The 115343-nt window shown below is 62.0% G+C and carries 103 protein-coding genes and 7 pseudogenes (2 of these 110 running past the window's edge); 49 read left to right on the top strand and 61 right to left on the bottom strand.

Going from position 1 to position 115343, the window contains the following annotated elements; genetic code table 11:
• The 5 genes from LOKO_RS07225 to LOKO_RS07205 form a co-directional block, all read right to left on the bottom strand.
• On the bottom strand, window positions 1–9 hold the start of the coding sequence (locus tag LOKO_RS07225) for an AzlC family ABC transporter permease (protein ID WP_066447000.1). 723 nt of this gene lie to the left of the window's left edge; only the first 9 of its 732 coding nucleotides appear in the window; its start codon is at window positions 7–9; its stop codon lies beyond the left edge, outside the window.
• Entirely contained in the window at window positions 6–533 is a 528-nt protein-coding gene (locus LOKO_RS07220) for a helix-turn-helix domain-containing protein (protein ID WP_066446999.1), read from the bottom strand. Before LOKO_RS07220 ends, LOKO_RS07225 begins: the two co-directional genes overlap by 4 nt.
• 109 nt (window positions 534–642) lie before the next feature.
• Window positions 643–888: a hypothetical protein gene (locus LOKO_RS07215; protein ID WP_066446996.1), complete on the bottom strand. Its 246-nt coding sequence runs from the start codon at window positions 886–888 to the stop codon at window positions 643–645.
• 350 nt (window positions 889–1238) lie between these two features.
• Complete coding sequence (locus LOKO_RS07210) at window positions 1239–1427, bottom strand: hypothetical protein (RefSeq protein WP_066446993.1); 189 nt, start codon at window positions 1425–1427, stop codon at window positions 1239–1241.
• A 421-nt stretch (window positions 1428–1848) separates the two neighbouring features.
• Window positions 1849–2340 (bottom strand): YciE/YciF ferroxidase family protein, encoded by a 492-nt coding sequence (locus LOKO_RS07205; RefSeq protein ID WP_066446987.1) that lies wholly within the window; start codon window positions 2338–2340, stop codon window positions 1849–1851.
• Between the two features lie 256 nt (window positions 2341–2596).
• Here LOKO_RS07205 and LOKO_RS07200 point away from each other — a divergent pair, with 256 nt between their 5' ends.
• The 6 genes from LOKO_RS07200 to LOKO_RS07175 all read left to right on the top strand — a co-directional run bounded on the left by LOKO_RS07200 (window position 2597) and on the right by LOKO_RS07175 (window position 9733).
• Window positions 2597–4087, top strand: a complete 1491-nt coding sequence (locus LOKO_RS07200) for an FAD-dependent oxidoreductase (protein WP_066446984.1) — start codon at window positions 2597–2599, stop codon at window positions 4085–4087.
• 169 nt (window positions 4088–4256) lie between these two features.
• Window positions 4257–4823 carry an NnrU family protein gene (locus LOKO_RS07195; protein WP_066446982.1) on the top strand — a complete coding sequence of 189 codons (567 nt, stop codon included), beginning with the start codon at window positions 4257–4259 and terminating at the stop codon, window positions 4821–4823.
• A gap of 191 nt (window positions 4824–5014) precedes the next feature.
• A complete protein-coding gene (locus tag LOKO_RS07190; RefSeq protein ID WP_066446980.1) occupies window positions 5015–6094 on the top strand; it encodes an NAD(P)-dependent alcohol dehydrogenase in 1080 nt (359 codons plus the stop codon).
• Between the two features lie 213 nt (window positions 6095–6307).
• Complete coding sequence (locus LOKO_RS07185) at window positions 6308–7423, top strand: extracellular solute-binding protein (RefSeq protein ID WP_066446978.1); 1116 nt, start codon at window positions 6308–6310, stop codon at window positions 7421–7423.
• Between the two features lie 263 nt (window positions 7424–7686).
• Window positions 7687–8862, top strand: coding sequence for an ABC transporter ATP-binding protein (locus LOKO_RS07180; protein ID WP_066446975.1), 1176 nt, complete (start codon window positions 7687–7689; stop codon window positions 8860–8862).
• A complete protein-coding gene (locus LOKO_RS07175; protein ID WP_066446972.1) occupies window positions 8846–9733 on the top strand; it encodes an ABC transporter permease in 888 nt (295 codons plus the stop codon). The genes LOKO_RS07180 and LOKO_RS07175 overlap by 17 nt, the downstream gene beginning before the upstream one ends.
• On the opposite strand, the gene LOKO_RS07170 is transcribed toward LOKO_RS07175, so the two are convergent.
• The 3 genes from LOKO_RS07170 to glnH are packed head-to-tail and all read right to left on the bottom strand — an operon-like array spanning window position 9643 to window position 11719.
• Window positions 9643–10275: an ATP-binding cassette domain-containing protein gene (locus LOKO_RS07170; protein ID WP_066446970.1), complete on the bottom strand. Its 633-nt coding sequence runs from the start codon at window positions 10273–10275 to the stop codon at window positions 9643–9645. The genes LOKO_RS07175 and LOKO_RS07170 overlap by 91 nt on opposite strands.
• Window positions 10272–10928: a glutamine ABC transporter permease GlnP gene (glnP, locus tag LOKO_RS07165; RefSeq protein WP_066446968.1), complete on the bottom strand. Its 657-nt coding sequence runs from the start codon at window positions 10926–10928 to the stop codon at window positions 10272–10274. Before glnP ends, LOKO_RS07170 begins: the two co-directional genes overlap by 4 nt.
• Window positions 10929–10981: 53 nt before the next feature.
• A complete protein-coding gene (gene glnH / locus LOKO_RS07160) occupies window positions 10982–11719 on the bottom strand; it encodes a glutamine ABC transporter substrate-binding protein GlnH (RefSeq protein WP_066446965.1) in 738 nt (245 codons plus the stop codon).
• Between the two features lie 336 nt (window positions 11720–12055).
• Here glnH and LOKO_RS07155 point away from each other — a divergent pair, with 336 nt between their 5' ends.
• From LOKO_RS07155 to LOKO_RS07120, 8 genes and pseudogenes are all read left to right on the top strand, one after another.
• The gene (locus LOKO_RS07155; protein ID WP_158509932.1) at window positions 12056–12751 is read left to right on the top strand and encodes a LysM peptidoglycan-binding domain-containing protein; all 696 of its coding nucleotides are present in this window, start codon (window positions 12056–12058) and stop codon (window positions 12749–12751) included.
• A gap of 64 nt (window positions 12752–12815) precedes the next feature.
• Window positions 12816–13187 carry a hypothetical protein gene (locus LOKO_RS07150; RefSeq protein ID WP_201025367.1) on the top strand — a complete coding sequence of 124 codons (372 nt, stop codon included), beginning with the start codon at window positions 12816–12818 and terminating at the stop codon, window positions 13185–13187.
• A 22-nt stretch (window positions 13188–13209) separates the two neighbouring features.
• Window positions 13210–14331, top strand: coding sequence for an acyltransferase family protein (locus LOKO_RS07145; RefSeq protein WP_066446956.1), 1122 nt, complete (start codon window positions 13210–13212; stop codon window positions 14329–14331).
• Window positions 14332–14366: 35 nt separating this feature from the next.
• On the top strand, window positions 14367–15497 hold the full coding sequence (locus LOKO_RS07140; RefSeq protein ID WP_083517480.1) for a serine hydrolase: 1131 nt from the start codon (window positions 14367–14369) through the stop codon (window positions 15495–15497).
• A gap of 233 nt (window positions 15498–15730) precedes the next feature.
• Window positions 15731–16807, top strand: coding sequence for a TRAP transporter substrate-binding protein (locus LOKO_RS07135; protein ID WP_066446951.1), 1077 nt, complete (start codon window positions 15731–15733; stop codon window positions 16805–16807).
• Between the two features lie 68 nt (window positions 16808–16875).
• Window positions 16876–17445 (top strand): TRAP transporter small permease, encoded by a 570-nt coding sequence (locus LOKO_RS07130; protein ID WP_066446950.1) that lies wholly within the window; start codon window positions 16876–16878, stop codon window positions 17443–17445.
• Window positions 17446–17448: 3 nt separating this feature from the next.
• Complete coding sequence (locus tag LOKO_RS07125; protein WP_066446942.1) at window positions 17449–18732, top strand: TRAP transporter large permease; 1284 nt, start codon at window positions 17449–17451, stop codon at window positions 18730–18732.
• A 73-nt stretch (window positions 18733–18805) separates the two neighbouring features.
• A pseudogene (locus LOKO_RS07120) lies at window positions 18806–19420 on the top strand (aldehyde dehydrogenase family protein); the annotation flags it as partial.
• Window positions 19421–19502: 82 nt separating this feature from the next.
• On the opposite strand, the gene metG reads toward LOKO_RS07120, so the two are convergent.
• The gene (metG, locus tag LOKO_RS07115; RefSeq protein WP_158509931.1) at window positions 19503–20834 is read right to left on the bottom strand and encodes a methionine--tRNA ligase; all 1332 of its coding nucleotides are present in this window, start codon (window positions 20832–20834) and stop codon (window positions 19503–19505) included.
• A 150-nt stretch (window positions 20835–20984) separates the two neighbouring features.
• On the opposite strand from metG, the gene LOKO_RS07110 reads away from it, so the two are divergent.
• The 5 genes and pseudogenes from LOKO_RS07110 to LOKO_RS07095 all read left to right on the top strand — a co-directional run bounded on the left by LOKO_RS07110 (window position 20985) and on the right by LOKO_RS07095 (window position 30050).
• Window positions 20985–21524 carry a DUF421 domain-containing protein gene (locus tag LOKO_RS07110; RefSeq protein ID WP_066446931.1) on the top strand — a complete coding sequence of 180 codons (540 nt, stop codon included), beginning with the start codon at window positions 20985–20987 and terminating at the stop codon, window positions 21522–21524.
• A gap of 93 nt (window positions 21525–21617) precedes the next feature.
• Window positions 21618–21856: pseudogene (locus tag LOKO_RS19295) on the top strand (transposase); the annotation flags it as partial.
• 262 nt (window positions 21857–22118) lie between these two features.
• Window positions 22119–25997 (top strand): EAL domain-containing protein, encoded by a 3879-nt coding sequence (locus LOKO_RS07105; RefSeq protein WP_083517479.1) that lies wholly within the window; start codon window positions 22119–22121, stop codon window positions 25995–25997.
• Window positions 25998–26144: 147 nt separating this feature from the next.
• Window positions 26145–27110, top strand: a complete 966-nt coding sequence (locus tag LOKO_RS07100) for a calcium/sodium antiporter (protein ID WP_066452266.1) — start codon at window positions 26145–26147, stop codon at window positions 27108–27110.
• A gap of 546 nt (window positions 27111–27656) precedes the next feature.
• Window positions 27657–30050, top strand: coding sequence for a DNA polymerase II (locus tag LOKO_RS07095; protein WP_066446925.1), 2394 nt, complete (start codon window positions 27657–27659; stop codon window positions 30048–30050).
• Window positions 30051–30118: 68 nt separating this feature from the next.
• On the opposite strand, the gene LOKO_RS07090 is transcribed toward LOKO_RS07095, so the two are convergent.
• Both LOKO_RS07090 and LOKO_RS07085 read right to left on the bottom strand, forming a co-directional pair.
• A complete protein-coding gene (locus tag LOKO_RS07090) occupies window positions 30119–31255 on the bottom strand; it encodes an LBF_2804 family protein (RefSeq protein ID WP_144439631.1) in 1137 nt (378 codons plus the stop codon).
• Window positions 31256–31410: 155 nt separating this feature from the next.
• Window positions 31411–32739 carry a glycerophosphodiester phosphodiesterase family protein gene (locus LOKO_RS07085; protein ID WP_083517477.1) on the bottom strand — a complete coding sequence of 443 codons (1329 nt, stop codon included), beginning with the start codon at window positions 32737–32739 and terminating at the stop codon, window positions 31411–31413.
• A gap of 231 nt (window positions 32740–32970) precedes the next feature.
• Between LOKO_RS07085 and LOKO_RS07080 the strand changes: the two genes are divergently transcribed.
• The 3 genes from LOKO_RS07080 to LOKO_RS07070 all read left to right on the top strand — a co-directional run bounded on the left by LOKO_RS07080 (window position 32971) and on the right by LOKO_RS07070 (window position 35672).
• Window positions 32971–33309, top strand: coding sequence for a hypothetical protein (locus tag LOKO_RS07080; RefSeq protein WP_235588961.1), 339 nt, complete (start codon window positions 32971–32973; stop codon window positions 33307–33309).
• Window positions 33310–33562: 253 nt separating this feature from the next.
• Complete coding sequence (locus LOKO_RS07075) at window positions 33563–34615, top strand: efflux RND transporter periplasmic adaptor subunit (RefSeq protein WP_066446919.1); 1053 nt, start codon at window positions 33563–33565, stop codon at window positions 34613–34615.
• A 13-nt stretch (window positions 34616–34628) separates the two neighbouring features.
• Window positions 34629–35672, top strand: a complete 1044-nt coding sequence (locus tag LOKO_RS07070) for an efflux RND transporter permease subunit (protein WP_066446916.1) — start codon at window positions 34629–34631, stop codon at window positions 35670–35672.
• Here the strand turns inward: LOKO_RS07070 and LOKO_RS19810 are convergent.
• A pseudogene (locus tag LOKO_RS19810) lies at window positions 35582–36058 on the bottom strand (acyl-CoA dehydrogenase N-terminal domain-containing protein); the annotation flags it as partial. The gene LOKO_RS07070 and the pseudogene LOKO_RS19810 sit on opposite strands and share 91 nt — an antisense overlap.
• A 248-nt stretch (window positions 36059–36306) precedes the next feature.
• On the opposite strand from LOKO_RS19810, the gene ppsR reads away from it, so the two are divergent.
• Both ppsR and LOKO_RS07055 read left to right on the top strand, forming a co-directional pair.
• On the top strand, window positions 36307–37140 hold the full coding sequence (gene ppsR / locus LOKO_RS07060; protein WP_066452264.1) for a posphoenolpyruvate synthetase regulatory kinase/phosphorylase PpsR: 834 nt from the start codon (window positions 36307–36309) through the stop codon (window positions 37138–37140).
• Between the two features lie 3 nt (window positions 37141–37143).
• Window positions 37144–37920, top strand: a complete 777-nt coding sequence (locus LOKO_RS07055) for a DUF3750 domain-containing protein (protein WP_066446892.1) — start codon at window positions 37144–37146, stop codon at window positions 37918–37920.
• Between the two features lie 488 nt (window positions 37921–38408).
• Here LOKO_RS07055 and LOKO_RS07050 read toward each other — a convergent pair.
• The 9 genes and pseudogenes from LOKO_RS07050 to LOKO_RS07010 all read right to left on the bottom strand — a co-directional run.
• Window positions 38409–38837: pseudogene (locus LOKO_RS07050) on the bottom strand (CoA transferase); the annotation flags it as partial.
• An 80-nt stretch (window positions 38838–38917) separates the two neighbouring features.
• Window positions 38918–40099 carry an acyl-CoA dehydrogenase gene (locus tag LOKO_RS07045; protein WP_066446888.1) on the bottom strand — a complete coding sequence of 394 codons (1182 nt, stop codon included), beginning with the start codon at window positions 40097–40099 and terminating at the stop codon, window positions 38918–38920.
• Window positions 40100–40213: 114 nt separating this feature from the next.
• The gene (locus tag LOKO_RS07040; RefSeq protein ID WP_066446885.1) at window positions 40214–41608 is read right to left on the bottom strand and encodes an MATE family efflux transporter; all 1395 of its coding nucleotides are present in this window, start codon (window positions 41606–41608) and stop codon (window positions 40214–40216) included.
• Window positions 41609–42176: 568 nt separating this feature from the next.
• Entirely contained in the window at window positions 42177–43079 is a 903-nt protein-coding gene (mmsB, locus tag LOKO_RS07035; RefSeq protein ID WP_066446883.1) for a 3-hydroxyisobutyrate dehydrogenase, read from the bottom strand.
• A gap of 56 nt (window positions 43080–43135) precedes the next feature.
• A complete protein-coding gene (locus LOKO_RS07030) occupies window positions 43136–44290 on the bottom strand; it encodes an enoyl-CoA hydratase/isomerase family protein (protein ID WP_066446882.1) in 1155 nt (384 codons plus the stop codon).
• Window positions 44291–44339: 49 nt separating this feature from the next.
• Window positions 44340–44576: pseudogene (locus LOKO_RS07025) on the bottom strand (acyl-CoA dehydrogenase family protein); the annotation flags it as partial.
• 471 nt (window positions 44577–45047) lie between these two features.
• A complete protein-coding gene (locus tag LOKO_RS07020; RefSeq protein WP_066446877.1) occupies window positions 45048–45983 on the bottom strand; it encodes a 5-oxoprolinase subunit C family protein in 936 nt (311 codons plus the stop codon).
• Window positions 45980–46657, bottom strand: a complete 678-nt coding sequence (pxpB, locus tag LOKO_RS07015) for a 5-oxoprolinase subunit PxpB (RefSeq protein WP_417935395.1) — start codon at window positions 46655–46657, stop codon at window positions 45980–45982. The genes LOKO_RS07020 and pxpB overlap by 4 nt, the downstream gene beginning before the upstream one ends.
• Window positions 46658–46680: 23 nt before the next feature.
• Complete coding sequence (locus LOKO_RS07010; protein WP_066446868.1) at window positions 46681–47433, bottom strand: 5-oxoprolinase subunit PxpA; 753 nt, start codon at window positions 47431–47433, stop codon at window positions 46681–46683.
• A gap of 216 nt (window positions 47434–47649) precedes the next feature.
• Here LOKO_RS07010 and LOKO_RS07005 point away from each other — a divergent pair, with 216 nt between their 5' ends.
• The 5 genes from LOKO_RS07005 (at window position 47650) to LOKO_RS06985 (ending at window position 52063) form a co-directional block, all read left to right on the top strand.
• The gene (locus LOKO_RS07005) at window positions 47650–48087 is read left to right on the top strand and encodes a VOC family protein (protein WP_066446867.1); all 438 of its coding nucleotides are present in this window, start codon (window positions 47650–47652) and stop codon (window positions 48085–48087) included.
• 13 nt (window positions 48088–48100) lie between these two features.
• On the top strand, window positions 48101–49093 hold the full coding sequence (locus tag LOKO_RS07000; protein WP_066446864.1) for a LysR family transcriptional regulator: 993 nt from the start codon (window positions 48101–48103) through the stop codon (window positions 49091–49093).
• Window positions 49094–49109: 16 nt separating this feature from the next.
• Window positions 49110–50093, top strand: a complete 984-nt coding sequence (locus LOKO_RS06995) for a TRAP transporter substrate-binding protein (RefSeq protein WP_066446862.1) — start codon at window positions 49110–49112, stop codon at window positions 50091–50093.
• 68 nt (window positions 50094–50161) lie between these two features.
• Window positions 50162–50725, top strand: a complete 564-nt coding sequence (locus LOKO_RS06990) for a TRAP transporter small permease (protein WP_066446861.1) — start codon at window positions 50162–50164, stop codon at window positions 50723–50725.
• A gap of 33 nt (window positions 50726–50758) precedes the next feature.
• Window positions 50759–52063, top strand: coding sequence for a TRAP transporter large permease (locus LOKO_RS06985; protein ID WP_066446855.1), 1305 nt, complete (start codon window positions 50759–50761; stop codon window positions 52061–52063).
• A 38-nt stretch (window positions 52064–52101) separates the two neighbouring features.
• Here the strand turns inward: LOKO_RS06985 and LOKO_RS06980 are convergent, their stop codons facing one another.
• The 8 genes from LOKO_RS06980 to osmF form a co-directional block, all read right to left on the bottom strand.
• Window positions 52102–53961, bottom strand: a complete 1860-nt coding sequence (locus tag LOKO_RS06980) for a protein kinase domain-containing protein (RefSeq protein WP_066446853.1) — start codon at window positions 53959–53961, stop codon at window positions 52102–52104.
• Between the two features lie 70 nt (window positions 53962–54031).
• A complete protein-coding gene (locus LOKO_RS06975; protein ID WP_066446851.1) occupies window positions 54032–55657 on the bottom strand; it encodes a dihydrolipoyllysine-residue acetyltransferase in 1626 nt (541 codons plus the stop codon).
• A 28-nt stretch (window positions 55658–55685) separates the two neighbouring features.
• The gene (locus LOKO_RS06970; protein WP_043516957.1) at window positions 55686–56663 is read right to left on the bottom strand and encodes an alpha-ketoacid dehydrogenase subunit beta; all 978 of its coding nucleotides are present in this window, start codon (window positions 56661–56663) and stop codon (window positions 55686–55688) included.
• Between the two features lies 1 nt (window position 56664).
• Window positions 56665–57891 carry a thiamine pyrophosphate-dependent dehydrogenase E1 component subunit alpha gene (locus LOKO_RS06965; protein ID WP_066446850.1) on the bottom strand — a complete coding sequence of 409 codons (1227 nt, stop codon included), beginning with the start codon at window positions 57889–57891 and terminating at the stop codon, window positions 56665–56667.
• 217 nt (window positions 57892–58108) lie between these two features.
• A complete protein-coding gene (locus tag LOKO_RS06960) occupies window positions 58109–58891 on the bottom strand; it encodes an ABC transporter permease (RefSeq protein ID WP_201025366.1) in 783 nt (260 codons plus the stop codon).
• Entirely contained in the window at window positions 58888–59829 is a 942-nt protein-coding gene (locus LOKO_RS06955) for an ABC transporter ATP-binding protein (protein ID WP_066446848.1), read from the bottom strand. The genes LOKO_RS06960 and LOKO_RS06955 overlap by 4 nt, the downstream gene beginning before the upstream one ends.
• A complete protein-coding gene (locus tag LOKO_RS06950; RefSeq protein ID WP_083517475.1) occupies window positions 59826–60947 on the bottom strand; it encodes an ABC transporter permease in 1122 nt (373 codons plus the stop codon). Before LOKO_RS06950 ends, LOKO_RS06955 begins: the two co-directional genes overlap by 4 nt.
• A 48-nt stretch (window positions 60948–60995) precedes the next feature.
• Complete coding sequence (gene osmF / locus LOKO_RS06945; protein ID WP_066446843.1) at window positions 60996–61907, bottom strand: glycine betaine ABC transporter substrate-binding protein OsmF; 912 nt, start codon at window positions 61905–61907, stop codon at window positions 60996–60998.
• 92 nt (window positions 61908–61999) lie between these two features.
• Between osmF and LOKO_RS06940 the strand changes: the two genes are divergently transcribed.
• Window positions 62000–62995: a DUF1853 family protein gene (locus LOKO_RS06940; RefSeq protein WP_066446840.1), complete on the top strand. Its 996-nt coding sequence runs from the start codon at window positions 62000–62002 to the stop codon at window positions 62993–62995.
• 50 nt (window positions 62996–63045) lie between these two features.
• Here the strand turns inward: LOKO_RS06940 and cysS are convergent, their stop codons facing one another.
• Window positions 63046–64446 carry a cysteine--tRNA ligase gene (gene cysS, locus LOKO_RS06935; RefSeq protein WP_066446837.1) on the bottom strand — a complete coding sequence of 467 codons (1401 nt, stop codon included), beginning with the start codon at window positions 64444–64446 and terminating at the stop codon, window positions 63046–63048.
• 1 nt (window position 64447) lies between these two features.
• Window positions 64448–66142: a glutamine--tRNA ligase/YqeY domain fusion protein gene (locus tag LOKO_RS06930; RefSeq protein WP_066446835.1), complete on the bottom strand. Its 1695-nt coding sequence runs from the start codon at window positions 66140–66142 to the stop codon at window positions 64448–64450.
• A gap of 190 nt (window positions 66143–66332) precedes the next feature.
• On the opposite strand from LOKO_RS06930, the gene LOKO_RS06925 reads away from it, so the two are divergent.
• Together LOKO_RS06925 and LOKO_RS06920 are read left to right on the top strand one after the other, a co-directional pair.
• A complete protein-coding gene (locus tag LOKO_RS06925) occupies window positions 66333–66842 on the top strand; it encodes a peptidylprolyl isomerase (protein ID WP_066446834.1) in 510 nt (169 codons plus the stop codon).
• Window positions 66843–66921: 79 nt separating this feature from the next.
• Entirely contained in the window at window positions 66922–67680 is a 759-nt protein-coding gene (locus tag LOKO_RS06920; protein ID WP_066446833.1) for a UDP-2,3-diacylglucosamine diphosphatase, read from the top strand.
• A gap of 23 nt (window positions 67681–67703) precedes the next feature.
• Here the strand turns inward: LOKO_RS06920 and LOKO_RS06915 are convergent, their stop codons facing one another.
• The 16 genes and pseudogenes from LOKO_RS06915 to LOKO_RS06845 all read right to left on the bottom strand — a co-directional run bounded on the left by LOKO_RS06915 (window position 67704) and on the right by LOKO_RS06845 (window position 83773).
• The gene (locus LOKO_RS06915; protein ID WP_162492492.1) at window positions 67704–67982 is read right to left on the bottom strand and encodes a hypothetical protein; all 279 of its coding nucleotides are present in this window, start codon (window positions 67980–67982) and stop codon (window positions 67704–67706) included.
• A 17-nt stretch (window positions 67983–67999) separates the two neighbouring features.
• A pseudogene (locus tag LOKO_RS20125) lies at window positions 68000–68098 on the bottom strand (ribosome biogenesis GTP-binding protein YihA/YsxC); the annotation flags it as partial.
• Window positions 68062–69750 (bottom strand): SurA N-terminal domain-containing protein, encoded by a 1689-nt coding sequence (locus tag LOKO_RS06910; protein ID WP_083517473.1) that lies wholly within the window; start codon window positions 69748–69750, stop codon window positions 68062–68064. The gene LOKO_RS06910 and the pseudogene LOKO_RS20125, both read right to left, overlap by 37 nt.
• A 193-nt stretch (window positions 69751–69943) precedes the next feature.
• Window positions 69944–70216, bottom strand: coding sequence for an HU family DNA-binding protein (locus LOKO_RS06905; protein WP_066446829.1), 273 nt, complete (start codon window positions 70214–70216; stop codon window positions 69944–69946).
• Between the two features lie 175 nt (window positions 70217–70391).
• Entirely contained in the window at window positions 70392–72797 is a 2406-nt protein-coding gene (gene lon / locus LOKO_RS06900; RefSeq protein WP_066446827.1) for an endopeptidase La, read from the bottom strand.
• Window positions 72798–72955: 158 nt separating this feature from the next.
• Window positions 72956–74233: an ATP-dependent Clp protease ATP-binding subunit ClpX gene (gene clpX, locus LOKO_RS06895; RefSeq protein WP_066446826.1), complete on the bottom strand. Its 1278-nt coding sequence runs from the start codon at window positions 74231–74233 to the stop codon at window positions 72956–72958.
• Between the two features lie 75 nt (window positions 74234–74308).
• A complete protein-coding gene (clpP, locus tag LOKO_RS06890; protein WP_066446812.1) occupies window positions 74309–74929 on the bottom strand; it encodes an ATP-dependent Clp endopeptidase proteolytic subunit ClpP in 621 nt (206 codons plus the stop codon).
• Window positions 74930–75104: 175 nt separating this feature from the next.
• Window positions 75105–75689, bottom strand: a pseudogene (wecB, locus tag LOKO_RS06885) (non-hydrolyzing UDP-N-acetylglucosamine 2-epimerase); the annotation flags it as partial.
• 106 nt (window positions 75690–75795) lie between these two features.
• Window positions 75796–77118: a UDP-glucose dehydrogenase family protein gene (locus tag LOKO_RS06880; RefSeq protein WP_066446810.1), complete on the bottom strand. Its 1323-nt coding sequence runs from the start codon at window positions 77116–77118 to the stop codon at window positions 75796–75798.
• Window positions 77119–77400: 282 nt separating this feature from the next.
• Window positions 77401–77718, bottom strand: coding sequence for a nucleotidyltransferase domain-containing protein (locus LOKO_RS06875; protein WP_066446804.1), 318 nt, complete (start codon window positions 77716–77718; stop codon window positions 77401–77403).
• 12 nt (window positions 77719–77730) lie between these two features.
• Window positions 77731–78684 carry an Rpn family recombination-promoting nuclease/putative transposase gene (locus tag LOKO_RS06870; RefSeq protein ID WP_066446801.1) on the bottom strand — a complete coding sequence of 318 codons (954 nt, stop codon included), beginning with the start codon at window positions 78682–78684 and terminating at the stop codon, window positions 77731–77733.
• Between the two features lie 66 nt (window positions 78685–78750).
• The gene (locus tag LOKO_RS06865) at window positions 78751–80208 is read right to left on the bottom strand and encodes an MBL fold metallo-hydrolase RNA specificity domain-containing protein (RefSeq protein ID WP_066446792.1); all 1458 of its coding nucleotides are present in this window, start codon (window positions 80206–80208) and stop codon (window positions 78751–78753) included.
• Between the two features lie 183 nt (window positions 80209–80391).
• Window positions 80392–80706, bottom strand: coding sequence for a hypothetical protein (locus LOKO_RS06860; protein ID WP_066446790.1), 315 nt, complete (start codon window positions 80704–80706; stop codon window positions 80392–80394).
• A 456-nt stretch (window positions 80707–81162) separates the two neighbouring features.
• Window positions 81163–82173 (bottom strand): NAD-dependent epimerase, encoded by a 1011-nt coding sequence (locus LOKO_RS06855; RefSeq protein WP_066446785.1) that lies wholly within the window; start codon window positions 82171–82173, stop codon window positions 81163–81165.
• A gap of 774 nt (window positions 82174–82947) precedes the next feature.
• Window positions 82948–83397 carry a hypothetical protein gene (locus LOKO_RS06850; RefSeq protein WP_066446776.1) on the bottom strand — a complete coding sequence of 150 codons (450 nt, stop codon included), beginning with the start codon at window positions 83395–83397 and terminating at the stop codon, window positions 82948–82950.
• Between the two features lie 79 nt (window positions 83398–83476).
• Window positions 83477–83773, bottom strand: a complete 297-nt coding sequence (locus LOKO_RS06845; protein ID WP_066446775.1) for a hypothetical protein — start codon at window positions 83771–83773, stop codon at window positions 83477–83479.
• A 355-nt stretch (window positions 83774–84128) separates the two neighbouring features.
• On the opposite strand from LOKO_RS06845, the gene LOKO_RS06840 reads away from it, so the two are divergent.
• Window positions 84129–84956 (top strand): helix-turn-helix domain-containing protein, encoded by an 828-nt coding sequence (locus LOKO_RS06840; RefSeq protein ID WP_066446772.1) that lies wholly within the window; start codon window positions 84129–84131, stop codon window positions 84954–84956.
• A gap of 90 nt (window positions 84957–85046) precedes the next feature.
• Here LOKO_RS06840 and LOKO_RS06835 read toward each other — a convergent pair whose 3' ends face one another.
• The 6 genes from LOKO_RS06835 to LOKO_RS06805 form a co-directional block, all read right to left on the bottom strand.
• Window positions 85047–85424: a histone-like nucleoid-structuring protein, MvaT/MvaU family gene (locus tag LOKO_RS06835; RefSeq protein ID WP_066446763.1), complete on the bottom strand. Its 378-nt coding sequence runs from the start codon at window positions 85422–85424 to the stop codon at window positions 85047–85049.
• 249 nt (window positions 85425–85673) lie between these two features.
• Window positions 85674–86348, bottom strand: a complete 675-nt coding sequence (locus LOKO_RS19285; RefSeq protein WP_066446760.1) for an anti-virulence regulator CigR family protein — start codon at window positions 86346–86348, stop codon at window positions 85674–85676.
• A 77-nt stretch (window positions 86349–86425) separates the two neighbouring features.
• Window positions 86426–87013: a hypothetical protein gene (locus tag LOKO_RS06825; RefSeq protein WP_066446757.1), complete on the bottom strand. Its 588-nt coding sequence runs from the start codon at window positions 87011–87013 to the stop codon at window positions 86426–86428.
• Between the two features lie 18 nt (window positions 87014–87031).
• Window positions 87032–88206, bottom strand: a protein-coding gene (locus LOKO_RS06820) for an IS3 family transposase (RefSeq protein WP_235588960.1) whose coding sequence is annotated in 2 segments (ribosomal slippage) — window positions 87032–87951 and window positions 87951–88206 — 1176 coding nt in all. Because the reading frame shifts where the segments join, the coding sequence is not laid out codon by codon here.
• 97 nt (window positions 88207–88303) lie between these two features.
• Window positions 88304–89167, bottom strand: coding sequence for a sensor domain-containing diguanylate cyclase (locus tag LOKO_RS06810; protein ID WP_066446752.1), 864 nt, complete (start codon window positions 89165–89167; stop codon window positions 88304–88306).
• Window positions 89168–89445: 278 nt separating this feature from the next.
• Window positions 89446–90336, bottom strand: a complete 891-nt coding sequence (locus tag LOKO_RS06805; protein WP_066446749.1) for a DMT family transporter — start codon at window positions 90334–90336, stop codon at window positions 89446–89448.
• A gap of 380 nt (window positions 90337–90716) precedes the next feature.
• Between LOKO_RS06805 and LOKO_RS06800 the strand changes: the two genes are divergently transcribed.
• From LOKO_RS06800 to LOKO_RS06775, 6 genes are all read left to right on the top strand, one after another.
• On the top strand, window positions 90717–91598 hold the full coding sequence (locus tag LOKO_RS06800; RefSeq protein ID WP_066446747.1) for an NAD(P)-dependent oxidoreductase: 882 nt from the start codon (window positions 90717–90719) through the stop codon (window positions 91596–91598).
• A gap of 96 nt (window positions 91599–91694) precedes the next feature.
• Window positions 91695–92549 (top strand): AAA family ATPase, encoded by an 855-nt coding sequence (locus LOKO_RS06795; protein WP_066446745.1) that lies wholly within the window; start codon window positions 91695–91697, stop codon window positions 92547–92549.
• A gap of 2 nt (window positions 92550–92551) precedes the next feature.
• Window positions 92552–93730, top strand: coding sequence for a vWA domain-containing protein (locus LOKO_RS06790; RefSeq protein ID WP_066446737.1), 1179 nt, complete (start codon window positions 92552–92554; stop codon window positions 93728–93730).
• A gap of 113 nt (window positions 93731–93843) precedes the next feature.
• Window positions 93844–94491 carry a hypothetical protein gene (locus LOKO_RS06785; protein WP_066446734.1) on the top strand — a complete coding sequence of 216 codons (648 nt, stop codon included), beginning with the start codon at window positions 93844–93846 and terminating at the stop codon, window positions 94489–94491.
• Window positions 94488–95246 carry a DUF3307 domain-containing protein gene (locus LOKO_RS06780; RefSeq protein WP_066446728.1) on the top strand — a complete coding sequence of 253 codons (759 nt, stop codon included), beginning with the start codon at window positions 94488–94490 and terminating at the stop codon, window positions 95244–95246. Before LOKO_RS06785 ends, LOKO_RS06780 begins: the two co-directional genes overlap by 4 nt.
• A gap of 3 nt (window positions 95247–95249) precedes the next feature.
• Window positions 95250–96167: an N-acetylmuramoyl-L-alanine amidase gene (locus LOKO_RS06775; protein ID WP_066446725.1), complete on the top strand. Its 918-nt coding sequence runs from the start codon at window positions 95250–95252 to the stop codon at window positions 96165–96167.
• A gap of 60 nt (window positions 96168–96227) precedes the next feature.
• Here LOKO_RS06775 and LOKO_RS06770 read toward each other — a convergent pair whose 3' ends face one another.
• Window positions 96228–96674 (bottom strand): hypothetical protein, encoded by a 447-nt coding sequence (locus LOKO_RS06770; RefSeq protein WP_066446723.1) that lies wholly within the window; start codon window positions 96672–96674, stop codon window positions 96228–96230.
• A gap of 130 nt (window positions 96675–96804) precedes the next feature.
• Here LOKO_RS06770 and LOKO_RS06765 point away from each other — a divergent pair, with 130 nt between their 5' ends.
• The 7 genes from LOKO_RS06765 (at window position 96805) to LOKO_RS06735 (ending at window position 104513) form a co-directional block, all read left to right on the top strand.
• The gene (locus LOKO_RS06765; RefSeq protein WP_066446721.1) at window positions 96805–97398 is read left to right on the top strand and encodes a GNAT family N-acetyltransferase; all 594 of its coding nucleotides are present in this window, start codon (window positions 96805–96807) and stop codon (window positions 97396–97398) included.
• Between the two features lie 241 nt (window positions 97399–97639).
• Entirely contained in the window at window positions 97640–99361 is a 1722-nt protein-coding gene (locus LOKO_RS06760) for a proline--tRNA ligase (RefSeq protein WP_066446718.1), read from the top strand.
• A gap of 3 nt (window positions 99362–99364) precedes the next feature.
• Window positions 99365–100039 carry a lytic transglycosylase domain-containing protein gene (locus LOKO_RS19280; protein WP_417935383.1) on the top strand — a complete coding sequence of 225 codons (675 nt, stop codon included), beginning with the start codon at window positions 99365–99367 and terminating at the stop codon, window positions 100037–100039.
• A gap of 88 nt (window positions 100040–100127) precedes the next feature.
• The gene (locus LOKO_RS06750) at window positions 100128–100805 is read left to right on the top strand and encodes a Cupredoxin (RefSeq protein ID WP_066446716.1); all 678 of its coding nucleotides are present in this window, start codon (window positions 100128–100130) and stop codon (window positions 100803–100805) included.
• 9 nt (window positions 100806–100814) lie between these two features.
• On the top strand, window positions 100815–103157 hold the full coding sequence (locus LOKO_RS06745; RefSeq protein ID WP_066446712.1) for a bifunctional diguanylate cyclase/phosphodiesterase: 2343 nt from the start codon (window positions 100815–100817) through the stop codon (window positions 103155–103157).
• Entirely contained in the window at window positions 103154–104014 is an 861-nt protein-coding gene (locus LOKO_RS06740) for a DUF3034 family protein (RefSeq protein WP_066446709.1), read from the top strand. Before LOKO_RS06745 ends, LOKO_RS06740 begins: the two co-directional genes overlap by 4 nt.
• A 52-nt stretch (window positions 104015–104066) precedes the next feature.
• Complete coding sequence (locus LOKO_RS06735; RefSeq protein ID WP_066446706.1) at window positions 104067–104513, top strand: group 1 truncated hemoglobin; 447 nt, start codon at window positions 104067–104069, stop codon at window positions 104511–104513.
• Between the two features lie 76 nt (window positions 104514–104589).
• On the opposite strand, the gene LOKO_RS06730 is transcribed toward LOKO_RS06735, so the two are convergent.
• The 5 genes from LOKO_RS06730 to rfaH form a co-directional block, all read right to left on the bottom strand.
• A complete protein-coding gene (locus LOKO_RS06730) occupies window positions 104590–105684 on the bottom strand; it encodes a GGDEF domain-containing protein (RefSeq protein WP_066446704.1) in 1095 nt (364 codons plus the stop codon).
• A 50-nt stretch (window positions 105685–105734) separates the two neighbouring features.
• Window positions 105735–106217 carry a hypothetical protein gene (locus LOKO_RS20120; RefSeq protein ID WP_235588959.1) on the bottom strand — a complete coding sequence of 161 codons (483 nt, stop codon included), beginning with the start codon at window positions 106215–106217 and terminating at the stop codon, window positions 105735–105737.
• A gap of 183 nt (window positions 106218–106400) precedes the next feature.
• Complete coding sequence (ccoM, locus tag LOKO_RS20490; RefSeq protein ID WP_305038517.1) at window positions 106401–106517, bottom strand: cytochrome c oxidase subunit CcoM; 117 nt, start codon at window positions 106515–106517, stop codon at window positions 106401–106403.
• 146 nt (window positions 106518–106663) lie between these two features.
• Entirely contained in the window at window positions 106664–107170 is a 507-nt protein-coding gene (locus LOKO_RS06720) for an FKBP-type peptidyl-prolyl cis-trans isomerase (protein WP_066446703.1), read from the bottom strand.
• Window positions 107171–107205: 35 nt separating this feature from the next.
• On the bottom strand, window positions 107206–107745 hold the full coding sequence (rfaH, locus tag LOKO_RS06715; RefSeq protein ID WP_066446700.1) for a transcription/translation regulatory transformer protein RfaH: 540 nt from the start codon (window positions 107743–107745) through the stop codon (window positions 107206–107208).
• Window positions 107746–107911: 166 nt separating this feature from the next.
• On the opposite strand from rfaH, the gene LOKO_RS06710 reads away from it, so the two are divergent.
• Window positions 107912–109279: an AmpG family muropeptide MFS transporter gene (locus LOKO_RS06710; RefSeq protein ID WP_066446698.1), complete on the top strand. Its 1368-nt coding sequence runs from the start codon at window positions 107912–107914 to the stop codon at window positions 109277–109279.
• Window positions 109280–109408: 129 nt separating this feature from the next.
• Here the strand turns inward: LOKO_RS06710 and LOKO_RS06705 are convergent, their stop codons facing one another.
• Both LOKO_RS06705 and LOKO_RS06700 read right to left on the bottom strand, forming a co-directional pair.
• Window positions 109409–111226, bottom strand: coding sequence for an SEC-C domain-containing protein (locus LOKO_RS06705; RefSeq protein ID WP_066446695.1), 1818 nt, complete (start codon window positions 111224–111226; stop codon window positions 109409–109411).
• Window positions 111227–111330: 104 nt separating this feature from the next.
• Window positions 111331–112575, bottom strand: coding sequence for an ABC1 kinase family protein (locus LOKO_RS06700; RefSeq protein ID WP_066446692.1), 1245 nt, complete (start codon window positions 112573–112575; stop codon window positions 111331–111333).
• A 166-nt stretch (window positions 112576–112741) separates the two neighbouring features.
• Here LOKO_RS06700 and LOKO_RS06695 point away from each other — a divergent pair, with 166 nt between their 5' ends.
• Together LOKO_RS06695 and LOKO_RS06690 are read left to right on the top strand one after the other, a co-directional pair.
• Entirely contained in the window at window positions 112742–114670 is a 1929-nt protein-coding gene (locus tag LOKO_RS06695) for a DNA topoisomerase III (RefSeq protein ID WP_066452259.1), read from the top strand.
• Between the two features lie 79 nt (window positions 114671–114749).
• Window positions 114750–115343: the 5' portion of a ketopantoate reductase family protein gene (locus LOKO_RS06690; protein WP_066446690.1), read on the top strand. It continues 309 nt past the right edge of the window; 594 of the gene's 903 nt are visible here — the first part of the coding sequence; it begins with the start codon at window positions 114750–114752; the stop codon falls past the right edge of the window.

Here is a 115343-nt window from a genome sequence, read left to right as displayed (position 1 = left end):
CAGGCTCATGAGGTGGTCTCCTCGTGATAGACGACGCTGAGCAGCAGCGTGGCCCAGGTGTCCCGGGTGCGATAGAGGTGCGGGCGATCGGCGGCGAAGGTGAGGGTGTCGCCGGCCGAGAGGCGTTTGGTGGCGCCTTCCGGCCCGGCCTCCAGCGTGCCGCTGATAAGCGTGAGGGATTCCCGGGCACCCGGGGTATGGGACTCGGCGTGGCGCGTGGTGTGGGGCGCGCAGCGCATCCAGTAGGCATCCACCTGGGGGTGATCCTTGCCCTGGTCGAGCAGGCGCACCTCCACGCCATCCTCGCCAAGCGGCACGGCGATGGGGGCAACAAGAGTGCCGAAGGGGACCTTCAACTGCACTGCCAGGCGCCAGATGGTATCCAGGGTGGGGTTGCCGTTGCCCTGCTCCAGGCGCGACAGGTTCGACTTGGCGATGCCGGCGGCGGCGGCCAGCTGCGAGAGCGACCAGCCTTGCGCCAGGCGCAGGGTCTGCAGGTGCTGGCCCAGCGTACCGAGTGAGAGCTTGTCCATGATGGTGGGTTCCGAACCGTTCCTTTTAACGAACGTTCTATAAAAGGAACGGTTCTGTCAAGCCCTAACCGCTCAGCCCCCACACCATACGTCATGCTTGGCGGGGCCCTTAAACGAAGGCCGAGTCATCAGTCCGGACCGTCACGCCACCTTCCTCTCCCGACACCATGACCATGAACTCACCGTTGCCGAGGTAGGTCACGTCGTGGCCATCGTGAGTGCGGAAGGTGGGAGCACCGTGCGTGGCGCCCGTATGCTGCATTTCGCTGAGCTCACGTGTGCTGACGAACACGTCGATCATGTACTCACGGCCCTGGTCGTCGAAGGCCATCACGGTCTTTTCATGGTGGGTCAATGTGTTGCCCTCCCGATGATGTCTTCCCTCTGATGTATAGCAACATACATAGCAATGCTGCGGCGGCCTGGCGAGTCGCCGCCCGCCATGCCTCTTGGGTGGGTCCCTTCCGCCGGGGTGTCGCCCCGGCTGCCCTCGAGTCATCGCTTGTCGGAGCGGTCCCCCGGGCGTCGATTCGTACTCCTTCCGGATTGCCGTTTATCAGTTTTCTTTCCGCGCATGCCGCTCCAGGCGTTTTTCGCCTTGGCTCGGTTCGCAGGCTTTCTCAACCAATTGATGACGGCGAGCAAGATCCATTTTCTCATACAGACCTCCCTGCCTGAGTGAGATTGAGATTGTTGGCTAGAGCGTTAAAGATCTTGATCACGCTCAGGGTTGGGTCGCTGTGAGGTTTGATATGGCCTGATGTCTTGCTTGCGCTTGTCAGGTCCATGCATGACACGATTCCAGGCCTCTTTCAGCTTGTCTTCGGCGAGTTTGCGATTTTCAGGCTTGCGCAGCCAATATGCGCCGGCAGCCAACGCGAGCAAACGTAGCATACGAACTCCTTTTCGTTTGGGCATTCCGCTTAGGTATGGATGCCCATCACCCATCAGTCAAGCGGGCCGGCCGGCGTTGGCTCGTCATACCTTGTCCAAGCCCAATAGCAGCTCCGCGCTTGCAACACCTACACTCTCAACATCTATGAAGGAATCGCCCTCCATAGCCCTGGTTCCAGGCGGAGTTAGCGGCTGACCTTACCGAGATCCACTGTACCATCCCGCTCGGTATTGGGAGTTTCCCGGCGCAAGGCTGACGCGGGCGAGTTGCACGTTCAGTTGTATAATAGTGCCGCTTGAAGCTTGCACTTCCGGCGTCACGGGAGATCAATATAAATCGACTGCTCGCAAATCTGTGAGAAAAGGGCAGCCGGGGTATTGGCTTGCATCCAGAACAGCCAGGGATAATGATTTTGTCGGCTCAGCCAGCCTTGCGATTGACGTCGGCCTTGGCCAGCTTTGATAGCTTGTCATCGGCCGCTTTTTCCTCTTTGAGCGTTTCGGCCAGGATTTCCTTGGCTTTGGTATAGCCAAGTTGTTCGGCCAGCTCGCACAGGGTGCCGTAGGCGGCGATTTCGAAGTGTTCCACTTTCTGTGCGGCACCGATCATGCCGGCATCACGCACGGGGCCTTTCTCGGTGGATTCGATCAGTTCCTGGCCTTCCTCGATCAGACTCTCCATCGCATAGCACTTGATACGCTTGACCCGTATCTCCGGAATGGAGTCCGCCGCCTTCTCGATTCGCTCCAGTTGACCCTGGGTCTCCTCGAGATGCTCCTTGAAGGCATCGACCAGCTTGGGGTCGTGGGCCGCTCGCGCCATCTTGGGCAACGCGCGAGTCATCTGCTTTTCCCCACTGTTGGCTTCGGATAGCAGGCGGACGAAAAGCTCGTTGGCACTCTTGATATTCATGTTCTGCTCCCTTTTGCGATTGCATTCCATGCTCAGATGAGCTGTTTCAACATAGCAGGCGTAGGGCGAGGGAGAGGCTGCTTATGGCAAGAAAGTTGTTAAGGACGGTCGTGAAAAATGTTGGCTTGTGTAAGAGCCCGTTCACCTGTTTGTCAGCTTGAAAACACATCCAGGTGCATCCGGATTCGCACCGCTCCCCACTACCTTCTATACCTAGTAGCAGCATGCATGCATTGCCCTGACGAAAGGAGTCGTTATGGAAGCGATATGGAGGCTGGGGAGCCTTGGATTGCCGGTCTGTGCCCCTCTGGAGGAGCAGGCTGAAGCCGATGTGGTAGTGATCGGCGCTGGTATTACCGGTCTGACGACGGCCCTGCCGCTGGTCGAGGCCGGACAGCGAGTCGTCGTACTCGAGGCTAAGGGCGTAGGCGGTGGTGTGACGGGTGGCTCCACGGGCAATCTCTACAGCACTCTGGCCTCAGGCCAGGCGGCATTGCGCAGGAAATGGGGCGATGAGGTGGCAGCCGACGTCGTGTGTGCGAGAAGCGAAGCAATCGATGATATCGAGGCGCTGATAAAGCGTTTCTCCATCGAGTGCCAGTTTCGCCGTCAATCGGCCTATCGTCTGCTGACCGGCGACAGGCAGCACAGCGACCACAGCCTGAACGACGAGCGTGACGCACTGCTCAGGGCGGGGCTCGACGTTGCATCAGCCGAAGGTCCCGGATTGCCCTTTGACAGCTGGGGCATTCGTATCCCAGACCAGGCCCAGTTCAATCCGTTGCATTACGTTCAGGGCCTGGCTTCCGTCTTGATCGGCATGGGGGTGGCCATTCATGAACATTGCCCCGTGCGACGGGTGGATGCAAAGGAGGGCCTGGTGCAGACTGACACTGCCAGCGTCACGGCCCGGCATATCGTCTATGCGACCCATACTCCCAAGGGTATCAGCCTGTTGCAGGCGGGTATGCTGGTGTCACGGGAATATGCCGTCGCAGCGAGGCTGAGACGTGGCGAGTACCCCGAGGGCATTTTCTGGCTGCTTGACCCGTTCCATTCACTGCGCAGTTATCGTCATGGAGACACGCCATACCTGATGGTGGTCGGCGAGAAGCACAAGACCGGTGAGCATGAGGGAGAGCACTACCAACTGTTGCGCGAATACCTTAGCAGTCGCTTCGAGATCGAAACCTTCAGCCATCAATGGTCTGCCCAGCAGTACAGCTCGCCCGATGGCTTGCCCTATATCGGACGGATGCATGGCCATGACAATCTTTACATGGCCACCGGCTTCGCCGCTGATGGCTTGGTGTGGGGGGCGTTGGCAGGTCGAATCATCGCCGACCAGATACTTGACCACGACAACCCCTGGCAGGCCCGCTTCGCATCGCGACGCGTTACGCCGGGCAAGTCGGCGCTTCAGTATGCAAAGGAGAACGCCACCGTTACCAAGCACTTGGCCAGGGACTATCTGGGAACTGAAAGAATCGACTCCTTCGATGGCATTGCACCGGGGCAGGCCAGGGTTGCCACGAAAAGCGGCGAAAAACTGGCCATCCATCGCACCGAGGCCGGCGAACTCAAGGTGCTATCAGCTGTTTGCCCACATTTGAAATGCATCGTGCATTGGAATCCGGAGGAGTCTACCTGGGACTGCCCCTGTCACGGCAGTCGCTTCGACACGGATGGCGAGGTGATAGAGGGGCCGGCGTATCGTCCCTTGTCCCGGTCGGAGGGCCTCGGGTAGCGAGTCGCCGGCTCGCTAGTCCATGACTCTAGCATGACGAAGTCCATCGCTGCGCCAGACGAATCTTTTGCCGAGGCCTTGGTGTAACGAGTCGGTGTCGTTAAGCTGCATGCTGTTTCGAAAGCCGTTTCGATACCTGTTCGATACCCAACGCAAAGGAAGCCCCGGCATGTTCGTGATGATTCTTGGTCTCTTGATTTTTCTTGGTATGCACTCCGTGCGCATCTTTGCTGACGATTGGCGTAGCACACAGATTCAGCGCATGGGGGAGCTGCGCTGGAAAGCCATTTTCTCGGTGATCTCTATCATCGGTCTGGCCATTGCCATCTGGGGTTACGGCCAGATGCGACTCAACCCCATCTGGGTCTGGTTTCCGCCCGCAGGGCTGCGCCATGCCGTTGCGCTTCTGATGATTCCGGCCATTATCCTGCTGGTGGCTGCCTATGTCCCTGGCAATCATATCAAGGCCAAGCTGGGCCATCCGATGGTGCTGGCGGTCAAGGTGTGGGCCTTGGCCCACTTGCTGGCCAACGGCCGCTTGGGTGATATCGTCTTTTTCGGTGCCTTCCTGGTCTGGGCGGTGCTGGACTTTCGCTCCGCGCGCCGGCGCCAGCCGGCTCCGCAGACGACGCCCCGCATGGCTGGTACGGCCATTACCGTAATTGGCGGCCTTATTGCCTATTATCTCTTCGCCTTTCATCTCCACGTCTGGATTACCGGCGTGCCGGTCATGTGAATTTCCCTCGCTTCTGTCTCCAACCGCGCCGGCTTTTTGCCGGCGCGTCGCGTTAATGAGGCTCATCTTTGCAGGCTTTCCATCCTCTTGACATGAATCAAGGCGAAAGGCCGGGCTCTGTGCCAAACCTAACGGGTGCCTTTTCCATGGGTGCAGATTCTTGAGTGCAGAGAGCCCAAACAGGAGTGACCATGCCAGCCATGATGAAAGCCGCCATCTTCGTCGAGCCGGGGCGCATCGAGATCGATGACAAGCCGATTCCGGCAGTCGGTCCCAACGATGCCCTTGTTCGCGTCACTACCACCACCATCTGCGGTACGGATGTCCATATCCTCAAGGGGGAGTACCCGGTAGAGAAGGGTTTGACCATTGGTCATGAACCGGTGGGGGTGATCGAGAAGCTTGGCGCCAACGTGCAGGGCTACACCGAGGGCCAGCGGGTCATTGCCGGTGCCATCTGCCCGAGCTTTACTTCCTACGCCTGTCAGGATGGCTGTAGTGCCCAGGATGGCGGTCACCACAGCCATGGTTACAAGCCCATGGGTGGCTGGCGCTTCGGCAACACCATCGATGGCGCCCAGGCGGAGTACCTGCTGGTGCCGGACGCCCAGGCCAATCTCTCGCCGGTGCCGGATGGCCTCACCGACGAGCAGGTACTGATGTGTCCCGATATCATGTCGACCGGCTTCGCCGGGGCGGAATCGGCTGGCATCAAGATTGGCGATTCGGTGGCCATATTCGCCCAGGGACCCATTGGCCTATGCGCCACCGCCGGGGCTCGGCTGCGCGGGGCAGGCTTGATCATTGCCGTGGATGGCGTCGACGAGCGGCTCGAGATGGCGCGCCAGATGGGGGCCGATATCACACTCGATTTCCGCAAGGTCGACGTGGTGTCGGAAATCCTCAAGCTCACCGGCGGTCGTGGGGTCGACGCCTCCATCGAGGCGCTCGGTCTACAGTCCACCTTCGAATCGGCGCTGCGCGTACTCAAGCCAGGCGGCACGCTCTCGAGTCTCGGCGTCTATTCCGGCGACCTCACCATCCCGCTGGATGCTTTCTGTGCCGGACTAGGCGATCACAAGATCGTCACGTCGCTCTGCCCTGGCGGCAAGGAGCGGATGCGTCGGCTGATGCAGGTGATCGAGTCAGGCCGAATCGACCTGGGGCCCATGGTGACCCATCGCTATCCACTGGAGCAGATCACCGAAGCCTACGACCTCTTTTCACATCAGCGCGACGGCGTACTGAAGGTTGCCATACAGGCGAGCTGAGGGCTCAATTACGATAAACGTTGAAACGACATACGGACCTTTTCTCACAGAGTGCTAACCTAGTTCAACGGTATTGAACGGTCATTCAATGAAATGTTCATCCCGCCGTAATGAATTAGCGTGAAACTTGAATTGGCGCATCGCGAGATCGGTGGCGGCGAAGACCACTGGTCTCGATATCCCAATGTCAGAGCCCTCATGGAGAGACCCGTCATGTCGTTCACTCGTCGCCGTTTCCTGCAAGGTACCCTGGCCGCTGGTGCGGTCGCTACCGTGCCGTCGTTCTACATCAACAAGGTCCTGGCCCAGGACCAGACCCTGCGTATCTACGCCTGGGCCGGCTATTTCACCGATGAAATGCTGGCCGACTTCACCGAGAAGACCGGCATACGCGCCACCTTCACGCCCTATGGCACCAACGACGAGCTGATGAACTCGCTGCGGGCCACCGATGGAAGCGGCTTCGACGTGATCATGCCCACGGTGGACCGGGTGCCGGGCTACCTCGACTATGACCTGGTGCAACCGCTGGACGAGTCACGGATCAATTGGGATGGTGCGCTGGATAGTGCCATCGAGGGCTCCGAGGTCGGCGGCGTGGTGGATGGCAAGCGCTTCTTCGCTCCCAGCGACTGGGGGACCGAGGCTATTACCTGGCATCGTCGTTTCGCCGATGTGGATCGTGCCAACCTCAGCTATGCCGACCTGTGGAATCCCGATCATGGCCAGGGCGTAACGGTTCGTGGCCACTCGGCGCTGGTGGGTGTCGGGCTGTGGCTGGAGCGTGAAGGCAGGCTGCCGTTCCCCATGCTCGACTCCTACAAGTCCGAAGAGGCGATGCGTGCCAACTTCGACGTCATCCTCGAAGAGGCGGCCAAGCACAAGCATATGCTGGCCCAGTTCTGGGATACCGAGAACGAGGCCCAGGCCGCTTTCCGTACCAATGGCGCCATCATCGGCCAGACCTGGGATTCCACCGCCTTCCGCCTGCAGCAGGAGGGTGAGGACATTGCCTACGGCGCACCGAAGGAGGGGGCCCTGGCCTGGATGGAAGGCTTCGTGATTCCCAAGAACGCCCAGAACCCCGATGCCGTCTACGAGCTGATCAACTGGTATTACACCCCCGAGGCCGGAGCCATGTTCGTCAAGGCCACCGGCTACAACTCAACCTCCAAGGGCGCTACCGAGCTGCTGCCCGAGGAGACGCGTCAGTTCTTCACCGACTCCTACAGCGAAGAGGATCTGGCCAACCTCTGGTGGTGGCCGATCCAGGAGCCCTGGTACGTGGCGCTGCGCAATGAGTACCAGGATCGCTATTTGAGCGCGTGAGTTGGGTCATAAGCATAGAGGCACGTAGCGCAAGAGGCTGACATCGCAAAGGCGCTGGCACGGAATGCAGCGGCGCGCGGCGATCGACAGGGATGTCGATCGAGGATAGGCAACAGGGATGTTGTTCCTATCCGACGCGCAGGCCGCAATTGAAGTGCCAGGTCCACGCCTTTGTGGTCAGCGATTGCGCTGACGTGCCGTTTTGCCGAGGGGAGAGTCAGCAGCTGTCACTTCGGCATTCAGTTCAAGAAGGCAACGATTGAATGGACGGTAGCGTTAGATTGGATGAGGTGGTGATGCGCTTCGGCGACTTCACCGCCATCGAGAAGACATCGCTTACGATCGGCTCGGGGGAGTTCTTTAGCTTCCTCGGCCCTTCGGGGTGTGGCAAGACGACCCTGCTCAATATTGTCAGTGGCTTCCTCGTGCCGAGCCAGGGGCAGGTCTTCATCGGCGAGGAGCCGGTCGCCGGCGTCCCGGTCAACCGTCGCCCCACGGCGATGATTTTCCAGAACCTGGCGCTCTTTCCGCTGATGACGGTATTCGAGAACATCGAGTTCGGCCTTGAAGTACGCGGTGTCGGCAAGAAGCAGCGCCGTGAGACGTCCGAGCGATTGCTGGCGCTGGTCGCCCTCGAGGGCAGCGGCCCCAAGCAGGTGACCGAGCTCTCTGGCGGCCAGAAGCAGCGAGTGGCCATCGCCGGGGCGCGGGCGGTGGCGCCCCGGGTGCTGCTGCTCGACGAGCCTCTCTCGGCGCTGGACCTGAAGCTGCGCCAGCATATGCGGGCCGAGCTCAAGTCCATCCAGCGCAAGACCGGTATTACGTTCATCTATATCACCCACGATCAGGGTGAGGCGCTGACCATGTCCGACCGGGTGGCGGTCATGTCGGCGGGGCGGATACAGCAGGTTGCCGATCCCATGACGCTCTATCGCAGCCCGGCGACGGGCTTCGTCGCCGCCTTTGTCGGCGAGAACAATCGTCTCGAGAGCAGGCTCGTGGACCGGGAAGGGCAGCGGGTTCGTCTCGACGGTGGTGCGCTGGGCGAACTCGTCGGCAGCGCGGGGGAGGGCGTTAGCCTGGGGAACGGCGACCGGGTGGCGCTCTACGTTCGACCCGAGCATCTCAAGCCGGTGGCCGCCGATGCCGCCGGGCCTCGGCTCGAGGGGGAAATCGAGGCGGTTCATTTCGAAGGCGCCTCGGTGATGCTGGAGACGCGACTGACGGCCTCCGGCGAGAAGCTGCGGGTCCAGCTTGGCCATGAGGTCTCACGCCAGTATGCCGACTCGCTCACCGTAGGCCAGCGAATGACGTTCGGCTATGACCCGGCGGACGCGGTGGTGCTGCCCGATGATGGCAGCGCCGTGGTCGACGAAACCACCGGCGAGATGGTGGAAAGCCGTACCGCAGCGGGAGGCGCTCATGTTTCGTCAGCTTAGCGCTCGTTTCGGTGGGCCGCTGGCGGTAGCCATCCTCACGCTGCTCGGCATCTGGCTGATCGTGATGGTGACCCTGCCGCAGCTGCAGATGATCGACTATTCGCTGCGACCCAACCTGCTGCCGGCCCAGGTCGGGGGGCCAGAGGATCGGTTGACCATCGCCAACTACGCGACGCTGTTCAACAACGATATCCATCGCGCCATCTTCTTCAAGACCCTCTGGTCGAGCGTACTGGTCACGGTGTTGACCCTTATCGTCAGCTATCCGCTGGCCTGGTATCTGGCCAAGGTGGCCACCCCACGCCAGGCGGCGCTCTGTATCCTGTTGCTGATCATTCCCTTCTGGATCAACGAGATCCTGCGCACCTACTCCTGGTTCATCATCCTGGCGTTTCGCGGACCCCTCAACGAGGTCCTGCTGATGCTGGGCCTGATCGACCGCCCGATCCGCTTTCTCAGCGGTGACGCGGGAGTGATGGTGGGCATGGTCTACGCCTACATCCTGTTCATGGTCTTTCCGGTCTACAACGCCATCGAGAGCCTCGACGACAACCAGGTGCGCGCGGCGCGGGACCTGGGCGCCGGCACCGTGCGCACCCACCGGCGCATCGTGATTCCCCATGCCAAGCCGGGCATCGCCACCGGCTGCATCATGACCTTCATGCTCGCCGCCGGCAGCTACGCGGTGCCGGCGCTGCTGGGCTCGCCCGGCAGCCGCTGGTTTACCCAGATCATCTACAACTGGTTCTTCGAGGGCGGCAACTGGAACCAAGGGGCGGCCTACGCCTTCCTGCTGCTGGTGCTATGCATCGGCTTCATGTCGCTGGTGATGAAGATTTTCAAGGTGGGCTTGGGGGACATTGCCAAATGAGTTCGCAGCGATTGATGGCCTTCGGCCTGCGCTTCTACGTGGTGGTCTTCTTCGCCTACCTGTTCCTGCCGCTGCTGATCATGGCGGCGGCCACCTTCAACGACTCGCTGCTGTTGTCCCCCCGAGAGCTCGTTGGGGAAGTGGTCGGCGCGATCCTTGAGCCCGACCTTGTCGAGCAGCGCCAAGGCCTGGGTCCTGGCCGCCTGCGTGGACTGTCCGCGGACATGCTTGGGTCCGAAGGCGACGTTGTCCAGCGCCGTCAGCTGAGGGAAGAGGTTGAACTGCTGGAACACCATGCCGGCTTCCTGGCGAATCTCGCGCAGCTTTGCATAGCCAGCCAGTACGCTGATGTCGTCTACCAGAAGGTCGCCGCCGGTGATCATTTCCAGGCCGTTGATGCAACGCAGCAGGGTCGATTTTCCCGACCCGGAGGGTCCGATCAATACGACCACTTCGCCCTGGTCAATCGTGAGGTCCACTTCGTCGAGTACCTTGAGCGCACCGAAATGCTTCGAGACGTTCTTGAATTCGATGATGCTCATAGGATCTTCATCCTTCTCTCGATGTAGCGCAGCATCAGGGTGAGGGAACCCGTCATGATCAAGTACATCACCGCGATGGCGCTCCATATCTCCACGGCACGGAAATTGGCTGCCATGATCTCCTGGCCGGTCCGGGTCAGCTCACTGACACCGATCACGATGAACAGCGACGTGTCCTTGAGACTGATGATGAACTGGTTGCCGAGCGGGGGAATCAGCCGGCGAAACGCCAGCGGACCGACGATATGCACCAGTACCTTCCATCGCGGCAGGCCGAGCGCCAGACCGGCCTCGGCAAGCCCTCGGCTGATCGATTGCAGCGAACCACGGACGATCTCGGCGATATAGGCACCGGCATTGATGATGATGGCGATCATCGCCGCCGTCAGAGGGTCGATGCGAATACTGGCCAGCACCGGCAGCGCGAAGTAAAGGAACATCACCTGAACCACGATCGGCGTTCCGCGGATCACCTCGATGTAGATCATAGCCGTGTAGTTGAGCAGCCAGTTGCCGTAGGTGCGCATGAGGCCGGCTATTGCGCCGACCACCATGCCGCCGGACAGCCCGACCAGGGTGATGAAAAGGGTCATCTTGGCACCGTTCAGCAACTGCGGCATGAAGGTGGCGATGACGGACCAATCTGTATTCATCGTATACCTCGGATCTCGTCAGGGGCGTCGTTGAGGGAGTGTGACGAACGGCTTCACTCACCCGGACGGGAACCGAACCACTTTTCATAGATTTCGTCGTAGCGGCCATCGTCACGCATGGCGGCGAGCGATGCGTTCACGTCTTCGACCAGCTCGCTGCCCTTGGGAAAGCCGATGCCGTACTCATGAGCCATCATCTGCTCGCCGACGGCCTTGACCTCGCCATCGCCGGCGGTCGCGATGTAATAGAGCACGTTGGGTGTGTCGTGCATGGCGGCGTCGACGCGGCCCGAGCGCAGTTCCAGATAGGCGTTGTCGATATTGGGCAGCAGGCGTAGCTCGGTCTCGTTGAAGTGCTCCTGGGCATAGTCGGCGGCAGAGGTGCCCATGCGCAGGGCAATTCTCTTGCCGGCCAGGTCATCGGTGGTTTCGATCTCGCTATCGATCGGGACCATCAGGGTGAAACCGCTGTCGTAGTAGCCGTCGGAAAAATCGATGACCTCGGCTCGGTCCTCGCGGATGGTGATGCCGGCCAGGGCAACGTCGACCTGATTGGTCTGCAGCGCGGGGATGATGCCCGAGAAGTCCATGGGACGGAGCTCGTACTCCCATCCATTTTCTTCGGCGATGGCGGCCCACATGTCGATGTCGAAGCCGACGTATTCGCCATCCTGCATGAACTCGAAGGGCACGAAAGCGGTGTCGGTTGCGACGATGAGCTTGTCGGCTGTGGCGGCAGAGGCAATGGCCAGTGACAGACCGAGAGCGGACCAGGTAAGCAACTGTTTCATGATTTTTTTCCTCTTGTCGTTGTTGTATGGCGCAGACATGCTGTTGCGGCATGCCTGCAAATATATTTGTCTATGACTGGAAGAATAGCAAGATATTTGCGTAAAGAAATGTGTAGTGCTCGTTTCAGGCCTAAGAAGGCGAATGCAGCTCTTCTGAAACAGGCTGACCTGATTTACGTTGAAGCCTCGACGAGAAACTTTAGCCATGGCTGTCCATACTTGACCCATGAGCAACGCCTGCACGCCTGCGCTGTCGGGGCATCGTCCTTTGCAGGAAGGCGTTTGACGATCAAGAACAAGACAATGCTGTCAGAACCGTTGCAGAGAGGTGTCGCTATGAACGATCTTTTCCTTACGTCGACGGGGCCGAAACAACTCGGGACGGTTACCCGTTTGGTGAGCGCCGGCCTGCTGGTGTTCGCCCTCTCGGGAACAGCCATCGCTCAGCAGGATGAGGAGGCGGGTGATGCCGAAGCGGCCCAGCAGACCGACGAAACAACGGTGGAGTCGACGGACGCCCCCGTTGAAGAGAACGAGGTGACAGAAGATGCGGATGACGAGACTAACGACGAGCAGGCCACGGATGCGCAAGCCGATGAGCTGACGGCCCGCCTGGAAGAGCGCGGGGCTCAGTTGCGCCAGGCCCAGCGTGAGCTGACCGCACTGCGCGCGCGCCTGCCACAAGAGGAGGGTGGCGACCTCGATCTCGATTCTGCCGTCAACTCGGCTCGTCTCACGGCTGAGGCGATTCGTTCTGCGCGCAGTGAGCTGCTTCAGGCCGGCGGCAGCGATGCAGCGCTGGAAGAGAACATCGACCAGCTCATTGCGGAATTGGCACGAGACCAGGCACTGGTCGCTCGTGGTCGCGGTGATACGCTATACGAGGTGCGGCGGGGAGAGACCCTGGCAGGTATCGCGGGGCGCTATTATGGCAACAGCAATCGCTGGGAGGCGATTCATGAAGCCAATGCTCATGTGTTGCGCAATCCGGACCTGGTCTGGCCGGGCCTGACGCTGGTACTGCCCCGCTGAGATAACTGGCTATCATCCGTTACGATTTGGCCGTCGGCGTTGCCGGCGGTCGAAGGAGGTCCACATGCATCGTCTACGAACCCCAGGCATGGTGACGTGGCGCGCCGGGCCAATTGCCGGCGCCTGCTTGCTGTTGCTGGCGGCCTGTGGAGGGGATGAGGGCAACGCGGAAGTCACGCTATCCGTGCTGGCAGCAAACCCGGCGGCCCATGATGGTGCCACGGTTGCCACGGAGGGTGTCGTGCGGCGTTTTGAAGATCCCTTGCACTACTGGGTCGAGGATCAGGATCTCAACCGCGTGGAAATCTTCCCCCATGAGGAGATCGCACCGCACCTGGATGAGCGAGTGCGTGTTGTCGGCCATTTCGAATATTCGGCAACGGAAGGACGTCGGCTGACACTGGAACATGTCGAGCCGTTGAGCGCCCCTGAGTGAGCGCGGATAAGGAAATCGTTTCATGCTAAGGAAGGCATTGAGGGGGATCTTGGCGCAGCGCCCGGTACTGCCGCCATCGCCGGGGCGTATCGAGGCGATCGATCTGGCGCGCGGGTTTGCCATTGCGCTGATGATCGTCAGTCATGCCGTCAGCGGCTTGCTGGGCATTCGGCAGGTCCCCGACTGGGGAATGGTGCCGATCCACCTGCTGACGAAGTTCTCCTCCTCGCTGTTCATCACCGTCTTCGGTATCGCCCTGGCCGTGGCCTTCCTGCCGAAGTGCGATAGCCCCGACTGGCCGCGACGGCGCCTGAAGCTGATGCTTCGTGGGCTTCAGGTGCTCTTCTGGTACAAGGTGCTGACCGTCGTTGAGATGATGCCGCTCTACGCCCCGGAGGACATTCTCGATACCCTGCTTTACCAGCGCTTTCCCATCTGGGTCGAGATCCTCGGCTTCTATGCCATCGCACTGCTGTGGATCCCCTGGGTGCTGCCCCTGTGGCGCAGGATGCCACTCTGGTCGCGCCTGGCGAGCCCTCTGCTGGTGGCTCTGCTGGCGGGGTGGCTCGAGCGCCACTTCGGTTTCTGGGGCATCGAACCGCTCAAGGCGATACTGGTCGAGGATGCCGATCACTACACCTGGGGCCAGCTCTCGCGGCTACCGCTGGTGATGGTGGGGCTGCTTATCGGTGAGGCAGTGCTGCGCTGTTACTGGCAGCCAGCGGCGCGTCGCTGGCTGGTACTGGGGCTGGCGGGCATCGGGGCGGCGCTGCTGATGGGGTTCGTGGCGGTGTCGCTGCCCGGGCTCGGCGAGGCGCTGGTGGCGGTGGCCTGGAACGTCGGCAAGCACCCTCCGGAGCTGCCCTTCATGCTGTTCAGCGTGGGTGGCGCGCTGGTCATCCTCGCGCTCTGCCTGCTGGGAGGAGGCACGGCGGCAGCCTGGCTGAAACCGATCACCGTGGTCGGCTCAGATGCGCTGATGGCTTTCATTTTCCATATCGTCGTGATCTTCCTGATCTTTCGCTTCCTGCTGGGGTATTGGCAGGTGTTCAGTTACCCGCAGGTGCTGGGCTTTGGCCTGGCGCTGGTGCTCGCCACGGCGGGCTGGATCAGCCTGACTCGCTGGTTCCGCAAGTACGTCTGACGGGTTCATTCATCGCCTTGCAACGGGTATCCGCCATGTCTCGATGGATTCTTCCGCCGCACTTGCCGCTGCTTGCGCTGTTTGCCTTCTCGCTGCTGGCGGCTCCGCTGTGGGCCGCGTCCGGTGCCGGCTGGACGGATCGGCTCGAAGCCAGTGTCGCGACTGTACCGGCTTGGGCCAAGCGGCTTGACGCTCGACTGGCCCTGCTCGAAGCGGGCTTCGACGGCGAACTGGGTGTCCATATCTGGAAACTGGACAATGCAGGGCAGGAGGCTCGCTACGGCTGGCGCGACCGTGAACCCTGGTACCTGGCGTCACTGGTCAAGGTACCGGTGGCCATCGAGCTGATGGCTCGTGTCGAGGCGGGCAGCGCGACACTGGACGATCGCCTGGTGCTGTACGAAAGCCATTACGTCGACGGCGCGGGGCCTACCAACTGGGCCGCTCCCGGCAGTGAACTCACGCTGCGGGAGCTGCTCGAGCCGATGCTGACGGTCAGTGACAACACGGCCAGCGACATGCTGATCGATTTTCTTGGCCTCGACAGCGTCAATCGGCGGGCCCAGTCCTTGGTGAAAGACCCTGACGGACTGGGACCAATCACCACCCTGGTGGACGTTCGCCGCCATGTCTACCGCCAGCTCCATCCCGATGCCTTCGGTCTGACGGGGCTCGACTTCATCGAGCTGCGCAAGCTGGAAAGCGATGAGCAGCGACTGCGGTGGCTCGCCAGGTGGCTGGGCGTTGCGCATGATTCGCTGCAGCTCACTTCGTTGGATGACGCCTTCCAGGCGTACTATGCAACCGACCTCAACGCCGGTCGGCTCGATGCCTTCGCCGACCTACTTGCTGCGCTGGGAGAGGGCAGGGCGCTGGGGGACGAAGCCACGGCGGAACTCTTGGCGATACTGTCACGCACCAGTAGCGGGGAAAGACGACTCAAGGCGGGAATGGGGCGTGACATACGGTTCGCCCACAAGACCGGCACCCAGCACCGGCGCACCTGTGATGCCGGTATCGCAAGCCAAGGGGAGGAGAGTGCGCGGCAGCGGGCTGTCATCGTGGCCTGTACCCGCGGTGTTCTCAACGTGGCGCGTTCTGAACAGATGCTGGCAGCCGTGGGGAGGGCCCTGTACGAGTCGGGTGTCTTTCTCGACGCCCCCTGAGCTGCGCTTGCCATCCTGCATGCCACTAAAGTCTAGTTGGTGTTGGCGCTATAAGCGTTGACACCTTTCGTTGCTATGGCTAGCCTCAATGCATCGAATGTTACCGGTAACAAGGTGTTTGCCACCTCCCATTCGATTGGCCTGGTCGACGGGTCACCTTGACCAGGCACAGGCACTCTGCAAGACGCTTCGATGACCCTATTTCAACAACGACAATCCTTGGAGAATTCGCCATGACACGCTACTGGCGCAGCACGCTCCCCCTGGCCGGCGCGGCCACGCTCACTCTCGGCATGGCGCATGCCCAATCACCGGAGCTGTCCGATCCGCCCGCCATCGACGGCGCCGTGCTCGACGATCACGGCAGCCATACCATCCGCATGGGCATCGGCCTGGCCGAGACCTCACCGCAGTACCTCTCCAGCCGCTACTTCGCCGACATCCTTGCCCAGCGCACCGACGGCCGCATCACCGTCAATATCTTCCCCAACAGCCAACTGGGCGACGACGTGCAGATGATGGAGATGCTCCAGACCGGCACCCTGGACATGTCCTATCCCTCCTCGTCGCCGGCCACCACCTACGTCTCGGAACTGGCGGTGTTCGATCTGCCGTTCCTGCTGCCTACCCGTGAAGCCGCCATCGCCGTCATGAACAGCGACGTGGCACAGGAGATGCTCGACGCCTTCGAGGGCACCGGCATCAAGGCACTGACCTTCTCCGAGAACGGCTATCGTCAGCTCTCCAACAGCGCACGCCCGGTGGCATCGCCTGACGACGTGGCCGGCCTGGACGTACGCGGCCTGAGCGTACGCACCATGGAAAACCCGGTGCATCTCTCCATCTGGGAGACGCTCGGCGCCAACCCCACGCCGATGGCCTTCGGCGAGCTGTTCTCGGCCATGGAACAGGGCGTGGTCGACGGCCAGGAGAACCCCTGGAGCACCATCCTGACCTCCAATTTCCACGAGGTGCAGGACTACGGCTCCGAGACACGCCACGTCTACACCCCCTTCATCATGATGATGTCCGAGCGTACCTGGGATCGCCTGGCGCCGGAGTATCAGGAGCTGGTGCAGGACGCAGCCCGCAAGTCGGCCGAGTATGAAATCCAGCTGGCTGCCGAATACGACGATTGGTCGCGGGATCAGCTCGAGGAGCGCGGCATGCAGATCACCCGCCTCGACGACGACCAGATCGCCGCCTTCCAGGAAGCGGTACAGCCCGTCTACGACGAGTGGGCGCCGCGTATCGGTGAAGACCTGATTGCCAGCATTCAGGAAATTGCCAACGCCGCCGGCAACGAGTGATTCCTTCCCTGGACTGATGGGCAAAGCAGGGGGCAACTGTGTCCCTTGCTTTGCCACCGGAGTACTGCATGATCTCATCCACCCCGCCACCCGATCCCGCCGAGTACCTCGACGACCCCAACCGCAAGGCGCTGGAGCTCGACTTCGAGGCACGCAAGGGGCCGGCCCTGTTCCGCTGGCTGACGGTGCTCATGGAGCATCTGATCGCCACCATCCTGGTGGCGCTGATCGTCTCGGTATCGGCCAATGTCATCGGCCGCGCGCTGTTCAACCGCTCGCTGCCCTGGGCCGATGAGCTGGCCCGCATGCTGTTCATCTGGCTGATCTTCATCGGCGCCGCGGCGGCCTTCGCCCGCTACGAGCACATCGCCGTGGATTACCTGGTACGCAAGCTCAAGCCGCGTGCCGCACACGTTCTTTACCTGATTCAGCACCTGATCATCATCGCCCTGATGGGCGTGCTGATCTGGGGTGGCTATGTCGTGATCTCGCGTTCCACCGGGCGTACCGCCATCCTCGGCGTGCCCTGGAACCTGATCAATGTGTCGCTGGTGCTCTGCGCGGCCTTCATCGGCGCCGTGGCCATCTGGCGCGCCTGGCGCAGTCTCACCCTGATTCGCACCGGCCAGGAGACGTAACGCATGCTGTGGATCTTTCTTGGCATCCTGTTCGCCTCCATCGCCCTGGGGCTGCCGATCGCCTTCGGCCTCGGCGTGGCCGCGGTGGTGCTGGCGGTGATGTCCGACATCCCCCTGTCGATCCTGATCGAACAGTCGGTGCGCGGGGTCAACAACTTCCCGCTGCTGGCGATACCGTTTTTCATCCTGGTGGGTGAAGTGATGAGCACCGGCGGCATCGCCCGGCGGCTGATGGAGCTGGCCGGCGCGCTGGTCGGCTTCGTGCGCGGCGGCCTGGGGCAGGTGGCGATCACCGGCTCGATGTTCTTCGGCGGCATCAGCGGCTCGGCGGTGGCGGACACCGCCGCCACCGGCGCGATGATGATCCCGTCGATGAAGCAGCAGGGCTACTCCGCTCCCCAGGCCACTGCCATCAACACGGTCTCCTCCGTCATCGGCATCATCATTCCGCCATCAATTCCGCTGATCCTGTTCGGCATCGTCACCGAGACGTCGATCAGCCGCCTGTTCATCGCCGGCATCGTGCCGGGCCTGCTGATCGGCTTCGGGCTGATGGTCACCACCTTCATCATGGCCAGCTTCGGCGGCGCCGGGCAGACCCGCAAGTTCCGCCTCGACCTGCTGTGGCAGGCCTTCAAGGCCGCCTGGCTGGCCCTGGTGCTGCCGGTGATCGTGATCGGCGGCATCATCGGCGGGGTGTTCACCGCCACCGAAGCGGCCGTGGCCGCACTGCTCTACTCGCTGTTCATCTCGCTGGTCTTCTATCGTGAAATCCGCCTGCGCGACCTGTGGGGCATGCTGATCCGCACCGCCCGGCTGACCGGCATGGTCCTGCTGCTGCTGGCCTTCGCCACGGTGATCGCCTGGTTCCTGACCATCAACATGGTGCCCCAGACCCTGGTGCGCCAGGTGCAGGCGATCACCCAGGACCCGTTCTGGCTGCTGATGATCGTGGCCGCGCTGCTGCTGCTGGTAGGCTTCGTGATGGACCTGACCCCGGCCATGGTGATCATGGCGCCGATGCTGACGCCGATCGTCACCACGGTGGGCGTCGATCCCGCCTACTTCGGGGTGCTGATGGCCTTCATTCTCGGCATCGGGCTGCTGACGCCGCCGGTAGGCACCTGCCTCTATGTGGGCTGCGGGGTGGGCAAGGTATCGATGGAAGCGCTGGTCAAGGCCATGCTGCCGTATTACGCAGCGCTGCTGGTTGTGCTGGTGATGCTGATCGCCTTCCCCGGCATCGTCACCTGGCTGCCCGATATCACCGCCGTACGCGGCAATTGAGTCATTTCAATGTGCTTCGAGACGTAACACCCAGCCATCGAAGCCAAATCGCTCTGACAATATGGAGTTACTTATGACCCTGGAAGGCAAGATGCTCATCGGCCGCGAGGCCGTCAGCGGCAGTTCCAAGCCCATCCATGCCGTCAATCCCGCCAGCGGCGAGCGGCTTTCGCCCACCTACGTCGGCGGAAGCAAGGCCGAGGTCGAGCGCGCCTGCGAACTGGCCGAGGCGGCCTTCGGCGCCTACCGCGAGACCACTCTTGAACAGCGCGCCACGTTCCTGGAAACCATCGCCGCCGAGATCGAGGCCATCGGTGACGAGCTGATCGAGCGCGCCATGGCCGAGTCAGGCCTGCCCCGGGCACGACTCGAGGGCGAGCGTGGACGCACCTGCGGCCAGCTGCGCCTGTTCGCCAGCGTGGTACGCGCCGGCGAGTGGCTCGACGTGCGCCTCGACCCGGCCATGCCGGATCGTGAGCCGATGCCCCGCGCCGACCTGCGCCAGCGCCACATTCCGCTGGGCCCCGTTGCCGTGTTCGGCGCCAGCAACTTCCCGCTGGCTTTCAGCGTAGCCGGTGGCGATACCGCCTCGGCGCTGGCCGCCGGCTGCCCGGTGATCGTCAAGGGCCACTCCGCCCACCCCGGCACCTCGGAGCTGGTGGGTCGTGCGGTGCAGAACGCTGTCGAAAANATCTGACCGACGTTGTCTGAGCCGGACACGATTCGCCCCGGCCAGGCCGGGGCGAAGGGGAACGGGGCTCCGCCTGGAGTCAGGCGTTCTGATCGATGAACTGTGCCAGCTGTGACTTGGATTGGGCACCGACCAGCGAGGCGACCTTGGAGCCCGACTTGAACAGCATGACGGTGGGAACGCCACGAACGCCCTGTTCGGCGGCGATTTCCGGGGCGTCATCGACATTAATGCTGACCACCTTGCCCACCAGGTCCGCGTTGACGCGAGCGGCGAAGTCCTCGAGGTTCAGGTCGAGGTCGTCGACCCGCGAGGTCAACTTGGCGGCAAAGTAGTAGCGCAGGTACTCGGGGTTGAGCTGCTCTGCATAGGTGGCAGCCTTGATGAAGGTGCCGCGCGACTTCGACATCTTGGCACCGTTGACGGTGACGAAGCCGTGGCAGTTCACTGCCGTGGGCGTGCGGAAGTCGGAGCCGTGGAGCATGGCGGGCCAGAACAGCGCATGAAAGTAGACGATATCCTTGCCGATAAAGTGGTAGACCTCGGCCTTGCTGTCCTTCTTCCAGTAGGCGTCGAAGTCGATGCCTTCGCGGTCGCACAGGTTCTTGAAGCTGGCGAGATATCCGATCGGGGCATCGAGCCAGACATAGAAGTACTTGCCCGGTGCATCGGGAATCTCGAAGCCGAAATAGGGGGCATCGCGGGAGATATCCCACTCGTTGAGGCCGGACTCGAACCACTCCTGCAGCTTGTTACCGATCTGGGTCTGGACATGGTCGCTGCGGGTCCAGCGCTTGAGGAAGTCGGCGAAGTCCGGCAGCTTGAAGAAGTAGTGGGTAGAACTGCGAACTTCCGGAGTGGCGCCGGAGATTGCCGACACCGGATTGATCAGTTCAGCGGGGGTGTAGGTGGCACTGCAGACCTCGCAGTTGTCGCCGTACTGGTCCTCGGCGCCGCATTTGGGACAGGTGCCCTTGATGAAGCGATCGGCCAGGAACAATCCCTTGACCGGATCGTACATCTGCTCGATATCGCGGGTGGCGATATGCCCCTTGTCGCGCAGGCGAGTGTAGATCAGCTCACTGAAATAGCGGTTCTCGTCGGAATGGGTCGAGTGATAATTGTCGAACGCCACGCCGAAGCGGGCAAAGTCCTGCTGGTGTTCGCGGGAGACCCTTTCGATCAGTGCCTCGGAGGTGATGCCTTCCTGCTCGGCACGCAGCATGATTGCGGTGCCATGGGCATCGTCGGCGCACACATAATGGCACTCGTGGCCACGGCTTTTCTGAAAGCGTACCCAGATGTCCGTCTGGATGTACTCCAGCAGGTGGCCAAGGTGAATCGAGCCGTTGGCGTAGGGCAGGGCACTGGTGACCAGGATCTTGCGCGGGGCGCTTGCGTTGTTCGACATATCGGCTCTGATATTTCCAGGAAAAACAGTCCCCGATTGTAGCCCTGTTGGAACATGACTGCACCCGGTCGGTGGGATCGGCAAATGGATCGCACACGACTGGCCGTCCTGCACTAGGCTGACACTGGACTCGCTGCCAAGGAGGCTCGCTTGGATCCGATCTTCTTCGACGCTCCTGATGCCCTGCTACGCACGGCGGTACTGGGCGTTCTGGGTTATGCCAGCCTGGTGAGCCTGCTACGCATATCCGGACGTCGTACCCTATCGAAAATGAATGCCTTTGACCTGGTCGTGACAGTGGCACTGGGCTCGGTGCTCGCCACCGTCATGCTCAGCAAGGACGTCACCCTGGCGCAGGGAGTGTTGGCTTTCGCGCTTCTCGTTGGCATGCAGTACCTCGTGACCTGGACCAGCGTACGCTGGCGCTGGGTACGGCGACTGGTGACCGGTGAGCCGGCGCTACTTTTCTTCCGCGGCGACTATCTGGCGAACGCCTTGGTGAAGGCTCGCGTGACCCGGGAGGAGTTGCGTGCAGCTGCCCGGGCAGCCGGAGTGGCTGATATCAGCGAGATCGAGGCTATCGTTCTGGAAACCGATGGCTCATTCAGCGTGCTGGGCCAGCGAGCTAGGAGCGATCGGTCTAGCCTGGAGGGAGTGGCAACGCCAGGGACTGCCGAAAGGCGCCCATAAGGTGTTGATTAGCGGATTAGTGCTTTTCCGGCCCATCCCTGCATGGGCCGGAATTTCTCCGCACTGCTCTATCCCATGACTCCCTCCTTTCACTATTTCGCTGAACTGCATAGCCCATGGCAGCGGGGATCCAACGAGAACGCCTATGGCTTGTTGCGGCAGTATCTGCCGAAGAGCACGGGCCTGTCGGTCTACAGGCAGGAAGAACTGATGACATTGCCGTCTCACTGAATACACGACCGCGCATGACGCTGAACTGGTGAACACCGCTGGAAGTCTACGCCGAGGTGCTCAAGAAGTCGGTCACTGGTGGTCCGAGCACCCTTCAATAGCGTTGCGCTTGGAGCTTGAGACAGCCAATATAAGAATTTCGGATTATTTTCGCCTGATCACGCTGCTTTCAGAGTTCTCTGGTATAGTCAACGACTTTGCCGGATTTCTCTGTGCTTGCCAGCTACGTGACGCCGTGTGCAAATGAACGTCTGGATGCCATCCTAGGCTCTCTACCTGCCTACAAGCACCATCGACGTTTTCCTAGCCGACCTTACCCGTTACCAATTTATTTGGCGCAGCATCCAGGGAATATCCATCAAGATGACACAACGTCCGCTGGCAACGTATCTTACTGGCCTGATCTTTTTAAGTATCCTGCCCCTTGTCATGTTGTCCGCCTGGTGGGCATTTCACAGCGTTCAAGGCCGCGGCCAGGAAATACGTGAGGAAGCTCAGCAGCTAGCTCACAACACAAGCAATTCTATCGATCACTACTTGGATGCGCGCATTCGCGCTTTGTCGATGCTAGCTGTTTCACCGCTGGCGGATGACCCCATGCAGTGGCAGCAGCTCTACGCCGAAGCTCAAGGCTTCCAGCAAAGCTACGGAAACCATGTGGTGTTTTCCGGTGTGGGAGATCCCATGCGGATGCGCTTCAATACTCGCGTGCCATACGGGACGGACCTTCCGCCACTTCCCCGCCCAGACGGAAGCGCAGCTGCGCCCCAGGCTCTAGCCACTGGACAGCCCGCTGTCGGCGACAGCTTCATGGGGCCGGTCGCCAATGAGACCCTGGTCGCCATCGTGGTGCCCGGAATGCGGGAAAGTCAGGTCACCCACTTGATACTCAGCACCCTGGAAGCCAAGCAGCTTCAGCAGCGACTCGACTCACTGGTTCTCCCCGACGCGTGGACATTGACCCTGACAGACAGCCGCGGGGCGCATTTGGCACATCGCGGTGCTCTGGCAGGTGACGCTGCAAGTCCGCAGCAAACGGCTGAGACCTTTCGCGTTTCGTCCGAGCTATCTCCATGGCACATCACGGTGTCAGTTCCTCAGTCGGCCCTCGATGTCCCAAGCCAGAAGCTCGCTGTTACCCTAGCGCTACTGATCTTCATGGCAACATTAAGCGGTGTGATCGGTGGCCATTGGGCGGCGCGTCGTATTCGTCGCCAGGTAGCCTTCTTGGCGGATCCCAAGTTGCCAGCTCCGCCTGCGTCCATTCGTGAAATCGCCGATGTCAGGAAGCGACTTGAAAACCACGCCCAACAACTTCGCGTGAGCGAAGCCCGTCACCGTGAGCTGTTCGAGGCCAATCCTCATCCGATGTGTGTCTACAGCCTGGATACGCTGGCCTTCCTGGCGGTCAATGACGCCATGTTGAGCCAATACGGCTACAGCCGTGACGAGTTCATGCGAATGACCATCAAGGATATCCGCCCGCCGGAGGACATTCCCCGTTTGCTCGCCAACGTCGAGCAGGTAGCCGAAAGTGTCCAAGCGCTGGACAGCGCGGGGATCTGGAAACACATCACCAAAGACGGCCGACAGATTGACGTCGAGATCTACTCTCACCTTCTTCGCTACAGCGGCCAGCCCGCCGAACTGGTGTTGGCCCATGACATCACCGACCGACTTCGCGTCGAGGTTGCCCTGCGAGACAGCGAGGCCGAATTTCGCACCCTGATCGAGTCGATGCCCCAGATTGTTTGGGTGACACGACCAGACGGCTGGCACCTGCAGTACAACCAGAGCTGGTTTGATTTCACCGGGCTGACGCTAGAAGAGAGCCTCGGTCACGGCTGGAATCCGGCATTTCATCCGGATGATCGGCCGCGTGCCGCCAGGCGATGGCAGGAGGCGATCACTATGGGGAACCCCTACGAGATCGAGTATCGGCTGCGTCGCGCCGACGGCGCCTATCGCTGGATGCTCGGACGTGCCCTGCCTTTGCGTGACAGCGCCGGCCAGATTGTGAAGTGGTTCGGTACCTGTACCGACATACATGAACTCAAGCGCACCGAGGAACGGCTCACTGAGGCGCAGCGTATCGGCAGGATTGGCGACTGGGAATACGATATCGCAACGCAGTCCATCAACTGGTCCAGACAGGTTTACGAGATTCTTGGTCGGGATCCGACACTGGGACCGCCACGCAGTCTTGAAGAGCATGCCAAGCTTTACGCCCTTTCTAGCCATCGCGTACTCATCGAGAAAGTCGAACTTGCCATCGCCTCAGGAGAACCCGAGGAATTGGAACTCCTCGTGAATCACTCAACTGGTATGGAGGTTCATGTAAAGGTCATGGCTGTGCCGAGCAAGGATTCACAAGGCCGTGTCAACGGCCTCTTCGGCACGATCCAGGACATCAGCGAGGAGAAGCGCGCCGAACGTGCCTTAATGACACGCGCCCACCAGCAACTGCTGGTAGCCGACTTCGGGCGTTTGGCGCTGTCCACAAAAGACATAGAGACGGTCTTCCGGGAGGCGGCCACGCTGATAGCCGAGGGCCTGGGCGTGGGTTACACCAAAGTGCTGCTCTGCGACGATTCCAGCAATACTTGCACCTTAGTGGCTGGGAGCGGATGGTCCGCGGATTGGATCGGTCGCAAGACCTATCGCGACAGTTCGATCGACTCTCAGGCTAAACACGTCTTTGAATCGCAGGAACCGTTGGTCATCGAGAACTTCCGTGACGAGACGCGCTTTTCACCCTCGCCGCTGCTGATCCAGCACGGTATCGTGAGCGGAGTCAACGTGGTGGTAAAGGGGATCGAGGGCCCTCTAGGTGTTCTCGGCGCTTACGCCCGAGAGTCGCATCGTTTTTCTTCCGACGACATCCGCTTCTTGGAGAGCCTTGCCAATACTCTGAGTTCGGCGATTGAGCGGCGGATGGCCGATGAGCGGCTTACCCACATGGCCCTTCACGATGCGCTGACTGACCTGCCGAACCGCATCCTGCTTACCGACCGCCTGAATATGGCTTTTTCGGATGCCCAGCGGCACGGCCAGCACCTGGCCTTGCTGTTCCTCGACGTGGACCGTTTCAAGAACATCAATGACGTCTACGGCCATGCCTTCGGCGACCAGATTCTCATGGAGATCGCCAAGCGGTTGCGTGGTGTCATGCGAGCCATGGATACCATCAGTCGCCAGGGTGGAGATGAGTTCCTAATAGTGGTGCCAGAACTGCGCAACGATGAGGAAGCCAAACACGTCGCACAGAAAGTGCTGGGTACGTTCGTACCCCCTTTCCAGGTTGAGGGCTCCGAGGTGGTGCTCTCCGCCAGCATCGGCATCGCCTGTTACCCGGCCGATGGCCAGGAAGCAGAGACCCTGCTGCGCAATGCCGATGCCGCCATGTATGTTGCCAAGGAGCAGGGGCGTAACTGCTACCAGTTCTACGCCGCAGATATGCATGCCAAGACTATGGAGCATCTCATGCTGGAAGGGGATCTCCGCCGGGCGATCGAGAACCACCAGCTCTACCTCGAATATCAGCCACAGCTCGACTTGACGACCGGCGGCATCATCGGACTCGAAGCCCTGGTCCGATGGCGGCACCCCACCCATGGCCTGGTGTCTCCCGGGAAGTTCATCCCCATCGCAGAGGAGAGCGGCCAGATCGTGCCTATCGGCACCTGGGTCCTGGAAGAGGCATGTCATCAGCACGCCCGCTGGATCGACGAGGGATTTGAACTCGGCACCATCGCGGTCAATGTCTCAGCGAATCAGTTCCAACAGCCTGACTTCGTCAACGTGGTGGAGGCCGTATTGAAACGCACTGGCCTGACCGCAGACCGCCTGGAACTGGAATTGACTGAAAGCATGGTCATGCAGACTATGGAGATCGTGCTAGATAAACTCAGTCGACTGCACGCCCTAGGCATCAAGCTGGCGATTGATGATTTCGGTACCGGTTACTCCAGCCTGAGTTACTTGAAACAGTTTCCGCTACATCGGCTCAAGATCGACCAGTCGTTCACCGCCGGTCTCACGGAGGGGCGAGAGAGTCATGCCATCACACAGGCCATCATTCACATGGGTCACAGTCTGGGCCTCGATGTACTGGCGGAGGGAATCGAGACCGTGGAACAAGAAGAGCTGCTGAAGACCATGGCATGCAATGCGGGGCAAGGTTACCGGTTTGCCAAACCGCTACCTGCCGAGGAAGTCAGAGTATTTTTCTTGTCCCGATAACAGAATAATGCTTATCTCTGGTGTTTTCCCTGAGTATCTTGTGATGGGCTCTTGGCGGATTTGCAAAGGCACCAGGCATGCTCATTACGTGTTAGGCAGTCCAACCTGACGGAAATTTTTCATGAAGTACGCAACCGGAATCTCAATATTTTGTTGAACTTACTACTCGTCGCGATCGGGGTTTTGCTACTAACAGGTGGCGGTGAGGCGCTTATCAGAGGGTCTCTGGCTGCTGCAAATCGGCTGGGAATTTCACCTTTGCTCAGCGGGTTGCTGATTGTAGGTTTCGGCACGTCTGCTCCAGAATTTGTTGTCTCAATCGAAGCAGCTTTGAGTGATCGGCCAGACATCGCAATCGGTAACGTTGTGGGGAGTAATATCGGAAATATATTGCTGATTCTAGGCTTGTGCGCCTTGATAACGCCTCTTGCTGTCAAGCCACTTGTATTGCGGCGTGATGGGGTCACTGTTGTCGCGGCTAGCATTTTATTTCTTGTTCTTGTCGGTGGAGATGCACTGGAAAGGTCTGACGCTGCCATATTAATTTTGGCGCTCGCCGCTTATCTGACCTTGGCTTATTTAACTGAGCGCTCCGGTGAAGTGCCTTCCGCAGAGTTACACAGAGCTGAAGGGAAGGAAGTTACCTCTCTCCCGAAAACAACGCTATGGATAGTCATGACGGTCGTGCTGGGTTTGGTGCTTTTGATCGCAGGTTCACAAGTACTGTTACAGGGAGCCATAGGAATAGCCGAATCCTTCGGAGTCTCAGAGGCCGTAATTGGTCTAACCCTTGTAGCGGTTGGCACGTCTTTGCCAGAATTATCGATATCAGTAATCGCGGCACTCCGGAGGCATGCCGATGTTGCGATTGGGAATATCCTGGGGAGTAATATTTTTAATCTACTGGGGATCCTCGGATTTTCCGCGTTGCTGCAGCCGCTTCCTGTTCATCAGCGAATCCTGCAATTCGATCAGTGGGTCATGCTGGGAACGTCGGTGATTCTGTTGTTTTTTCTCTACACTGGGAGGCGGCTTAGCAGATTTGAGGGCGGTTTACTTCTACTGGGCTACGGCGTATATGTGAGCCTGAGTTTTACGGTATTCGGTAAATAAACCATGAAAAAGGAAATATCTGGTCAGGTCAAGCACCGCGACAGTTTCTTCGATTCGGTTTGGCCTCTACTACGAATCAGCACTTGTTGGCAGCGTTGAAACAAGGGACGCGTATGGCGATTTACTGCATCATTTATACTTGGTATGAAGGGCCACGTGATCGATAAGGCTTTCGTCCCTTACAGAGAGCGAGGCGGCAGCTTCCCGATTTTTCCTGAAGAGATGTGCTGGAGAAACGGAAGTGACAGAATTCAGAAAGCACTAGGTGGTGGAAGCAATGGCCGTTATTTTTTCAATTGTGTCGCAACGCTGCTGTTGGTATCCAGCGGCACGGTTAGGTGACACCGCGGTCGCGAACTGAAGCTACCTCCAACAGCGTTCTTTTCTGTGCCGCGTCCTGGCCGATTTCTTTCGATCAACTGATTGGGCAACCCTGGTGAACTGTCGCTGCGACGGAGTGGAGATCCGGCTTGTTGGCGTCAGCGACGACATTCCCCCCGTCACCGAGTAACATTCCACCCAGGTTTAGGCGGGTGAGAGGTAACGGTGGAGCGACAGCAGGGTTTCGTGTTGACCCGCCATTGGCGGGATACACACGCAGGTACCGAAGTTACCTTCTGGCTGGCGACCGATGCTGGCCCGTGCCATGTGCGTCTCCCGGCGCAGCCTTCGGTGGCCTTCATTCCCGTCGAGCAGCGCGTTCAGGCGGAAGTCCTGCTGCATGGCGAACGGGACGTCGAGCTGCGCCCGCTCAAGCTGCGTGATTTCCAGCAGCGCCCGGTGCTGGGGCTCTACTGCCGCCAGTATCGACAGCTGATGAACCTGGAGAAACGGCTGCGCGAGGCCGGTATCGATGTCTTCGAGGCGGATGTTCGTCCACCTGAGCGCTACTTGATGGAGCGCTATATCACCGCTCCAGTATGGTTCGCGGACCAAGAGACTTCCCGGAGTGCATTGATCAAGACCCAGCTCAAGCCGGCGCCTGAGTACCGGCCACGGCTCAGGCTGGCGTCCTTGGACATCGAGACCAGCGAGCGGGGTGATCTCTACTCCATTGCCCTTGAGGGCTGCGGTCAGCGCCAGGTCTTCATGCTGGGGCCGGCGAATGGGGGGCAGGCTGAGTCGGGCGATGCGCCCGAGTCCCGGGACTTTTCCCTACTCTACTGTGATGACCGCAAGGCGCTGCTAGTCCGATTGAATGAATGGATCGCACGGCACGACCCGGATGCGATCATTGGCTGGAACCTGGTGCAGTTCGATCTGCGAATCCTGCAGCGCCATGCTGAGCAGCTCGGCGTGCCGCTGTTGCTGGGCCGTGGCGGCGAGCCCATGGAGTGGCGCGCCCACGGTAGCAACGCCAACCACTTTTTCGCCTCGGCCGCTGGGCGGCTGATCATCGACGGTATCGAGATGCTGCGCCAGGCAACATGGCGTTTCGCTTCGTTCAGCCTGGAGCATGTTGCCCAGGAGCTGTTGGGCGAGGGCAAGGCCATCGACAGCCCCTACCAGCGCATGGATGAGATCAACCGCATGTTCGCCGAGGACAAGCCCCGGCTTGCCCGTTATAACCTCAAGGATTGCGAGCTGGTCACGCGCATCTTTGCCAAGACCGAGCTGATCGATTTCCTGCTCGAGCGGGCCGCCGTTACCGGCCTGCCCGCCGACCGGAGCGGCGGCTCGGTGGCGGCATTCTCGCACCTCTACCTGCCGCGCATGCATCGGCTTGGCTACGTCGCCCCCAATCTTGCGCCACGCCATGGCGTGGGAGTGAGCGAGGAGAGCCCCGGCGGTTTCGTGATGGACTCACGGCCCGGGCTCTACGACTCGGTGCTGGTACTGGATTTCAAGAGCCTATATCCCTCGATCATCCGCACCTTCCTGATCGACCCGGTAGGGCTGGTGGAGGGCCTTGGTGAGCCGGAGGAGGATAGCGTACCCGGCTTCCGAGGGGCCCGTTTTTCACGCACACAGCACGCCCTGCCCGGTATCGTCGAGCGGGTGTGGCAGGGCCGAGAGGCGGCCAAGCGCGACTGCAACGCGCCCCTGTCCCAGGCGTTGAAGATCATCATGAACGCCTTCTATGGTGTATTGGGTTCCCGGGGTTGTCGTTTCTTCGATCCACGGCTCGCCTCGTCGATTACCCTGCGCGGCCACGCCATCATGCATCGGACGCGGGAGCTCATCGAAGAGAAGGGATATACCGTTATCTACGGTGACACCGACTCGACCTTCGTCTCGCTCGGCGGCCAAAGAAGCGAGGCGGAGGCCGGCGCCATCGGGCGTGATCTCGCTGCGAGCGTCAATCGCTGGTGGAACGAACACCTGGCATCGACCCTGGCTCTGGAAAGTAGACTGGAATTGCAGTTCGAAACCCACTACTGCCGCTTCCTCATGCCCACCATCCGCGGTGCCGAACAGGGCAGCAAGAAGCGCTATGCCGGACTGGTGCGCGGAGAGGATGGCGACGAGAGCATCGTCTTCAAGGGTCTCGAGGCAGTGCGCGCGGACTGGTCTCCACTGGCCAAGGTCTTCCAGCAGGAACTGTATCGTCTGGTTTTCACCCTCCAGCCGCACCGCGAGTTCGTGAGGGACTACGTTCGGCGCACGCTGGCCGGTGAGTTCGATGAGCGGTTGGTCTATCGCAAGCGGCTGCGACGCAGGCTCGACGACTATCGTCGCAACGTGCCGCCCCATGTGCGTGCGGCGCGGCTGGCCGACGAATACAATCAGCAGCTGGGCCGGCCCAGGCAATACCAGAACGGCGGCTGGATCCGCTATGTGATGACCATGGCGGGTCCTGAGCCACTGGAAACACGGCGATCACCTATTGACTACCATCACTACCTGAGCCGGCAGCTGCAGCCGGTAGCCGATGCCATCCTGCCTTTCATTGGCGATGATTTCTCCAGCCTGGTCGACCAACAGCTGGGGTTGTTCTGACACTGACCGCGCCACTGTTCGTTGGCGGTGTTGCCTTCTGGCTGGCCCCTAGCTCGCACTAGTGCAGCCTAGGAATCATTTCGTCCCTCCAGCATTTGCTTGCGCCTTGTCTTAATCCGTTCTTCGTCGAACGTAGCCCCGCTGGCCTCGTGGACTTCCTGCAAGAAGCGCCGGGGCCTGCCTCGCCATTTACCGCTTAGCACCGTGGCGATGGTCATAGTCTCGAGAACCCAGCGTGTCTCTACCTCGTTGAGCCTGCCGAGTTGGCGTTGATGGCTGGGCCAGTCGATGTCCAGTTGCCTGTCGCTGACGTCGAAGGCATCAAGCAGTCGGGAGAGGAGATAGATGTGATTGGGGTGGGCATCCTGGTTGCGCATGATCATTTCGCCCATGCCTTGTAGGATTACTTCTCTCGCGGTATCGCCTAGCTGATCGAGGTCGGTTTCAAGGCGGTGCATCAAGGTTTCTATGGTATAGGGCCCGAGTGCCTGGACCTTGGCCTTGCGCATGATGCGCCAGGTGATGATGGCGTTCCAGATGGCATAGAGCGGCCCGGTAGCCAGCGGTAGCAACCCGCGCATTGCCATGCGGCCGAAGACACGCCTCAGCAGTACGCGCAGGATGAAACTGCTGACCCCAACCTTCATCCGGTACATGACGGAGATGGCAGCCAGCTTCCACCGGCCCATCTGGGCGTAGGGGTCGATGCCGTAGATACAGTGCCTGGGGCTGGGAAGCTCTAGCGCCACGCGTGACATGCCACTCAGCAGCAGTCGTGCGTGTTCGCTGTCCTGTAGCGGGATGCCGGCGACTTGGCTGGTCTTGGCGACGCCACGCAAGGCGTTCCAGTAGAGGAATAGTATTTCCACCAGGCTGACTATGCCCGCGACCACGGAGAAGCCGGCCCAGTAGGGTAGTTGCTCCATCAGGGTCATGTCTTCCATGCCATCGAGCATGCCCTGGCGCATGAACCACTCCATGCCGCCGATGATGCCCCCCGAGAGGACTCCCGCTACAGCCGCCCAGGTTATCGCTCGGCTGTTTGCCCGCTTGAGCGCGGCCCGCTCTTCATTACTGCAATCCTGTGTTGGATAGCGGACCCTGGGGTACTGTTTTTTCAGATAATCCGCTGCACGGCGCTCGAGAATATTGGGCTTCGGAGAGTACTGCTGATCCGGGGGTTGGGAGGGTGTGGATTCTGCCATTTGAAATAGGCCGCCGTCGGTTGGTTTCAAACTGCGATGCCTTGTCAATCAGGCTGGTTGCAGTCCGTTGGTTCAATTAACGGCTAGGCAGTTGGCGACATCTGGCATGCAGAGCCCCAGGGGCCGCTACGGTGCGGCCCCTGGTGTTGCGCCACTCAGTCGTCACGCCGCATGCAGTTATCGTAAAACGCCACTGTGGCGGGCCAGTCAGTGAAGATGGCATTAATGCCCACATCCTGAACCAGCACGTCCAGAGTGATCAGCTTGTCGCCTTCGCGGCGTATGACATCCTCGGTGGTGTTGTGGTACCACTGGCCGCCTGCTGCCAGGGGGCCAGAGCGTTCCAGGGTCCAGGTCATCAGCTCGAGGCCCACTTCCTTGGCACGCTCGGTATAGACCGAAGGGACGATCCGGCTATCGTCTTCTCCGAAGTCGGGGTTCGAAGCCAGTAGCATCCAGGTCGGCGGGGCGATGGTGTGTACGCCCATCTCGACGAGCTCTTCCATGTTGGGCGACCAGCTGTCCGGGTCCGCGTGGTCGAAGTCGTCGTCGTTGTAGCGCCCGTCCAGGTAGTAGGCCTGTGCGCCGAATTCGGGTTCATTCTCAAGCCAGTACAGCACATCGTCGAGCAGGAAGGATTGGGCATAGACGTCACTGGCGGGGACCTCGGCCTCCTTGTACTCATCGATCATCTTCTGGGCATAGTCTTCCTGAGAAAAGCCCTTGAAGGGCATCTCCACGCTGGGCTCCTTGAGCTCCGGCGTCATCTTCACGCCCAGGTCCTTGAACAGCGCAATGGTATCGGCGTGGCTCATCAGGGTGCCGCGGGTGGCGTAGAGATCCGAGCGCCAGCGGGGGTTGCCGTCAAGATACTCCTCGATGCTGGTAGCCTCCCGGTTGGCGCCTTCCATGGTGCCCTGAAGAGTGCGGAATTCGGCCAGGGTGATATCGCTGGTGCAGCACTGGATATCGGCGGCATTGGTCAACTCGCCGCTGTCCGGGTCGAACTCGGGAGGAACGCTGCACTTCTCGACGAGATCGGTCTCGACGATATTGGTGGTGTAGTGCAGGTCGCATTGGCCATGGCGACAGACCAGCTCGTGGTCGGCGGTAAAGGTGACGTCGCACTCGATAATGCCGGCGCCGCCCTGGGCGCCGGCTAGATAGGATTCCAGGGTGTGCTCGGGAAACTTGAGGGGGGCGCCACGATGGGCAATGGTCAGTTCGGAAGGCTGCCAGTCGGTGGTTTCTGCAGCGCAGCGCATCAGTCTCGACTTTAGCTCCCGTTCGCGGCTTGTCTCTTCACTCATGTCATTGACCAGGAAAAGTGGGCGCGGACCAAGCGTCACGTTCTTGGCAGCTGCGACAAGGTCATCGTCCCATTCGGGGGCATTGGGGTTGTCGGCGTAGGCTGTCAGCGTAAGCATCAGGCAGAGGAGTAGAGCAGTAAGACTGCCCAGCGGGGCCAGGGGTTTCTTGTTCATGGTATGTCTCGCTCGCTTCCTTGTTAGCGGTATGGGGACCCTCCACTGTCAATGCCGCGCATGACAAGCGTATGGCGGTGTGGATACAGCCAAGGGAACCTTTACTAGCGTAGAAGCTTTGGCGGACTATGCGACCCATGGGCAGGACACGGCCTTCTTAGCGAGGGTCGCCAGGGTGAGCTCAATACCTGCGAACGCTGTTCGAAAAAGATTGACTGCAGTGAGAAAGCGATGCTATTTAGCGCTACCGGCAATATCTGCCGGAGCGATCATCGTAACTTCCGAGGGTTTGTGAACATGCCGCTGCGCCGCTGTTTGCCCATTCTGCTGGTGGCTCTCTTCGTCACCGGTTGTGCCAGTAACACCACCATTGCTCCACGTTACACAACAGACAACCCCGATCTCTTGAGAATCGGCGGTGACCGCCCATCCAATCCGGACGTGCGTACGGAAAATGCCGGCTCCTTCTGCGTCGAGATTACCGAACGCTGGAACGAGCACGGCAAGACGCCCGATGGCCAGGTGCTTTGGGCCAAGGACACCCTGCGCAAAGTGGTGCCTTGCCGCTAGGCGTCCTCAACGCCTGATGCTACAGCCAAGCCCGGTGCGTCTGCACCGGGCTTTTTTGATTTACGGCCGGCACACTTCATGAACGTGACTCGAATATCAAACGTGTGTTTGAATGTGCCGTGCCAGGCGCTACCCTGATCGTGGAGGGCCACTTTCTAAACTATGTTGTGTTGTCTAGTCTGCCGCTGGGGCGCATATCGACAGGCCGGGGCGCCGGTAAGGCAGGGCGGGGGTACTACAGGGAGGTGGAAACATGAAGCCGGCGTTAATGATCTTGGTGACACTGCTGCTAGTGGGCTGCGGAGAACGATCCACCCCGGGGGATGAGGAACGTGCCCCGCGCGTCGTCAAGCTTGTCGAGGTCAGTGGAGACACCCATCTGCCAAGCCGACGTTTCGTTGGCCGGGTCGAGGCACTGCGGACGGTGGACCTGTCGTTTCGTGTGGGCGGGCAACTGATTGAATTGCCTGCGACCCAGGGCGAGGTGATACCCGAGGGAGAGTTGATCGCGCGTCTTGATCCTGCCGATTATGAGCTGGCGGCAAGGCGTGCAGAGTCGGAATATCAACTGGCCAGTAGGGAAATGGAGAGAACCCGGCAACTGCTCGAGAATCAGTCCATCTCCCAATCCGCTTTCGATGAGATACGTACTACCTATGAGCTTGCCGCCGTGCAGCGCGACAGCGCACGGCAGGATCTCTCCTACACAACCATCAATGCCCCGTTCGATGCGCTTGTAACAAGGCGCCTGATCGAGAACCACAGCAATGTCCAGCCCAATACCGCCATCTTGCGTGTGCAGGATGTGACCGAACTGCGGGTTCGGTTTAATGTGCCCGAGTCGCTCATGCATTACGTGGTCGATCCCGAGCGCTTCGAGGTAGAGGGCGAACTGCTTTCCCGTCCCGATGAGCGATTTCGCCTGGCGTACCGCGAGCATGTCACGGAGCCCGACGAGGTTGCCCAGACCTACGAGGTCGACTTCGCCATCGTCGATCACGACGCGGTACCTGCATTCCCGGGCATGACGGTAGCCGTTACGGTGGCGCTGACCGATGCCGTCGAGCATGGTGCGTTGATGGTTCCGCTTGCCGCTCTGGACAAGGACAGTGAAGGCAATTTCCGGGTCTGGATCTACCGGGATGACGATCGGCGGGTCGAGCCGCGTAGCGTTCTGGTGGGTGAGGTGCATGGTGAGACGGTGCCGGTAGTGGCTGGCTTGCAGCCGGGGGAGCGCATCGTTGCGGCGGGTGCTCACCTGCTGCAGGAGGGGGAGCGCGTACGACCGATGGAAGAGTCGCTTTGACCGGGAGCAGGATATGGATATCGCCAGGACATCGATCGAGAGGCCGCTATATACATGGCTGATCGTCGCCATTTGCCTGCTGGGAGGCATCTGGGGCTTCAATAGCCTGGGTAAGCTCGAAGACCCTTCGTTCACCATCCCCAATGCCATCATCACTACCCCGTACCCCGGCGCGACTGCCCAGGAAGTCGAGGAGGAGGTCACCGAGCGCCTGGAGATGGCGATCCAGGAGCTACAGCAGATCGACGTGATCGAGTCACTGTCGATGCCGGGGCGGTCCGAGATCGAGGTGGAGGTGGCCTCGACCTATCGTAGCCATGAGCTGCCGCAGATCTGGGATGAGTTGCGGCGCAAGGTCAACGATGCCCAGGCCACATTGCCGGAGGGGGCCTCGGCCTCGCGGGTCAACGATGACTTCGGTGAGGTCTATGGCATCTTCTATGCAGTGACCGCGGAGGGCTACTCTCACGACGAGATCCGGGATATCTCACGCCTTCTTCAGCGCGAGGTGCTGACCGTGCCCAATGTGGCGAGGGTCACTACCGCTGGTGAAAGGGAAGAGACGATCTACATCGAGATTCCCAACGAGCGCCTGACCACACTGGGGATTCCGGTCGATCACGTCATCAACACCATTCAGACCGAGAACCGGGTCACCGACGCGGGCTCGATGCATATCGGTGATGGTCATGTTCGTATTGTCGCCCGGGCCGGCGTGGATAGCGTGGCCAATATCGAGGCGATTCGCATTGGCCGGCCCGGTACCACAGAGCAGATATCCCTGGTCGATATCGCCAACGTCTACCGGCAGCCGGTTGAAGTGCCGGGGCATGTCATACGCCATAACGGCGAGCAGGCCTTCACCCTGGCTGTGGCGGGAGTGGCGGAAGCCAATATCGTCGAAGTGGGCAATGCCGTCGAGCGCTTCACCGCGCTGCAGTCCGGCGAAGTGGATCTGCTCTCGCGCAACACCACCTGNGCGAAGCGTGCGCCCTCCTCGAGGATAGCGGCTACCACATCGGGAGAGGCTTCCTCACCGCCCGGCAGGCGAGCGTAGTGAGCGGGGAATTCCAGCATCTCGTCCATTACGAAGCGCAGATCGCGCAGGGGGGCCTGATAGTCGTAGGCGGTGCGCAGGTGTTCCTCGAAGGTAGGGGGCAGCGGCGTATCGATGACCCACTGGCGAATCTCGGCACCCACCCGCGACAGCTCGGTGACGTCGTCGACGTCAAGCCGGTTCAGAGCCTGATTAATGCGCTCGTTGAGCCCCTCATGGGCCAGGAACTCGCGATAGGCGTGGGCGGTGGTGGCGAAACCGCCGGGGACTGTGACGCCGGCTCCCGAGAGGTTTGAGATCATCTCACCCAGGGAGGCGTTCTTGCCGCCGACCCGTTCCACATCGTCCATGCCGAGCTGGTCGAACCACAGGATGTAATCTTCCACGAGACCCCCTTGATCTTCGAAGCCTTGTCACAGGCAAATGATGCAATGGTCGACACCTTAACCGGATGTTTCCATATTCGCCATTGGTCTAACATCGAAGTCACTGGAGGATTTTTACAACAGTTGCCCCTTTTGCCGCGTTTTTGTAGTGGCTTGTGGCGCAGCGCACCGAATAAACCACGCCTTGCCCGTAACGCCATCAGCCCCGACAATGGAAATCGTCCCTGTCAATGGAAGCTGAACCTGCCATGCCACGTACCGCCTTCTTCATTTCCGACGGCACCGGCATTACTGCCGAAAGCCTCGGGCGCAGCCTGCTGGCACAGTTCGAGAATGTCGATCTGCGTATGCTCACCAAGCCCTATATCGACTCCGTCGAAAAGGCCCGCACCCTGGTCGAGATTATCGAAGCCACGGCGGTGCGCGACGGCGAGCAGCCAATCATCATCGACACCATCGTCGATGAGGGTATTCGCGACGTGATACGCGGTGCCACCGGGTTCAAGGTCGATATCTTCTCCACCTTCCTCAAGCCGCTGGAGCAGGAGTTGGGCACGCACTCCAGCTACAGCGTGGGGCGCACCCACTCCATCGGCAAGGATGAGGTATACATGGACCGCATTCATTCGGTCCATTTTGCCCTGGACAATGACGACGGCGCCCGCACCCACCAGTACGATGAGGCGGATGTGATCCTGGTGGGTGTCTCCCGCTGCGGCAAGACCCCCACCTCGCTCTATCTGGCATTGCAGTTCGGCATCCGCGCGGCCAACTATCCGCTCACCGAGGACGACCTCGACGAGAACGGCACGCTCAAGCTGCCCAAGGTGCTGGCGACCCATCGACACAAGCTGTTCGGGCTGACCATCGATCCACGACGGCTGACGGCGATACGTCACGAGCGTCGGCCCAACAGCCGCTATAGCTCGCTGGACCAGTGCGCCCAGGAAGTCGAACAGGCCGAAGCGCTCTATCGCCAGTTGCATATCCCCTTCATCGACACTACCCGCTTTTCGATCGAGGAGATCTCCACCCGCATGATCGCCGAGACAGGCCTGACCCGGCGTTTCTCGCCACGATAGCCCATGAAAGGACTATTGGCTTTTCTGGTTGTGGTAGCACTCTTTGGCGGCGGCCCACTCTATCAATGGTGGCTCGGCGGTATGGAAATTCGAGGCGACTGGCGAAGCGCCGATCGCACCAGCGCCGGGCTGGCACCCGACCTCACGCACACGACCGAGGCCGTGGTGCAGGTCTACTCCGCTCGGGCCTTCAACTGGCGGGGTATCTTCGCCGTGCATGCCTGGGTTGTGACCAAGCCGCAGGGGGCTTCCCAGTACACCATCCATCAGGTCACCGGCTGGGGGCGCCCCACCCTCTCATCCCGACCCGGGACGCCCGACCGCGCCTGGTTCGGCAGTGCGCCCAGCGTCCACGTCACGCTCTGCGGCCCCGAGGCCGAGCTCGCCATCGAACAGATCGAGGCGGCGCTGCCGGCATACCCCTATATGGACCGCTATCGCGCCTGGCCCGGCCCCAACAGCAATACGTTCGTCGCGTGGCTGATTCGTGAAGTGCCGGCGCTCGACGTCGCCCTGCCCTCCACCGCCGTGGGCAAGGACTACCTGGGCCGCCAGGTCGTGGCCCGCAGCCCGAGCGGCACAGGGTTACAGGTTTCGCTGGGTGGGTACCTGGGGGGAGCCATTGGCATCGAGGAAGGATTGGAGGCACATCTGGGAGGGCTGGTGGTCGGCATCGACTCCCGCGCCCTGGGCATCAAACTGCCCGGCGTCGGCACGCTGGGGTTGCGGGGCGGGCAGGAAACCACAGGCCCCGCCGAGTGCCCGCGGGAGGGAGGATAAGTCAGTGCGCCGACAAGGTTGGCAGCCTCCACCGAGGCGCCTGCCGGCGCCAGTCGCGATGGAAACCAGCGCTCCAACAGCGATTCTCTCCACCAACGGTGCTACCCCGTTGTTGGAGTATCTTTAGATCACGACTGGAGGCCGAAGGACTCCCGGCGGTGTTGCTATTTTTGGCGATCACTGCCAACGACGGCAGCCTCCGCCAAGGCGCCTGCCGGCGCCAGTCGCGATGGAAACCAGCGCTCCAACAGCGATTCTCTCCGCCAACGGTGCCACACCGTTGTAGACATTATGGATTGACCTGCCCCGCCGCAACGTCGTGGGTTACGTTGAGGTAGGGACCAGAACACAGAGCCACTATTGAGGGAGGCAGGTCATGAATCAGTCTAACGCAACTCAGCAATCCGTTGACGACCAGTACCGACAGCGCCCGCACCAGGGCTTCCTCACCCGGCACGCCCGCCAGCAGCGCCATGCCCCAGGTGAACAGGGCCATCCTGGCCGAAACCGGTGATGGAACAGCCGATCAGCCTGGGATTCAACTCATGCAGGCTGGCGTAGTCGAGGCCATACTTGGCCAGCCCGCCCACCTTGAAGTTCTCCAACACGATATCGGCGCCCGTCGCCAGCTGGCGAATCAGCGCCTGGCCATTCTTGGTGGCAATATCCACCGCCAGCGACTGCTTGCCGCGATTGGCGCAGAGGAAATAGGCGGCCACACGCTCGGGATCGCCACCACCCGCCTCCAGGTCTTCGCCGAGCCAGGGCGGGCCCCAGCCGCGGGTGTCGTCGCCGCGCTCGGGATGTTCGATCTTGATCACGCGTGCGCCAAGGTCGGCGAGCAGCTGGCCGGCCCAGGGGCCAGCCAGCACGCGCGACATATCGAGCACCACGATACCGTCAAGCGGTCCGCTCATGTTGATTCCTTCCACACTCGTCACTGCGTCGGGCAAGACCCGCCGCTCCTCGCTAGAGCTAGCGTTAGGATCTTGGCGAATTAGTTGGCGAAGGCCTGGAGGCCCGTCTGAGCCCGCCCCAGGATCAAGGCGTGGACATCGTGGGTGCCCTCATAGGTATTCACCGCCTCGAGATTCATCATGTGGCGAATCACGTGGTATTCGTCGGAGATGCCGTTACCGCCGTGCATGTCGCGAGCAACCCGGGCGATATCCAGCGCCTTGCCGCAGTTGTTGCGCTTGATCAGCGAGATCGCCTCCGGCACCAGCTGGCCGTCATCGATCATGCGACCGACGCGCAGCGCCGCCTGTAGGCCCAGGGCGATCTCGGTCTGCATGTCGGCCAGTTTCTTCTGGATCAGCTGATTGGCAGCCAGCGGGCGGCCAAACTGCTTGCGATCCAGGGTGTATTCGCGGGCGGCATGCCAGCACGCCTCGGCGGCCCCCATGCTGCCCCAGGCAATGCCGAAGCGGGCACGGTTAAGGCAGGAGAACGGTCCCTTGAGGCCGGTGACGCCGGGGAGGCGTTGGTCGTCGGAGACCTCGACATCCTGGATGGCGATCTGGCCGGTGATGGAGGCGCGCAGACTGAACTTGCCCTCGATCTTGGGCGCCGAGAGACCCGGCATGCCCTTTTCGAGGATGAAACCGCGGACCACGCCCTCCTCGTCTCTCGCCCAGACCACGAACACATCGGCGATGGGCGAGTTGGTGATCCAGGTCTTGGTACCGTTGAGGCGCCAGCCACCATCGGTGCGCACGGCGCGGGTGGACATGCTGCCAGGGTCGGAGCCGTGATCGGGTTCGGTGAGACCGAAGCACCCTACCCACTCGCCGGTGGCCAGCTTGGGCAGGTACTTTTCACGCTGGGCATCGGTGCCAAAGGCGTGGATCGGATACATCACCAGACTGGACTGCACGCTCATGGCGCTGCGGTAGCCGGAGTCGACGCGCTCCACCTCACGGGCGATAAGGCCGTAGCTCACATAGTTCATGCCGGCACAGCCATAGCCGTCGATGGTGGCACCGAGCAGGCCCAGCTCACCCATCTCGTTCAGGATTTCGCGATGGAAGTGCTCGTGGCGGTTGGCCTCAAGCACCCGCGGCATCAGCTTGTCCTGACAGTAATCATGGGCGGTTTGCAGCACCATGCGTTCATCTTCGTCCAACTGATCGATCAGCCGGAACGGGTCTTCCCAGGTGACAGGGGTAATCTGGCTCATGGTGATGCTCCGCAGTGAATATCTACATTTTGATAGAATGTAGACCATGAGCGGCGCGCTGCCAACCCCTGGGCCAGTTTTTTGTGTATCTCCCACCGGAACCAGCGGGTAAAACTAGCCTGAATACGTTACCGGCGGCGCACGCTCTTGAAGACGACGGTGAATGATTAGCCAGGCCACCAGCCCGATCAGCAGGTTAGCGATAAACATGCCGATGAAGATGCCGGTTGGCCCTGCCAGGACACCACCCAGCCAGGCCAGCGGCACGGTCAGCACGAAGAGCCGAATGACCGAGAGACGCATGGCCCGGCCGGGCTCGTGCAGGGCGTTCAGCGATGAGACGGCGAGGATGACGACGCCTTGGGCGCCCAGACCCAGTGGCACCCACCAAAGAAAGGCGCGCAGGACTTCTGCCATGGCATCACTATCGGCATAGCTGCCAACGAGCCAGGGCGCCAGCAATTGCAGCAACAGCCATACCCCAAACTGCCAGGCGAGTACGAAACCGAAACAACCGAAGATGGCGCGTCTTACCCGGTCGTGCTGCGCGGCGCCGATGTTCTGGCTAACCAGAGGCGGAAGCGTCATCGAGAGCGCCAGGACGGCGATCTGAACGAAGGCATCGATACGCGTACCGACCCCGAAGCCCGCCACCGCGTGGTGGCCGTGGTCGGCGACGATCCGCGTCACCAGGGCGAGCGCCAGCGGCGTAAAGACGCTGGTGATGGCAGCGGGAACGGCTATGCGCGACAGCTCACGCCAGGAAGCCAGCATGTCCGCCAGGGGCAGCTGCCGGAAGACGAGACAATCCCGCAGCTCGCGCTGAAAGAAAAGCGCCGCGGTCATCAATCCCCAGCTGAGCACGGTGGCAAGAGCCGCCCCCTGCACGCCCAGTTCGGGGAAGGGACCCACGCCGAAGATCAGCAGCCAGTCGAGGAGCCCGTTGAGCAGGGCCGCCAGCGCCATCATCAGCCCGGGGATCAGGGTATTGCCCTGGGCACGCAACACGCTGTTGAGCACCCGGGGCACAATGACTGCCGCGGCCCCCAAGTACCAGATGCCCATGTAGTCGCGAACATGGGGCATGAGTGCCTCGTCGGCACCCAGCAGCCGGAACAGCGGGTCGATTGTCGCCAAGCCCAACGCGGTGAGGACAAGGCCAACGACCAGCGCGAGCAGCGCCGCATCGGTGGCACGCCGGCGCACCGTGGCGAGATCCCCCTGCCCCAGCCTTCTGGCAACGACCGCCGAGGTGCCTATACCCAGCCCGATCGCCAGGCTGATCACCGCGAAGACCACCGGAAAGGTAAAGGAAACCGCCGCCAGCGGCTCTGTACCCAGCCGTGCGATGAACCAGGAGTCCACCAGATTGAAGCTGAGCATAGCGATCATGCCACCCACTACCGGCAGGCTCTTGCGCAGCAGGGTCGCCGCGATAGGCCCTTCGAGAAGTTCGCGGCGAACGGGACGGCGGGATGGACGATCAGCGGATGGCGATGAAAGCGTCATGAAGCCTCGAATACATGAAACAGGCTCACGATTGTGCCTGCTTCCTGGCGACGTGCCAAAGGGGGCCTCCGCCAAGGCGCCTGGCGGCGCCAGTCGCGACGCGGAGCGGCGCTCCAACAATGATTCTCTCCACCGACGTTGCCACACCGCTGTCGGAGTATTTTTAGATCCGGTCCGACGCATCGGCGACTGGAGGCCGAAGGACTCCCGGCGGGGTTGCCGAGGTTCGCGGCCATCACCGGCGTTTCAGCCTCCGCCGGGCGCCTGGCGGCGCCAGTCGCGACGCGGAGCGGCGCTCCAACAATGATTCTCTCCACCGACGTTGCCACACCGCTGTAGGAGCATCTTTAGATCGCGACTGGAGGCCGCAGGCCTCCCGGCGGGGTTGCCGAGGTTCGCGGCCATCACCGGCGTTTCAGCCTCCGCCGGGCGCCTGGCGGCGCCAGTCGCGATGGGGACCAGCGCTCCAACAGCTGCTCTTTCATGTGCCGAGGCGCCTTCTGGCGCCAGTCGCGGCGCGAAGCGGCGCTCCAACAGCGATCATTTCAACCAACGGTATCGCCCCGTTTCACTCCTCCTCGCCGGCGCGGAAGAGCTTCTGGATGCTGGAGAAGTCCTTGCCGCCGTTGCCCTGGGATGCGTGAAGGGCGAAGAGGTTACGTGCCTGGGAGCCCATCGGCACCGTGGCCTTGCTCTCCAGGGCGAGTTCCCAGGCAAGGCCCAGGTCCTTGGCCATCAGGTCGGTCAGGAAGCCGCCCTGGTAGTCACGGGAGGCCGCGGAGCCCTGCATGACGCCGGGCCAGGGGTTATAGAGGTTCAGTGCCCAGTTGCCGCCGCTGCTCTGCTTCATGATCTCCGAGAGTACGGCCGGGTCGAGACCGTTCTTCACGCCCAATGCCAGGGCTTCGGCGGTGCCGCTCATCAGTATTCCCAGCAGCATGTTGTTGCAGATCTTCGCTACCTGACCAGAGCCGACTTCGCCCGCGTGGAAGATGTTCTTGCCCATGCCTTCCAGTATGGGCTTGGCCTGCTCGAACCCGTCTTCGGTGCCGCCGACGATGAAGGTCAGGGTGCCGGCCTGTGCACCGCCCACACCGCCCGAGACGGGCGCATCGAGATAGGTCAGCCCACGTTCGGCAGCGGCGGCACCGACGAAGCGGGCATCCTCCGGTGAGATGGTCGAGGCGTCGATGATCAGCGGCTTGCCTTCCAGAGCTTCGAACAGCCCCGGCGCCGTGTCACGGCCGAGATAGAGTCGTCTTACATGCTGGCCGGCGGGCAGCATCGAGATGATGACATCGGCACCGCTGGCAGCGCTCTGGGCGCTAGCGCAGGCGTGGGCACCGGCCTTTTCCAGGCTCTTCATGGCCGCATCCACCAGGTCGAAGACGCTGACCTCGTGGCCGGCCTTGACCAGGTTGGCGGCCATCGGCGCGCCCATGTTACCCAGTCCGATAAAGGCGATTTTCATACAGGTTGCTCCTGAGACTCATTATTGATTGTTGGTTCCAGCCGTAGACCGAACGTTCAATTTACGCGCTCGCCTGTGCCGAGGTCACGCAACGGGTGGGCCTCGCTGCTCCACAAGGGGACCATCAAGGCATCCAGGTCGGCCTGTGGCACGCTGTCGACATCGGCATGCTGCCACTGGGGGTTCTTGTCCTTGTCGATCAGCAGCGCGCGCACGCCCTCAGCGACATCTCCCTGCCGACAGCACTGAACCGACAAATTCAGCTCGTCGCGGAAGGCGTCGGCCAGGCTGGTATGACGATGGCGATCCAGCATCAGCCAGACCAGATGCGCGGTCAGCGGGCTGCCGGCCTCGAGCCGCGCACGGTTGGCCGCAAGCCAGGCATCGTCACGGGTATCGCGGAGGATCTGCTTCACGGCGGAAGGTGCATCGACCTGCCCTACCAACGTCTGGATATGGTCGAGATGGGGCCATACCTGCGCCTGGGGTGCCTGGGCGCGCTCTTCCATAGCGTCGACTGCCGCTTGCACGCCAGCGCGCAGATCCCGTGGGGTTCGCGCGCCGTAATCGGCTTCGCCCAGGGCTTCGAGCAGAGTTTCCCGCCGTTCGCGGGGAACAAAGTAGTCGGCCATGCCCAGATCCAGCGCGTCACGAGCGTTCAACTGGGCGCCCGTGATACCCAGGTAGGTGCCGACACCGGGTGGCATGCGATTGAGAAACCAGCTGGCGCCGATATCGGGATAGAGGCCGATGGTGATCTCGGGCATGGCGATGCGCGTGGTTTCGGTCACGATCCGGTGCGAAGCACCGGCCGTCAGCCCCAGGCCGCCGCCCATGATGATGCCGTCTCCCCAGAGCAGGATCGGCTTGGGATAGGTGTGAATCCGGTAGTCGAGGCGATATTCCGTGGTGAAGTAGGTTTCAGCGAAGACGCTATCGCGCCCTGAACCACGGTTTTCGCCTTCTTCGGTCATGGAGCGATACAGCGCGACCACATCGCCGCCGGCGCAGAAGGCCTTCTCACCCGCCCCTTCGAGCCAAACAGCCACGATGCTGCGATCCACCGCCCAGGCGGCGAGCTTGGCCATGAGCTGCTGCGCCATTGTCAGCGTCAGGGCATTGAGTGATTTCGGCGCGTTGAGGGTGGCAACACCAATCCGCCCACCGTCCCTTGTCGGGCGCTCGTCAAAGATGACCGCAAGTTCCGTCATGCAACTGCTCTCCTGATTGTTCTACGTAGCCTTACTGCAATGCCTCGTCTTACTGCAGCGCTTCGATGACGCCATCCGCCAGCAGTCGACGGGCCACGATGACCCGCATGATCTCGTTGGTGCCCTCGAGAATCTGATGCACCCGGGTGTCGCGTACCATGCGCTCCAGCGGGAACTCCCTGAGATACCCGTAACCGCCGTGGAGCTGAAGGGCATCATTGCAGACATTGAAACCCATGTCGGTAGCGAACCGCTTGGCCATGGCGCAATGGGCGGTGGCGTCGGGGTCGCGCACGACTTCGATCCCGCTTGGCTCCACCAAACTTCCTGATGCGTCGTTGAAAGGCTCCTCGCATAGCGAACTATGCGTCGTCACCTTTCGCCTAGCCTCAGATCGTTTGGCTTCGCCACTTCCTCACAGTCGAATTACCTGATCGGATCCGCAGTCATAAGCCATCCTCGCACCGCGCGATGACGGGTTTATGACTGTCGATTGACAGTCTGCTCTTTAACAATGTGAATCATGCTGACAAGTTCTTCCCGAAAGGGAAGGACAACGTGATACGTCTCAAGCGTATCCGGCAATTGTCGTGAGTAATCGCGGCAGGCACCGACTTCCGAGAAGGCCGGTCAACAGCCAGCGGCCAAGCCGCCGACTTCCCAAGAGCCAGCAAGGGCCAGCGAGAGAAGCCTGGATCAGCTGCTACGAGAAAGCGGACTCGGCGCTTGAGGATTAACTCGCCGCGGGCCTCCCGCCTCAGAAATTGCGCAGGAATCCGCGGTAGTCGGCGAGCGCGCGTTCACGCGCCACGGCCACAAGCCTGACCTCCTGTCCCGGCAGGCACTGGGCCAGCCTGGCGGCGGCAAGCGGCGACAGGGCCCCCAGACGGGGGTACCCTCCGATCGTCTGACGGTCATTGAGCAGAACGATTGGCTGACCATCCGGCGGTACCTGGACGGCACCAAGCGGAATTCCCTCCGAAATCATGCTTCCAACGCGACTCTCCAGCCGTGGCCCCCTCAGCCGCACGCCCATGCGATCGGCGCGATCATCGACCTGCCAGACGGAATTGAAAGCAGCATACAGGCTTGCGCCGGTGAATTCGGCGATCTGAGCGCCGGGAATCAGTGCCAATCGGCAACCTGGCCGGGGCATGGGAGGCAGCAACCCCGCCGGGATCCGGCGCTCTTCACCAGGCTCCCCCCGCCAGGCAAGGCGGTCCCCGGTCTTGAGCGGCTGGCCATCGCCGTGAAGTCCACCAAGCTGCTCCCGCGGCGTGGTACTGCGGCTGCCCAGCACTTCCGGTGCCGCAAGCCCACCGGGAAAGGCAAGATAACCGCGCAGCCCATCGCGTGGTTGACTGAAAACCAGCCGCTGCCCCTCGCGCACTGCAAAGCTCGAGCCGGGGGTGATCGGTGCATCATCAAGGCGTGCATCAAGATCCGCACCGACCCACGCCAACCTTGTGGCGCGCTCGATTTCAAGGGTCAATCCCCCACCCACCACGATTTCCAGGGCAGCAGTATCAGGCGCGTTGCCCAGCAGCCAGTTGGCCCAATAGAGCGAGACCCAGTCGGCGGCACCGCTCTGGGTCACGCCGAGATGACGCACGCCCATACGACCACCATCCTCGATCATGGCAAGGGGGCCGGCCTGGATGACACGCAGCCCCTTGGCTCCCTCTCTGCTCATGGGCGCTCCTCCAGTGGCGTGGTATCGCCGCCCTGTGCCTCGAACTCGTCACGGGAGACGGCCTGGAAGCGCACCCGGTCTCCCGGTTTGAGCAGGGGGTCACCTCGCCGGGCATGCTCGAACAGCGGCACCGCGGTGCGCCCCAGGATATTCCAGCCGCCGGGCGACGGCAGTGGATAGATGGCGGTCTGTCGCCCTGCAATACCAACGCTGCCTGCGGCAACCTTCCGACGTGGGGTCTCCAGCCGAGGCGTGGCCAGTGCCTCCTCGACAAGTCCCATGAAGCCGTAACCGGGCGCAAAGCCCAGGGCAAAGACACAGTAGTCACGGTCGCAGTGGCGCTGGACCAGCGCGTCGATGGAAATACCCGCCCGATCCGCCACTCGCTGCAGCTCGGGACCGACACTCTCGTGATACCACACGGGTATCTCATGGCGCTGCCCTGCCTGGGTGTCCGCGGGCTGCAGGTATTCCAACGCCTCTCGAATTCGCCCATGGGCCTCGCCATGCGACAGCAGGCGGCAGTCATAGTGGACCATCAGGGTAGTATAAGAGGGGACCAGGTCGATCAGTGTCTTGTCGAAGGCCCCGCGAAGCGCCCGGTCGGCGGCGATGATCCATGCCATGTTGGACTCCTCGATGGTGTCGAAGAGCCTGACCATCAGCACGTCCATCGCCGTCGTTTCGATGCCTGCCCTCACGCTTTCACCAAACCGTGAAAGGCCTCGCGTATGGCCCGCACGGCCGCAACCGATTCGGGGTTGTCCCCATGCACGCAAATCGTATCGCAGGGAAGTTTGAGGGCCGAGCCGTCGCTGGCCGTCAGGGCCTCGCCCCTGGCCAGTGCCACCGCCTGGGCAACGATGGTGGCTTCGTCGTGATGAACGGCGTTCGGAAGCCGGCGCGAGACCAGGTGGCCCTGGGCATCGTAGGCGCGATCGGCAAAGGTCTCGAACCAGATCGACAGCCCCATTTCAGCGGCAAGCGTACGAATGGGCTGAGGGTCCGCCGTTGCCATCACCATCAGGGGGAGGCTGGGGTCGTAGGCAAGAACCGCCCGCATTACTCCCTCGAGCAGCGCAGGATCCCGTGCCATGTCGTTGTAGAGGGCGCCGTGGGGCTTGACGTACTGGATGGCGGTACCTTCTGCCCGGCAGAGCCCCGCCAGGGCACCGATCTGGTAGAGCACCATGTCCTCGACTTCAGCGGGGGTGCAGGCCATCGAGCGGCGACCAAAGCCCATGAGGTCGGGATAGGCGGGGTGAGCGCCCACCCGGACACCATATCGGGCAGCCAATGCCACAGTGTGGCGCATCACGTGAGGGTCCGAGGCATGAAAGCCGCAGGCGACATTGGCGCAATCCACGAAGGGCATCACGTCTTCATCCATGCCCAGGGTCCAGTTGCCGAAGCTTTCCCCCATGTCGCAATTGAGCAAGGGCATGACCATGACGATTCCTTTTATTTTGAAGAGTCAATATCTACTGCTTGGATTACTCACTATATGGAGAGGTCTTTTAAGGTGCCAATCGTTTTTTCCGATAGTAAATATCGGCGCCCCCTATCAAGCTGATATTATTTACAAAAATGGTTGACGACAGCTTCCCGGAGGATTATCAATTTAAATAAGTTTCACCAGCATAATGACAAGAATTCAGGAGGCCCCATGTCCGTTTCCGATCCATTCCACCTTGCCATCCAGGTCCGAGATATCGATGAAGCGAGATCTTTCTACGGCGACTTCCTGGGCTGCCCTGAGGGTCGCTCCTCGGAAAGCTGGGTCGATTTCAACCTGTTCGGGCATCAGTTTGTCTGTCACCTCAACCCGGCCCTGAAGGACGCCCCCGTCACCAGCCATACCAACCCTGTCGATGGGCACGGCGTACCGGTGCCGCATTTCGGCGTCGTGCTTGAGATGGAAGCCTGGGAGGCGCTCGCCGGCAAGCTCAAGGCACACGGTGTGCGCTTCGAGATAGAACCCTATATCCGCTTCAAGGGTGAAGCCGGCGAACAGGCCACCATGTTCTTCTACGACCCTTCCGGCAACGCCCTGGAGTTCAAGGCGTTCAAGGACCGGGAGAGCCAGCTGTTCAAGAAACAGTGACGAGGCGGATCGGGTGCTCGATTTCAAGGAACTCGAAGCTTTCGTCTGGGCGGTGCGGCTGGGTTCGTTTCGCAAGGCGGCTTCACACCTGCACCTGACCCAACCCTCGGTGTCCGAGCGCATCTCACGGCTCGAATCGACCGTGGGCGAACGGCTTCTCGAACGCTCGGCACGCCCCATCCAACCCACGATGCGCGGGCGTGAATTTTTTCTCCATGCCGAGCGCATGCTGCATCAGCGCGATGAGGCGCTGCAGTTGTTCGACAGCGAAGAGACGTTTTCGGCACCTTTACGGGTCGGAACCATCGAGACCATCGCCCACAGCTGGCTGCCGGATTTCATGCGCCGACTCACCGGCAAATTCCCGGACTTGATTATCGAACTGACCGTCGATTATTCACCTGCATTGAACGACCGGCTCGACAAGAACGAACTGGATATCCTGCTGGCGATGAACGGATATCTGGCAGAGGATCGTATCGACAGCATGCCCCTCAGTCCCTATGAAATGGGCATGTTCATTGCGCCAGTCCATGCAGAGATGCTGCTGGACAATCCAAGCCAATGGATGGGCACGCTTCCCTTCATCTCCTTTGGCAAGAAGGCCAGGCCCTATGAAGAACTCCTTCAGTACCTGGCCCGCGAGAAACTGCAACAGCCACAGATTCATAGCGTCAGCACGCTCATGACCATCGCCCGAATGACCATGGAAGGCCTCGGTATCGGCGCGCTTCCCGTCACGACGGTACTCGACCAGTGGCGCAGTGGAAAACTCTACCGTATCGCGCTGCCAAGGCCGCTACCGGACATGCACTATGATGTGATATGGCGTACTGCCAACCATCCACGTTTCTGTCGTGGCGTAGGCCAGCTAGCGCAGGCATGTGCCGAAAACTATGAGAAGCAACGTCAGGATGAAATGGAAGCCACTGATTTCGCAGGCCGTTGGGTGCGGCCGCAATGTCCCACGACTCACCCGAAGGCAACATTACGACCATCAAAATGAACAAGAGGTCTTTACCATGCACAAGACGATAGCAACTCCCGTAATACTGGCGGCCGCCGTCGGCTTCGCAGCGACCGCACAGGCAGCGGAATGGACCATGGCGACCCCCTACGGCGATGCCAGCTTCCACACCAAGAACGTCAAGCAGTTCGCCGAAGACGTGTCAGAAGCCACCGATGGCGAATTGACCATCAATGTCCACAGCGGCGGCTCTCTGGTCGCTCACGGCGAGATCAAGCCATCTGTCCGTCGCGGCACCATCGAAGCGGGCGAGGTCTTCCTTTCGGTACTCTCCAACGAGGACCCGATCTTCGAAGTCGATACCCTGCCGGGGGTGGCCGGCAGCTATGAGGAGGCGTTTGCCCTGTGGGAGGCGACCAAGCCGATCATTTCCGAGCTCTTCGCCAACCAGGGCATGATGCCTCTCTATGCCGTGGCCTGGCCCTCCCAGGGCATCTACACCGATTTCGAACTCAACGACCCCGATCAGTTCGAGGGACTGCGGGTGCGAGCACCCAATATCAACACCCAGCGCTTCGTGAACTACCTGGGCGGTAACCCCACTGAAACCGAAGAGTCCGATATCCCCACCGCCTTCAGCACCGGGCGGGTCGATGCCATGATCACCTCGACCTCTACCGGCAACTCGATGACCGCCTGGGATTACGTCTCCCATTACACCGATGCGAACCTGTGGCTACCGAAGAATATCGTCTTTATCAACCAGCGTGCCTTTGACCGCCTGGACGAGGCGACCCAGGAGGCCGTTCTCGAAGCGGCAGCCCGTGCCGAAGAGCGTGGCTGGCAGATGAGCCGCGACGACAACGATGCCAGCGCAGAGGCCCTGCAGGAGAACGGCATCACCGTATCCACACCGAACGATGAAGTGGCAGCCGCTCTGCAGGCCGCAGGCGACAGGCTTTTCAGCGACTGGGAAGAGCGCGCCGATGATACGGCCAAGCAGGTGCTCGAGGAGTATCGCAGCCAGCGTGACGACTGAAGCCTGACCACGATGGCGCGGCGGTTTTCCGTCGCGCCCTCCCCTCGAGTACGCCGTGAGGCCAAGCCATGACATTCAAGTTCGACAAACTCTACCGCCTTGGGGCCTGGGGAGCGGCAGCCTGCATGGTCACTATCTGTGTCCTGATCTCGCTCCAGGTCAGCTTCAGGCTCATGGACGCGGGCCTGGTACTGCTTGGCCTGCGCCGCACCGGCCTGAGCATCACCGGGGTTTCGGAACTCGCCTCCTATCTGCTGGTCGGCGCGACGTTCCTCGGCCTTGCCTATACCTTCGTCCATCATGCCCATATCCGCGTAACGCTGCTCATCGCCCGGCTACCCTCTGCCATTCGGGTCTGGTTCGAAGTCTTTGGGTTGCTGGTTGCCCTGACACTCAGCCTGCTGCTGGGTTATGGCCTGGTTGAACTGGCCAGGGAGAGTCTGGCATTCAATGATGTGTCATCCGGCTTCCTGTCGATCCCCCTCTGGATTCCACAGACCGTCCTGGCAACCGGTGTCGGGCTGCTCTGTCTGGCGCTTCTTGAGGCGCTCATCATTGCTTTGCGCATCGCCGCCCGCGATCCCTCGAGCTTTCGCGAAGCGACGGCTACCAAAGACAGCGACATTCGCTGAGCCCGACCTGCATCCTCTCTCGGAGATACTCTCGTGCTGACATTGAGTCTGGCTACCATCTTCACGCTGGCACTGCTTCTTGGTAGCGGCGTATGGATCGCCTTCGCGCTGATCGGTACCGCCTGGGTGGCGCTGGCCTTCTTCAGCCCTTTTGCGCCGGGTCCGATCCTGGCATCGGACTTCTGGGGCGCCAGCTACGGCTGGGACCTGACCGCCCTGCCCATGTTCATCTGGATGGGCGAGATTCTGTTCCGCTCGGGGCTGGCCGACAGCATGTTTCGCGGTCTCTCGCCATGGCTCAACCGCCTTCCCGGCCGGCTGCTCCATACCAACATCATCGGCAGCGGCATGTTCGCAGCGGTCTGCGGCTCGTCGGCGGCCACCTGCGCTACCGTCGGCAAGATGACCCTGCCCGAGCTAGAGCGTCGCGGCTATGACAGCGGCATGGCAATCGGTACGCTGGCCAGCGCTTCCACCCTGGGCCTGCTGATCCCGCCCTCCATCGTCTTGATCGTCTATGGCGTGGTGACCGAGCAGTCGATCTCCCGGCTGTTCATGGCCGGTATCGGTCCGGGCCTGTTGATTCTGGCCCTGTTCATGACCTACCTGATCCTCTGGTCGCTGCTCAAGGGCAACCGCCAAGGCCTGACCGGGCATGATGAGTCATCGATGCCCCTGGCGGAGAAGCTGCGCCACACACTGTCGCTGCTACCGGTCCTGCTGCTGATCGGCGGTATCATCGTCTCGATCTACGGTGGCCTGGCCTCGCCCACCGAGGCCGCAGCGGTCGGTGTGGTGCTCTCCATCGTGATTGCACGCTGCACCGGCAGCTTCGGCCTTGCCACCTTCAAGGCATCGCTCTTTGCGGCGGTCCGTACCGCCTGCATGATCGCCTTCATCATTGCCGGTGCCTCGTTCCTGACGTCGGCCATGGGCTTCACCCAGGTTCCCATGCAGCTGGCCCGGGCCATCGGCGAGATGGGGCTGTCACCCACCATGCTGCTGGTGGCGCTGACCGTACTGCTGCTGATAATGGGCTGCTTTCTCGACGGCATTTCGCTGATCTTGCTGGTCACGGCCATCCTGATGCCCCTGGTCAGCGCAGCGGGTTTCGACCTGATCTGGTTCGGCATTTACCTGGTCGTCGTGGTGGAAATGTCGCAGATCACCCCGCCGGTAGGTTTCAACCTGTTCGTGATCCAGGGGCTGACCGGCAAGGATATCGTCACCATCACCAAGGCGACCCTGCCCTTCTTCCTGTTGATGATGCTGTCCATCGTACTGCTGCACCTCTTCCCGGAAATCGCGCTGTATCTGCCCCAGGCGATGACCCGCTGAGGAAGCGCTGAATAATTAGGCAGTGTTTTTCTGAGGATTCAACCGGCCGGATCTTGGCGCAGCGCGGCGCCTGCGTCGCGCTGCGCCAGCCGGGGATCCCGGGGGTAGTAGCGCTCCGGCTGGCGCTCCACATGGGCAAAGAAGCGGGTGTCCTTGTAGGGCATCTTCATGAAGCCGGAGACCCCCAACCCTTCGATCAGGCCCACCGCCGACAGGATATCGTCCAGACGCTGGCGGAACTCCGTCTCTCGCGAGGGATCCAGCAGCCGGTAATAGCTGTGGATCTTCAGGTGCTGCGGCAGTGCCTCGAAGATGATCATGCCGGTATGGTGAATCTCGTTGAGCGCCTCCAGTGAGAGGATGATCTCCTCGGGAAGTACCAGGAACTCCTCCGGATCGGGTCCATCCTCGAAATAGCTGTGCAGCCGACTTCGATCTTCCAGCTCGGGCATGGCACTGACGTCATAGCGTAGGACCATGCCCGGCTCGACCACGAAGGGACGGTCCGGCCCCTCTCGATCCAGGTGCAGGGTATCGCGGGCATTGAACAGGCAGCTCTTGAATATCCCTTGCCGATAGATCGCCCGGGCGAGGTTGACCATATTGTTGACCGCCGCAACGAAAGCGGATTTGAGTTCCGCATCGTGCAGATTGAGCGATGTGTCGATATAGACACCCTCGGCTTCCCAGCGCACGGCCAGTCCGCCGACAACAGGATACTTCCCCAAGCGGCTGACGGCGGCCAGAAACGCCTTCTCGGTCTCCCCCATGCCCTGCATGAAATTCTTGTAGTAACGATCGAGCTGTACGTCGTTGACGTCGCTCAGTGTCTCCGGCGCGCCCTCCTCGCGCAGAAAGGCCTTGCGTGAACTGTAAACCACCGTATCGATCTCACGGCTGTAAGGACGCAGCCAGGTGGGCACCAGTGCCGCCTCCGGCGGTTCGGGCAGGTCGATCATGACCAGGCGTGAGAGCCTTGGCATCTCGCGGATGAAATGGTCGCCGGCACGCAGTCTCACCCGGGGGTCGGGGTCGAGCATGCCGTCGAGCATGCGGGCGAACTCCATGGGCAGGCCCAGCGAGGTGGCAGGAATGGCACGATGGCCGAATCGACAGGACTGGGCGGACGCCAGGGCGTAGAGGGTGCCCGCCGTACCCTGCTCGTCGAAGCGCGGCGAGGAGAGCGCCCCGTTGAGCTGCTCTTCACCGATGAAGTAGACATCGCCCAGGCGGGCGTTGGTCTGCTGCAGGTTGTCCGACATCAGCTCCATGACGTTGGCCGCCACGAACTGCTGGTTGGCATCGAGCTGGGCGAATACCGAGGAGCCCCAGTCGATCAGTGCGATTTCCTCGTTGCGCGCATCGAAGACGAGGTTCGAGGGCTTGATATCGCCATGCACGATAGGACGCCCTGCCGGCCCCGACTCACGACGCAGCGTACTCAGGATATCCGCCAGTTGCCCGGCGATACGCACCACCAGCCGGGGCGAGAGCCTGCCCTCGCGCAGCGAGACCTCCTCCAGGTTGAGCCCCGGTGCCCGCTGCATGACGAGGATCGACTGGTTTCGCACCCGCTGATAGGCCACCAGCTGCGGCACCCGCGGATGGTCGACCTGCTCCAGCATGAAGGCTTCCTCCTCCAGCCGGTCCTGAAGGTGCTGGGGCAGGTTGACCCGGGTAAACTTGAAGACATACTCCTCCTCGTGAGCGGTCACCCCGGCGAATACGAACCCGTAGGCCCCCTTGCCGATCAGGGCGATATCCCGGTACCCCAGTTGAGCCAACTGAGCCTGACACAGCGCCACCCACTCCTTGAGCTTGCGGGCATCGTCGTGGCTGAGCAGGTAGATCGACTGCTCTTCCGGAATATAGAACTGCTGCAGCGGCGCCTGGGACATACGTCACCTTCCCATCCGATTACGCCGCTTCATGCCGTAGACGTAGCGATACGACATGAACCGGCGCCACTTATCCAAGGTGGAGGAGCATCGTTTCCGGACTCTCCAGATACCCTTTCCAGGCATTGCAGAAACGGGCGATGGTTCCACCATCGATGACACGGTGATCCCCCGCCCAGGTGATGGTCATGATCGCCCGCCTCACCACATCGCCGTTGTCATCGAAGCGCGGCAGCCACTGGGTCTTGCCGATGGCGACGATGGCAAGTTCCGGGGCGTTGATGATCGGAGCCGCATAGGTTCCGCCCAGCGCGCCGATATTGGAGATGCTGATGGTGCCACCCTTGAGGTCGGCCTGATCCACCCGCCCCTCCCGCGCCGCCGCGGTCAACCGCTCCACTTCCCGGGCCATATCGAGCAGGGTCCGGCGCTCCACGTGTTTCACGTTGGGCACCAGCAGACCGGCCTTGCTATCCACCGCCATGCCCACATTGCAGGAGGGCAGGTAGTGGATTTCGCTGACATCGGCGTTGAGGCGCGCATTGAGAATCGGGAATTCCTTCACCGCCAGGGCCATGGCCTTCATGAAGAAGGGCATCAGCGTCATGCGCGTGCCCTGCGCCTCGGCCTGGAGCTTGAGGCGGGCCCGCAGGGCCAGCAGCTCGGTGACGTCAATCTCCTCACCATACTGGAAGTGCGGGATGGTGCTGGCGGACTCCACCATCCGCCGGGCCATCACCGCACGCACACCACGGATCGGCTCGACGATGACCTCGCCTTCGGCGGCCGGAGCAGAAGCCGCCCCCGTCTCTGGCTTGCCGGTGCCACGGTCACCCCCGGCCGGTGTCGCTTCACCACCCTGCTCGAGGTGGCGCAGCACATCCTCCTTGAGCACTCGCCCCTGCTTGCCGGAGCCGGCGATGGCCTCCAGCGAAAGGCCGTGTTCCCGCACCAGCCGACGCACGGCAGGGCTCGCCGGGATACGCCCGTAGGGACCCTGTCCTGTCGTTGCCACGCCCACGCCCTGCGACTCATCCGAGGCCGGCTTCACCGCTTGCTCTGGCACCGAAGGTGCGGAGCGGGCCGGCTGCGGAGTCTCCGCTACCGCCGGCTCATAGCCGAACAGCGGCGCATGGACCTTGGCGATCTCACCCTTGGGAACGTACAGCTTCGTCACTCGCCCGGCCTCGGGCGCGGTGATCTCCACCAGCGCCTTGTCGGTCATCACATCGACCAGCGGCTGATCCTCTTCGATATGATCGCCCTCGGCGACGCGCCACTCCACCACCTCGCACTCGACGATGCCCTCGCCGATATCCGGCAGGATGAAATCGGTAGCGGCAACGGGGGCCGAGGCGGAGGGTGAACCCGGTGGGGTTGCCGTCGGTGCAGGGGCAGGCTCTGCTGTCACCGTTGCCTCCGGGGCAGCGCTTGCCTGTCCTCTGTCGCTGCTCTCTTCTGCCTCGCTCTCATAGGCAAACAGCGGCGCATGAACCTTGGCGATCTCGCCCTTGGGTACGTACAGCCTGGTGACCCGCCCGGCTTCCGGCGCGGTGATCTCCACCAGCGCCTTGTCGGTCATCACCTCGACCACCGGCTGGTCCTCTTCGATGACGTCACCTTCGCTGACACGCCATTCCACGATCTCGCATTCCACGATACCTTCACCGATATCGGGCAGCATGAAGTCACTCATCTAGCATCTCCTGTCCTGATATCGATCGTCAGAAATCCACGCTGGCCCGGATGGCCTCGTAGATCTTGAGGTGGTCCGGCATGTACTCCTTCTCCAGCGTCAGCGGGAAAGGGGTATCCATTCCGGTCACCCGTTCGATGGGCGATTCCAGGTACAGGAAGCAGCGCTCCTGTATGGTGGCCGCAATCTCGCTGGCAAAGCCGCCGGTGCGCGTCGCCTCATGGCTGATCACCAGCCGGCCGGTCTTGAGTACCGACTCGACAACCGAGTCCTCGTCCCAGGGCAGGATAGAGCGCAGGTCGATGATTTCGCAGGAGATGCCGGACTTTTCGGCCATCTCGACCGCCTTCTCGATCAGCTCCATCTGTGCCCCCCAGCCCAGTACCGTGACGTCGGTACCCTCCTTGGTCACCTCCGCCTCGCCGATGGGCAACTGGTAGTCATTCTCCGGAACCTCACCGGTTGAGGCGCGGTAAAGGCGCTTGGGCTCGAAGAAGATCACCGGGTCGGGGTCGCGGATGGCCGCCAGCAGCAGCCCCTTGGCCTGGTAGGGATTGCGCGGCACCACGACCTTCAGCCCCGGCGTGTGGGCAAAGTAGGCCTCCGGCGACTGGGAGTGGTAGAGCCCCCCGGAGATGCCGCCACCGTATGGGGTACGGATCGTCAGGCCACCCACGTTGAACAGGTCACCGGAACGATAGCGGAACTTCGCCGTCTCGTTGACGATCTGGTCGAAGGCCGGAAAGATGTAGTCGGCAAACTGGATCTCGGCCACCGGCACGGACCCTTGGGCCGCCAGGCCATTGGCAAAGCCGATGATGCCCTGCTCAACCAGTGGCGTATTGAAGCAGCGGGCGCGGCCATACTTCTCCTGCAGGTTGCTGGTGGCACGGAAGACACCACCAAAGACCCCCACGTCTTCACCGAAACAGAGGACCTTGTCATCCTCGGCCATGGCAATGTCCAGGGCATTGTTGATCGCCTGCAGCATGTTCATCTTTGGCATCTCAGGCTCCTTCCTGGTCGTCGCTGGCCTTGGCAGCATCGCTGGTGACACTGACGTCGGGATCGAGGGATCGCGCTCCCTTCGGATAAGCGTCCGGATACTTGCGGATGTGGGTCTTGAGCGCATCCAACTGACGCTGCAGCGCCGGCGTCACGTCGGCATAGACATCGGTGACGAGACTTTCCAGCGGGGGTGGCGGTCGCTTCTCGGCACGCTTCATGGTCTCCAGGACCTCGCGGCGGAGGCTCTCCTGCAGGGCCTTCTCCTCTTCTTCGCTCCACCACTCGCGATCAAGAAGCCAGCGCTGCATGCGCAGGATCGGGTCCTTCTCACGCCATGCCTCCTCCTCCTTGCGCGAGCGATAGCCGGAAGGGTCATCCGAAGAGGAGTGGGCAGCCAGCCGATAGGTCATCGCTTCGATCAGCACCGGTTCGTTCTTTTCGACGGCGATCATGCGTGCCTCCTGAGTGGCTCGATAGACCGCCAGAACGTCGTTGCCGTCGACCCGGATGACATGCATGCGATAGCCGAAGGCGCGCGGTGCGATGCCGTCGGCGGCAAACTGTTCAGTCGCCGGTGTCGAGATCGCATAGCCGTTGTTGCGGCAGAAGAAGATCACCGGCACCTTATGCACCGACGCCATGTTAAGGGCCGCGTGGAAGTCGCCCTCGGAGGCAGCGCCCTCACCGAAAAAGGTGATGGTGCAGTGCCCCTCACCGGCCATTTTCTGGCCGTAGGCGTAGCCGGCAGCCTGGGGGATCTGCGTGGCCAGCGGCGAGGAAATGGTCATGTAGTGCAGCTTTCGCGACCCGTAGTGGACCGGCATCTGCCGTCCCTTGCCGTAGTCGAGCTCGTTCCCGAACAGCTGGTTCATGAACTCGTCGTAGGTGAAGCCTCGATAGGCCAGCGCGCCCTGCTCGCGGTACTGGGCCATGATCATGTCGGCATCGTCCAACGCCGCCGTCGAGCCGATGACCGCCGCCTCTTCGCCGGTGCATTGCATGTAGAAGGAGAGTCGGCCCTGACGTTGGGCCGCCATCATGCGCTCGTCGAGAATCCGGGTCACAAGCATGGCACGATAGATCCTGAGCGCCTTCTCCTTATCAAGCTCGGGAGCCTCGGCGCCGTCGAACAGCGTGCCGTCCTGCTGCAGGAGCCGGAACGTGGGTATCTGGAATTCATCGCCGGTCATGAAGCTCGGCGAATAGATGTCGTATGTTGTTGTCATCATCCTGTTCCTTGGGTGGTGGCAGGAGGAAAACCGCCCCTTTTGAGGGCAGTGTTGACTGTAATGTAGTCGGCTGCCAGAGGTTGTCTCCAGCGTACCGCCAACGCTGGCTAGTTGACGTTAACGTAAGATGCCATCAAAAGCATCTATTTTACTAGTCCTCTCGCTGCTGACCTGATGAATCCACTACAGGAGTGCGCCACCGCCAGATGCTTCGCTAAGGCGCCTTCGGTCGCCGCAGCAGACGCTCGAAGGCACTGTCTACAGTGATCGCCAACAGCCCGATCAGCAGGGCGCCCTGTACGATATAAGCGGTATTGCCGTTGACGATGCCGGAAATGATGGGGTCGCCCAGGTTGCTGGCGCCTACCGTGGCACCAATGGCAGCCGTGGCGATATTGATGGTGACCGAGGTACGGATGCCGGCGAGAATAACCGGCGCCGCCAGCGGCAGCTCAACCTGACGCAGGATCTGGCTTCTGGTCATGCCCATCCCACGTGCCGCTTCGTGGACGCCCGGGTCGATGCCCGAGAGGCCCGCCAGGGTGTTACGCACGATGGGCAGCAGGCCGTACAGCAGCAGCGCCACGATGATCGGCAAGGTGCCGAACCCGAGCGCCGGCACCGCAAGCGCCAGGACGGCCACCGGAGGAAACGTCTGCCCGATGGAGGCGACCTGGGCGACCAGCGGCAGGAAATCGCGGCCGGCCGGCCGCGTGACGGCAATGGCGCCGCCCACCCCCAGGAGGATGGCCAACACCGACGCCACGGCTACCACGAACACATGCTGGCCCAGCAGCGCGGCAAGGCTCGTACGCTGATACAGCACCTGGCGGGTATCGGGCTCGATCAGCCGCAACAACACCTCGAGCTGCGCCATGCCGAAGGTGAAGACCAGCAGCAGCGTCAGCCAGATCAGCGGAACGCCCCAGAACCGCAATCGATCAATCCGGTGGGCCGCATGGCCGCTCGGCACCGCCAGGGTATCGGTTTCGCTCATGACGACTTGGCACCCAGCAGTCGGCGCAGAGATAGCTCGCCGATGGGGATATCCTCGTCGTCGACCACCGTGAGGCGCTCAACCCGGTGCCACAACATGACCGACAGTGCCTGGCTCAGCGGCGCCCGGTAGGGAATCCGCTCACTGGCCAACAGCCGGGGCCCGAAGGGCGCCATGCGCTCGCTGACGCGAGTCAGTGACGCCTCCTTGAGCCCACGGTCCATGCCCCCCAGCAGTGACTCGACGAACGCATCGACCGGATCATGCAGCAGGTCGATGGGGCGCCCCTGCTGAATGATACGTCCCTGATGCATCACCACCAGGCGATCGGCCAGGATCAGGGCTTCATCCATGTCATGGGTCACGAAGACCACGGTCTTGTTCAACCTCGCCTGGAGGTCCTGAAGCTCATGCTGCAGCGTTTGACGGGTTATGGGATCCAGGGCGCCGAAGGGTTCATCCATGAGCAGGATCTCGGGGTCGGCAGCAAGTGCTCGGGCAACGCCGACTCGCTGCGCCTGCCCCCCAGATAGCTGGTGGGGATACTTGTCGGCGAACTCCTCGCGCGGCAGCCCGAGAAGGTCCAGCAACTCTTCGGTCCGTTCCAGGATCTTCGCGCGTGGCCACTTGAGCAACCGAGGAACCAGCCCGATGTTGCGTGCCACCGTCCAGTGTGGAAAGAGCCCGGTATTCTGGATCACGTAGCCGATGCGTCGGCGCAACAGCTCCTCATTGAAGGAGCGCACCGGCTGGCCGTCGAGATGAATCTCGCCCTCGCTATGCTCGATCAGCCGATTGATCATGCGCAGGGTTGTCGACTTGCCACAGCCGGAAGTACCCACCAGAGCGCAGAATTCCCCCTTCTCGACCCGTAACGAAATGCCGTCCACGGCGGTCTCGCTGCCGAAACGCTTGGTGACATCGAAGAGTTCTATCATGGGGTCCCTCCATGGCGAAGTCGATCGGCCAGCGCACCCAGCAGCGCATCGGCTACCAGGGCCAGGGCTATGATTGGCAGCGCACCGAGCAGCACCAGGTCCATCGCCGCCTGGCCCAGGCCCTGGAAGATGAAGGTGCCCAGTCCACCAGCGCCGATCAATGCCGCTACGGCCGTGAGGCCAATCGCCTGGACCGTGGTGATCCGCACCCCTTCCAGCACCACCGGCAGCGCCAACGGCAGTCGAACCTGCAGGAAGGTTTGCTGCCGACTCATGCCCATTCCCCGGGCCGATTCGATCACAGCCGGCTCAACCCCCTCCAGCGCGACATAAGTGTTTCGCACCATGGGCAGCAGGCTGTAACCCACCAGTGCCAGCCAGGCCGGCGCCCAACCGATGCCGCTCACTCCCATGGACGCCAGCCAGTCGAACCGTGCCGCAAGCCAGGCCAGCGGAGCCAGCAGCAGTCCGAACAGGGCCAGGCTGGGAATGGTCTGAATGACATTGAGTACGCCGAAACCAGCCTTGCGCATGCCCCGGTAACGTCGCATGCAAAGTGCCAGCACGATGCCGAGCAAAAGGCTTGCACCCACCGCAGCGCCAACCAGGAAGAGATGATAGAGAATGGCCGAGACGAACTGATCGCTGCGCCCCTGATACTCACGGTAGATTGCCAGCGGCTCGAGCCAGAGTGACAACGAGACCCACCAGGCGAGAATGATAGGCAGCAGTAACAGCCATCCGACCGCCCGCGACAGCCTCAGACGGGTGCGCAGTTCGATCAGCACCAGCAGCCACAGGAACAGCAGCAGCCACAGCGAGGAGCCGATCCCCAGCCGCGCCTGGGGCATGTCGGGATCGGCCAGGGCCATGACGGCCGTTGCCAGCCACAGCGGCATCGCCACCAGCAGCCCGATCACCAGGGCCAGGGCGACCTGCAGGCGTCGGGCATCAGGCCGCCAGGCCAGACCCATTATCGCCAGCATCGGCAGGCTGGCCAGCAGCGCAGCCCACCAGCCATGCACCTCGTGGGCGCGATGGGGTACGCCGGCGACGAGGCGATTGGGAGCAATATTCACCACATCGAGGGCCAGCCAGGCGAGCAACCCGACCGACATCAGACACAGCAAGACCCAGTTGGGTGAGGACCTGTCAGTCGTCACGCACTATTCCGGTAGGTCGGCAAGGAAATCCTCGGCAACCCGACGCGGGTCCAGCCCATCGACGGCCACCTGACCGTTGAGCCGTTGCAGCGTCTCGAGATCCAGCGCCTGGAAAACCGTTGCCAACAGCGATTCGATCTCGGGATGCGCCTCAAGCACGGCTTCACGCACCACCGGCGCCGGCTGATAGACCGGCTGAACCCCAAGCGTATCCTCCAGCACCACCAGGTCTAGCGCACCGAGGCCACCGTCGGTGCCGTAGGTCATGGCCGCGTTGACCCCACTGGTCTGCTGGGCAGCCGCCCGCATGGTGGCAGCGGTATTTCCCCCCGACAGCACCAGTAGCTGATCCGACGACAGCTCGAAGCCGTAGGCCTGCTGGAAAGCCGGCAAGGCCTGCTCGGACTCGACGAACTCCGCACTGGCAGCGAATTTGAACTCGCCACCCTCCGCCAGGTAATCCGTCAGGTCCTCCAGCGTGGCAAGCCCGTGTTCACGAGCCAGGTCGCCACGGACACTCATGGCCCAGGTATTGTTGGCATCTGCCGGCATCAACCAGACCAGCCCCTCCTCGGCGTCGAGATCACGCACCGTGGCATAGGCCTCGCCGGCGTCATTCCACACATCGCTATCGGCCATGTCGAAGAAGAAGGCACCGTTGCCGGTGTACTCGGGATAGAGGTCGATTTCGCCGGCCTTCAAGGCGCTGCGCACAATGCTGGTGCCACCCAGCTGCAGCCGGTCCTCGACCTCGATGCCGGCCTGCTCGAGGCGCTGGATGATCAGCTGGCCGAGCACCGAACCTTCGGTATCGATCTTCGAAGAGACCACCACGGGGCCGCTGGCCTGGGCCGCAGTCAGGGTCAGCAGGGAGGCCGTCGTCAGGACTGTCAGGCCGATCAGGGAGCGCTTCATCGTCACCACCCATTGCTTGTGAATGTTGATTGAGTATAAGGGGTGTACAGTTTGTCTGTCAGACCCGATCTCAACGCGGAATGTTATTTTCCATGCTTGCAAGCGGCGACCCAAACCTCGATCACTGCCATCACCCGCTGGTTCGCGACTTGGCCTGGCTCGTGCTGGCACCGGATCTTATCTGCACCGGGTGGCCGGGACGCCCCTCACGAGAGGCCTTGGGACTGGTAGACGACCGTCAGCTCACAGACTTCCTGCACCGACTTGAAGCTGCGCCACAGGGGCTCGAACGACGCGTAGGCAGCACCGTTGACGGCCGCATGGGGCTTTATCACGAAAGACTCTGGCAGTTTTTGCTGGATGCCGCACCCGGGACGCGGCTGCTGGCGCATAACCTGCGCATCCACCAAGGCAAGCGCACCCTGGGCGAACTTGACCTGCTCTATCGTCGGCGTAACGATCCCATGCCTTTTCACCTGGAGGTGGCCATCAAGTTCTATCTCGGCCTCCCTGCTGGCCCGGGCGATAGCTGGGACCAGGCGCGCTGGATAGGCCCCGGTGGGGCCGACAGCCTGGCAAGCAAGCGCGAGCACCTCCACCGCCATCAGCTGCGCCTGACGGAGCGTGCTGAAACACGCCTGGCGATCCGCCTCCACACCCGTCCAAGGGATATCGGCCCCACCCCGGAGCCGTTTATCCAGCCGCAGCTGGCGATGCCCGGCGTGCTCTTCTATCCCTGGCGACAAGCCTTGCCGCCACCCCGGGAGGCGGCCCACGGGCATCTCAGGGGGGAGTGGCTGCGCTGGGGGGAGTGGCGCAACTTCCGCGACGGCCTGCTCCGGGGGACCCGCGCCGCCTGGCTGGCTAAGCCACACTGGCTGGCCCTGCCCAGAGACGAGGCGTTCGCTCCCCTGCCCGACATTGAAGCTCGCCTGGCGCAGCACTTCCTGGGTCACGGCTCGCCGATCCAGATCGCCCTGCTGGCAAGAGGCGCCCGCCATACGGGCGATGGCTTCCGGCGGCTATTCGTGGTCGCTGATGACTGGCCGCGTCAGATCCCGCTTCCGCCCGCAAAAGCCCTGGGCTGAACGCAGAGCGCCCGGCCAAGGGCCGGGCGCTGATCCGGGTGACGTCACGGCTAGTCGGTCTTCTCCAGCACCCAGCTAGTCCCCTCGCGGGAATCCTTGAGGATGATGCCAAGGGCCGCCAGCTCGTCCCGAATACCGTCGGCGGCGGCAAAATCCCTCGCCTTCTTCGCTTCCGCACGGGCAACGATCTTCGCTTCGATCTCTGCCTCACTCAGCGGCAGCTCGCCGGCACCGCCCTTGAGGAACGCCTCGGGTTCCTGCTGCAACAGGCCGAGCACGCCGCCCAGGCGCTTGAGCTCATGGGCAAGGCCGGGAGTCAGTCCCGGCGCCTCCTTTTTGGCCCGGTTCAGTTCCCGGGCCAGGTCGAAGAGCACCGACAGCGCTTCGGCGGTATTGAAGTCGTCGTCCATGGCGGCGATGAAGCGCTCGGCGAACCGTGCGTCCACCTCGCCCCGTGGCTCATCACCCTCCAGTGCCAGCCCTTCGAGGGCGTTGTAGAACCGCTCGAGGGACTTGCGGGCATCCGCCAGGGACTCCGGGGCGTAGTTGATGGCACTGCGATAGTGGCTGGCCACCAGCAGGTAACGCACCACCTCCGGGTCGTGCGATTCGAGCACCTCGCGAATGGTGAAGAAGTTGCCCAGGGACTTGGACATCTTCTCCTGATCCACCCTCACCGCTCCCGCATGCATCCAGGTGTTGACGTAGGGCTTGCCGGTAGCCGCCTCGCTCTGGGCGATCTCGTTCTCATGGTGCGGGAACGTCAGGTCCGGTCCGCCGCCATGAATGTCGAAGGTCTCCCCCAGGCAGCAGGTCGACATCGCCGAGCACTCGATATGCCAGCCCGGCCTCCCCTCGCCCCAGGGCGACGACCAGCTCGCCTCGCCGGGCTTGGCCGCTTTCCACAGCACGAAGTCGAGCGGGTCCTCCTTGTGCTCGTCGACCTCGACCCGGGCCCCGGAGCGCATCTCGTCCAGGTCGCGGTTGTTGAGCTTGCCGTAGCCCTCGAACTTGCGCACCCGGTAGTAGACGTCGCCGTTGCTCGCCGCGTAGGCGTAGCCCTTGTCGATCAGGGTCTCGATCATGGCAATGATTTCGGCCACATGCCCAGTGGCACGCGGCTCATGATCCGGACGCAGCACGAAGAGGCGCGCCTCGTCCTCGTGCATGGCGGCGATCATGCGCTCGGTCAACGCGCCGATGCTCTCGCCGTTCTCGTCGGCACGCTTGAGGATCTTGTCGTCGATATCGGTGATGTTGCGCACGTAGGTGACGTCAAGGCCGCGCCAGCGCAGGTAGCGGGTCACCACATCGAACGCCACCATCACCCGGGCATGGCCCAGGTGGCAGTAGTCGTAGACGGTCATTCCGCAGACGTACATGCGCACCCTGCCCGGCTCGATGGGTACGAACGTTTCCTTGCGGCGCGTCAGCGTATTGTAGATCTGCATGTCAGCCCTTCTTCTGAGCGTCTTTGTTCTGGATCTTGGCCCAACTGTCCTTCAACCCGACGGTGCGGTTGAACACCCGCTTGCCGTCGCGACAGGCGTGGCGGTCGGCACAGAAGTAACCCACGCGCTCGAACTGGAAGCGCGACTCGGGTGCGGCGTCGGCCAGGCTCGGCTCGCCCATGGCCTGGCAGACCTGCAGCGACTCGGGGTTGAGGTGCTCGAGGAAGTCGGCGTCCTTGTCCTTGTCCGGCTGTTCGACCAGGAACAGGTTGTCGTAGAGGCGAACTTCCATCGGCACGGCATGGGCCGCGCTGACCCAATGAATCACGCCTTTGACCTTGCGCCCCTCGGGGTTCTTGCCCAGGGTGTCGAAATCCACCGAGCAACGCAGCTCGGCGATCTCGCCGGTGCTGTCCTTCACCACCTCGTCGCATCGAATCACGTAGGCGTTGCGCAGTCGTACCTCCTGGCCCGGCGCCAGGCGGAAGAACTTCTTCGGCGGCTCCTCCAGGAAGTCGTCCTGGTCGATGTATAGCTCGCGGGTGAACGGCACCCGGCGCAGGGGCATGTCCTCGCGGGCGGGGTGGCCCGGCACATCAAAGACCTCTTCGTGATCGTCGGCGACGTTGGTCAGCACCACCTTGAGCGGCTTGAGCACGCACATGGCCCGCGGCGCGTTGTCCTCGAGGTCAGAGCGAATGGCGTGATAGAGCATGGCGATATCCACCAGGCCGCCATCGGCGCGGGTCACGCCGATCATGTCGCAGAACTTGCGGATCGACCCCGGCGTATAGCCGCGGCGACGCATGCCGGAGATGGTCGGCATTCGCGGGTCGTCCCAGCCGTCGACGATACCCTCGTCCACCAGCAGCTTGAGCTTGCGCTTGGAGGTCAGGGTGTAGTTGAGGTTGAGCCGGGCAAACTCGATCTGGCGCGGCTTGGCCGGCACCGGCAGGTTCTCCAGGAACCACTCGTAGAGCGGCCGGTGATCCTCGAACTCCAGGGTACAGATGGAGTGCGTGACGCCTTCGAGGGCATCCGACTGGCCGTGGGTGAAGTCGTAGGAGGGATAGATCTTCCACTTGTCACCGGTCTGATGGTGATGAGCGTGGCGAATACGATAGAGGATCGGGTCGCGCAGATTGATGTTCGGTGCGGCCATGTCGATCCTGGCCCGCAGCACCTTCTCGCCCTCGGCGAACTCGCCGATACGCATGCGCTCGAGCAGATCAAGGTTCTCTTCCGCACTGCGCGTGCTGTAGGGGCTCGGCCTGCCGGGCTCGGTCAGGCTGCCGCGATACTCGCGAATCTCTTCGGGAGAGAGGTCGTCCACGTAGGCCTTGCCCTCCCGGATCAGATGCTGCGCCCAGGCATAGAGCTGATCGAAGTAGTCGGAGGCAAAGCGCACTTCGCCCGCCCACTGAAAGCCCAGCCAGGCCACATCCTCCTTGATGGCATCGATATAGGCCTGCTCCTCCTTGGCGGGATTGGTATCGTCGAAGCGCAGATGACAGTCCCCACCGAACTGCTCGGCCAGGCCGAAATTGAGACAGATCGACTTCGCATGTCCCACGTGCAGGAAGCCGTTGGGCTCCGGCGGGAAGCGAGTGACGATCCTGTCGGCCTTGCCGGCCTCGATCTCGTCGCGGATCTGGTTGCGGATGAAATTCGGCGCGCTGGCGGTTTCGGTGGACATGTTGATGCGGTAAACCTCTGGTTGAATCGCGGCCCATGGGCGCGAAGCCCGTGTCGTGGGCTGTCGTAGAGTAAGGAACAACCCGACGCGCTTCGCGCATCGATGCAAAACCGCTATTATAGCGTCACGCCCCTGCACGGCGCCAAGGCGCGCCTGCTATTGCCAAAGCTAAAGCGCACAGGAAAAAGCGATGATCGTTCTAGAGACCAACTTCGGTGATATCACGGTTGCCGTGAATCACGAGAAAGCCCCGAAAACCGCCGCCAATTTCGAGCAGTACGTACGCGATGGTCATTTCGACGGTACGCTGTTTCATCGGGTGATCCCTGGCTTCATGGTACAGGGTGGCGGCTTCGATCAGGAGTTCAACCAGAAACCAACCCGCGACCCCATCGAGAACGAAGCCGACAACGGCCTCAAGAACACCCTCGGGACCCTGGCCATGGCGCGCACCCAGGACCCCCACTCTGCCACGGCGCAATTCTTCATCAACGTGGCCGACAACGACTTCCTCAACCACAGCGGCAAGAACATCCAGGGCTGGGGCTACTGCGTCTTCGGCGAGGTAGTCGACGGCATGGGCGTGGTCGAGAAGATCACCGCCGTGGAAACCACCCGTCGTGGCATGCACGCCGACGTCCCGGCCGAGGACGTGGTCATCCAGCGGGCCTACATGAAGGATGACCCTGCCGACGCCTGACAGGATCGAAGCGCAACACGAGCGCCCCTCGCGAGCGTGTTGCGCGACTCCTTCATGACCCAGCCCTGCGAGATGGCCCATGAGCACCCTGATAGTTTCCGACCTCCACCTGCACCCTGAAGCCCCCGAGGTGATCGATGGATTTCTCGGCTGGCTCCAGAAACGAGCCCGTGGGGTCGATGCCCTCTACATACTCGGCGACTTCTTCGAGGCCTGGATCGGTGACGACATCCTCGACATGGTCGATGTCGATGCCAGCGGCAATGCCGCCCTTGCCGCGGATATCGCCACCGCACTGCGCCGACTCGCTGACGATGGCACAGCCATCTACCTGATGCACGGCAATCGTGATTTCCTGCTCGGCCAGCGCTTCGCTGCCGCTGCCGGCGCGAAACTGCTGGCCGACCCGGCCCTGGTCATGTTCCACGACGAGCCAATGCTGCTGATGCACGGCGATAGCCTCTGTACCCGGGACGAAGCCTATATGGCCTTCCGCGCCCAGTCGCGACAACCCGAATGGCAGCAGCAGGTGCTGGCCATGCCGATTGCCGATCGTATCACCCTGGCGGCCTCGCTACGCCAGCAGTCCGGTGAAGCCACCTCCAACAAGGCCGATGACATCATGGACGTGACGCCCGACGAAGTCGTCCAGGCAATGCGCGACCATGGCGTCACGACCCTGATCCACGGCCACACCCATCGCCCGGCGATCCATGAGCTCGAGATCGACGGCATGCCCGCCCAGCGCATCGTGCTTGGCGACTGGCAGCCCGGCCGGGGTTGGGAAGTGGTCATCGAGAGCGAGGGCCGACCGACCCTGCAACAGATCGATTTATGACCCTCACCTCTCTGCACCGGAGATCACGCAGCACAGGCCGTCAGTTCGGCCTGCAGCGCCTCCGGATCGGGGAGGCTTCCCGTCTCCCCGATCACCTCCAGCCGGGAATCCAGCCGCCACACGCTGGGCTCTAGCCTGGCAGCGCCATCGCCGAGCTCTGCGTGGGTCGCCTCGGCGGCCTGGCACTGCAGGGCTTCGGACTCCTCGATCAGGGTGCAGACCCAGTAGGCCTGGCGCCCCTCGGCGCAGGCATGGCGGATGCGTGCCACCACATCGGGCCGGCGCTCGTCCGGGACCACCACCGTCTTGACCGGGGTCCGCCNGCAAAGGCGACCTCTGCCCCTTCGTCGGGCGGGCAATGGGCGAGGGTCGGCGCACTGGTCATGAAGCGCGCAGTCTGGTAATTGAATTGGGCCATGGCGTCGAGGTCCTGCCGAAAGGAGTAGATGTATCCCGTCCCCGGGGGCTTGACCTGCATTCCCGAGACGGGCTTGATTCGTTATCCTGCTGACGCGCGGCGCGCTCGACGCGGCGCCATTCGATATCCAGCGCCTCGCCTTCCCGCAGCAGCTCCACCTGGGCGCGCGCCACCTCGAGCAGCGCCTCACGCTGCTTGCGTCGCTCCACGGTCGCCGTCACGCGATCGCGGACCTCATCGAGGGGAAGCACGGTGGCATCGCGGTGCTCGGCGACCCGCAACACCAGTCTGCGGTCCTCGTCCAGCTCGATGACATCGCTGTTGAAACCCTCCACCAGGACATCTTCACTGAAGGCCTCCTGCATCACGCCGGGCTCGGAGAGCACACCCTCACCAGCGTCACGGGCGACCCAGTCGCTTTGCTGCAGGTCCAGCTCCAGCTGTTCGGCCACGCTGGCAAGATCGTCTGCAGCAAAGCTTTCGTCGATCAGGGTCTGAACCCGGCGGTTGAATGTATCGCTAACCTGGGCCAGAGCCAGCTCGCGTTCGAGCTCTTCACGCATCTCTTCCAGCGGAGCCTGGTCCAGGCCTGTCACCTTCAATAGATGCAGGCCGCTATCGGTTTCGACGATATCGGACACCTGACCGGGTCCGAGAGCAAAGGCAGCTTCATCGAATGCATCGCCGAAGAAGCCACGGCTGATGGTGCCCAGGTCTCCCCCCTGCTCGGCCGTGGTGGGGTCATCCGAATAGCGGAGGGCCAGTTCGGCAAAATCCTCACCGTCGGCAAGCTCGGCACGAATGCCCTCCAGCCGCGAAGCGGCCTCCTCACGGTCGCGCTCCCCATTGAAGGCAACCATGATATGAGAGACGCGCCGATCGACGTCCTGACCGCGAGTCTCCCAGGCACGGCGAATCTCCTCTTCATCAACTTCCACGGCCTCCGCCATCTCCTGGCGATCAAGCACCAGATACTCGAGCCGAACCTGTTCAGGGCGGCGATAACGATCGGCATTCTCTTCGTAGTAGGCAACAAGATCCTGCTCGGTGACTTCCACAGGCTCGGCCAGGTCGCCGGCACTCAGCGTATGGTAGCGAAAGGTGCGAGTTTGACGCTGCAGTGCCGCCAGGGCCTGCCGCTCACTTTCCAGGGAGAAGTCACTCGTGATGAGGCCTTGCTGAACCTGCTGCCGCTTGAGGTCCACCCGCAGCGCGGCGCGAAACGACGACGGCGTGAAACCGGCGCTGGCCAGGCGGTTGCGGAACAGGTCGGCATCGAAGCGACCATTCTGGTTCTGGAATTCCGGCAGCGTGACGATAACCTGATCGAGCTGCTCGTCGGAGAGGTGAAGGCCGCCATCTTCGGCGAAAGCCGTCAGCAGTCGCTCGCCGATCAGCTCATCGAGGACCTGCCCGCGCAACGCCCTCTCCTGCTCGGGGGGCACCTGGCCCGAACGAATGGCCCGCTGAACCTCCGTCTCCAGTTCCTGACGGGTAATCGACTGACCATTGACCTTGGCTACTTCGTCGCCGCTTCCGCCTATTAGCCCAACCAGGGACTCGACCCCGAACAGGGCCATGGTCACGACCACGGCTCCGATGATGATCTTCGCACCCCAACTTCTGGAGCGGTCACGTATACTTTGCAGCATGGAGGCCTCGGCTGATGATTGTTGGCTGGCTGACGGGCCGTATTATACGGTGACAGGGGCATTCCCACCATGGCCCCGTCCGGCACAAAGGGTCAGCCCATAAAGAAGGCGCATCGCGATGGCGATGCGCCTGTTTTGCTGCCGATGATGGCCTGCCTGAGCCGACGATCTGCGGCGCAAATTATCCGTAGACTCAGTTGACGGAGTCCTTGAGCGCCTTGCCGGCCTTGAAGGTCGGCACCTTGGCTGCGCTGATCTGGATCGGCTCGCCAGTCTGCGGGTTGCGCCCGGTACGCGCGGCGCGCTCCTTGACGGAGAAAGTACCAAAGCCCACCAAAGAAACGGTCTCGCCGCTCTTGAGGCTATCGGTAACGGTGTCGACCATGGCATCCAATGCACGGGTTGCGGCGGCCTTGGGAATATCGGCAGACGCGGCGATGGCTTCGATCAGCTCGGATTTGTTCACACTTCACCCCTTGACTGTTTCAGAAAATGGCTCTAATCGGCGCACCTTTCGCCTGGCAACACGATCACAGCATGGCAGCAGTTTATAGCAATGCAGTAAAAGACGTGTCAAGCAACTTGCGGCGCCAAACCGCGTCACACCGGGGTTTTCCCCCCGGAATGACGAAAAAAAAACGTTAATGCGTGCTGATCATTGAGGTTGATGATGCAGAATCATCTGCTCGGGAATCATCGCCTTTAGGGTCAGGCCTTTCAGCCAGAGCCGCCTCCAGCACCTCATCGATCCAGCGAACAGGCCGGATATCCAAAGCATCCTTGATGTTATCCGGCACCTCTTTGAGATCCCGTCGGTTCTCTTCCGGAATGAGCACGGTCTTTATACCACCGCGCCGCGCAGCCAGCAATTTCTCCTTCAAGCCGCCGATTGGCATTACCTCACCCCGCAGATTGACCTCCCCCGTCATGGCAAGGTCACAGCGGACAGGGCGCACCGTATAGGCGGACACCATCGCCGTCACCATGGCAATGCCTGCACTGGGGCCGTCCTTGGGCGTCGCTCCCTCGGGAACGTGAATATGAAGGTCTTCCTTCTCGAAGCGCTCAGGATCGATACCAAGCGCCTCGGCGCGGGCACGCACCACGGTATGAGCGGCACTCACCGACTCCTTCATGACATCGCCCAGGGAGCCCGTCTTGTTGATTCGCCCCTTCCCCGGAGTCACCACCGACTCGATATTCAGCAGCTCTCCACCGACCGACGTCCAGGCCAGCCCTGTCACACGCCCCACCTGGTCCTGCTTGTCGGCCAGGCCATAGCTGTACCGGCGTACACCGGCATACTGCTCGATATCCCCGGCACCCAGCGTCACCGGCGCCTGGGCGCCCTGCCCCTGCTGCTCCAGACGCTCACGCAGCACCTTACGGCAAACCTTGGCAATCTGTCTTTCCAGCTCGCGTACGCCGGCCTCGCGGGAGTAGTAGCGAATCAGCTCGAGCAACGCATCGTCGCCAAAACTGAGCTCATCATCCTTGAAACCGTTGGCCTTGAGCTGCTTGGCAACGAGGTAGCGACGTGCGATGGCGAGCTTCTCGTCCTCGGTGTAGCCGGGTAGACGAATGATCTCCATGCGGTCCAGCAGCGGTCCGGGGATATTCATGGAGTTGGCGGTACAGATGAACATCACGTCGGACAGGTCGTAATCCAGCTCGAGGTAGTGATCGTTGAACTTGTCGTTCTGCTCCGGATCGAGCACCTCGAGCAGGGCGGAAGCCGGGTCGCCCCGGTGATCCATGCCGATCTTGTCGACTTCGTCGAGCAGGAACAGCGGGTTCCTGACCCCGGCCTTGCTCATGCGCTGGACCATCTTGCCCGGCAGCGAGCCGATGTAGGTGCGTCGGTGGCCACGGATCTCGGACTCGTCGCGCACCCCGCCCAGCGCCAGCCGCACGTACTTGCGGTTGGTGGCACGGGCGATCGACTGACCCAGCGAGGTCTTGCCTACCCCGGGCGGGCCGACGAGGCACAGCACCGGCCCCTTGAGCTTCTTGACCCGCTTTTGAACGGCGAGGTACTCGAGAATGCGCTCCTTTACCTCGTCCAGGCCATAGTGGTCCTCGTCGAGCACCTTGTGGGCATGGACCAGGTCATGCTTGACCCGGGTGCGCTTCTTCCAGGGCACGGCGACCAGCCAATCGAGATAGGAGCGCACCACCGTGGCCTCCGCCGAGTTGGGCGACATCATCTTGAGCTTGCCCAGCTCCTGCAGCGCCTTTTCGCGGGCGTCCTTGGGCATGCCCGACTCTTCGATGGCCGCTTCGTACTTCTCGGCTTCATTGGGCACGTTCTCGAGCTCGCCCATCTCCTTCTGGATGGCCTTCATCTGCTCGTTGAGATAGTACTCACGCTGGGATTTCTCCATCTGGTCCTTGACCCGGGAGCGAATCCGCTTCTCGACCTGCAGCAGGTCGATTTCCGATTCAATCAACGCCATCAGGTGCTCGATGCGGTCACGGACCCGGTCCATTTCCAGCAGCTGCTGCTTGTCACCGATCTTCAGCGACAGGTGGGCGCAGATGGTATCGACGAGGCGACTTGGATCCTCGATCCCGGAGAGGGAGTTGAGTACCTCGTTGGGCACCTTCTTGGAGAGCTTGACGTATTGCTCGAACTGATTGAGCAGCACCCGGACCAGCGCTTCCTGCTCTCGCTCAGACAACGGCTCGCTGTCACGCAGGACCGCGTCGGCCAGGCTGTAGCCCTGATCCGTATGATGTACCTCCCGGAGGTCGGCACGGGAAGTCCCTTCGATCAGCACCTTGACGGTGCCGTCGGGCAGCTTGAGCAACTGCATGATCTCGGCGACCGTGCCGATATCGAAGAGATCCTCGGTGCCAGGGTCGTCCTGGCCGGCCTCACGCTGGGCCACAAGCAGAACACGCTTGTCAGCCGCCATGGCCGCATCCAGCGCCTGGATGGATTTCTCCCTGCCAACGAACAGCGGAATGACCATCTGCGGATAGACAACAACATCGCGCAGTGGAAGGAGGGGCAGACTCAGGGTCTGATCAGCGTTCTGCTGCATCGCAGACGTTCCTCAAACGAATCGGGTGGATAAGGAAGGGTGTGGGGGCAAGAGGCCCCCATTGCAAGGGAGAGTGACGTGAACAGACAGGCAAAGGGGTCGCTCAGGCGACCCCTTCCACTGGCTTGAGCATCGCTCAGGATAGCTCGCCGCTTCCGTTAGCCGTCGGTGCCGTCGACTCGCTGCTCCTGCTGCGAATAGATCAGCAGCGGCTCGCTCTCGCCAGCAATGACCGAGGCGTCTATCACCACCTTGGTCACCCCCTCCATAGAAGGAATCTCATACATGGTGTCCAGCAGTACCGACTCGAGGATGGAGCGCAGTCCACGGGCGCCGGTCTTGCGGGTCATGGCCTTGATCGCCACGGCACGCAGGGCATCCTCCCGGAACTCAAGCTCCACGCCTTCCATGTCGAACAGTCGCGCATACTGCTTGACCAGAGAGTTCTTCGGCTCGGTAAGGATCTGGATCAACGCATCCTCACTGAGCTCGGTCAAGGTGGCAATGACCGGCAGGCGTCCGACAAACTCCGGGATAAGGCCGAACTTGACCAGATCCTCCGGCTCGACGTCGGCGAGCAGAGCGCCGACACCCTTGGCCTCGTCCTTGCTCTTCACCGTGGCATTGAAACCGATGCCGCCCTTTTCAGCGCGATCTCGGATCACCTTGTCCAGGCCGGCAAAGGCGCCGCCGACGATGAACAGAATATTGCCGGTATCGACCTGCAGGAACTCCTGCTGAGGATGCTTGCGGCCACCCTGGGGTGGCACGGAGGCCGTAGTCCCCTCGATCAGCTTGAGCAGGGCCTGCTGCACGCCCTCCCCCGAGACATCCCGAGTAATGGAGGGGTTGTCCGACTTGCGCGAGATCTTGTCGATCTCGTCGATGTAGACGATGCCGCGCTGGGCCTTCTCCACATCGTAGTCGCACTTCTGGAGCAGTTTCTGGATGATGTTCTCGACGTCCTCGCCGACGTAGCCCGCTTCGGTAAGCGTGGTGGCGTCGGCAATGGTGAACGGCACATTGAGCAGCCGCGCCATGGTTTCCGCGAGCAGGGTCTTGCCGCTACCGGTAGGGCCGATAAGCAGGATGTTGGACTTGCCCAACTCCACGTCATCGCCCTTGACACCGGCGCGAAGCCGCTTGTAGTGGTTGTAGACGGCTACGGACAGCACCGTCTTGGCGCGATCCTGACCGATGACGTAATCGTCCAGGGTGCGACGGATATCGCGGGGAACGGGCAGGCGCTCCTCATCGCTCTCGGCGTCGGCATCGAGAACTTCCTCACGAATGATGTCGTTACAGAGATCGACACACTCGTCGCAGATATACACGGACGGGCCTGCAATCAGCTTGCGCACTTCATTCTGGTTCTTGCCACAGAACGAGCAGTACAGCAGCTTGCCCCCCTCGTCCTTGCCTTTGCCGTCGGCCATTCGCGTACCTCTATCACTTCGGCGGCCTCAAGCCGCCGGTTTTCACGTGTTATGGGCGTGTATCGAATCACGCTATCAGGATGCGGGCCGCTTATCCAGCACAGCATCGATCAGACCATATTCCGCTGCCTGATTGCCATCCATGAAGTTGTCGCGATCCGTGTCCCGGGCAATCGTCTCGAAATCCTGGCCAGTGTGGTGCGCCAGGATCCGGTTGAGCTTGTCCCGGATCCCCAGTATCTCACGGGTATGGATCTCGATATCGGAAGCCTGCCCCTGGTAGCCACCCAACGGCTGGTGGATCATCACCCGTGAATTGCCCAGACAGTAGCGCTTGCCAGCCGCACCGGCAGCCAGCAGCAGAGCGCCCATGCTGGCCGCCTGACCGATACAGACCGTGGACACATCCGGCTTGATGAACTGCATGGTGTCGTAGATCGCCATGCCGGCGGTCACGGCCCCACCCGGAGAATTGATGTAGAGATGAATGTCCTTGTCCGGATTCTCGGACTCCAGGAAAAGCATCTGTGCCACCACCAGGTTGGCCATGTAATCTTCAACCGGCCCCACCAGGAAGATCACACGCTCCTTCAGCAGGCGAGAGTAGATGTCATAGGCCCGCTCTCCGCGTGCGCTCTGCTCCACCACCATCGGTACCAGGCCGCCGGCGTTTTGAATCTCGAACTCGTTGCTCATCAGTGTGATGTCCTTGCATCCGATGAATGGAAGCGTAATACCCCCTTCCGGCACCTGCCAGCCTCGGCGGTCCCGGAAGGGGCCGGCGAGGCTGTCAGCTCTTGGCTTCCTGCCCCGCGTCCGCGTCGGCCTCAGCCTCGCTGGCGGCTTCGTCATCTTGCTCGGCTTGCTGCTGGGCAGCGGCCAGGGCCTNTACTGGGCTGGTATCGATCTTACGTACCACGTCGACCAGTGCATCGATCACGGTATTACCGGTCACGTACACCTTGGTAGGAGCCACGCCCTCCTCCAGCAGGTTCTGCCGGGAGCGATCCGTGGGCGCGAAGTGCAGCTCGGCCAAGGCACCGGTGAGCTTGCGGTTGGCTTCTTCCGGCCAGGGTGAATAGATATTGCCGGTGCGCAGCCCCGCTTCCACGTGCCCCACAGGGATCTGCTGATAGTAAGCAGCCAGCGTAGTGGAAAGTGTGGTCGAGGTGTCGCCATGCACCAGCACGATATCGGGCTTGACCTCCTCCAGTACCTCTTTCATACCCTGCAGAATCGCCGTGGTCACATCGGTCAGGTCCTGCCCCGGTTTCATGATGTTCAGGTCATGGTCGGGCACGAGTTCGAACAGGTCCAACACTTGATCTAGCATTTCGCGGTGCTGGCCGGTCACGCACACCTTGGCGTCGAAGCGCTCGTCGGTAGCGAGAGCCAAGGCCAAGGGAGCCATCTTGATGGCTTCGGGACGCGTGCCAAACACGCAAAGAGTCTTGATAGGCATGGGGACTTCAGTTTCGGTGAGAGGTGGATTCTGCAATGACGCGGCCGCGTCACTCGACGGTAACGGATTTCATTAGATTACGTGGTTAGGGGCGCTTGCTTCAGCGCCCAACCGAATAGTAGCTAAAGCCCTTAATCGCCATCCTCTTCGGCTCAAACATATTCCGCCCATCGAAGATCACCGGCTCGGCAAGCTGTTCCTGGATCAGGTCGAAGTCCGGGGCGCGGAATAGCTGCCATTCGGTGACGATCACCAGGGCATCGGCACCGCGCAGGGCCGCTTCCTTGGTACCGCACAGAGAGAGGTCGTCACGGCTGCCGTAGATGCGCTGGGCCTCTTCCATGGCTTCGGGATCGAAGGCCTGCACCTTGGCGCCGGCATTCCATAGCGCTTCCATCAGCACACGGCTGGGGGCTTCGCGCATGTCGTCGGTATTGGGCTTGAAGGCTAGGCCCCAGATGGCGAAGGTCTTGCCCTTCAAGTCGTTATTGAAGTGCTTGCTGATCTTCTGGAACAGGGTTGTCTTCTGATCCATGTTGCGCGCTTCCACCGCCTTGAGCACCTTGGCGTCGAAGTCGATGTCGCCGGCGGTGCGGATCAGCGCCTGGACGTCCTTGGGAAAGCAGGAGCCACCATAGCCCACGCCGGGGTAGATGAAGTGGTAGCCGATGCGCGGGTCGGAGCCAATGCCCTGGCGTACCATTTCGATATCGGCGCCCAGGCGCTCGGCCAGGTTGGCCATTTCGTTCATGAAGCTGATCTTGGTGGCCAGCATGCAGTTGGCGGCGTACTTGGTCAGCTCGGCGCTGCGCACGTCCATGACGATCACCCGGTCACGGCTGCGGTTGAAGGGGGCGTAGAGCTCGCGCATCACGTCTTCGGTCTGCTTGCTGGAGGTACCGATGATGATGCGGTCGGGCTTCTGGCAGTCGGCGACGGCGCTACCTTCCTTGAGGAACTCGGGGTTGGAGACCACGTCGAAGCGCAGCTCCTTGCGGCCGCGGGCTTCCAGCACCGAGTCGACCTTCTCGCGCACCTTGTCGGCGGTGCCCACCGGCACGGTGGACTTGTCGATGATGATCTGGTCGCGCTCCATGTGTTCGGCTATGGTGGCGGCCACGGCCAGCACGTACTTGAGATCGGCGCTGCCGTCTTCATCCGGCGGGGTGCCCACGGCGATGAACTGCACCTGGCCGTGCTTGACGCCGGCGGCGGCATCGGTGGTGAACTCCAGCCGACCGGCGGCGTGGTTGTCCTTCACCAGCGGCTCCAGGCCGGGTTCGAAGATGGGTATGTCGCCCTGCTTCAGGCGTTCGACCTTGTCGGCGTCGACATCCACGCAGATCACGTGATGCCCCACGTCCGCCAGAATGGCACCTTGCACCAGCCCTACGTATCCCGTACCGAATACCGTAACGTTCATGTCATCCCTGTTTGCGAGTCTGCGAGTTGATGTGCCCCAGGCACGCTACCGCCCGGGGATTGAACCGGGCGCATTCCCATGCCCTGAGTGACCATCGCCTCTGCCGGTGGCGGAGTGCCTGCCCTTTCGGTCAGGCCGATATTCTACGCGATGGCCGCACTCGGGCTCTATGCGGCAATTGGTAAAGAAAGGTAAGTATAGAGGCCCTTGAGGGGCAGGCTGCTGGAGTATGGTGAATATCATGCGGCAGCTTAGGCCATTGCCAACAGGATCAACTCTGGATCAGGTGTCTTTGCTCGGAGTCAGGCGAACCCCTTGCTCACGCGCCATCCTGTGTATCGCTTGCTCACTGAGATTCGGAGCACTCAAGAGTACGTCGACCTTGCGCCCTTGCATGGCACGCATGATGCGCACGCTGAGCCGGGCAGAGAGCTGCGCGGGATGTTCGATGGGCTCTTCCAGCTCGACATATAAATCGATATCTCCGCCACGGGCGGTGTCATCCAGGCGGGAGCCGAACAATTTCACTGTGGCGCTCTCACCAAGTTCTTCATGAACGATATGCTGGATGGTTTGGCGTTGGGTATCCGTCAGGCGCATGGGCTTATCAGCTCAGTGCTGGGCCTCGTCGCGCATGGCTTCAACTTCGCCCAAGGGCAACCCGGTAGCGTCGGCAATAGCCCGGTCGCTCAGGTCGGTGGTCTGGATCAGCTTACGGGCCGTGCTGCGAAGTGCTTTCTCGCGCCCTTCTTCAAGCCCTTCCTCACGGCCTTCCTCACGGCCTTCCTGTTTCCAGCGCTGCGGCCATTGGCCGGTCCGTTCTTGCAGCATGGTGTATACCTCCCGCAGATCTTCCAATCGTTTGAGTTCCTGCCACTGCTCCTTTGGTGCCTGACGCCTGGCCCAGACTTGCTTCAGCCAGCTGGTGAATGCGTTGCGCAGCTCTTCTTGCTGATCTGCGTACAGCCATTCGACCAGGTGCCCTAGAACGTTCAGGGCTTCATCGATACCCCGATAATGCTCTAGATTGAAGAGCGCTGCGACCACATTGCGCGTTTCGTCGGGCCAATCAGGATCGTTGACGATCGCCTTTTCGTCGAGCAGTAGGTAACGCACAGCGGGGCAATACTTTTCCAGGCCACCGCTAACGCTTTCGACCATCTCAGCGACATTTTGTGCCGCATTCCAGCGTCTTTCACCGTTGTAGAGCACAATAGGCAGCACAGGCGGTAATTTTCCGCTTGGAGTGAACGCCTTCTGGCGTATCAGGTCCTGATAAAGTAACCCGACATAGCTCATGATTCGCACGGGCATGTAGCGGTCTACCCGGCTCTGGAATTCTATGAGCAGATAGACGTAGAGCCAGGTATCTCCCCATCGCACTCGCCATACAATGTCGCTTTCACGGTCGCGCAGCTCATCGGTTACGTAGGAGCCACTCGCCTTCTCCAGCGAATCGAGATCCAGCTCTTCAACCCACTTTTCGTGTACGAAGCCGGTAAGCAGGTCTCTTACCATTCGCTGGTGGGAAAACAGCAGTTTGTAGCTATTGTCGTGGCCAGCCATGTATTCGTGCCCTTCCGTCCTTGGTTGTAGAACCGCTAGCGTTGCACTAAAGCCCAGCTTGGAGCGTCATGTCAGGCTCGGAACCGCGCCTTCGTTCTCTGTTTTCTCGGCAACGTAATCGCCGCCCAGCGTCACGATCAACTCATGCCCTGCCCCTTCGGCCCATTCCAGTAGCTTGGCCTGGAGTGCGGCCTGGGCGCGAGGGTCACCGTGTACCAGGCGCACTTCCCGGGGTGGGTGACGCATGCGGCGCACGAAGTTCAACAGATCAAACTGGTCGGCGTGGGCCGAGTAGCCGCTGACGGTTTCCACCCGGGCGCGGATGTCGATGCGCTGGCCGTCCAGCTCAACCCAGCCGCCGTTGGGGCCATGGCGCTGGATGTCGCGGCCGGGGGTGCCGTGGGCCTGGTAGCCGGTGAACAGGACGCAGTGGCGTTCGTTGCCCAGCATGCGCTTGAGGTAGTTCACCACCCTGCCCCCGCTGACCATGCCGCTGGCGGCGATGACCACTGCGGGGCGGTGGCTCTCGGCCAGGTAGTCGACGGTGCGCTCGTGGGCTTCGTGATCGTCCACGGTGTAGAGGTTCTCGAAGCTGAGCGGGTGGCGGCCGCTGCGCAGGCGGTTGTGTGCCTCGGCGTCCCACCAGGGCTTGAGTTCGCGGTACACCTCTATGAAGCGGGCGGCCAGGGGCGAGTCGACGATGATTTCGAGCTTGCGCCAGCGCTCGCTTCTTGCGTTGTGTATCAGCCCTTCCAGTTCGTAGAGCAGCTCCTGGGTACGGCCCACGCTGAAGGCGGGGAACACCACGGTGCCACCGTTCTCCAGTGCCCTGTCGATGGCGGCCTTGAGCCGGTCGCGGCGGTGGCGCCTGTCTTCGTGCAGGCGATCGCCGTAGGTCGATTCCAGTACCAGCACGTCGGCACGGTACGGCGGCTTGGGCGCGGGCAGCAGCGGTGCATGAGGTGCGCCCAGGTCGCCGGAGAAGACGGTGCGCTGGCTTTTGCCGCTGGCCTTGTCCTGGGCATCCACTTCCACGTAGGCGGAGCCGAGGATATGCCCGGCACGCTTGAGCCTGACCTTGATGCAGTCGCGCTCGTCGTCGATGACGGTGTGCCAGGTCTTGTAGTCGATGGCAACCAGGCGGCCTTGCACCTCTTCCAGGAAGCGCTGGATCAGGGCGCGGTCGCGGGTGAAGCCGACCTTGAGCGCATCCTCTATGACCAATGGCAGTAGCCGTGCCGACGGTATCGAGCAGAGAATCGGCCCCTTGTAGCCCGCAGCCAGCAGGTAAGGCAGCCGACCGATGTGGTCGATATGCACGTGGGTGACCACCAGGGCCAGCACGTCCTCCACCGAGAAGCGCACGGTGTGCTGCTCGAGGCTGTCGAGGTGATCAGCATCCTGGCCCTGGAACAAGCCGCAGTCGATCAGCAGGGCGCGGTCCACGGCGAGTTGCAGCCGGTGGCAGCTGCCGGTGACGCCATTCGCAGCGCCGTGGTGAAGGATCTGGGGGTAATCGTCCATGAGAACCTGTGGTGCGGTGTTGTTGGAGTATCTTCAGATCACGACTGGAGGCCGAAGGACTCCCGGCGGTGTTGGCAACGTTGAGAATATCGCCAGCGCTGCGCCCTCAGCCGAGGCGCCTGCGGCGCCAGTCGCGATGGGGAGTCGGAGCGCCGAACCGAGCGCTCCAACGTCGGGTTTACGTTACCTGTCGACATCAGTCGCGAACTGCGTTTCCTCGCTGAACTCGGCCACCTCAGCCTCCGTCAACAGGTTATGCATCCGGATTAGCCGAAGGGACAAAAGCGCTTTAGAACGGCTGAAGTGATCAAAGGCATGCGCCATCTCGCGATTACGCTCATGGATTAAGTCATACAGCTCGCCGTAGCGCTCATGAGCCGTAGCATCCCGTTTTGAGTAGATCTCCTGGCACTCATCCAGCACGCGCTGCGAAAACCGTTCCAGTGCCACTGCTCGAAGCCGCTTGAAGGCTTTCCAGTCGGACTCGCGGATGCTCATGACAGTCTTCCTATACAAGATCCAACAACTGTTTCCATGCTTTGGTGGTGGCTGCCGGGCGCCTGGCGGCGCCGGTCGCGATGCGGAGTAGCGCTCCAACAGCTGATATTTCTTGCCGTGTCAGGCAGTTACCACCTTGTAGGAGTATCTTCAGATCACGACTGGAGGCCGAAGGACTCCCGGCGGTGTTGCGTAGCTTAGAGAGAACCGACGCCGCTGCGGCATCCGCCGAGGCGCCTGCGGCGCCAGTCGCGATGCGGAGCAGCGCTCCAACAGCTGTTTTGTCATGCCTTGGTGGTGACTGCCGGGCGCCTGCGGCGCCAGTCGCGATGGGGACCAGCGCTCCAACAGCTGTTTTGTCATGCCTTGGTGGTGGCTGCCGGGCGCCTGCGGCGCCAGACGCGATGCGGAGCAGCGCTCCTACAGCTGCTTTTTCCTGCCATGGTGGATACACGGCTAAACGTTATAAAACCCGCGGTACCATTCGACAAAGCGCGCTACGCCTTCGTCGACGCCAACTTTGGGGCGGTAGCCGGTGGCTTGCAGCAGGGCTTCGGTGTCGGCCCAGGTGCGGGGGACGTCGCCGGGCTGCATGGGCAGGTATTCGCAGATGGCTTCGCGGCCGGTGGCGGTTTCCAGGGCGCGGATGAAGTCCATCAGTGATAGCGGTGCGCCGTAGCCGATGTTGTAGAGCGAATAGGGAGCGGCGCTCTTGTCCGGGGTGGCCACGTCACCGGGGCGGGCGGCGCCGGCCTGGGGTATTACGTCGAGTACACGCACGATGCCTTCGACGATGTCGTCGATGTAGGTGAAGTCCCGCGACATGTCGCCGTGGTTGTAGACCTGGATCGGCTTGCCTTCGAACATCGCCTTGACGAACTTGAAGATGGCCATGTCGGGCCTGCCCCAGGGGCCGTATACCGTGAAGAAGCGCAGCCCGGTGGTCGGTACGTCGTAAAGGTGTGCGTAGGTGTGGCTCATCAGCTCGTTGGCCTTCTTGGTGGCCGCGTAGAGGCTGACGGGGTGGTCGACGTTGTCGGCGGTGTCGAACGGGGTCTTGGCGTTCATGCCATAGACCGAGCTGGACGAGGCGTAGACCAGATGCTTCACCTTCTGCTGGCGACAGCCCTCGAGCACGTTGAGGTGGCCGATCAGGTTGGAGTCAGCGTAGACGTGGGGGTTCTCCAGCGAGTAGCGCACACCGGCCTGGGCCGCCAGGTGGATCACCCGGTCGAAGCGCTGGTCGCGAAACAGCGCGGCCATGCCGACGCGATCGCCGAGGTCCATCTTGATGAAGCGCACGTCTTCGCAGTTGGCAGCCAAGTCGTCCAGCCGCGCCTGCTTGAGAGAGACATCGTAGTACTCGTTGAGATTGTCGATACCGACGATTTCGTGGCCCTGCCCACTGAGACGCTTGGCCACGGCATGTCCGATAAAGCCCGCCATGCCGGTGATCAGCAGTTTCACGCGATGTCCCTACCCTTGTGTGTTGACGTCATTTCGGTTTTTCAGCGCTGATGTGGAAATCGCCGAGGCTGCGACCTCCGCCGAGGCGCCTGCGGCGCCAGTCGCAATGGAAACCAGCGCTCCAACAGCAATCCTGTCCACCAACGGTGCCTCCCCGCTGTTGGAGTATCTTTAGATCCGGTCCGACGCATCGGCGACTGGAGGCCGAAGGACTCCCGGCGGTGTTGGAAACGTTGCGGATATCGCCAGCGCTGTGGCCTCCGTCAAGGCGCCTGGCGGCGCCAGTCGCGATGCAAAGCAGCGCTCCAACAGCGCCCCTTTCCACCAACGGTGCCACCCCGCTGTTGGAGTATCTTCAGATCACGACTGGAGGCCGAAGGACTCCCGGCGGTGTTGGAAACGTTGCGGATATCGCCAGCGCTGCGGCCTCCGCCGGGGCGCCTTGCGGCGCCAGTCGCGATGGGAACGAGCGCTCCAACAATGATTCTCTTCGTTGAGGCGCTTTATCACTTTCCAGGCACGCTACCGCCCGGGGATTGTTCCGGGCGTTTCCCTTGCCCTGTTGAAGTATCGATATCAGGGAGAGGATCGGAACAGCGAATAACGGGCGTTCAGGGTCTAAGGCGTTATTAGCCCCTGCGCCATGTCACGGTCCTGTGCCGAGCTGGCGCTCGACTTCCCCTTTGAAGGTATCGTTATTCTAGTTGAACAATTCTACGGGACTCGGCGGGAATGCTCTAGCGCCGAGGTGCTGGCGAAGAATAAAACGCTACATCAACGACAGCGCCAGGCGGCGAGCCGGTTGATCAGGGCGAGAGTGAGCATTACGGCGGCGGCCCAGCCAAGGACGACAATCAGGCTGTGAAAGCCGGCGGGCACGGTGTGGGGTGGGCGGAAGCTCATGCCGTGCTCGACCAGCCGGGCGATCAGGTAGATCAGGGTGGTGATCACGGCCAGGGGCAGCGTTGCCCGCCATTCGGCAAGCCACTGGGTCAGGCGGCCAGGCTCGCGCCTGGTTTTCACGGAAGGCTTCTTGGCGGGCTTGCGCGCCTTGGCTTGCGCGGGGCGCTTGGCCGGCTTGCGGGTGGCGGCCTTGCCTCGGCCGCCCTGGCGCCGACCACCGGGCATGCTGGCAGTCAGCCAGCGCCCTGTGCGCCACAGCACCCAGCCAAAGGTAAACAGCACGGACAGCGCCAGGCTGCCCATCACGACGAAATAGGTCATGTGCGACTCAGGCGGCGATTCAGGCGGTTGCTCAGGCAGCGTTTCAGACGGCTACTCAGGCAGCGTTTCAAGCAGCAATTCAGGCGATATGACCAAGCGACTGCATTGTGCGTAGCAGAAGGGCCACGCTATCTCTGGGTTGAGCGTATTCGCTCATCAGCGTTTTCAGGCGCTCTTCGAAAAGGTGCTGACGGGCCTGCTCGTCATCCGCCTCCTGGTCCGCCAGGCTGCGTACGGGCGGTCCGGTGGGGATATCGAGCCTTGAATTGGGCTTTTCCAGCTCGCGAAGCGCTTCTGCGAAGGCATCGTCCAGCTCACGAAACTTGCGCAGCTTCTCGCGCTCGTCCATGTGTCGGTTGGGTTTATGCTGTTTCATTAGATTCCGTTAAATCTCAAGTACTGGACAGTACTCGATTAATGTCTGTCATGAGTATACCGCTATTGATTCCCGGAGCGAAACCGAGAAACACCATTCATGATAATGATTACTGTTACCATGCTTGATAAATCCGCTTTCCCTTATACGCTACAAAGTATGCACAAACGGTCAATCTTCGTCACCAAACTTGCCTTCGACTCCCGCTACAGCGCATAAAGGTATGCACAAAACCAATAAATACTTCGGGTTGGAACATTCGTGTGACCACCCAGCGGCGCCAATGGAAAGCGCCAACAGGAAATGGAAGCAGTAGTCAAGAATTACTGCACACTCCAGCGCAAGGGACCGGACAATGTTCAACGAGATGATGCGAGCGGAAATCTGGCTACAGGAGCACCTGAGTAGCCATGAGGGGATCGATGACCTCGCCAATCGACTCGGTTATTCGACCTCCCAGGTACGACGTAAGTTCAAGCAGTGTTTCGGTGTGTCGCCGAGCACCTATCGCGACATCTTGCGACTTGAAAAAGCCGCCAGACTACTCGCACTAACGCCCTATCGTGTTAACACCATCGCCACACGAAGCGGTTATCAAAATCATTCAGCCTTCAGCCGTGCCTTTCAGCGGCGCTACAATCAAACGCCCCGCCAGTACCGGCTGGCTGCACGCGTGAAGTTACGCTCGCCCATGTACTGCCAGGGCCACAGTGGCGCACCGCCGGACTTCGATATTCGCAGCCTGCCACCTAGACAGGCGCTGGTTACCCGGCTCTATCACAAGAGCGATGCCAGCAGCCTCGGCAAGCTACACAAGTGGGCACAACTCACAAAAGGAGCCGAGACCTTGCCCGAACGACTCCGACAAACCCCTGCCATTGCCGTACTCCATAATACCCCCCTGCCCTGCGAACTGGACCGCATCGATATCGGCCCGCTGATCGATGAGCAGGCCGGTGACGGTTTAGCCATCCCCGCCTCTTTCCGTATTCTGGAACTGCCCGAGCAGCGTCACGCTTGCCTAACGGTAGAGAGGCCGGAGGAGATACCCTCTGCCTTGCAGTATCTGCTCAGTGAGGGCTTGGCAAAAAAGCGCTGCTATGCCAGCGGCGACCCCGTGGAAGTACGCCTGATCGCAGAAGGATTGGAAGTTCGGTTACCAATACTTGTTGCAAGTAGCTGAATGACGCTGAATGCGGATTGACATACCTGAAACCAGCCGGGCCCCAAGGGGGCCCGGCGTGTCTAACAGTCATGCAAACGCCAGGAGGGATCACTCCTCGACGCGAACCAGCCAGCTCTCGACCTTGTCTGAACCATGCTCGTCCTTCCACGCCTTCAGTGTCTTCTGGTTACCGCCGCGGGTTTCCACGACTTCACCGGTGTTCGGGTTCTTGTAGATCTTCAGCTTGCGCTTGCGACGACCGCCACCGGTGGCTGTAGATGCCTTGGCGGCAGGCTTGTTGCCCTGCGGATCCAGCAGGCTGATAACGTCGGCTGAACTCTTGTTGAATTCGCGCATCAGCGCTTCAAGCTTGTCCTTGAACGCCAGCTCGGCCTTCAGGCGGTCATCGTTCTGAAGACGATCCATTTCGGCCTGGAGCTGCTTGAGCTGCTGCTCTTTCTGCATGAATTCACTGAGAAGAGACATAGTGTGTGTTCCTTGGGTTGGGAGAATTTCACAGGATGCGGCGCCTATAAATACAACAAGCAGCGCTCCATGACAATATGTAGGCCTATTTTTATACGCTGGATCAGTTTGGCCAAATAGGAGCAAATAGGCAAATATATGAGCGTCAACGCTTCTGCTGCGTATATGGCGCAAACGAGAACGCCGCCCTGGGGCGGCGCGTCGATCTATGATGTTACGGCGTTTCCACAATGATCAAACGCTGGGGAATCAGTAAAGCACGTCGCGGAAAACTTCGTAGACGATGTCGTTAACGATATCCACCAGCAGCACATCGGGCCCGACGTGGCGCCATTCATACTCATCATACTGAGGAAGGTTGCGTACCAACCGGTCGTCGAACTGCTTGGCAATGCCCGGGGGCAATGGTTTGCCGCGCTCCAGATTCATGCGAATGCCCGGCGGCAGGCTATCGCGTGAGCGATCGACGTCGGCCCATTCTCGCCGTTCCCCGAAGTAACGCCGTATCTCCCGCTCATCGATTCTCGGCCCATCACGATAGCCATCACGATAGTCATCACTACGAGAACGCCGATCACGATTAGCATCACTGCCGTAGCGGCGCTCGCGCTCCCAGTCGCCACGGCCTTCACGTCGCGACTCGCCATCCCGGCGCCATTCACCACGGTCGCCCTGCTCGGCATCCTGCTGGCGGCGCTCAGCGGACTGGCCGCGCCCCTGGCCCTGGCTCTGGCGGTGCTCTTGGCGATGCTCCTGGCCCTGGCCGCGCTGGCTGTTGCCCTGCCCTTGGCCTTGGCTGTTTCCCTGGCCCTGGCCCTGTCCCTGCCCACGGGGCTCGACTGGCTGAGCTTGAACCTGGGCTGACGCCAGCGTCAGGCTTAGCGTGGCTGCGGCAAGTATCGTCAATCCGTTGCGTGTTTTCATACTGTCGACCTCCAGAGGGGTACGTATCGACAGTCTAGGCGGTGAATGCGCAGGGAAGATGGAAGTTGGCTATTGGCTTACCAGAACTCCTGCATCCAGCCATCACGCAGAAATCCGCTGGCACTGGTGCTGCCAATACCCCAGAAGGTTTCCATGTCCAAGTCCGCGAAAAGCGTGGGGGCTTTCTGCTGGAGCTCCTCAATGGCTTTGTTTACATGCCAGGCATCAAACCATACCGAGCCTTTGTTGCCGCCACCAGCCAGCTTGATCGTTACGTTTGGGTTGCTGGTCCAGTTGCCATCGTCCTCGATGGTGATATTGGTGACGATAGCACTGCCGCGTATATCGGCATTGCCACGCAGATCCAGCTCGCCACCCAGGGTGATATAGAGACCTTCAAATGTGGTGTTACCCGTTAGCTTGTCGCTTTCGCCCGGCGCGACGCCCATGATGTGGTCGCAGATCCCTTCACCCCCTTTATTATTCTTGTTCTTCTTGTCATCGTTTTCGTCGACTGGAGCGGAGCAGGTTTCGTGAACATTCTTCAAGAAAACGATCATGGTGTCCAGGTCGCCTGGGCTCGGCGACGCCTGAACGATGACTTCCTGCGGTTCACCGTCGAGCACCTTCTCTGTATCACTCATGGAAGCGATCAACTCGGCCATGGACAAGGTATGTAGTGGTCAAGTATTTTTGGCCACTGAGTTTTGAGCATTCCAATAGTTCTTTTCTGCCACATTCGGCGGCAGTCCATCGTTATGCCTGTGCGGCCTTAGGCTACTGTAGTAACCGAGCATATAATCAGTGACCGACTGCTTCGCCATGGCAGCATCGGGATAGCCAATCTCTGGCATCCACTCCGACTTCAAGCTCCTGAAGAAGCGCTCTGTCGGGGCGTTATCCCAGCAATTTCCGCGACGACTTAGACTCTGGGTCATCTGGTAGCGCCAGAGTATCTGTCGGAATGCCAGGCTAGTGTACTGACAGCCCTGGTCTGAATGAAACAGGAGCCCTGATGGCTCTCCACGCGACTCGTAGGCCATGGTTAGCGCCTTCTTTACCAGCTCCGTATTCGGAGACAACGACAGTGCCCAGCCTACGGGTTTACGCGCATACAAGTCGATGACCACCGCCAAATAAGCCCAGCAAGCCCCTATCCAAAGGTAGGTGATGTCGCCGCTCCATACCTGATTTGGCTCCTTTACATCGAACTTGCGATCGAGAAGGTTCGGGATATCCAAATGCGGCTGATCAGCCTTCTTGTAGGCATGGCTTGGCGGCTGCGTGCTCACCAGTCCCAGCTGCTTCATCCGCCTGCTGGCCCGGTAACGACTCAGCGGCGTACCAGTCTGCGTGACCATTTTGGCGATGCTGCGAGCGCCGGCAGAACCGTTACTGACGGCATGCGCTTCGACAACTTGGCCCAGCAGCTTCTGTTCAGCCTCACAGGGCCTTCTATCCCGGTCACGCCAGACCCGGTAGCTACTGCGATGCACCCCAAACACCTGACACAAGTGCTGCACCGCATAGCTCTCTTCAAGTCGCTCGATTATCGAGAATTGCTCAGGGAGTCCGACATCAAGAGAGCGGTAGCCTTTTTTAATATTTCCTTCTCTTCCTCCACCCGACGCAGCTTGCGTTTCAGCTCCTGAATTTCACGCTGTTCCGGCGTCAGAGCCTCACCTTTCAGCGGTGCCTTGCCTGTCCGCTCAGCCCGCAGCCTGCGCACCCAATACTCCATGGTGGATTTGCCAACACCCATGGCCTCACACGCTGCCTTCAGCGTGTAACCCTGATCGACCACGAGCTGGGCCGCCGCCAAACGAAATTCCGGGCTGAACGTTCTCTTCTTCGTCATCATCTGCACCTGACTGTCTATGGGAGTGATCATACACTCAAAATCAGGTGGCCAGATTCACTATGCCACTACACAGGCCTCCCGGTGGTGTTGCCCATCACCCCGCTTCCGAACGACGCCTTTTCATCCGGTACATATCGCCATCCGCCTGACTCATCAAGGTATCGACATCCTCCCCGTCCGCGGGATAGCAGGCTACACCGATACTGCATGAGATCATGTTGATGTCGCCGAATTCAGCGCCCAGCGGCTCGGACAAGACCGAGAGTATATGCTCCACCTTGTTGGAAACGGCATCCGCCGACTGGATGTCCGTCAAAAGAACAGTGAATTCATCGCCACCCATGCGGGCCACCGTGTCCGTTTCACGTACGCAGCCTTCCAATCGCCGAGCAATCGTACAGAGCACGCGGTCACCCACCGCATGGCCATGGGCATCATTGATATCCTTGAAGTGGTCGATATCCAGAAACAGCAAGGCCAGGCTATTCTGGTGGCGATGAGCCGCACGCAAGCCCGAGTCCAGCCGATCATTGAACAGGGACCGGTTGGTCAGCCCTGTCAGCGGATCATGGTGGGCGAGGAAACGTAATTCTTCCTCGGCATGCCTTAGGGCCGTCACGTCCCGCGCGACGCCGATTCGCACCCCCTCCTCCTCGGACCATTGGGCAGACCAGAGGATAAAAACGATACCGCCATCCTTACGGAGATAACGGTTGCAGAAATCGAGGTGGGGCTGACCATTCATGACTCGGTCAATCGAAGCCCGTGTAGTCGCCAGGTCGTCAGGATGCCAGTAGTCGGAGATCGAAGTGCCGATCAGCTCGTCGGCAGGGTAACCGAGCAGCGCCTCACAGGCATCGCTGACGAAGACGATCTTGTCCTGCACATCAACCACGAATACCGTGTCCAGCATCAGATGGATCAGCTTGGGGTAGAGAGCATCCAGGTCAACGAGCATCAGTCATGGCAATCCGGTTCAAATCGTCCAACTGTAGCACGACGGCGGACAAACTAGCCCAGGGAAACACCTGTGTCGCCAGTTCCATTTCAATCGCCCTAAAGACACCTTCCTGCCGTACCACTATATACGAAAAAATTGTTGCGGTGCCGCTCCGACGCAGCGGCGACTGGAGGGCGCAGGCCTTCCGGTGGTGTTGCCCGCATCGGCAAACAGCACAAACGGCAGGAATCGGCCAAAACGGCCTTTGAGTTTGTCATGATATATAACGTTTGAGCTCAGCGGTCGGCCGCTTTCGGACGGTCCCTTGGAGCGGGCTTGGCGCTGTTAGCATGTTGTTTCTCCAGAATGACCAGCGCAATTCCACCGAGGATAGCCATGGACGCCAATACCAACCGCAACGATATGGACTCGCCCAGCATAACGGCACCGCCCGCAGCCGCGATGACCGGAACACTGAGTTGCACCGTCGCAGCACTGGTGGCTTTCAGTGCAGGCAATACTGTGTACCAGATGGCGTAGCCCATTCCGGATGCAAGCGCCCCCGATGCAACTGCGTACCAGAATCCAGCAGGATCCAGTGATGAACCGCTCAATGTTATCAAGCTCAGCACTACTGCGATTGGGACGGCGCGCAGAAAATTCCCCGCTGTTACCCTGAGGGGGTCACCTGCAGCTTTTCCGCGCAAGGAATAGATTCCCCATGCAACCCCAGCCCCTAGCATCAATGTGGAGCCGGCGAGTGGCGGTGCCGTGAGCCCCGGCAGCAACAGAATCACCAGTCCCGCGAGAGCGAGAAACAAACCGATGATCTGCAACGTCCGCAACCGTTCTCCCGCGTAGATGCCATAACCGATCATTGTCGTCTGGACAGCGCCAAAGAGCAGCAATGCACCGGTTGCCGCTGACAAGCTCACATAGGCAAACGAAAATCCGGCGGCATAAGCAAACAATGCAAATGCCGATGACCAGCTTCCACCGCCCGTAAATGTGCCACGGCGCATTTGCACAATCAGCCACAGAACCACTGCACCGGAGATCAACCGAATGGCAGTAAAGCTCGCCGCATCAATGCTAGTGTCTTTGAGTGCGATCCGGCAGAGCAGTGAATTACCGGCAAACGCAACCATAGCAAGCGACGTCAGGGCAATGATGCGTGCATACGACATTGGAAGTTTTCCTAAGCGCCATTGAGCGTCTGTACTCTAGAGCGCCCGATTGGTATTAGACGCGTGTTGTATGATGGGGTGAACGTGTCGGCACGTTTGTCCGGCATATGCAGCCCGTCGTTACAATGTCGGGTTGGTTACCGGTCTAACTCAACCCTATCTTCCCCAGCAGTGTAATTCTACGTAATATTACAAACCATTGCTGGGTGCCATGTCGCTATCTGCTTTTGCTTACAGGGCATGGCTTTTGACCTGCCACTCTTCGCCTGTTTGTCCCGTTTTTCCTTGCCCTCACCTGCCGACATGGAGTTGATGGAAAACCCTTCCATCGCGCATGCTGGAGGCTCTCACTTTCCTGCCCCCTCACTGGAGACAGACACATGTCACACCCTCGCCTCGGTTTCATCGGCATCGGCCTGATGGGCGACCCCATGACCCGCCGCCTGCTGGACGCCGGCTTTGCCGTCACTGTGTGGAACCGTACCGCGGAGAAATGCGATGCGCTGCGTGTTGCCGGTGCCACGGTGGCGGACTCCATCGGTGAGTTGGTGGAGGGAGTCGATGTGGTGATGCTGTGCCTGGCCAATACGGCCGTGGTGGAGGGCGTGGTATTCGGCGAAGGCGGCGTGGCGGCCCATGGTCGCGCCGGCCAGCGGCTGGTGGATCTTTCCAGCAGCGACCCGGCCGCCACACGGGACTATGCCGAGCGGCTAGAGGACGAATGCGGCATGCGCTGGATCGATTCCCCGGTCTCCGGCGGCGTTGCCGGAGCCGAGGCCGGTAGCCTGGCGATCATGTGCGGCGGAGCGGAGGACGATGTCGATGCCGTGCGCCCCCTGCTCGCCCCGCTGGCGGCGCGGGTCACCCACATGGGTCCGGTGGGCGCAGGTCAGGTCACCAAGGTGTGCAACCAGATGATCGTCGGCTGTCAGGCGGCAGTGATCGCCGAGATGGTGGCGCTGGCGGAGGCCAGCGGCGTGGATGCCTCGCGACTGACCGAGGCACTGGCCGGCGGCTTCGCCGATTCCAGGCCGTTCCAGATCCTGACTCCGCGCATGGCGGCCAGCGAGTTCGACAAGCCGACCTGGCACTTGCGCACCCTGCTCAAGGATCTCGACATGGCGGTGGCCCAGAGCCAGCGCGCCGGCAGCGCCACGCCCATGAGCGGCCTGGCCGCCCAGTTGATGCGCACCCATGCCAGCCATGGCAACGCCGGGCACGACCCGGCGACGCTGGTGGAGGCTTACCGCCGCAGGGAATGACAATCAGCCAGCCACTCACGACGATTTGTTCCCTGCCCCACCCTTCCGTACACTTGTTTGACTCTCCCCTACACGATGCTATCGCCGAGGCACCCCATGGCTTTCGATTCGACTTCCACCTATGTGGCCACCGATGCCCTCAAGCAGGCAGTGAATGCCGCCGTGACCCTTCAGCGCCCGCTGCTGATCAAGGGCGAGCCGGGCACCGGCAAGACCCTGCTGGCCGAAGAGCTGGCGGCCTCGTTGGGCACCCGCCTGATCACCTGGCACATCAAGTCCAGCACCAAGGCTGCCCAGGGCCTGTATGAGTATGATGCGGTGAGCCGCCTGCGCGATTCCCAGCTCGGCGTCGAAGGCGTGGAGAACGTCGCCAACTACATCAAGCCCGGCAAGCTGTGGGAGGCCTTCACCGCCGACGAGCGGGTGGTGCTGCTGATCGACGAGATCGACAAGGCCGACATCGAATTCCCCAACGACCTGCTCCAGGAGCTGGATCGCATGGAATTCCATGTCTACGAGACCGGCGAGACCATCGCCGCTCGCCACCGGCCGATCATCGTCATCACCTCCAACAACGAGAAGGAGTTGCCCGACGCCTTCCTGCGCCGCTGCTTCTTCCACTACATCGAGTTCCCCGACCGCGAGACCATGCAGCAGATCGTCGACGTGCACTTCCCCGACATCGCGCCGAAGCTGGTCGGCGAGGCGCTGGAGGTGTTCTTCGACCTGCGCCAGGCCCCGGGGCTGAAGAAGAAGCCCTCCACCTCGGAGCTGGTGGACTGGTTGAAGCTGTTGATGAGCGACGACCTGGCCCGGGAGGCGCTCTACAACCGCGACCCGGTGAAGGCCATTCCTCCCATGGCCGGTGCCCTGGTCAAGAACGAGCAGGATACCCAGTTGCTGGAGCGGCTGGCGTTCATGCTGCGTCGTCAAGGCAACCAGAGGCGCTGAGCATGTTCATCGGCCTGTTCGAGACCCTGAAGCGTGCCGGTGTGCCGGTCTCGCTGCGCGAGCTGCTCGACCTTCACGCCGTGGTCGAACATGGCGTGGTGTTCGCCGACATGGAGGCGTTCTACCAGGTGGCGCGCACCGTGATGGTCAAGGACGAGCGGCACTTCGACCGCTTCGATCGCGCCTTTTCCGCCTGGTTCGAGGGGCTCGAGAGCCTCGACGCCGCCATCGAGGCGCTGATTCCCGACGACTGGCTGCGTCGCGAGTTCGAGAAGCAGCTCTCCGAGGAGGAGAAGGCGCAGATCGAGTCCCTGGGCGGGCTCGAGGAGCTGATCGAGACCTTCAAGAAGCGTCTCGAGGAGCAGAAGGAGCGCCACGCCGGCGGCAACAAATGGATCGGCACCGGCGGCACCAGCCCCTTCGGCGCCTACGGCTACAACCCCGAGGGCATCCGCATCGGCCAGGAGGGGTCGCGCCATCGCCGGGCGATCAAGGTATGGGACGAACGCCGCTTCCGCGACTACGACGATTCGCTCGAGCTGGGCACCCGCAACATCAAGATGGCACTGCGCCGGCTGCGCAAGTTCGCCCGCCAGGGTGCGGCGGAGGAGTTCGACGTCGACGCCACCATCCGCGACACTGCACGAGACGCCGGCCTGCTCAACGTGCGCATGCGTCCAGAACGCCACAACGCGGTGAAGGTACTGCTGTTCCTCGACGTGGGCGGGTCCATGGACGACCACATCCGCGTCTGCGAGGAGCTGTTCTCCGCCGCCCGCTCCGAGTTCAAGCACCTGGAGCATTATTATTTCCATAACTGCGTGTACGAAGGGGTCTGGCGCAACAACCATCGCCGCACCAGTGAACGCATTCCCACCATGGACGTATTGCACACCTACGGCAGCGACTATCAGGTGGTGATCGTCGGCGATGCCGCCATGTCGCCCTATGAAGTGACTCACCCTGGTGGCAGCGTGGAGCACTTCAACGACGAGGCCGGCGGCGTGTGGCTCAAGCGGCTGGCCGCCAAGTTCCCTCGGCTGGCCTGGCTCAACCCCATGCCGCCCCGGGCCTGGGAGTACACTCAATCCACCCAGTTGATCCGCCAGTTGCTCGACGACCGCATGTACCCGATGACGCTGGAAGGACTGGAAAACGCCATGCGCGAGCTGGCTCGCTGAGCAGCAATAGCCCCACAGGGCGATAACGCGCAAATATAGCCCTTAAGGGTTATTTAATTGCCAAATAGCCTTTTTCGGCTATGATGAAGTCGACCCTCCCTGGAGCGCTTGCCATGACCCAGCGAATCGCCGTGCTGACCGGCGATGTGATCGACTCACGCAAGATCCAAGATCGTCAGCGGCTCTATGCACTGCTGGACAAAAACCTGGCCGGACTGGCCGCCCGGCATGGCGGACGCAGCGAACGCTTCCGCGGCGATGGCTTCCAGCTGGCCCTGCCCGGGGCCGCAGCCGCCATGGAGGTGGCTATTGCCATGCGCGCGGCGCTGATCGAGCAGTCCGAGACCGACCAGCGCTGGGACGCCCGCATTGCGGTGGCGGTAGGGCCGGCAAGCTGGCCGGGAAACGGCCGGCTTGCCACGGCGGATAGCGAGCCCTTCGTGCGCTCCGGCCACGATCTGGATGCCTTGAGCGAGGGCAGCTCGCACCTGTCGCTGTCACTGCTCGACGAAACGGACGACGGTAGCCTGGCCCTGTTGACGCGCTATCTGGATGACATGGTGGCAAGCTGGTCGCGCTACTCGGCGGAGGTGGTCAGGCTCAGCCTGGAGAGTGAGTCCTCCCAGCAGGCCATGGCCGATCACCTGGGCATACGCCAGCCCAGCGTACACAAGCGGCTGCGCGCCGCCCGCTGGCCGCTGCTGGCCGATACCCTGGCCTACCTGAGCGAGCGACTGGCGGAAAAGGATAAACGCCGATGAACCCCAACGATCTGTCCCTGCTGATGGGGCTGGTGCTGGCCCACCTCGTCGGCGACTTCCTGCTGCAACCGCGCCACTGGGTCGACGAGCGGATGCGTCGCCTGCACCGCTCGCACCACCTGCTCTACCACGTGCTGGTTCACGCCGGGCTGACCGCCCTGGTGCTGATGATCGCATCCTGGCTGCTGCCGGGCTCCCCGGGCTCGCTGGGCGTGTTCGCCGGTGCCGCGGCGGTGGCCCCCAGCCACTGGCTGATCGATCTGGGCAAGGCGAAGCTGCCAGCCGGCCGGCTGCGCTGGTTCCTGCTCGACCAACTGCTGCACCTGCTGGTGCTGTGCGCGGTGTGGCTGGTCTGGCTCGACAGCCTGGCCCCACTCGAAGCGCTCGGTGCCTGGCTGCTCACGCCGACGGTGCTGGGCGTCGCCACCGCCTACCTGCTCGTGACGCGGCCCTTCTCGTTCGCCATCGCCATGCTGATGAAGCGCTGGAGCAGCCAGCTCGAGGATACCGGCACCCTGGCCCGGGCCGGTGCCCGCATCGGCATGCTGGAACGCCTGCTGGTGCTTTCCCTGGTGCTGCTCGACCAGCTTACCGCGGTGGGATTCCTGCTCGCCGCCAAGTCGGTGCTACGCTACGGCGACCTGCGCGAATCGAAGGATCGCAAGCTGACCGAGTATGTGCTGCTGGGTACCCTGGTAAGCGTGGCCTCGACCCTGGTGCTGGGACTGACGCTAAGACTGCTGCTGGAGAGCTGAACCATGTGGCGCAAGCGCGTTGCCATTGCCTCCCTGTCCCTGCTGCTCGCCGCCTGTGCGGGATCGGGGTTAGGGCCGGAAACAGGATCCCTGGAGCCACGCCCCGGCTATGTGGTGGACCACACCCATGTAGCACCTTCCCACAACAGCCGGGTACGGCACCTGGTGATGCACTACACCGATGTGGACGAAGCGGAGTCGCTCGCCGTGCTCACCGGCCCTCGGGTCAGCAGCCACTACTTGCTGCCGCTACCGGCACGGGAGCATCGCGGCCAGCCGCTGGTCTACCAGCTCGTCGACGAGGAGCGCCGCGCCTGGCACGCCGGGGCCAGCGCCTGGAAGCGCCGCACCAATATCAACGATACGTCCGTCGGCATCGAGATCGTCAACACCGGCCCCGATCGCCCCTACGCCGAGGTGGAGCGGCTGCTGGAGCAGCATCCCGAGGCGGTGGTGGAGATCGGTTGGGCACCCTACCCCGAGGCACAGATCCAGGCGCTGATCGCCCTGTCGCGGGATATCATCGAGCGACACAATATCCATCCCACCGACGTGGTGGCCCACTCAGATATCTCGCCGACGCGCAAGATCGACCCGGGCCCGGCGTTTCCCTGGCATGCCCTTTACGAAGCGGGTGTCGGCGTATGGCCCGAAGAGGCCACCGTGGCACGCTATCGCGACCGCTTCGACCAGGCGCTGCCCGAGCTCTCCACGCTGCAGGCGGCGCTCCAGGCCTGGGGCTATCCGCTGGTGGTAAGCGACGAACTGGATTCACAGACTCGCGCGGTACTTCGCGCCTTTCAGATGCGCTTTCGTCCTGACGACTATCGTGGCCGGCCCGACGCCGAGACCGCCGCGATCCTCTGGGCACTTCTGGCACGCTATCGACCCGATGAACTCACAGCGCTGGAGCCCCGATAGCAAAACGCCACCCCTTGGGGTGGCGTTTCAGGCATGACGCTGTTGGCACGAGGCCGCCCGTTACATGGTAGCCAGGCGCTCACTGTCGTTGATGCCGGACATGCGCACCAGGGCCAGGGCCTCGTCGAGTGAATCGACCTCCTCGACTAGGAGCAGCTCGCTATCCAGGCTGACCCTCTTGCCGGTCTTCTCGGAAAGCAGCTGCTCCAGGGCGGCGACATCCATGTTCTCGTCGAGCGGCATCGCATCCACACCGGCGGTCTGGGTACCTGGCAGATAGATGGTGCCGTTGGAGAAGTCCACCGCGTAGGCAATTACCCCGGGCAGGATAAAGAACAAAAGGCCCACGCCATTGGCGATGGCCACCACGGGGTCGATGCGCCCGTCCAACTGCCCCTTTCGTTCGGGATGGAAAAGGGTGCCGCAGCCTGACAGCGCCGTGATGGTAATACCGACCACCAGGCCGTTCAGGGTACGACGAAGCCTGGGCTTAATGGCTGGGCTCATGACAGGGTCTCCGGAAAGGGATGTCATCGATGCTGTGGCATTGCTGGACAAGGCACCGAGAGTCAGAATCGAAGCGAGTCTACCATAGCCGTTCTTCATACAAGCGTTTAGCATTTTCACGGAGGCACCCATGGCCGAGATCACCATCAGTACCTGCCAGGGGAGCGCCATCACGCCCCACCTCGACGACCTGGCCCGGTTGAGGATTCGCGTCTTCCGCGACTTTCCCTACCTCTACGACGGCGACCTCACCTATGAGGCCGACTACCTGCGCCGCTATGCGGAGTGCCCCGAGAGCCTGTTCGTGCTGGCCTTCGAGGCCAACGCCCTGGTGGGCGCGTCCACCGGCATGCCGCTGGCCGCCGACATGGCGGAATTCCGCGCGCCCTTCGAGCGGGCCGGCTTCGATATCGGCAGCGTGTTCTACTATGGCGAGTCGGTGCTATTGTCGAACTACCGTGGCCGCGGCATCGGCAAGGCCTTCATGGAGGCCCGGGAACGGCATGCCGCCGAGCGTGGCTTCTCGACCGTGGCCTTCTGTGCCGTGGAGCGCCCCGACGACCACCCGCTGAAACCCGAAGGCTACGTGCCGCTGCACGGCTTCTGGCGCTCGCGGGGCTACGAGCGCCACCCCGAGCTCGCCACCACCTTCCACTGGAAGGAGGTCGGCGAGCCCGAGGAGACCGACAAGCCGATGGTGTTCTGGCTGAAGTCGTTGGCATGATATTCGCCCGGAGCTGATCCGACGACAGGCCTGCGAGGAGGCGCTGTGAACCCCTCCCTGGGCGCTACATTTGCCATCCATGGCAAATGACCTCCTCTTCGGCCTGTCCTCGGCGCTCCTCGCCTGTTCACCAGCTCACTCTTTTGCCGCCGCTACCCGTTGCCCGTACAATGCCCCGAACGCCGCTCGTCGCGGCACGCCGACTCATGTCAAGCCCATGCTGGAAGGAAACGCCGGACCCATGCGCGCCACCCAACTGTTGATCGCCACCCTGAAGGAAACACCCGCCGACGCCGAAGTGATCAGCCACCAGCTGATGCTGCGCGCCGGCATGATCCGCCGCCTCACTTCCGGCCTCTATACGTGGCTGCCGGTCGGTCTGCGCACGCTGCGCAAGGTGGAGCGAATCGTGCGCGAGGAGATGGACCGCGCCGGTGCCCAGGAGGTGCTGATGCCGGCGGTGCAGCCCGCTGAGCTGTGGCAGGAGTCCGGCCGCTGGGAACAGTACGGCCCCGAGCTGCTGCGCCTGAAGGACCGCCATGAGCGCGACTACTGCGTCGGCCCCACCCATGAAGAGGTGATCACCGATCTGATGCGCCGCGAGCTGGCAAGCTACAAGCAGCTGCCGGCCAACTTCTACCAGATCCAGACCAAGTTTCGCGACGAGATCCGCCCGCGTTTCGGGGTGATGCGCTCCCGCGAGTTCATCATGAAGGACGCCTACTCCTTCCATATCGACCAGGCCTCCCTGAAGGAGACCTACCAGGCGATGTACGATGCCTATGTGCGCATCTTCACCCGCCTGGGCCTGGACTTCCGTCCCGTACTGGCCGATACCGGCGCCATCGGCGGCACCGACTCCCACGAGTTCCATGTGCTGGCCGACTCCGGGGAGGACGCCATCGTCTTCTCCAACGAGTCCGACTACGCCGCCAATATCGAGAAGGCCGAAGCCCTGCCGGCGCCGCTGGGGATGACACCGGAGCGTCCGGCACCGCAGGAAGAGCTGCGGCTGGTTGATACACCGAATGCCAGAACCATCGCCGCCCTGGTGGAGCAGCACGGCCTGCCCATCGAGAAGACCATCAAGACGCTGATGGTGCGTGCCGCCGAGGGCGGCCTGATCGCCCTGCTGGTGCGTGGCGACCATGAGCTCAACGAGATCAAGGCGGAGAACCTGCCCGAGGTGGCCGAGCCGCTGACCATGGCCACGGAGGAGGAGATCCGTGCCGTGGTAGGTGCCGGTCCTGGCTCGCTCGGCCCGGTGAATCTCGACATGCCGATCATCATCGACCGCAGCGTGGCGCTGATGAGCGACTTCGGCGCCGGCGCCAACGTCGATGGCAAGCACTACTTCGGCATCAACTGGGAGCGTGATGCGCCCTTGCCCAAGGTTGCCGACCTGCGCAACGTGGTCGAGGGCGACCCCTCGCCGGATGGCAAGGGCACGCTCTCCATCAAGCGCGGCATCGAGGTGGGTCACGTCTTCCAGTTGGGGAAGAAGTACTCCGAAGCCATGAACGCCACGGTGCTCGACGACTCTGGCCGCGCCGCCCACCCCTGGATGGGCTGCTACGGCATCGGCGTGACCCGCGTGGTGGCCGCTGCCATCGAACAGAATCATGACGACGGCGGCATCATCTGGCCCGATGCCATCGCTCCCTTCCACATTGCCCTGGTGCCGATGAACGCACATAAGTCGCAGCGGGTTCGCGATGAGTCCGAGCGTCTCTATGCCGAACTCACCGCCGCCGGCTTCGACGTGCTGCTGGACGATCGCGACCTGCGCCCGGGCGTGAAGTTCGCCGACCAGGAGCTGACCGGCATCCCCCACCGCCTGGTGGTGGGCGACCGGGGCCTGGACAAGGGCGAGCTGGAGTACAAGGGCCGTCGCGACAGTGAAGCGACCATGGTGCCGGCAGACAGCATCCTCTCGTTTCTCCGCGAGCGGATTGAAGGCTAGGACATGCCGCCATTCGCCGCCTGGCTGATGCTCGGGTTGATCTCCCTGCCGCTGTCAGGCGGCGCCCAGGCAAATGAGGGTGCCGACGCCAATGAGCCAGGGTTCATCGGCGCCCTCTCCACGAACAGCCCACCATCAACTAACCAGCCGACGGAGCCCCGGGTCCAGGTGCTGCCGGACATTCCCCCCTCGCTGCGGGCGACCCTCGACGCAGTCACCACGGCGGAGCTGCCGGCGGAGTCGGTATGGGCGGCACGCCAGTGGATGAACACGATGGAGCCGCGCCTGGCCCGCTACGTCTCGGACGCCGAACTGCGTAAGGAGATGCTCGGGCGCATCTATCACGAGTCTCGCCTGGCAGGCCTGTCGCCGGAAATCGTGCTGGCGGTGATCCAGGTGGAAAGCGCCTTTCGCGCCGACGCCGTCTCCTCGGCCGGTGCCGTGGGGCTGATGCAGATCATGCCCTTCTGGATTCGCGAACTCGGCCGACCGGCGGATGAGCTCAAGGACCCCTGGCTCAACCTGCGCTACGGCAGCACCATCCTCGCCCACTACCTGGCCGTGGAGCGCGGCGATCTCACCAGGGCGCTTGCCCGCTACAACGGCAGCCTGGGCCAGACCTGGTATCCTGAGCGAGTGATGGCCGCATGGCGCAGCCACTGGTGGATCGCTCCCTGAACCTGAGCCCCTGTTCAAGCTTCCAGGCGTATCTGCCGATATGGGATAGGCAACATGCCCCGACGATTCTCAGCCATTGGAGCCCTCCATGACCCACCCGTGCGGCATACTCGCCAGGGCCGCCTGGCTGTTTCTTTGCCTGGGACTGCTGGCCCCGGCCGCACAGGCCACCCGCATCGTCATCATCGATGCGAACAGCGGTGACCCGCTTGAGAATGCCGTGGTCGAGATCCAGACCGGTACTGCGGAGCCGACGCAGTCTGCCGAGGTCATGCAGCGTGACGCGGCCTTCCACCCCCACGTTTCGGTCATTCCTACCGACAGCGCAGTGAGCTTTCCCAACCGCGACACCACCCGGCATCACGTCTACTCATTTTCCCCGGCAAAGGTCTTCGACCTTGAGCTCTATCTGCAGGAGACACCGCCTCCGGTGCATTTCGATCGTACCGGTGTCGTGGTGTTGGGCTGCAACATTCATGATCAGATGCAGGCCTTCATCGTCGTCAGCGATGCCCTGCATGTCGCCGTCACCGCCGACGATGGCGTGGCCGAGTTCGATGGTTTGCCCACAGGCAGCCACGATGTGCGCGTCTGGCATCCTCAGCTATCGGATACCCACCAGCACTGGTGGGAAGGCAGCGTGGAGGTCGGTCAGTCACTGACGGTGTCGCTGTCGCTCGAGGGAACGCCGCCACCGCCAGAGACGCTTTCCCCCCTGCAGCAGCGCTTCCGCGATGCCGCCCAACAGCATGCCGAGCAGAACTGAGATGGCGATATGACATTCCGCTTGCGCCTATTGGTGGTCATGCTGCTGGTTGTGGTGGTGTCACAGCTGGTCACCGGCGGTGCACTCCTGCGCGCGATCTCCCAGGATGCGCTGGAAAAAGGGAATCGCGACCTGGGCGTCGGGCTCCGCGTCCTCGAGCAGGTACTCGACGAGCGCGGCCGATTCCTGCAAGGCAACGTCGAGATCCTCGCCAATGACTTCGGCTTCAAGAGTGCTGTCGCCACCCGGGACACCGGCACGCTGCAGTCGGTGCTCGCCAATCACGGCGATCGCGCCGGTGCCGACATGGTATTGCTCGGCGACCTCGACGGCACACTGCTGGCAAGCAGCCACCACCCCCAGGGAACGGCAATGCCCTTCCCCACGCTTTGGGAGCAGGCGCGGGAGACGGGTGCAGCCGTCGAGGTCGTCATTCAGGAGGGTAAGCCCTACGAGTTCGTGTTGTTGCCAGTACGTGCTCCCAACCTGATCGGTTGGGTCGGCATGGGTTTCAAGATCGACCAGGCACTGGCCAGCGAGATCCACGCCCTGACCCGATTGGACATCAGCTTCATCACCCATCGGAATAGCAGCGATGGGCCGGGGCACCGGGTTTCGTCGCGGGAGGACCTCGACGCCGCAGCCCTCCAACGACTCACCGCCGAGCTCGATTCCGGGCGCTTCCTTCAGACAAGCGCCTTCACCGAGGACGATCGCTACCTGACTCGCGCACAGCTCCTGCAAAGTGATGCCGGCAACCAAACCTATGCGGTCGTCCAGGCATCCCGCTCCAGCCTCCTCGGCGCCTATCGCGATCTGCAGTGGCAGTTGGGTGGCGTTATCGCCGTGATCCTGCTCTTAACGGCGGCCCTGGCGGCCTGGAGCGCAAGAAGCATGAGCCGCCCCTTGAGCGTACTGGCCGATGCCGCCAGGAATATCGGTCGGGGACAGAATCTGAAAAGCGTGGATGTAACCCCGCATGGCGAGATAGGCCTTCTGGCGGGTACGCTGCTCTCCATGCAGGAAGACATCCGCCAGCGCGAGCAGAGCCTGTTGCATCAGTCCCGCCATGACCGGCTTACCGGCCTGCCCAATCGCAGCTCGGCCCAGGATGATATCGAGGTTCTGATCCGCCAGCAGACCCGGTTCAGCCTGCTACGCATGGAGATACTCGATTTTCGGCGCATCAATGACACCTTTGGCTACGCCCTTGGCGATCGCGTGCTGATCACCCTGGCCCAGCGGCTCAGAGACCTCCCTTCCCCCGTGCGCAACGCCTACCGCCTCGGTACGGACGAGTTCCTGCTGGTGGTCGATGTCTCGGCATGCGATGACCGCTGGGTCGAGTCACTTCTGGCAGGGCTCTCGCAACCCATCGACCTCAATGGATCGCCAATCCATCCGGACCTGCTCGTTGGCGAAGCGAATTACCCTGACCATGGCAACGACGTCAACCTGCTGCTGCGCCGGGCCGATATCGCCCTGCATGCGGCGAGTGCTCGACACCAAAGCCATCAACGCTACCTCGAGGGCCAGGACGAGGAGCACCTGCGCCAGCTGACTCTGATCCGCGACCTGCAGAGCGCCGTGACCTGCGATCAGCTGCACATGGTCTACCAGCCCAAGATCGATGCCCGTAGCGGTGAGGTGGTGGAATTCGAGGCCTTGATGCGCTGGCAGCACCCCTCCCTCGGTTTTATTCCTCCCGATGAGTTCATCACCCTGGCCGAGCGCTCCGGCAACATACGGCCATTGAGCCGCTGGATGTTCAACGCCGTATGCAGCCAGCTTGCCGCCTGGCAGCGCCAGGGACAGCGTCTCTCCGTGGCGATCAACCTCTCCGCCGCGGACCTCGGCGATGCCGACCTGGTCGCCCTGCTGCTCAACCACCTGCGCCACCATGGCCTGCAAGCCGACCAGCTGGCACTCGAGATCACCGAGAGCGCCGTCATGGAGGACGCGACCCTGGCCAGCCACTCACTCAACCGCCTGCGGCAGGCGGGCCTGACAATATCCGTAGACGACTTCGGCACTGGCTACTCTTCGCTGGCACAGCTCAAACGGCTGCCGGTTGGCGAACTCAAGATCGACAAGTCCTTCATCCTCCAGCTCGACAGTGAAGATGATGACGCCACGATCGTGCGCTCCACCATCGAAATGGGCCATAGCCTGGGGCTACGCATCGTGGCCGAAGGGGTCGAGAATGCCGCCAGCGCGGGGCTTCTGAAGGAGTACGGTTGTGACTTCCTGCAGGGGTATTGGATCGCTCGCCCCCTGCCCGCCGACAGCGTGATCGAATGGCTGGGTGGCAATAACCCATTCCCCCTCTCCGCGATAAGGCATGCCAAATGACGACTTGCCGCTCCGTCCTGCCGGCATGGATGCTGGCCAGCGTACTGCTCGCCCTGTATCTGATCACCGGCCCCGCCCTCGCCGGTAGCCGCCTGCTCGCCACCGGCGGCGTCAGCCAGATCGAAGGAGCCGCCGGTGGCGGCCTGTCGCCATGGGGTGTCCTGGCGGGCAACGCCAGCGAGGGCGAACTGGCCGCGACCGCCTTCGCCAGCGTCGCACCACTGAGGGACTATCGACTGACGGTGGGCGGTGTTGCCCTCAATCTGCATGACCGCCTGGAACTCAGTCTTGCTCGCCAGCGCCTTGACCTGGACACGCTGGGCGGTCGCCTCGAGCAGCAGGTCGCGGGCGCCAAGTTGCGGCTGGTCGGCGACCTGATCTACCACCCCTGGGGGATATGGAGCCTGGGCGTGCAACATAAGCAACTGGAGGACGGCACCCTGCCATTGGCAGTGGGCGCCACCAGCACGCGGGGAAGCGACATCTACCTGAGCGGCAGCAAGCTGTTGCTTGCCGCCGTCGCCGAGCGAAACCTGCTGCTCAACCTAACCCTGCGCTCGACGTCTGCCAACCAGGGTGGCCTGCTGGGGTTTGGGGGCGATAGGGAGGGGGGACGCTCACTGGTAGCGGAAGGCGCGGCCGGGATCTTCCTGACCCGGCGCTGGGTCGTCGGGGCGGAATATCGACAGATGCCCGACAACCTCTCCTTTGCCCGTGAAGACGATTGGCGCAGCCTCTACTCGGCCTACTTCTTCAGCCCCCACCTGTCGCTGACAGCTGCCGCACTGGACCTTGGGTCGATCGCCGGGCTCGATCGTCAGCGCGGCGGCTATCTATCGATACAGTTCGCCTTCTGAGCCCTATGGGTGCTGAATCATATTGGTGAAGAGTGTTCCTGGAGAAAAGCGCATGAAAGCCCTGTGGACGACAGCCCTTGCAATGGTGCTATTGCTGGGCGGCTGCGCTCAGCGCCCAGCCGAGCCCACACTTTACCAGCAGCTCGGTGGCAAGCCGGGGGTGGCCATGGTGGTCGAAAGCCTCATGTATCGCATCGCCGACGACCCACAGCTCATCGGCTTTTTCACCCACACCAATATCGACCACTTCGTCGCTTCGCTGGAAGAGCAGCTATGCGACCTGGCCGATGGCCCCTGCCACTACCAGGGCCCGCCCATGGATCGCGCGCATCAGCACATGGGCATCGACAACGCCGACTTCAACCGCCTGGTGGGCCATATGGAGCAGGCCATGATCGACGAGGGAATTGCTCTGGGGGCGCGTAACAGGCTGCTGAGGCGCCTGGCGCCATTACATGGTGAGATCATGCGTTATCAAACCCCGCCGCCGACCACCTGACGTACCGGCACACAGCCGGCGGGGCGAATGTTGCTCACGACGCGCGTTGGCTGGTGCCTGGCTGATTCCTTCAGCATCAGCTGCGTTCGAGCTTCAGGTCGCCGCTGTCAGCAACCACTTTCGCTTCTGCCACCTGCCACCCGTCACGTCCGCCGGCCTTGACCCGGTAGAGGGCCTGGTCCGCGGCGGCATAGCCGGCATCGAAACCCGCCTGGCCTGCAATAAAGCATGCCGCCCCCACGCTGAAGGTGACGGTGGGTGAACCGGGATGTGCAGGGTGCTCCAGCGCCGCCTCACGCAGCTCCTTCACCAATCTCTCGCAGTGCCCTGCCAGTACATCATCGTCGACACAGTCGATAAGGGCGGCGAATTCATCACCGCCCATGCGATAGAGTCGTGCCTGTCTACCCAACGTCTCATCGATGAGATGAGCCAGGTGTCGCAATAGCTTGTCCCCGTCAGGGTGCCCGAGGTGGTCGTTATACTGCTTGAAGAAGTCGATATCGATCAGAATCAGCCCCATGGGTTGACCCTTGCTGGCCAGCACATCCTGATGAAGTGCGCTACGATTGCCAACGCCTGTCAGCGGATCGCTGAGCGCACGAGCCATCCATTCCAGGCTTTCCCGGGTGGCACGTTCGGCGCTGCGCCGATGACGCTCATGCATCCACCAGAAAGCCAGGCCTAGCACGAAGATGACCACGCTGCCGATCAGGACCTGCCCCTGATGTCGGCGAGTGTCTTCAACGAAGGCTGCCGTGACGCTGCTACGCCGATCCAGTTGGTGCATTTCGATTTCGGTGAGACAGCGAATCGGGCTCAGCAGGCTGTGGCGTAGGTCTCCGGGCAGCAAGCTCTCTCCCGAGCGGAGCTTCACCTTCAGCTCATCGAGCGCCGCCAGGCTCGGTCGCGTACAGCTGTACTCGTTGCGATAGAGGCCTATGTCAAACAGGCTATAGGCCAGTTCCAGATGAAAATGCGCGCGATCCCTGCCGTCATCGTCTACCGGACTTGCAAGCAGGATATCCAGGCTCTCCTGAAGGTAGTCGCGGGAGCGAGTGGCAAGCTGCTGACCAGTCAGGTTACCGGCCTGACTGAAGTAGGCGTGTATTTCGGGATAGACCCAGCGGGTCTGGTAGGCGATCAGCAGCATCAAGAGCGTAAAGCTCATCAGGCTTAGCCAAAGCCACCCCAGATGCCGTCTCCAGCGAGGGGCTGGTATCACGGCACCGTCTCGATACGCTTGATCATCCAGACCCAGTCGTTGAAATTGCGCAGATTCGCAGGATCCCGGTCACCGTAGTCTCGCTCGACCAGTCGTATCGGCCCCCGGTCACGCAACGTCAGGGGCTCTCCGTTCTGGTGCGTGACGAGGATCCAGTTGTCATCGTCCCAGCCACCTAGAGCGACGTCATAGTCATCCCAGGCGTAAAAATGCAGGGTCTCCGGCACGCCACCGAGATGCGCTACCAGCAGATCGCGAAATATCAGGCCGCGTATCGCGACCTCGTCCGCCAGGTAGGGGTCGAAAAAGGTGAACTCGACATCGGCCTGCTCACGCAGGTCATCGACGGAGAGATGGATCTCCTCATCGTTGTGCTGCAACGTAATCTGGTCGGGACTGGCCGCGGCAACGGGGGTAGACAACAGCAGGGTTGCTGCCAGCCATGCCGCCAGACAGATGAAAGGTCGCGAAGATGTCATGGGTGGTCTCCGTCCTTCGGGTGGGGAACGCTTGTTTCTTGTTGTTACCGACAGTTGTTACGAATCGTTGTTACCGGATTTTGCCAGAGTGTATCATGCCGACATAAAAATGCCGGCCCTGACGGGCCGGCTACTGGGGGGATAAAATCCCCCCTCCCCTGACGACTTGCTGTGCAGCTTGGCTCAGTGCTTCTTCTTGCGACGATGGTCGCGAATCACGAAACCGACCCAACCTGCCATGAATGCGATCATCATTGCGACGGTGACCAAGCCGAAAATAACTGCGTCATCCCAGTACATGGTGTTCTCTCCCCCGTCTCCAATGCGATGAGTGAACTGTAGCGCGTCAACGCCGGGGGAAAACTGACCTGTATCAATTTTGTATCTGGCCGCCCTCGAGCATGGCGCCAAATTTGATGCAGGTCAGTTTTTGGCTGCCTTTGGGCTCAGGGTACCTTGCGATCCTCTACTTGAGAGGGGTCGACATCCGGCGGGAGGGGATGACCCTTGGCCAGTTCGGCACGATTGGCCTCGCGCACCGAAAGAACCTCGAGCCGGTAGTGCAGGGTGCGACCGGCCAGCGGATGGTTGGTATCGATCTTCACCGTGTCGCTGGCGACCTCCAGGATGGTAACGATCTGAGGGCCGTCATCACCCGGCGTCTGGAACCGCATTCCGGGAGTCAGGTCATCCATGGGAAAGGCGGCGCGGCTCACTTCCTGAACCAGCGCCTCGTTACGTAGCCCGTATGCCTCGGCAGGCATCAGGGTCACCGTGAGTTGTGCGCCCTCCTGCCGCCCTTCAAGAGCACGCTCCAGCCCGGCCATGATGTTGTCATGGCCATGCAGGTACTCGAGCGGTACCGCTCTGGCCCGCGAGTCATCGAGCACAGCGCCCTGCTCGTCACTCAGCACATAGTGCAGCGTAACGACACGTTGCGGGGCGATTGTCATGGCTTTCTCCTTCATTTATCTGGGCGTTTCCTGACTCAGTCCTGGGGGCGCAGCTGAGCCACGGGCAGTACCAGTCGCTGCTGGCGGTTCAGCAGATTGAGCAGGACGATGGCACGCTCCTCGCCTTTGTGGCTGGAAAAGACCGCCTGGAGATCCTTGAAGGGGCCCTCGGTGATCTCGACGATCTCGCCGGCGCGAAAATAGACGTTGGCGGTGGCATTCAGATCCCCGATCCCCTTCTCGCGCAGCGTGTCGACCAGGGCATCTTCTACCGGCAATGGCTTATCGCCGAATGTAACGATCTTAAGTACGCCGCGGGTGGAACGAATCGGACGCCAGTTGCTGGCAACGCGATCAAGGCGAATGAATAGATAGTGGGGAAACAGTGGTTCATTCAACCAGACCAGCTTCCCCCCCCGCTTCTTCTGCACCTCCAGCACTGGGTGAAAGAGGTCATAGCCCTGGTTCCCCAGATGCTCGGCGGCACGAAAGGACTCCCCTCCCTTGCACTGGATGACATACCAGCGCGGCAGGTCATCCTCGGCGGCGGCCGGTGGGCATGTGGAATCACTCATGAAGGGCTCCTGATCGAGATATCCTGCTGGTAACGCTGTCGGGGCTCTGCAACAATCGGACAGCCACTGCATGCCGCTCACCCCGCCGAGCGGTGGTCATTCTAACATTGTTAAGCGTTTTCGGGCGGCCCCCGGGGCTGCCGAGCCACAAGGAGCGGCATACCGCATGTCCATCCCTATCGCCCGTCGCAGCTGGCGTTCCGCCCTGGCCATCTATCTGCGTGCGCCGGTCATCACCATGCTCTTCCTGGGTTTCTCCGCCGGACTCCCTTTCCTGCTGGTTTTCTCGACGCTTTCCGCTTGGCTGCGCAGCGACGGGGTGGAAGTCGCCGCCATCGGCTTCTTCTCCTGGATCGGAATTCTCTACTCCATCAAGTTCTTCTGGGCGCCCATTGTCGACCGCCTGGCCCTGCCCGTGCTGACCCGCCGATTCGGCCAACGACGTGGCTGGATGCTGCTGGCCCAGGCCATGATCGCCGCCGGCCTCATCGGACTCGCCAGCCTTGACCCCAACCAGAACCTGATGCTGGTGGCCGCCTTCGCCCTGCTGGTGGCCTTCGGCTCGGCCACCCAGGATATCGCCATCGATGCCTTTCGCATCGAGTCCGCCCCGGACGATATCCAGGCGGCCATGGCGTCGACCTATATCATCGGCTATCGCGGCGGCCTGCTGGCCGCCGGCGCCGGCGCCCTCTACGTGGCGTCCTGGATCTCCCGGGAGGCCGCCTACCTGACCATGGCTGCTCTGGTGGGTATCGGTGTGATCACGGTACTGGTGCGCCCGGAGCCGGAGCGCCTTTCACTGACGACGCAACTGATCCATGAACCTCGGGTACGTGCCTTCATTCGCGCCAGCCGCGGCCAGCCGCGCCATCTGCGTCGCCTGGGAGCCTGGTTGATCGGCGCCGTGGTCTGCCCCTTCACCGACTTTCTCTCGCGTCACCGGCTCAAGGCGCTCTGGCTACTGGTGTTCATCGCGGTATTCCGAATCAGCGACCTGGCCATGGCCTCCATGGCCAATCCGCTCTATATCGACCTGGGCTTCTCGCTGGCCACCATAGCCAATGTGACCAACGTCTTCGGCATCGCCATGAGCATCAGCGGCGGTATCCTGGGCGGCCTGCTGGTAGCCCGCTACGGCATCGGGCCGATACTGGTGCTGGGCGCGGCAGCGGCCACGCTGACCAATCTGCTTTTCGCCGCCCTGGCTCTGGCCGGCCAGAGCCTGCCAATGCTGGTCATGGCCATCGTCGGTGACAACCTCGCCAACGGCCTGGCCAGTGCGGTCTTCATCGCCTTCCTTTCAAGCCTGACATCCCGGGCCTACACGGCGACCCAGTACGCACTGTTCTCTTCGCTGATGACACTGCCAGGCAAGTTCCTGAGCGGTTTTGGCGGTCTCGTAGTAGCGGCGGAGGGATACGCCACCTTCTTCGTCATCGCCACGGCCCTGGGCTTGCCGGCCATCGCACTGGCGATCTGGATAAGCCGCGACCCGGAGCTGGTACCGCGCCCCTCGGCCCCGGCAACCTGACATCGAGCGACCAGGCAACACAGCCTGGCCCGCTTGGGCAACGATAGTCTTTGAGACAATGCCAGTCTTGAGGCGAGGGGGGCGGGAGCGAAGAGTGGAAGAGCGGCCTGCTCAAGCAGGCCACGTAAATCAGCGTGACAGGTTGGCCTGCAGCCAGGCCAGGGCGCCGGGGGTAGCGCGCCACTGGTCGCGCATCAGGGTGCGGTACTGCCAGGCTTCGGCTCGGGTTCCCGGTTCGGCCACGCTATCCTGACCGGTACGCACGGGGCGAGGGTTGTCGGCGCAGAGCATGGCCAGGGCATGCGCGTTGTGACTGGTCACCTCTTGCAGCATCGCCTCGGCTTCCTCCTCATGCGATAGGCGATAGAGAGCCAGCGCCCGCCCCATCAGCATGCCCAGTACCGGCTCCTCCTCACGCCGCGTTTCGGTCAACGCCAGCGCCTCCTGGTCGCGTCCTTCTCGCAGCAACTGGTCGAGGACCAGTTCCTGCAGCCCCAGGCTGTCCTGGTCATCCAGCGTCAACAGCCGCTCGGCCAGTCGGCGAGAACGCTCCCTGGCACCGCGCTCCATACCCACTACCAGCGCCAGGCCGGTACGCAGCAGCACCGCGTTGTCGGCATTGTCCCACAGGAAGGGGCCGTCACCCTCGCCGCGGATGCGTTCGAGCCAACGTTCCAGGCGGTCGGCAAGCGGTTCGAACAGACTCGGTGACATCCACGGCAAGCTGCCGAAACGGCTGGTCAACGCCAGTGCCAGCGCCTGGACGACGCGGGGTGAATCAAGCCATTCTGGATGGGCGCAGAGCTGGCGCAGCCAGGTACCGGCTTCAACCCAGGGCTCCCCCTCGAAGCCCAAGGCACTCTCCTCATCGACTGCCACCTCGAAATGCACCTGCCAGGCGGCAAAGAGCGTGTCTTCTCGGGCGCTGCTGTGGTATTCCAGCCCGCCTTCATCGCCATGACGGATATCCAGCCCCGGGGCCGGCGGCAGCTCGGCCAGCAGGGCCTGCAGCGCGGCCAGCGGCTCCGCCAGGTCCTCTTCGGCGTTGAGCAACTGATCGGCCAGGGTGGCGCCGGGGTTTTCGGCCAGGTCGGCCAGGAACTGCATCTGGTCGGGCTCAAGCTCGCCCTGGCGCTCGAGCCTGCGAAACCAGAAGCGCGCACGCTCCGCGGCCTCCTGCTCATGGCCTTCGTGGAGCAGCAGCATGGCTTCGATATAGGCCAGGGTAGGCGAGTCGGGAAGCGCCTGCTGGGCGCGCACGAAGGCCTCCCTGGCGCTGTCCAGGTCATCGCTGTCCAGGTGCATCAGGCAGAGACGCTCCAACGCCACGCCGCGCAGAAACAGCGGGCCGCGGTCCAGCACCTCATCGAGCAGCTCCGCGCGCTTGCGGTTGAATCCGCGCTCCTGGTAGAGGTCAATCAGAAGCTCGAAGGCCGGCTCGGCCTGTACCGGTAGCCGCGACCAGTCGCCGCGATGAAACAGTGACTCCAGGATCTGCTGGGCACGCCCCCGCTGACCGGTCTCTGCGGCGATAAGGCCGGCTTCGAGCAGTGCCTGGGCCGGTGCGCGCCCGCTTGCCAGGGCTGCCTTCAGGGTCGGCCCCTTCCAGTCTCGCAGCGACAGCATCCACATCAGATGATCGGGGACGTCGGCAGGCATCGCCACCGCACCGCAGCAGTGCTTGGTCTTGCGCCCTGAATCACACCAGCAGGGCTCATTGCGCCCCGGGCGCGCCAGGGGCTCGCAGGCAAAGCCGGCACGTTCGAGCGGGGTCTGGCACCACAGCTCGGGAGCCAATGCCTGGGCCATGGCCAGGTCGCCACCCATCAGGACGGCGCCCTCTTCTCTCGCCCAGGCCATGAACGCAGGATACTGCTCGTCATCACGGATCGCCGCCAGCGCCCCCGAGGCAAAGCCCAGAAGCTGTTCCACCCATACTGCCAGCATCGCCGTCTCCGCCAATCCCGAAAGCCGCATATTCTAACAGGGAAGCGCCGCTTCATGTGGGTTGCGAACCCAGGCCCTGGCAGGAAGCCATTGGGCCATTCTCTTCAGCCCCGCGCCCACTCCAGTAATGGCCGGGTACGAGCATCCATGTCCAGCCTTGCACCGAGACGCACGAGATTCCAGTAGTGGCCGTTCAGGGTGCGTGACAGGAGCAGGATGTCTGCCGGGGGCTGAAGCCTGTCCATGGCCGCCCACACCTTGGGGCTGAGATCCCGTAACTGGCGATGCATCCGCACGTCGGCGAAATCCTGCTCGCCCGGCTCGAACAGCGGCGCCACCGCCTCGGCAGCCTCGCGATACAGCGCCAGGGGCGCTCCCTGCCCCTGACGTCCGCCAAGCTGTCGCAGGGCATCGTCCATGGCCATGGGGTCGTTGGCCAGGGCAGCATCGAGCAGCGCCATCATCGCCTTGAGATGAGCATCGGAGACCGGTATCACCGCCCCCAGGTCATAGATCACCAGCCGCCCCTGCTCATCGGCGGCGAAGTTGCCGGCATGGGGGTCGGCATGCAGCTCGCGGTGGGTGAACAGCTCTTCGGTGACCCAGTCAGCCAGCGTCGTGGCGATTCGCTGGCGCGTGGCATCGTCTCCCGCCTCCAGTTCACGCAGGGGCGTGCCTGCCACGTGGCGCATGGCCAACACCCGGGGACCGGACAGCTCGGGGAGCGGCTCGGGAATCACCAGGCCGTCGAGATGCGCATAGCGTTCCCGGTAGCGCGCCAGGGCCCGGGCCTCGGCCTGATAGTCCAGCTCATTGCGCAGGCCGGCGGCCAGCTCTTCGAACAGCGCATCGAGCCGTGCCTGGGGTACCTTGAGCCAGCGTCCTAGCCGCATCATGCGCCGCACCTGCGCCAGATCGCCCTCAAGGATCTCGGGCAGCCCCGGGTACTGCACCTTGAGCACCAACGTTTCACCGTCATGGGTGACTGCCCGGTGTACCTGACCCATGGACGCGCTGGCGAAGGGGCGCTGCTCGATCTCGCGAAAGAGCGTATCCGGATCGCCGTACTGCTCGACCAGGGTGCGCCGGATGCCCTCCCAGGGCATGGGCTCGGCCTGACGCTGGAGGCGCGCCAGTTCGTCGACGAGATCCGGCGGCAGCAGGTCGTCCCACTGTGCCATGATCTGCGCCAGCTTCATCGCCGGCCCCTTCAGCTCGGAGAGTCCCTCGAACAGCGCTTCGCCCAGCGCGCGCCAGTCGGCCTGGCCACCGAGACGCGTGCGAATCACGGCGCCACCCGTGCGGGCGCCAAGCCCCAGCAGACGTCGTGTTCTTCCGCGTTCGCGCATATCGCCACTCTCCTTTTGCTGTCTCGAAAAGGTTGCCTCGAAACGTTAAGCTCGAAGCGCCGGATCAATGATACAGGAATTGTACAACGATAAATCGGGTCGAGATCTGGCGGACAACCTCCATTACTGTAAGAATATCCATACCTTGAATTCCTGTGGCGCCGACATGCGACTGATCATTGCCGAAAAACCCAGCCTCGCCCGGGCCATCGCCGACGCCCTGCCGGGCAGCACACGTCGTGAAGAGGGCGCCCTGCACGCCGGCGACACCGTAGTCACCTGGTGTCTTGGGCACCTGCTGGAGCAGGCGCCGCCCGACGCCTACGACCCCGCCTACAAGCAGTGGCGGCTCGACCACCTGCCGATCCTTCCCGAGCGCTGGAAGCTCGCCCCCCGCCCCAAGGCCCGGGGACAGCTGGCGGCGATCCGTCGACTACTGAAGAGCGCGCGCGAGGTGGTGCATGCGGGGGATCCCGATCGGGAGGGGCAGTTGCTGGTACAGGAAGTCATCGAGCACCTGGGCTGGAAGGGCCCGGTATCGCGCCTGCTGGTCAGCGACCTCAACCGTCCGGCGGTAGCGCGCGCCCTGACCCGCCTGGAGGACAACAGCCGCTATCACGCGCTGTATCGAGCCGCCGAGTCCCGGGCCCGGGCCGACTGGCTCTACGGTATCAACCTCACGCGGGCCTGGACCTTGACCGGACGACAGGCCGGCCACGATGGGGTGCTCTCCGTCGGCCGCGTTCAGACGCCTGTACTGGGGCTGGTGGTCCGCCGCGACGCGGAAATCCGCGACTTCGTCCCCTACCCCTTCCATGTGCTGTGGGTCGATATCGCCGTCTCCGGTGGGCAGCTACGCGCCTGGTGGCAGCCTGCCGAGACGCAGCGACTGGACGAGCAGGGGCGGCTGCTCGAACGCCCCCCCGCCGAGGCCCTGGCCGCTCGCCTGCCCGGTGCCGAGGGCCACCTGGCCTCCCTCGACGCTCGCCAGAAGCGCCAGGCCGCCCCGCTGCCCTATTCGCTCTCGGCGCTGCAGGTGGACGCCGCCCGCCGCTTCGGGCTCTCGGCCAAGGGGGTGCTGGATATCTGCCAGCGACTCTATGAGCGCCACAAGCTGATCACCTACCCGCGCTCCGACTGTCGCTATCTGCCCGAGGATCATCTTGCGCAGGCACGCCGCACCCTGGAGAGCGCCTGTCACAGTGACGCCACGCTGCAGCAGTGGTTTGCCGGAGCAGACTTCACGCTGCGCTCCAAGGCCTGGAACGACAAGAAGGTGGGTGCCCACCACGCCCTGTCACCCACCGGCAAGCCGGCGGACCTGGGGCGGCTGGAGAAGGCCGAGGCCGATGTCTTCCGGTTGATAGCCCGCAATGTCCTCGCACAGTTCTACCCTGCCCTGGAGACCCGCGAGGTAAAGGCCGAGTTCGTGATTCTCGACGAGCGCTTTCGGGCCAGCGGGCAGGTGCTGCTGCAGCCCGGCTGGAAGCCGCTGTTTACTACCCGCGATGAGGCGCCGCCGCTGCCGCCGCTCAGCGAAGGAGAAGCCTGTCGGGTAACGGACTGTGCCGTCGAGGATCGCGAGACCCGCCCCCCGGAGCCCTTCACCGATGCCAGCCTGATCAAGGCGATGATGAATATCGCCCGCTACGTCGACGACCCGGCCGTTCGCCGCACGCTGCGCGAGCACGACGGCCTCGGCACCGAGGCGACACGTGCCGGCATCATCGAGACGCTGCTGGAACGGGGCTATCTGGTCCGTTGCAACAAGGCACTGCGCGCCACGCGGCTGGGCAGCGGCCTGATCGCTTCGCTACCCGAGGCAGCCTCCCGCCCCGAGCGCACCGCGCTGTGGGAACAGCGGCTGGGCGCCATCGCCGAGCAGGACGCCGACCCCGCCCCCTTCATGACCTCGCTGATCGCCGACCTGCAAGCGCTGCTGGCCAGCGCCGATGCCGCACGGCTGCGCAGTGCCATGGCGGAAGCCCGGGGAGAAGCGGGGCCGACCGTGTCGGCGTCCCGGGGAAGAAGCAGCGGCAAGCCCCGCCGCAGCAGGAGCCGCGCCGCGCCCACTCGCAAGCGACGCACCAGTTGAATGCCAGGTCTCGAGGGCGTTTCCTATGCCAGGACCATGGTAATCTCCTGTGTCGAACGCGTGGAGGAAATGGCAACTCATGTCGACCGCTTCACACCTGATCGTGGGGCCCGGTGCGCTGGGCCGGCTGCTCGCACTCCACCTCGCCGGCAGCCAACCGGTGGTGCTGGCCGGACGCAGGCCACTCCCCCCGGAGCAGACCCTGCTCACCCCGGAGGGCGGGCACCGAATACACCGTCTGACCATGGCCGACAGCCGCCGGCTACCGCCACTGGCGCCCGCCTTCCTGCACCTGACGACCAAGGCCTACGCCACCGAGGCAGCCTATGCCAGCGTGGCCGCCCAGTTGCCACCGGCGACCCCGCTGGTGCTTTGGCAGAACGGCTATCAGGTTCAACCCAGCCTGAGCCTGCGTCACACCGGGCCGGTACTCTGTGCCTCCACCACCGAGGGCGCCTGGCTCGCAAGCGATACCCGGGTGGTACATGCGGGGCATGGCCTTACCTATATCGGCGATCTCGATAACCGTTACCCCGAGCTTTGCCGGTCGCTTGCCGAGACCCTCACCGACACGGGCCTTCAGGCCAGCGCGGTCGACGACATCCGCGTTCGGCTCTGGCACAAGCTGGCAATCAATGCCGCCATCAACCCGCTGACCGCCCGCTATCGCATT

It is taken from the genome of Halomonas chromatireducens (assembly GCF_001545155.1).
GTDB lineage: Bacteria > Pseudomonadota > Gammaproteobacteria > Pseudomonadales > Halomonadaceae > Halomonas > Halomonas chromatireducens.
Note: the sequence above shows the minus strand (reverse complement) of the source record. Positions and strands in the feature narration are given on the sequence as shown.

Coding starts and splice junctions, on each gene's coding strand:
- clpX (WP_066446826.1), bottom strand. CDS start 74,233: ATGGCCGACGGCAAAGGCAAGGACGAGGGGGGCAAGCTGCTGTACTGC.
- osmF (WP_066446843.1), bottom strand. CDS start 61,907: ATGAAGCGCTCCCTGATCGGCCTGACAGTCCTGACGACGGCCTCCCTG.
- LOKO_RS06780 (WP_066446728.1), top strand. CDS start 94,488: ATGAACCCCAACGATCTGTCCCTGCTGATGGGGCTGGTGCTGGCCCAC.
- LOKO_RS06765 (WP_066446721.1), top strand. CDS start 96,805: ATGGCCGAGATCACCATCAGTACCTGCCAGGGGAGCGCCATCACGCCC.
- LOKO_RS06850 (WP_066446776.1), bottom strand. CDS start 83,397: ATGACCTATTTCGTCGTGATGGGCAGCCTGGCGCTGTCCGTGCTGTTT.
- LOKO_RS07195 (WP_066446982.1), top strand. CDS start 4,257: ATGTTCGTGATGATTCTTGGTCTCTTGATTTTTCTTGGTATGCACTCC.
- LOKO_RS07125 (WP_066446942.1), top strand. CDS start 17,449: ATGCTGTGGATCTTTCTTGGCATCCTGTTCGCCTCCATCGCCCTGGGG.
- ppsR (WP_066452264.1), top strand. CDS start 36,307: ATGCCACGTACCGCCTTCTTCATTTCCGACGGCACCGGCATTACTGCC.
- lon (WP_066446827.1), bottom strand. CDS start 72,797: ATGCAGCAGAACGCTGATCAGACCCTGAGTCTGCCCCTCCTTCCACTG.
- LOKO_RS19280 (WP_417935383.1), top strand. CDS start 99,365: ATGCCGCCATTCGCCGCCTGGCTGATGCTCGGGTTGATCTCCCTGCCG.
- LOKO_RS07190 (WP_066446980.1), top strand. CDS start 5,015: ATGCCAGCCATGATGAAAGCCGCCATCTTCGTCGAGCCGGGGCGCATC.
- clpP (WP_066446812.1), bottom strand. CDS start 74,929: ATGAGCAACGAGTTCGAGATTCAAAACGCCGGCGGCCTGGTACCGATG.
- LOKO_RS06740 (WP_066446709.1), top strand. CDS start 103,154: ATGACGACTTGCCGCTCCGTCCTGCCGGCATGGATGCTGGCCAGCGTA.
- LOKO_RS07080 (WP_235588961.1), top strand. CDS start 32,971: ATGCTATTTAGCGCTACCGGCAATATCTGCCGGAGCGATCATCGTAAC.
- LOKO_RS06810 (WP_066446752.1), bottom strand. CDS start 89,167: ATGCTCGTTGACCTGGATGCTCTCTACCCCAAGCTGATCCATCTGATG.
- LOKO_RS07220 (WP_066446999.1), bottom strand. CDS start 533: ATGGACAAGCTCTCACTCGGTACGCTGGGCCAGCACCTGCAGACCCTG.
- LOKO_RS07005 (WP_066446867.1), top strand. CDS start 47,650: ATGTCCGTTTCCGATCCATTCCACCTTGCCATCCAGGTCCGAGATATC.
- LOKO_RS07010 (WP_066446868.1), bottom strand. CDS start 47,433: ATGGTCATGCCCTTGCTCAATTGCGACATGGGGGAAAGCTTCGGCAAC.
- LOKO_RS06960 (WP_201025366.1), bottom strand. CDS start 58,891: ATGAGCGAAACCGATACCCTGGCGGTGCCGAGCGGCCATGCGGCCCAC.
- LOKO_RS06835 (WP_066446763.1), bottom strand. CDS start 85,424: ATGTCTCTTCTCAGTGAATTCATGCAGAAAGAGCAGCAGCTCAAGCAG.
- LOKO_RS07090 (WP_144439631.1), bottom strand. CDS start 31,255: ATGGCAGAATCCACACCCTCCCAACCCCCGGATCAGCAGTACTCTCCG.
- LOKO_RS07210 (WP_066446993.1), bottom strand. CDS start 1,427: ATGCTACGTTTGCTCGCGTTGGCTGCCGGCGCATATTGGCTGCGCAAG.
- LOKO_RS06795 (WP_066446745.1), top strand. CDS start 91,695: ATGGCTTTCGATTCGACTTCCACCTATGTGGCCACCGATGCCCTCAAG.
- LOKO_RS07205 (WP_066446987.1), bottom strand. CDS start 2,340: ATGAATATCAAGAGTGCCAACGAGCTTTTCGTCCGCCTGCTATCCGAA.
- LOKO_RS06750 (WP_066446716.1), top strand. CDS start 100,128: ATGACCCACCCGTGCGGCATACTCGCCAGGGCCGCCTGGCTGTTTCTT.
- LOKO_RS06705 (WP_066446695.1), bottom strand. CDS start 111,226: ATGCTGGCAGTATGGGTGGAACAGCTTCTGGGCTTTGCCTCGGGGGCG.
- LOKO_RS07200 (WP_066446984.1), top strand. CDS start 2,597: ATGGAAGCGATATGGAGGCTGGGGAGCCTTGGATTGCCGGTCTGTGCC.
- LOKO_RS06700 (WP_066446692.1), bottom strand. CDS start 112,575: ATGCGCGAACGCGGAAGAACACGACGTCTGCTGGGGCTTGGCGCCCGC.
- LOKO_RS06965 (WP_066446850.1), bottom strand. CDS start 57,891: ATGACAACAACATACGACATCTATTCGCCGAGCTTCATGACCGGCGAT.
- LOKO_RS06930 (WP_066446835.1), bottom strand. CDS start 66,142: ATGTCCACCGAAACCGCCAGCGCGCCGAATTTCATCCGCAACCAGATC.
- LOKO_RS20120 (WP_235588959.1), bottom strand. CDS start 106,217: ATGACATCTTCGCGACCTTTCATCTGTCTGGCGGCATGGCTGGCAGCA.
- LOKO_RS06745 (WP_066446712.1), top strand. CDS start 100,815: ATGACATTCCGCTTGCGCCTATTGGTGGTCATGCTGCTGGTTGTGGTG.
- LOKO_RS06975 (WP_066446851.1), bottom strand. CDS start 55,657: ATGAGTGACTTCATGCTGCCCGATATCGGTGAAGGTATCGTGGAATGC.
- LOKO_RS06770 (WP_066446723.1), bottom strand. CDS start 96,674: ATGAGCCCAGCCATTAAGCCCAGGCTTCGTCGTACCCTGAACGGCCTG.
- LOKO_RS06840 (WP_066446772.1), top strand. CDS start 84,129: ATGTTCAACGAGATGATGCGAGCGGAAATCTGGCTACAGGAGCACCTG.
- LOKO_RS07075 (WP_066446919.1), top strand. CDS start 33,563: ATGAAGCCGGCGTTAATGATCTTGGTGACACTGCTGCTAGTGGGCTGC.
- ccoM (WP_305038517.1), bottom strand. CDS start 106,517: ATGTACTGGGATGACGCAGTTATTTTCGGCTTGGTCACCGTCGCAATG.
- LOKO_RS06990 (WP_066446861.1), top strand. CDS start 50,162: ATGACATTCAAGTTCGACAAACTCTACCGCCTTGGGGCCTGGGGAGCG.
- LOKO_RS07180 (WP_066446975.1), top strand. CDS start 7,687: ATGGACGGTAGCGTTAGATTGGATGAGGTGGTGATGCGCTTCGGCGAC.
- metG (WP_158509931.1), bottom strand. CDS start 20,834: ATGTCGAACAACGCAAGCGCCCCGCGCAAGATCCTGGTCACCAGTGCC.
- LOKO_RS07020 (WP_066446877.1), bottom strand. CDS start 45,983: ATGAGCAGAGAGGGAGCCAAGGGGCTGCGTGTCATCCAGGCCGGCCCC.
- LOKO_RS06950 (WP_083517475.1), bottom strand. CDS start 60,947: ATGTCGGTCGGGTTGCTCGCCTGGCTGGCCCTCGATGTGGTGAATATT.
- pxpB (WP_417935395.1), bottom strand. CDS start 46,657: ATGGACGTGCTGATGGTCAGGCTCTTCGACACCATCGAGGAGTCCAAC.
- LOKO_RS06870 (WP_066446801.1), bottom strand. CDS start 78,684: ATGGCTGGCCACGACAATAGCTACAAACTGCTGTTTTCCCACCAGCGA.
- LOKO_RS06785 (WP_066446734.1), top strand. CDS start 93,844: ATGACCCAGCGAATCGCCGTGCTGACCGGCGATGTGATCGACTCACGC.
- LOKO_RS07135 (WP_066446951.1), top strand. CDS start 15,731: ATGACACGCTACTGGCGCAGCACGCTCCCCCTGGCCGGCGCGGCCACG.
- LOKO_RS07175 (WP_066446972.1), top strand. CDS start 8,846: ATGTTTCGTCAGCTTAGCGCTCGTTTCGGTGGGCCGCTGGCGGTAGCC.
- LOKO_RS06730 (WP_066446704.1), bottom strand. CDS start 105,684: ATGAGCTTTACGCTCTTGATGCTGCTGATCGCCTACCAGACCCGCTGG.
- LOKO_RS06735 (WP_066446706.1), top strand. CDS start 104,067: ATGAAAGCCCTGTGGACGACAGCCCTTGCAATGGTGCTATTGCTGGGC.
- LOKO_RS07130 (WP_066446950.1), top strand. CDS start 16,876: ATGATCTCATCCACCCCGCCACCCGATCCCGCCGAGTACCTCGACGAC.
- LOKO_RS06910 (WP_083517473.1), bottom strand. CDS start 69,750: ATGCTGCAAAGTATACGTGACCGCTCCAGAAGTTGGGGTGCGAAGATC.
- LOKO_RS06925 (WP_066446834.1), top strand. CDS start 66,333: ATGATCGTTCTAGAGACCAACTTCGGTGATATCACGGTTGCCGTGAAT.
- LOKO_RS19285 (WP_066446760.1), bottom strand. CDS start 86,348: ATGAAAACACGCAACGGATTGACGATACTTGCCGCAGCCACGCTAAGC.
- LOKO_RS06760 (WP_066446718.1), top strand. CDS start 97,640: ATGCGCGCCACCCAACTGTTGATCGCCACCCTGAAGGAAACACCCGCC.
- LOKO_RS07140 (WP_083517480.1), top strand. CDS start 14,367: ATGTCTCGATGGATTCTTCCGCCGCACTTGCCGCTGCTTGCGCTGTTT.
- LOKO_RS06920 (WP_066446833.1), top strand. CDS start 66,922: ATGAGCACCCTGATAGTTTCCGACCTCCACCTGCACCCTGAAGCCCCC.
- LOKO_RS07045 (WP_066446888.1), bottom strand. CDS start 40,099: ATGAGCCAGATTACCCCTGTCACCTGGGAAGACCCGTTCCGGCTGATC.
- LOKO_RS06775 (WP_066446725.1), top strand. CDS start 95,250: ATGTGGCGCAAGCGCGTTGCCATTGCCTCCCTGTCCCTGCTGCTCGCC.
- LOKO_RS06845 (WP_066446775.1), bottom strand. CDS start 83,773: ATGAAACAGCATAAACCCAACCGACACATGGACGAGCGCGAGAAGCTG.
- LOKO_RS06940 (WP_066446840.1), top strand. CDS start 62,000: ATGCTTGCAAGCGGCGACCCAAACCTCGATCACTGCCATCACCCGCTG.
- rfaH (WP_066446700.1), bottom strand. CDS start 107,745: ATGAGTGATTCCACATGCCCACCGGCCGCCGCCGAGGATGACCTGCCG.
- mmsB (WP_066446883.1), bottom strand. CDS start 43,079: ATGAAAATCGCCTTTATCGGACTGGGTAACATGGGCGCGCCGATGGCC.
- glnP (WP_066446968.1), bottom strand. CDS start 10,928: ATGAATACAGATTGGTCCGTCATCGCCACCTTCATGCCGCAGTTGCTG.
- LOKO_RS06710 (WP_066446698.1), top strand. CDS start 107,912: ATGTCCATCCCTATCGCCCGTCGCAGCTGGCGTTCCGCCCTGGCCATC.
- LOKO_RS06790 (WP_066446737.1), top strand. CDS start 92,552: ATGTTCATCGGCCTGTTCGAGACCCTGAAGCGTGCCGGTGTGCCGGTC.
- LOKO_RS07040 (WP_066446885.1), bottom strand. CDS start 41,608: ATGACGCTTTCATCGCCATCCGCTGATCGTCCATCCCGCCGTCCCGTT.
- LOKO_RS06825 (WP_066446757.1), bottom strand. CDS start 87,013: ATGGCCGAGTTGATCGCTTCCATGAGTGATACAGAGAAGGTGCTCGAC.
- LOKO_RS06880 (WP_066446810.1), bottom strand. CDS start 77,118: ATGAACGTTACGGTATTCGGTACGGGATACGTAGGGCTGGTGCAAGGT.
- LOKO_RS06980 (WP_066446853.1), bottom strand. CDS start 53,961: ATGTCCCAGGCGCCGCTGCAGCAGTTCTATATTCCGGAAGAGCAGTCG.
- LOKO_RS07155 (WP_158509932.1), top strand. CDS start 12,056: ATGAACGATCTTTTCCTTACGTCGACGGGGCCGAAACAACTCGGGACG.
- LOKO_RS07055 (WP_066446892.1), top strand. CDS start 37,144: ATGAAAGGACTATTGGCTTTTCTGGTTGTGGTAGCACTCTTTGGCGGC.
- LOKO_RS06875 (WP_066446804.1), bottom strand. CDS start 77,718: ATGCGCCTGACGGATACCCAACGCCAAACCATCCAGCATATCGTTCAT.
- LOKO_RS07150 (WP_201025367.1), top strand. CDS start 12,816: ATGCATCGTCTACGAACCCCAGGCATGGTGACGTGGCGCGCCGGGCCA.
- cysS (WP_066446837.1), bottom strand. CDS start 64,446: ATGCAGATCTACAATACGCTGACGCGCCGCAAGGAAACGTTCGTACCC.
- LOKO_RS06805 (WP_066446749.1), bottom strand. CDS start 90,336: ATGTCGTATGCACGCATCATTGCCCTGACGTCGCTTGCTATGGTTGCG.
- LOKO_RS07145 (WP_066446956.1), top strand. CDS start 13,210: ATGCTAAGGAAGGCATTGAGGGGGATCTTGGCGCAGCGCCCGGTACTG.
- LOKO_RS06995 (WP_066446862.1), top strand. CDS start 49,110: ATGCACAAGACGATAGCAACTCCCGTAATACTGGCGGCCGCCGTCGGC.
- LOKO_RS06970 (WP_043516957.1), bottom strand. CDS start 56,663: ATGCCAAAGATGAACATGCTGCAGGCGATCAACAATGCCCTGGACATT.
- LOKO_RS07085 (WP_083517477.1), bottom strand. CDS start 32,739: ATGAACAAGAAACCCCTGGCCCCGCTGGGCAGTCTTACTGCTCTACTC.
- LOKO_RS06720 (WP_066446703.1), bottom strand. CDS start 107,170: ATGACAATCGCCCCGCAACGTGTCGTTACGCTGCACTATGTGCTGAGT.
- LOKO_RS06695 (WP_066452259.1), top strand. CDS start 112,742: ATGCGACTGATCATTGCCGAAAAACCCAGCCTCGCCCGGGCCATCGCC.
- LOKO_RS07030 (WP_066446882.1), bottom strand. CDS start 44,290: ATGACGGAACTTGCGGTCATCTTTGACGAGCGCCCGACAAGGGACGGT.
- LOKO_RS06800 (WP_066446747.1), top strand. CDS start 90,717: ATGTCACACCCTCGCCTCGGTTTCATCGGCATCGGCCTGATGGGCGAC.
- LOKO_RS07170 (WP_066446970.1), bottom strand. CDS start 10,275: ATGAGCATCATCGAATTCAAGAACGTCTCGAAGCATTTCGGTGCGCTC.
- LOKO_RS07105 (WP_083517479.1), top strand. CDS start 22,119: ATGACACAACGTCCGCTGGCAACGTATCTTACTGGCCTGATCTTTTTA.
- LOKO_RS06955 (WP_066446848.1), bottom strand. CDS start 59,829: ATGATAGAACTCTTCGATGTCACCAAGCGTTTCGGCAGCGAGACCGCC.
- LOKO_RS06865 (WP_066446792.1), bottom strand. CDS start 80,208: ATGGACGATTACCCCCAGATCCTTCACCACGGCGCTGCGAATGGCGTC.
- LOKO_RS07185 (WP_066446978.1), top strand. CDS start 6,308: ATGTCGTTCACTCGTCGCCGTTTCCTGCAAGGTACCCTGGCCGCTGGT.
- glnH (WP_066446965.1), bottom strand. CDS start 11,719: ATGAAACAGTTGCTTACCTGGTCCGCTCTCGGTCTGTCACTGGCCATT.
- LOKO_RS06860 (WP_066446790.1), bottom strand. CDS start 80,706: ATGAGCATCCGCGAGTCCGACTGGAAAGCCTTCAAGCGGCTTCGAGCA.